This window comes from Kitasatospora sp. NPDC059408 (assembly GCF_042751525.1).
Taxonomy (GTDB): Bacteria; Actinomycetota; Actinomycetes; order Streptomycetales; family Streptomycetaceae; genus Kitasatospora.
In genome coordinates, this window is the sequence record NZ_JBHYWI010000013.1 from 64,541 (window position 1) to 147,334 (window position 82,794).

Here is an 82,794-nt window from a genome sequence, read left to right on the forward strand (position 1 = left end):
CCGCGCGGTTGGGGCCTCCCCCCACCCCCCGGCGGGCGGGTACCCCCTGGGGGGTGAACCCGGGCCCGACGGCTTACGGCTTACGGCTCACGGCTGGGCCGTCAGGCCTTCACCAGCACCCAGGCGCCGATGCCGTGGCAACCGGAGGCCTGGAAGGCCGCCGCCCGGAAGCCGGCCGGGACCGGCGACCCCGGGCAGGTCCACAGACCGGCGCGCGCGGTGTTGTGCCGCCAGGCACCGATGCCGCCGCAGCCGGACTGCAGGTGGTCGGTGATGACGTACCCCTGGACGACGGGCGAACCGGAACACGTCCAGATCCCGTCGCGCGCCACGTTGTGCCGCCACGCGCCGATCCCGCCGCAACCGCTCTGCTGGTGGTCCGTGATGACGTACCCCTGGACCACCGGGGAGCCGGAACACGTCCAGATCCCGTCGTGGACGAGGCCGTGCCGCCAGGAACCGATCCCGTTGCAGCCGCGCTGGTCGTGCGCGATGATCACGTAGCCGGGGACGACCGGGGACCCGGAACACGTCCAGATCCCGTCCGAGACCGGCTGCTGGTACCACGAGCCCGCGAAGTTGCAGCCCTTGCTGTCGTAGCCCGTGATGACCCAGCCGGCCGGCACCGGCGCACCGGAACACGACCAACGGCCGTTGCCCCAGCCCCACGCGGGCTTGGCCTCGGCACTCGTAGCGCCGCTCATCGTGCTGCCCACGATGACCGCCGCGACGAGTGCGAACGCCGACAGCACGCGCGTCCATAACCGACGATTCTTCATATCCATACCACTCCGTCCGAGTTGTCCCCCGATGGCCGTCCGCACCGATCGTGCGGAACGGAGGCTCACCCTACGGGCAGGGACCGACAGGCGACAGGCGGGAACGCGTCAGCCGGGTGCCGGGGCCCGCGGCGGCAACCGCCCGCGGGCCCCTCAGCTTTGGGGACCGCTCAGAGCCAGGGAATCTCCTCCGGCGCGTACCGGTAGGCGCGGAACACCGCGTTCTGGGCCCCGCGGGAGGACTCCAGGCCGACGCCCGCCCCGAAGGAGCCGAACTCGGGCACGGGCTCGATACTGTGCCGGGGCCCGGAGACCCGCTAGGAAGGACTGCGGACAGCCCGGATGGGACGGCTCGCCCCTTCCCGGCCCTCACGTCTGACGGGAGAGCACCCACATGACCAGGTTCAGGAAGCACACGGTGGGCACGGCGGCCTTCGCGCTCGCGACCGGCGGCGCCTTCGCCGCCTTCTCGGCCGACACGCTGTTCATCCGCACCGCCACTCCCCCGGGCGTCGACGACGACCGTCCGTTCTCCGTGACGATCGCCTGCTGATCACCGCCGCACGCGGTGTGGTCGGAGCGTGGCGGCGCTCCGACCACATCGCGCCTCAGCGGATCAGGGGCACGTCTTCCAGGCGAGGTGGTACACGGTGTTGATGCTCCCGTCGGTCGAGTCCATCGTCATGAAGCTCGTCGTGGTCGTCGGGTCCGAGGAGCCCGCCGCGACCCGGAGTTCGGTGTTGATGTTGAAGTTGCGCTCCTCCCCGCAGGGGGCCCAAACCAGGGCGGCGACGTCGACGGTGTCGGTCGCCTGCCAGTTGTCGTCGCGCGGGCCGTTGAAGCGGTGGGTCCCGTAGGCCGTCTGCGGGTCGCCCTGGAAGTAGTAGCCGGCCCGCTGGACGCCGGTCGCCCCGTTCTCCAGGTGGGCGTAGCCGCGGTAGTCGGTGGAGGCGATCGCGTAGGTGAAGCCCTGCGGGACGTGGACGCGGAGGTCGAGCTGACAGTTCTTCCGGAAGTCGGTGGGCTTCGATCCGACGCCGACCTGGGCGAGGTACTGGCTGTAGGTGACGGTGAAGGCGGTGTTGTCCGGGGAGACGGCGACGGCGGCCGTCCCGGCCGGGCAGCCGGAGCCGTTGACCGTCGCGACGTCGATGACGATCCGGTCGGGCGGTGTCGGGAGCGAGTCGCCACCGGAGGCGGGTGCGCCGAAGAGCGAGGCGACGACACCGGTCGCGGCCAGCACGCGGAGCAGCATGGGGTTCCCCTTTCGATCGTCCACGGGTCCGGGGCGGGCGGGCACGGCCGGCCCGGGCCTGCCCCACCCCGGCTTTGACGCGAACATGTCACCACAGGGTGGCCGTCCGCGTACAGGGGGTGAACACGACGGAGTGGCGACGCGCGGCAGCAGCCGGCAAGTGGATCACGCCAAGGGAGGCCATTGATTCGAGCCAAGTCGACGGACGGGACGGGCCCCTCGTGGCGGACCCCGGCGAGTCCTGACCAGCGGCGGCGCCGACCGGGCAGCCGGAGGGCCGAACACGGATCCCCCCAACTGCGCTGCCGGGACGTCGACTTGCTGTCCTACGATGCGCCCCAAGCGAAGACGATCACCTGACCGCTCACTCCGGGGGGAAGTCATGCCGTTCACAAGCCGATTGACGAAGCGTCAACGACGCTGGCCGGTTGCCGCGGCCGCCGCCGCGCTCGCCGCGCTCGCCGCGACCACGATGTTCACCGCCGCCGGTGGCGCCGCCGAGGCCGCCGCCACCCCGCCCGGCGGCCTGCCGGGCTTCAAGGACGGCTACGCCGTCAGCGACGGCCTGCGGATCCACTACGCGATCGCCGGGCACGGCCCCGCGCTCGTGCTGCTGCACGGGTGGCCGGAAACCCTCCAGGCCTGGGACCGGGTCGCGCCCGCGCTCACCCAGGACCACACCGTGATCGCCGTCGACCTGCGCGGACTCGGCCGCTCGCAGCCCGCCCGCGGCGACGAGTACGGCACGTACACCGCCCTCACCCTGGCCGCCGACGTGCGTGCCGTCGTCGAGCAGCTGGGCTTCGGCGACGGGAAGATCGCGGTGGCCGGCCACGACGTGGGCGGCGGGGTGGCGCTCGCCTACGCGGCCCGGTACCGGGACCGGGTGGACCACCTCGCGATCCTGGAGGCGCCGCCGACCACCTGGTACCTGCAGCTCGTCGCCTCGAAGCCGAACCTGCTCTGGTGGGACTCCTTCGTCAACGGCCAGGCGAACGGCGTCGCCGAGCAGCTGGTCGCGGGCCGGGAGAAGGTCTTCTACGGCTCCGTCTACAACCGCGACGGCCGCGCGCCGAGCGCGGGCAACCAGCGCGAGTACGTCGCCGCCTACGGCCGTCCGGGCAGCACGCACGCGGGCTTCGAGTTCTTCCGCCAGCAGGACCAGGGCGAGCGCGACGTGCAGGCGCTGCTGGACGACAACCCGCTGACGATGCCGGTGCTGGGTGTCGGCGGTCAGAACAGTATGCGCGAGTCGGTCGGGGACGATCTCGGGCACGTGGCCTCGCACGTGACCACCGCCGTCGTGCCGAACGCCAACCACTGGGTACTGGAGGAGGAACCGCGGTTCATCGTCGACCAGCTGCGGCGGCTGCTGGCGCGCTGAGCCACTGACGCGCTGAGCACGGCATCGAATGTGACGCCCCGTCGGCCCGCCGATTGGCCCACTTCCCTGCCGCCGGATTGGCCTGGGGATCCGGTCCATTCACCTCTTAGCTTGATCGTATGAGCGAGCGGTGATCGAGGGCCTGCACGGAACGGCCCCCGGCGCCGAACGGGAGGGAAAAGGGTGGACCCCATGCACGTCTTCCTCGCCGGTGCGACCGGTGCCGTCGGACGGCAGCTCGTGCCGCTCCTGCACCGGGCGGGGCACCGCGTCACGGCCGCCTCCCGGTCCGAGGGCGGCGTCGCGTGGCTGCGCGAGCAGGGGGCCGACGCGGTCCGGCTGGACGTCCTCGACCGCGGGGCCACGGCGGAGGCCGTCGCCGCGGCGGCGCCGGACGCGATCGTCCACCAGCTCACGGCCCTCGCGGACGGCAGCCTGGCCGAGAACGCCCGGATCCGCCGCGAGGGCACCCGCAGCCTGGTGGACGCCGCCCGCCGGGCCGGGGTGCCGCGGATCGTCGCCCAGTCGATCTGCTGGGCGTACGGCCCGGGCGACGAGCCGGCCGACGAGACGGAGGCCCTGGACACCGGCGCGCCCGAACCACGCGCCACGACCGTCGACGGCGTGCTCGCACTGGAGCTCGCGGCGGCCGAGCTGCCGGAGGCCGTCGTCCTGCGGTACGGCATGCTGCACGGGCCCGGCACCTGGTACGAGCCGGGCGGCCTGATCGAGCAGCGGCTACGGCGGGGCGAGCTCGCCGCGGACGGCGCCGTCACGTCGTTCCTGCACGTCACGGACGCGGCGCGGGCGGCGGTCGCAGCGCTGTACTGGCCGAGCGGTGCGGTCAACATCGTGGACGACGAGCCGGCCCCGGCGCGAAAGTGGGTCCCCGTCCTCGCCCGCGCGCTCGGCGTGGCCGCACCCGAGCCGAGCTCCGACCGGCCCCGCTGGGCACGCGGCGCGGACGGCGGGCTCGCGCGGACCGCGTACGGCTGGCGGCCGGTGGAGGGGTCGTGGCGGACGTCCTTCGAGCGGCTGGGCGGCCCGCGGGCGGGCTCCTAGCGGACCCGCGTGCCGACCTCGCGCGTTTTCCGGCAGGGTCGGAATCCCGACGGCACGCGTTTCACGCGGCGCCGGGCGGTCGGTCACGGTGTGGAGGCACTCACCCACCGAGCGCCCGGATCCGAGAGGCCTCCCATGATCTTCATCACCGTGAAGTTCCCCGTCCGCCCCGAGTACAGCGAGCAGTGGCTCGACATCGTCCACGACTTCACCGAGGCCACCCGCGCCGAGCCGGGCAACCTGTTCTACGAGTGGTCCCGCAGCGTGGCGGACCCCGACGAGTACGTCCTCGTCGAGGGCTTCCGCGACGGCGAGGCGGGCCGGGCCCACGTCGAGTCCGCGCACTTCCGGGAGGCCATGGAGAAGCTGTCCCACGCGATCGCCGCCCGGCCGAAGATCATCAGCGTCGACCTCCCCGACCGCGACGGCTGGGACCTCATGGGCGAACTCGCGCCCAGCGAGGCCTGAGGCCTCCGGCCGGGACGCCCGAACCAGGGGGCCGGGAGGCCGGGGGCTTGGACCAGGGGCCGGGAGGCCGGGGGGCTTGGACCAGGGGCCGGTGATCGCGCCGATCGGATCACCGGCACACTGGAGTGACCACGGAGGACGAGCAGGAGGAGCAGCACCCCATGGCCGGTCAGACCGGGCCGCGCGCCGCGGACCGCACCCTGGAGGTGCTGGAACTCGTCGCCGGGGCGCCCACGCCCGTCTCCGCCAAGGCCCTCGCCCGCAGCCTCGGCTGCGCCCTCTCGACGGCCTACACGCTCCTCGCGCCGCTCACCGAGCGCGGCTACCTCGTGCGCACCGACGGCGGCTACACCCTCGGCTACCGGGTCTCCGCGCTCCACCGCGCGTTCCAGCGGCAGATGGGCCTGACCGACGGCGTCGACGGGATCGACGGCGTCCTCGCCCGGATGCGGCACGCCACCAGCGCGTCCGCCAACTACGTGGCCTACCAGGGCGACGGCCTGGTCATCGCGGACGTGCGCACCTTCGCGGCCGACGGCGACGAGCAGGCCGACCTCGCCGTCGGCGTCGACCCCCGCTCGCACGCCTACGCGCACGGCAAGATCGCGCTGGCCGCCGCCGGGGCCGCCGCACGCCGCCGCTACGTCGAACAGCCCGGCCTGCGCCGGTTCACCGCCAACACCATCGCCTCCGCCGAGCGCCTCGACGAGGAGCTCCGGCGGATCCGCCGCACCGGCGTCGCCCTGGACGTCGAGGAGGCCCGCACCGGCCTGGCCTGCCTGGCCGCGCCCGTCCTCGGCACGGACGGCGCCGTGATCGGGAGCGTCTCCCTCGCCGTCCGCCCCGCGGACCTGCGCACCCGCCGCCACCAGCTGATCGCCGCCGTCAAGCAGGCCGCCCGCGAGGCCTCGCCGGCGCGGTGAGGCCGAGCCCGGCTCACCGCGCGCTCGGCTCACCCGAGCCCGGCTCACCGCGCGCTCGACTCCCCCGGGCTCGACTCCGGAGAGCCGCTGCCCGGGCGCGCGGCCCCGGCCACCGGGCACGCGCGGGCCCCGGAGCGCCCCCGACACGTACGAGTTGCGACGCCGACGAACCGACCCTTCCGCATAATGCAGAAGCCGCGCTCCCCTCGCGGCTCTTGACGCCTGGTCCCGTCCCAGGAAGGCGCTCGACTTGGAAGGTTCCACCCCATCCGCGACGGTACTGGCCGACATCGCGGCCGTCCTGCTGATCGGCCTCCTCCTCACCCCGCTGCGCACCCGGCTGCGCCAGCCCGTCGTCGTCGGCGAGATCGCGGTCGGCGTCATCCTCGGGCCCAGTGTGCTCGGGCTCCTCCCCGGCCACCTGACCGACGCGCTCTTCCCGCCGGACGTGCGCCCGCACCTGGCGGTCGTCGCCCAACTCGGCATCGTCCTCTTCATGTTCGCCGCCGGCTGGGAACTCGACCTGCGGCTGCTGAGCGGCCGGGTCAGGGCGGTGCTCGCCGTCACCGCCGCGTCCGTCCTGATCCCGTTCGCGCTGGCCCTCGTCCTGGCGGCCGTTGTCGCCGCCCGCTTCCCGTGGCTGCTCGGCGCCACCGCCTCACCGTGGCTGTTCGCCGCGTTCCTCGGCATCGCCCTCTCCGCGAGCGCCCTGTCGGTCATGGCCCGCATCGTGGGCGAGAACCGGCTCCAGGCCTCCGGCACGGGCGCCATGGCCACCGCGTGCGGGGCGCTCACCGAGATCACGGCGTGGTGCGCCGTCGTCTGCCTGGCCGCCGCGGCCCGCGGTCCCGGGTCCGCCGGGTCGTCCGGGTCCGGTCACGCGCTCCTGACGCTCGGCCAAGTCGCCTGCTACGCCGTCGCAATGGCGTTCGTCGTCCGCCCGCTGCTGCGCCGGATGCTCCGCCTGCCCGTCGGCGCCGGCGGCCACCCGTTCCTCGCGCTGCTGATCGTCGGCAGCGGGCTCCTGCTCTCCGCCTGGGTCACGTCCCGCCTCGGCGTCCACGCCGTCATCGGCGCCTTCGCATTCGGTCTCGCCATGCCGCGCGACGCCGCCGAGGAGCTGCGGCACACGATCGAGCTCCCGATGCGGCACGCGGGCGCGCTCCTCGTACCGGTCTTCTTCGCGCTCACCGGCCTGTCCGTCGACCTCACCGGCCTCGGCCCGCGCGGCCTGCTCGCCGTCGCCGTCTTCCTCGCCGTCTCGTGGGGCGGCAAGTACGCCGGCGCGCGGCTCGGCGCCCGGCTCACCGGCGTTCCGCGCGGCGAGGCGACGACGCTGGCCGTCCTCGTGAACACCAAGGGGCTCAGCGAGGTCCTCATCCTGACGCTCGGCCGCGACCTCGGCATCATCGGCGACCGGCTCTTCACCGTCCTCCTGCTGACCGCCCTCGCGGCGACGCTCCCCGTCAACCCGCTGGTCCGCCGCCTGACCCGCCTCCCGGGCGGGGCCGCAGGCGTGCCCCGCCGGCCATTGGTGGCCACGACCGCCGAGGAGGCCCAGGGCGCGTAGGGCGGGAGTAGGAAGTCGAGCAGGCCGACTTCCTACGCACCCGCCCACCAACCCACACCAGCTCCCAGGCACAGCCCACCACCCCCCGACCACAACCACCCACGAAACCCAGAACGCGCAAGGCACAAGCAGAAAGTCGAGCGGGCCGACTTCCTGCTCAGCGGCCGCGGGCGAGCCAATCGGTCCAGGTTCGACGGGAGTTGGCGAGCTCGGGGTGCTCAAGCAGGTGGAGGACGTAGCCCGCATGGGTCCGCGCCCACGGGTCGGCGGACCCGGAGGCATGGGCGAGGCGCTCGCGCAGGTCGGGGGAATCGACGGCGCGGGCGATCCGGACGTACTCGCGGTCCTTGCAGCGGTACCGGCGCCGGACGGCGAGTTCGACGAAGTCGGCGAGTTTCGCACGGCCCGGGCCGTCCAGCTCGGCACGGGCCAGCTCCCGGATGACGGACTCCTTCGTGCCCCAGGCCTTCGCGTGGCACGTCCACGCCTGGGGGTGGCGCAGCTCCCACTCCAGGAAGAGCAAGGCGTACGGCAGCCCCGACCACGTCGCGTACGCGTCGGGCGTGACGCCCTGCCACAGGGCCTCGGGCAGCGAACGGCTTCGGGCCTCCCGCCACCGCGTGAGTGCTTCCCGAACGGCCGGCTCCCGGTACGGCTCCGGCGCACCCGAGCGGTTCGCTTGCGACAGCGCCCCGTTGAACTCCGTGATCGCGGACCCGACCGCCTGCCGGGCCGCGGCGAGGCGGACGAGCGCGGCCACCCGCACGGCCGGGTCCTCGGCGATCAGGCCGTGGGCCCAGCCGAGTCGTTCGTGCCACGCCTCATCGGTCATGCGGACGATCATCGCTGACGGCGGAGCAGCGGGCGGAGGCGGGGTCCGATCATCGGAGAAGGCGTCAGCGCCGCAGCCACTCGTCGAGGAGTGCGGCCTCGGCGCCGCTGAGGTTGGGCAGTTCGGGCAGGAGGGTGCGGAAGGCGGCGACGACGGCCGCCGGGTCGCGGTCGGGGACGGCGGGTTCGTCGGCGAGGATCGCGCGGGCGACCGCCTCGAAGGCGGCGTCGGCCAGGTGCGGGTCCCGTTGCTCCGGGGGCAGGGTCAGCAGCGTGTGGACGGTGCCGACGCCGGCCGCGCGGATGAGGTTGACGGCGCGTTCCTCGCTGATCCGTAGCCGCCCGGCGGCGGCCACCCGGTGCACGCGTTCGGCGAGGATCCGCACGCCCCGCGCCTGGGCCGGGGTCTCGCGGGCGCGGGCCGGGTCGATCAGCAGGCCGAAGACGTACGGGTTGGCGAGTCCGAAGCCGACGTGGGTGTCCCAGCCGGCGCGGAGGTCCGCCACCGGGTCGTCCGACCGGGCGGCGGTCTCCTTGCCGGCCACGTGCTCCGCGAAGACGTACTCGGCGGCGGCGTCGAGCAGCGCCTCCTTGTCCTCGAAGAGCCGGTAGAGCGCGGGCGGCTGCAGCCCGGCCTCCTGGGCGACGCGGCGGGTGGTCACCGCGGCGGGCCCGTGCTCGCCCAGGAGGCCGGCCGCGGCCTTCACGATGCGCTCGCGGGTGAGGTCTCGCCGCTCGGTGTTCGGTGCCATGGCAGCGATAGTACCGCTGATACCAGTTCTCTTCGGCTTCCCTTCGGCTTGAAGCGAGCCCTTGCATTCACTGGAAGTATCAGTGTTAACGTTATTTTCGTTCCACTGGAAACAAGGGAGGGAGTCAGCCGTGCTGATCGTCACAGGCGCCACCGGCCGCCTCGGCGCACTGATCGTCGGCCGCCTGCTGGAGCGGGTGCCGGCCGACCGGATCGGCGTCAGCGTGCGCGACGCGAGCCGGGCGACAGGGCTCGCGGAGCTCGGAGTCCGGGTGCGCGAGGGGGACTTCACCGAGCCCGACGGGCTGACGCACGCCTTCGAGGGCGCGGAGCGCGTCCTGGTCGTCTCGGCGGCCATCCGGGGCGGCGGCGCACTCGCCGCCAACGCGGCCGCCGTCGACGCGGCCCGGGCGGCGGGCGCCCGGCGCGTCCTGTACACGAGTCACCAGGCCGCGTCCCCCACGTCGCTGTTCCCGCCGCAGCCGGTACACGCGGCCACCGAGGAGCACCTGATGCGGCAAGGGGTCCCGTACACCGCGCTGCGGAACGGCTTCTACGCCTCCACCCTGAGCCTCTACCTCCGCGCGGCGCTGGAGAGCGGCACGCTCGCCCTGCCGCAGGACGGCCCGGTCTCCTGGACGGCACACGAGGACCTGGCGGAGGCTGCCGCCGTCGCACTGACGGAGGACGGCGTACTCGACGGCATCACGCCGCCGCTGACGGCCCGCCGGACGCTGGACTTCGCCGGCGTCGCAGCGATCCTGAGCCGCATCACCGGCCGGACGATCACCCGAGTCGTCCTGGACGACGACGCGTGGGTCTCGGCGGCCGTCGCCGGCGGGATGCCACGGCCGGCCGCGGAGTTCGCGCTGACGATGTTCGCGGCAGCGCGCAACGGCGAATTCGACGTCACCGGCCCCGCGCTGGAGGATGTGATCGGCCACCGAGCGAAGAGCGTCGAGGAGGTCCTGGAAGAGGCCGTGTCTGACAATTCCTGCCGGGCGCGACGCCAATAGTCAGACATACCCTGCCCCACCCGCTCAGAGCTCCCAGGACCGCGGCCGCTCCAGCGCCTCCCACTCCGGGCGGAGCAGGGAGAGTATCGCGATGTCGTGCCGCCGCCCCCGGTGGAGGCAGGCGGCGCGCCGGATGCCCTCGTGGGTGAAGCCGGCGTGGGCGAGGACGGCGAGCGCCGAGGCGTTGCCGGTATGGGGGAGCGCTTCGATGCGGTGCAGCGGGAGTTCGCCGAACGCGAGGTCGGTCAGAGCGTCCAGGGCGGCGCGCCCGTAGCCGCGGCCGCGGTGGTCCGGATCGACGAGGAGACGGACGGTGGCCGTGCCGTCGGACATGTTCTGCTCGGCCAGGGCTGCCGCGCCGACCGGCGTGCCGTCCGGGAGCAGGATGAGGAAGCCGTCGTGGTCGGCGTCGTCGATGTCGCGTTCGATCTGCTCGCGTACCGCCGAGAGCGGGCGCGGCCAGTGGCCCAGTTCGTGCGCGGCCACCGGCTCGGACCGCCATGTGTGCAGGAGCTCGGCATCGTCCACGTCGAGCGGGGCAAGGGCGACCGCCGGGGAGGCGTTCTCGGTGATCATGGGCGGATGCTAGGCCATAACTCGCAATTGATCATATTTGGGCTGGTCATCGCTCCTCGGCTCGTAGCCATAGGACAGCACCCGGTTCACCGCCTGGCGGTGATCACGCCAGGGACGCCCGGCCCCGTCCCGCTGCGGCAGCAGCGGCTCTATCCGGGCCCACGCAGCATCCGTCACCTCTCCCCGACTCGCCACAAGATCAATTATGAGACACGGGCCTAACGGGCCCTTGCCCGGCGCGTCCGCTCGTGGATGGGGCCGCCCGGCACGTACCAGCCGGCCTTCTTCCGGACGGCCGGGCTCGGGTCCCGTTCGTGCGACGCCCGCAGGGCCTCGGCGGCGCGGGCGTCGTCGTGGACGAACTTGCCGACGAGCTCGGCCGCCATGGCCCGCGCCCGTGGGTCCGGATCGGACGCCAAGTGCCGCAGCCCGGGCTCCAGAACGCGGTCCGCGCCCGGGGCGCAGACGTCCCCCTTGCAGCGGTCGCACGCGAGCGCGTGGAACGCGGCGATCCTCACCGAGGCGTCCGGATCGTCGGCCATGGCGATCAGCTGCCCCATCGACTCGATGTCGACCATGTGGTCCAGGAGGCGGCAACACCCCTCCCGCACTGCCGCGTCGGCGTGCGACAGCCCCGCCCGTATCGCGTCACGCGCCCCGGCACCGCGCCGCAGCAGCTCCCGGTAGGCGGGCACGGCGCGCTGCGGATCGCCCAGGCAGGTGACCAGGGCGTCGTTGTCGGTCCGGACGAATCCCAGCATGGCACCACCTTCCGCCCGCACCGCCCGTACGGACAACGGGTTTTCGCCCGTGGCCCCCGTGCGATGGGGCTGGTGCGGGTAGGGCGACGGGGGATGACCGACAGCCGAGGAGGAGACACACGTGCAGGAACAGGTGCTCGACGTGATCGTGGCGGGCGCGGGCGTCCTCGGGCGCTCGCTCGCACTGGCGCTGGCCGAGGCCGAACCCGCCCTGCGGGTGGGCCTGTCCGGGCCCGGCGGGCCCGGCTGGCCCGGTGCGTCGCAGGCGGCGAGGGCGTCGCAGGCGGCGGCGTCACCGGCGGCGGGGGCGATGCTCGGCGTGCTCGGCGAGGTGACGGCGGGCGCGCTCCGCACCGCCCACGGGCGCCTGCGGGTCGACCTCGCCGTCGAGGCCGGGCGGCGCTGGCCCGCCTGGCGCCGACGGGTGCGGGCGCTCGCGGGGAGCGCCGCTCCGGCGGACGGCTTCGGTCGGGGCACGTTCGTCCTGCTCAACGCCGTCGGCTCGACGCTCGACCAGCAGTCCCTCGGCGCGATCGGCCGCGCCGGCGCCGAACACGGGCTGCCGGTGGAGGAAGTCGACCCGCTGGAGGTGCCCGGCGTCGCCGCACTCGACAACGACCGTCCCCTGCGCGCCCTGCACCTGCCGGACGAGGCCTTCCTCGACGCCCGCCGCTGGCTGGAGACCCTGGACGCCGCCCTCGCCGCGCTGCCGAACGTCGTGCCCCTGCCCGCGGGACGGCCGCTCCCCCACCGGGACGGCTACCTCCTGAACACCCCTGAACTCCGGGCCGCCGCACGCATCATGGTCCTCGCCACCGGAGCCTGGACGACGCAACTGGTCGAGGAGCTGGACCCGGACCTCACGCTGCTGCCCGTCGTCTGCACGGAGGGCACGGCCGTCACCCTCACCGCCCCCGCCGCCCTCCCCACCGTCCTGCGCACCCCGAACCGGGCCTACGCGTGCGGCCTGCACGCCGTCCCCCAGGCCGACGGCACCTGGTACGTCGGCGCATCCGCCAACCCGGCCCTCACCCCCGGCACCCACCCGACCCCGGGCGCCCTGCGGTTCCTCCTCGACGCAGCCCTCGGCCAGCTCCACCACGGCCTGGCCACCGCCCGGTTGCTCCACGTCCACCACGGCAACCGCCCCATCGGCCTCGACGGACACCCCTTGATCGGCCCGACCGGCCGCCCCGGCCTCTGGCTGCTCACCGGAACCCACCGCGACGGCCTGCACGGCTCCCCGCTGATCGCCCACGAGCTCGCCGCCGAGATCCTCGGCGCCGCGCCGAGCGCGTGGCTCGCACCCTGGCGACCCGACCGCACCCCGATCGCCGACTGGACGGCCGACGAGGCCGTCGCCGAAGCCGCCGCCCACCACCACGCCCTGACCGCCGAGTCCCGCATGCGCCCACCCCTGAGCGGCAGTTGGCCCCGGGCCCTTGCCGACGCGTACCACCAGCAGATCGCCGACGCCTACCGCCGCCTGCCCGACGGCTTCGTCCTGCCACCCGACCTCGCCCCGCTCGCCTACGAGCACGGGCCGGCGCTGGCCAAGCTCCTCGCGAGGACGATCGGGAGCCGACGCATCACTCCCTAAAATTCCCTATCGATACCTTTAACAGGTATGTTTAAGTACACGCCATGACTCACCCAGGCATCTACAAGTCCGCCGAGGGCGCTCGCGTCCTCGCGCGGCAGTACACCGCCCTGCTCGACCGATGGCCCGTCCCCGCCCGGTACTTGGACATCCCCACGCGCCAGGGCCGGACCTTCGTCGTGGCGAGCGGGCCGCCCGACGCGCCGCCCCTCGTGCTGCTGCACGGCTCCGGGGCGAACTCCGCCATGTGGGCCGAGGACGTCGCGTGCTGGGCCCCGCACTTCCGGATCCTGGCGGTCGACGTCATCGGCGAACCCGGCCTGAGCGCCCCCGCCCGACCTCCACTGGCCTCGGACGCCCACGCCCTGTGGCTCGACGACGTCCTCGACCGCTTGGGCGTCGACCGCGCCGCCTTCGTCGGCACGTCCCTCGGCGGGTGGCTCGCCCTCGACTACGCCGTCCGGCGCCCGGAGCGGGTCGAGCGGCTCGTCCTGCGCTGCCCCAGCGGCATCGGCCGCCAGAAGGCGGCCGTACTCGCGGCCTCGCTGCTGCTCCTGCCACTCGGCCGGTGGGGGCGGCGCACGATGCTGAAACTGGCACTCGGCCCGCTACCGCCCACCACCGCGAGGGAGCACGCCTTCGGCGAGGCCGTCCTCCTGATCCACCGCCACTTCCGCCCCCGGCGCGAACGGATCCCCGTCATCGACGACGCCGCGCTGGCGGCCCTCCCGATGCCCGTCCACGCCACGCTCGGCGCCCGGGACCGCCTCCTCGACTCCCAGCACACCGCCCGCCGACTCCAGCGTTCGGCCCCACACGCCACCGTGTGCTTGCTCCCGGGGCAGGGCCACCTGCTGAGGGGGCTGGCGGAGCCAACCCTGGAGGCGCTGCTCGCGGAGGCGGCCAGGTAGCCAGGCCGAGGCCGGCAGGATGGAAGTCCTGCCGAAGGTCGGCCGGGGCCTGGCCGCGCAGTGGTGCGGGAGCGTAGCCAATGGCTGGATGCCGGCGACGGACTGCGCCCTCAATTGTCGGGACGATCGTCAGCCGAGAAACGGTGTTGAAGAACGCCCGCGGATTGGCGGCATCGGGAGCCCCGGCGACAACGTGGGCACAGGTCTCGTTGATCATGGAGTTGCGACGCTCTGTGACCGCTGGGGAACGGAGACGTCGTCGGCGCGGGCGTCGGCGCGGATGTCTCCGGTGGTCGTGGCGAGGACCGCAGTGATGGCCGACGGGAGCTCCTGCCGGGTGTGAGCGAGGGAGATCTCGCCGGCATCGATCACGGCGAGCGGGGTGTCGAACTGCCGATGGCGGCCCTGGGGAGCGGTAGTCGGGAGCGCACCGGCGCGTTCGGTCCGGCCCTGCCGGAGATCCGCGTCTCCCCGCTCCTACGACAACCATGCCGACATAGGATCCGGGCATGAGCGAACGCGTGGTGCCCGAGCCCCAGCGCCGACGGCGTCGGCCCACCAAACAGGGCGTGGTGCTCTCCCAGGAGCTCATCGTCGACACGGCGCTGCGGCTGATCGGGCAGCACGGCGCCGACGCGCTCACCGCCCGGCGGCTCGGCGCCGCTCTCGGCGCCGACCCGAGCGCCGTCTACCGGTACTTCCACAGCACCGACGACCTGCTGCTGGCCATCACCGACGAGCTCATCGGCCGCGCCCAGGCCGGCTGGCAGCCCACCGGCGACTGGCGGGCCGACCTGCGCGCCATCGGCCTGCGCATCCACTCCTCCTACCAGACCCACCCGCAGGCCGCCCTGCTCGCCGCCCACCGCACCACCGGCCGCACCCACGAGATCGCCGCCGTCGAGACCATACTCGGCGTCCTGCGCACCGCGGGCTTCCCCAACCCCGAGGCCGTCCGCCTCTACCACGCCTTCGTCGACCAGAGCCTGGGCTTCGCCGCCCTCGACGCCGCCGCCCTCGCCCTGCCCGCGGTGTCCCAGGCGGCGGACCTGCAGGTCTGGCAGGCCTCCTACGCCCGCGTCGACGCCACCACCCACCCGCACATCGCCGCCACCGCCGACCTCCTCGCCGAAGACATGCGCCGCAGCGGCTACCCGTACGCGCTCGACCTCCTCCTCGACGCCGCAGAGGCCCGCCTCACGGCGATCCGCTGAACACGGCCGCGCCGCACCACCCTCGGGCCGGCGGCGCACCGGACCCGCGGCGGGCCACGGACAGGTCGGCGGCGATCGCGGCTGTGGTCCCGGCGTCGGCGCCGCCCGCTTCGGCGCGGAGTCGATGCCCGACCTGCCTGCCGGAGCCCGGACCGATCGCACCGCCCTGGAGCCGGAGCGCCGCAGGCCACTTCCGTTCCCGCCCGAGCCGGGCCCGGTCGATCACCATGGGTATCGCCCAGTGGGCACTCACGCGTGCCGGCGCCGGCGCCGGGCAGCTCAATCCGTGGCCGCGCACGCCGGATCGCTCCGGCCCGAGCATCGCCGGCTGGCACTCGGGCCCGTCCGGAGCCCGCACCCACCGCAGGCCGCCGTCGCCGAGCGCCCCCCGCCCGGCGATGGCGGCCTGCGCCGCGTTCGGCCGGCCTCGTTCGGCCGGCCCCGTTCAGCCCGCCGCGTGGACGAGTTCGCCACCCACGTAGGTCCGCAGCACCCGGGCGTCGGCGATCTCCCCGGCGGGGCCGGTCAGGATGTCGCGGTCGAGGACGACCAGGTCGGCGAGGTGTCCGACGGCCAGGGTGCCGGCGTCGTCGTGCCCGTTCACGTGGGCGGCTCCGGCCGTGTAGGCGGCGAGGGCGGAGGCCGGGTCGAGGCGCTGCTCGGGCAGGAAGATCCGGCCGTCGGTGGCCTCCGGCGTGATCCGGTTGACCGCCACGTGCAGGCCGGCCAGCGGATCCGGGCTGCTCACCGGCCAGTCGCTGCCCGCCGCCAGCGTGGCGCCCGCGCGCTGGAGCGCGCCGAACGGGTACTGCCAGGCGGCGCGTTCGGCGCCGAGGAAGGGGATGGTCAGCTCGTCCATCTGCGGTTCGTGGGCGGCCCACAGCGGCTGGATGTTGGCGATCGCGCCGAGCCGGGCGAAGCGGGGGATGTCGTCCGGGTGGACCACCTGGAGGTGGGCGAGGTGGTGGCGGGTGCCGCGCCACCCGTTGGCGGTGCGGGCGGCCTCGACGGCGTCCAGGGCCTCGCGGACCGCGCGGTCGCCGAGGGCGTGGAAGTGCACCTGGAAGCCGAGCGCGTCGAGTTCGGTGACGTACCCGCGCAGTGCGGCCGGATCGACGAAGCTGAGGCCCGAGTTGGCGGTGGCGCAGCCGCAGCCGTCCAGGTAGGGGCTGGTCATCGCGGCGGTGAAGTTCTCCGCGATGCCGTCCTGCATGATCTTCACCGAGCCGGCCCGGAACCGGCCGTGGGTCAACTCGCTCCTTCGCGCCACCAGTTCGGGGATCTGTTCGGCTCCCCGGTCGCGGTCCCACCAGAGCGCTCCGGTCACCCGGGCGGTCAGGGCGCCGGAGCGGGCGGCGGCCAGGTAGGCGTCGGAGGGGTCCGGCTGGCCGTTGAACTCGCCGAGCAGGGCGTCCTGCCAGCCGGTGATGCCGAGCGAGTGCAGCAGGCGCTGCGCCCGCAGCAGGCCGTCCACCCGCTCGGCGGTGGTGGCGGCCGGCACCAGCCGGGCGACCAGGGCGGTGGCGCCCTCCTGGAGCGTGCCGCTGGGCGTGCCGTCGCCCTCGCGCTCGATCCGGCCGTCGGCCGGGTCGGGGGTGTCCCGGGTGAGGCCGGCCAGTTCGAGGGCCCGGGTGTTGACCCAGGCGCCGTGGTGGTCGCGGTTGGTGAGGAAGACCGGGCGGTCCGGGACGACGGAGTCGAGCAGCTGCCTGGTCGGCCGTCCACCGTCGAAGCCCTCCAGCGACCAGCCGCTGCCGGTGATCCACGCCGGTCCGGGGTTGGCCTCGGCGTAGGCGCGGATCCGCTCCAGGCACTCGGCCGCGCCGACCGTGCCGGTGAGGTCGCAGGAGGCCAACTCGACGCCGCCGTACACAGCGTGGACGTGGGCGTCCTGGAAGCCCGGCAGCAGTAGCTTGCCGGCGAGGTCGACGACCTCGGTCTTCGGCCCGATCAATCCGCGGACCTCGTCGTGCCCGACGGCGGTGATCCGCTCGCCGGTCACGGCCAGGCCGGTCGCCCGGGTGCGGGCGGCGTCGCCGGTGTGGACGGGGCCGCGGGTGAAGACCAGATCGGCCTGGGTCATGGGTGGTGCTCCGTTCTCGCGTTGCGTGTTGCGCGTTGTTTGTTGCGCGCTGTGTGCTGTGTGCTGTGTGTCGGTCGTGCGGGAATCGCTCAGTGCGTAGGGCGTTGGAAGTACGGCGAGCGGCGCCGCCAGCGGGCCCAAGCCGCCGACGGGAGTCCGGTGACGACCATCAGCACCACGACGGTCAGCTCGAACCAGCCGTTGTCGGCGGAGAGTTCGAAGTGGTCGGCGGAGTCGTAGAAGGTCCAGGCCAGGTAGCCGCCGACGGCGAGCAGCGCCGCCGCGCCGAGCAGCGGACCGACCACGGCGCGCAGCCCCTGCAACGGGTCGGTGCGCAACAGGTGGCGGAAGCGGACGGCGGCCGCGACGGCGGTGAGCGCGTAGTAGAGCGCGACGATGACGCCGATCGCGTTGACGGCGGCCGAGATCAGGTCGTTGACCGTCGGGATGGCGATCGAGGCGAGGGCCAGCAGGACGGCGACGCCGGTGATCAGCAGGGTACCGACGGCGGGGGTGGCGTGCTTGCGGTGCAGCCGGGTCCAGACCGGGCCGAGCACGCCGTCGCGGCCCATCGCGTACATCCCGCGCGCGGTCGGGATCACCGAGGACTGCAGCGAGGCCACGGCGGAGAACGTCAGCGCGATCAACGGCAGTGCGGCCAGCGGCTGGTGGGCGAGCCGAGTGCCGAAGTAGGTCAGTCCGTGCGCGCCGTTGTCGGCCAACTCACCGAGCGGGAGGACCCGTTGGAATGCGGTGCCGGCCAGCAGGAAGAGCAGCATCATCACCACCAGGGCGAGGAACCCGCCTCGGGAGGCGTCGCGCGGATCGCGCACTTCCTCGCCGACGCTGAACACCGACTCGAAGCCCCAGTAGCAGAACACCGCCAGCACCATGCCCTGTGCCACCGCGCCGAAGGAGGGGATGTCGAACGGGTTGTACCACTGGAGCGAGAACGGCTGGTCACCCGCGAACATCCCGTACCCGCAGAAGCCGAACAGCACCAGGTACTCGAAGACCAGTAGCGCCTTCTGCAACCGGGCGGCGAGGTCGAGCCCGCGCACCGCGACGAGTGCGGCGCCGATCAGGACGACGAGGCCGAGCAGGGTGCACTGGACGGTGGAGTCGGCGTCCAGGCGCAGGCCGGCGATGCCGCGCAGGTGCGCTTCGTCCAGGAGTTGGATGACTGCCGAGCCGGTGACGGTGGTGGTGTAGGCCATGAAGACCACCGTGCCGACGGTGTTCACCCAGCCGGTGAGGAAGCCCAGCCAGGGACTGAGGGTCCGGCCCACCCAGCGGTAGCTGCTGCCGGCGTCCGGTTCGACCGCGTTCAGCCGCCCGTAGCCGCCGGCGATGGCGAGCACGGGCAGGAAGGCCAGCAGCATGATCGCGGGCAGGTGCAGGCCGACGACCCCGGCCATCAGGCCCAGGCCGATGCCGATGCTGCTGGTGGCGGCCGTACTGGACGCGGCGATCACCGCTCCGTCCAGCAGGCCGATGGATTTGTGCATGGCGCCGTGGCTCGCACCCGTTCTCGGACCGCTGCCCGTGTCCTTCACCGTCGGTACCAACGGATCACCGCCTTGCTCGTGGGGGTGGGGGTGAGGAAGTGCGAGTCATGAAACCGGGGGCGCCCTTACACGTCAATGCTGTTGTCATAAGCGCCCAGCGGCCTGCCGGAGGTTCTCCGGCCCGAAGGGCGGATCGGCGGGTGGCGGGTCTTTCCGGATGGACGGCACCAGCCCGGACTCGTTCCCGAAGGCGTGGGCGACGTAGAGCTCGCCGGCGAAGTCTCCCGGCTGCTTCTACAACCGGCCCATCGCGCTCAGCGTGAGACCCACGCTTCGGGCGGCACCCACATCCGCGACGTTCGACATCGCGAGATCATCGCGCTGTCCCACCCCGACGTCTCCAGCCAAGCCCCTCTGCCGACGAGACGGCGGCGAGGATCTCGCGGGTGGCAACGGTGTCGGGGTGGTGCGGGCCCAGAACGCGTTCCTGGTCGACGAGAAGCTCTTCCCACAGGGTGCCAGGGGGTCAGTTCTCCAGGGCGCGGGCGATGGGGAGGGTGTCGGAGGTCTGGCGGAGGTGGGTGATGCGGCCGGCGGCGAGGGTGAAGAAGTGGGCGAAGCGGGAGGTGAACTGATTGCCCTTCGTCGTGGTGCCGACGTAGCGGCCGAGGACGATGACCTGGTCGCCGTCCTCGTAGAAGGCGTCGCCGATGCACCGGAACTCGCTGAAGTCGGCGAGGAAGGGGAAGAAGTCGCCGACGATGCGGTCGAGTCCTTCGTGGACGCCGCCGTTGGGGAAGCCCTCCGTCACGTCCCAGCGGGCGTCCTCGGCGACGACGGAGCGGATGACGTCCAGGTCGCCCCGGGCGTCGTAGAAGCGGCGGACGACGTCGATCTGCGGGGAGTGGGACACCGTGGTTCCTCTCGACGGGGCTGCGACTGCCATGCGAGGTACGCGACGGACGTTACCGGCCCGGAGGCCGGTTGGCTGGCGGATCACGGCACTTCACCCCCGCTCGGCGGGCTCCGGCAGCAGCGCCAGCAGGCTGCGCCGTGCCACGTCCACGTGCTCCGCGGCGAGCCGGTCGAGCACGTCCTCCGCGCCGCCCGCCCGGAGCAGCCCGGCGAGTTCGCGGTGCTCGTCGACGACCAGTGCGCGGTACTGGCCGCGGGCGAGGGTCACCCGTTGCAGCTGGAACAGGAACACCTGCGAGCGCACGGCCTGCCAGGCCTCGGTGAGGCGGCGGTTGCCGGCGGCCTCGTAGATCCGGTCGTGGAAGGCCATGTCGAGAGCCAGCAGGCGCGGCACGCCGGCTCCGGCGGCGAGTTCGGCGGCCATCTCGTCGACGAGCCGGTCGAGGGCGTCGAGCTGCTGCGGCGTCGCGCGCCGCATCGCGGAGACGGCGGCCAGGCGGTCGAGGGCGGCGCGAACGCGGTAAACCTCCTCCACGTCGACGGCGGTCGCCTCGACGACGGTGGTCGGGCGGTGCCAGCCCGTGCGGATCAGCCCCTCGCGCTGGAGCTGCGCGAGGCCTTCGCGGACGGCGCCGCGGCTCACGCCCAGCGACTCGGCGAGTTCGACCTCCCGCAGCGGGGCGCCGGGCGGGAAGCGCCCGTCGAAGATCGCGTCGCGCACCGAGTCCGCGCACTCGTCGGCGAGGCCGCGCCGGGCCGCCTTCCGCAGGGGTTCATCCGTCATGTTCGAATGTTGACATCCGGACATGCCGCGGATCAAGGTGGGGTCATGACCCGTCCTGCGTTTCATCTCGCCATCCCGGTCGACGACCTGGCCCGGGCCCGCGCGTTCTACGGCGGTGTGCTCGGCCTCCCGGAGGGCCGCTCGACCGGCCACTGGGTCGACTGGGACTTCCACGGCCACCAGCTGGTGACGCACCTCGTGTCCGGCCCCCGCCCGGACGCCCCCGGACACGGCACCGTGGACGGCCACGCCGTTCCCGTGCCGCACTTCGGGCTGGTGCTGGGCGCCGACGCGTTCCACGCGCTCGCCGGGCGGCTGACGGAGGCCGGCACCGCGTTCGTCATCGAGCCGACGCTGCGCTTCGCCGGGCAGCCGGCCGAGCAGTGGACGATGTTCCTGCACGACCCGGCCGGGAACGCGCTGGAGTTCAAGGCGTTCCGCGACGAGTCCCGGATGTTCGCCCGATGAGCCCGGCAGGCCAGGCAGGCCAGGCGAGCCCGGCGCGGGGCGTGCTGGTCACCGGCGCCTCCCGGGGCATCGGCCGGGCGGTGGCCCACGCCTTCGCCGCCCGGGGCGACCGCGTCGCCGTCCACTACGGTTCGGACGCCGCCCGGGCCGAGGCGACGCTGGCCGCCCTGCCCGGCGAGGGGCACGTCGTCGTCGGCGGCGACCTCGCCGACCCGGACGCGGCCGAGCGGATCGCCGCGACCGCGGAGCGGGCGCTCGGCGGGGTGGACGTCCTGGTCAACAACGCCGCCGTCGCCACCTCGGCGGCCAACGCCCACCCGGTGGCGGAGGTGTCGTACGAGGACTGGCAGCGGGTCTGGCGCCGGATGGTCGACGTCAACCTGCTGGGCGCCGCGAACCTCGGCTACTGCGTCGCCCGCCGCATGATCGCCCGGGGCGCACCCGGCCGGATCGTCCAGATCGGCTCGCGCGGCGCCTTCCGCGGCGAGCCGGACCACCCCGCGTACGGCGCGAGCAAGGCCGCCCTGCACGCCCTCGGCCAGTCCCTCGCGGTCGCCCTGGCCCCGCACGGCATCGCGGTCACGTCGGTCGCCCCCGGCTTCACCGCCACCGACCGCGTGGCCGACCGCCTGACCGGGCCGTCCGGCCGGGCCCTGCGCGAGCAGAGCCCGTTCGGCCGGGTCGGCACCCCGGAGGAGGTCGCCGCCGCCGTCCTCTACCTCGCCTCCCCGGAGGCGACGTGGGCCTCCGGCACGGTCCTCGACCTCAACGGGGCTTCGCACCTCCGTCTTTGAGCGGTCCGACGGCCGCTACAGCTCCGGCAGCGCTTCGCCGGGCGCGGGGGACCTGCCCTCCTCCAGCCAGTGGAGGTAGATCCGCAGGTCCCCCGCGAGGCCGCCGTCGATGTACGAGCGGTAGTCCCGGACGGCGTCCGCGATGCCCTGCTCCGCCCAGTCGACCTCGTTCCAGTCCTGCTCGGACAGGTACCGCGTGATCCGGTCGCGGTCGCGCCACCACTCGCGGACCGCGTCCGGCGTCCAGTGCGCGTCCCCGTCGCAGCCGTACCCGAGGAGCGGATCGCACTCTGCCGCCTCGACCAGCCGGGCCGCCTCCGCCGCCGTCCGGGGCTGCCGGTAGACGTACTCGGCGAGGTACGTGCCCCCGTAGAGGACGTGGTCGGGCGCGGAGAGGCGTCCCGTCCAGCAGTTGTCGGTCTCGGCGCCGTAGAAGGGCCCGGGGACGTTGAGCCAGAGCCGGTCCTCCCAGCGGCCCCGGAACGCCTCGCGGTCCTCGCCGAGGGCCGCCGTGGGATCGAAGTACAGGGTCACGGCGCGAGCATAGGGCCACCCTCCCGACCTGCTCGCGGGGAGGTCGGCCCGGCGGACCTCGCGGCCATCCGCCGCAGTGCCGAGGCGACCTGCCGTCGGATCAGGTCGTCGGGGTCGTGCTCGACCCGTCGCAGGTCGGGCTCCGTCAGCCACCGCCGCCTGATCCCGATGGCGACCGCGGCGTGGCGCGGGACGGGATCGGGGTCGGCGAGGGCCGCGCGGGCCACGGCCGGGGCGCTGGGCGCGTCGAGGCGGGAGAGGTGGCTGATCGCCGCGGCCCGCACGGACGGCGCGGTGTCGTCTCGCAGCGGCAGGACGTCCCCCTCGGTCAGCACCTGGGACTCCTCCAGGGCCTTGAGGGCCGCCTTTCTCACGTCCGGGTCCTCGTCGCGCAGGAGTCGGCGGGCCCGGGCGTGCCAGGACGTCCCCCGTCCGGCCAGGGCGCGGACGGCGGTTTCACGGACGGCCGCAGCCGAATCGGTCAGGGCCCGCTGGAGTACCGGGAGTTCCTCGTCCGGGAGCGCGACGTTCAGGGCTCTGATCGCGGTCGCCCGGACCCCGGGTTCCGGGTCCGCGGTGGCCGCCGCGCGCAGGACGGCTCTGGTCGCGGGGGCGAGGTGCGGGCGTCGCCGGAGGGTCCTGGCGGCGGCCGCGCGCAGGTCGGGGTCCGGGGAATCGGCGAGGGTGTCCGCGAGCGTCGGCTCGGTGCCGGGGAGGGACAGTTCGAAGCCGTGGGTGTCCAGTCCGTCCGCGGTCTCGTCGAGCCAGCGCTCGTACCAGGCGAGGAAGTCGGTGTCGGGGCTGAAGAAGGACTCGCGCCGGGGGTCGAGGTCGATGTTGAGGATCCGGCCGCGGGCCGGGCCGGTGACCACGAGCACGGTCAGGTAGCCGCACCCCTGGCTGGTGATGGCCATGGTGCCGGCGAACGGCGGCCTCGGGCTCCCCAGCCGCTCCCACCAGCCCCGGCCGACCCGGAGGGTCGTGGGGCGCAGCGGGAACGGCCGGGCCAGGTCGCCGGACTCGCTCAACCCGCCCTGGTTCCAGGCCCGGAGCGGCAGCAGCCCGTAGTGCGGCCCGGCGCCGTCGTGGCCCACCTCGGTCAGGAACCGCCGGTACGCCGCGGGGAGCCGGACGCCGTGCTGCGCTTCGAAGGCGGAGACCCGGTCCTCGGTCAGCGGCGGGCCGAGGCGGAAGCCGTGGCGCTCTTCGCCGAAGGACTTCGCGCGGCCCGGCAGGCGGGGAACCCTCGCCAGTTCGGCGGTGATTCTGCGGAGACGTTCATCCACGTCGCGTTGCTTCTCAGGGGAAGGCACGCACCCGTCGGGTGGTGCGGGGCCACCGATCATGCCAGGCGCCGGGGCCGCCGCGCCAGGCCCTACGGTCCGGCGGCGGCGCGAACACCGCCGGCGCTCAGCACGTTTCGCGCGCCGGGAGGGCGGCGAACAGCCCGGCGAGCGGGGCGGGCACGCGCTCCGGCGCGAGGGCCTCCACGAGGACGCGGCCGTAGTGGATCTTGCGCCCCTTCTTCGTGCCGAAGAACCGCCGCAGCTGCTGCTGCGCGGTGCGGCTCCGCTGCGCGGGCTGGCGCAGGAACACGTCCAGGGTGCGCGAGTCGCCCTGCTCCCGCACGACTTCGCGCACCGCGTCCACACCCAGCGCGCGGATCAGCTCGTCCTCCAGGTCCGCCGCGCACACGAAGACGTCGTGCGGATCGGCACCGGCCCGAGCCCAGCCGCGGTCGTAGTAGCCGCGCTCCTGCTCATCGCACAACCCCGTCAGCCGGAGCCCCAGCCCGGCCGGCCCGAGCAGCGCGGCGAACCGCCCCACGCTCATCGCCCCGCCCATCGCCAGGACGCAGACCCCCTCCCCCGCGAGGTCCCGCCCCCGGCCGGCGGCCAGCGCGTCGACGGCGGCGACATCACTCGGTCCTTCGAGCAGCACGACCGCCCGGACGGACAACCGCCCGGCCAGCTCCCGGGCCTGTTCCGCACCCGGCCCACCGGCCGCCCACGCGACGACCGCGTCGCGGAACGCCGTCATGCCCGCCGCCACGTCCCCCGCCGAACTCCCATGACCCGCTGCGCTCATGGCCGCATCCAAGCAGAAGAAGCAGGGGATGACCTCGGATTTTCCGGCGCCGGACGCGGCGTCGTGCCGGAGCGAGAGCCCTCCGATCAGCGACGAGGCCGCGGTGCGGGCGGAGCGGAGCAGATGGGCGCCGACCGGCGGAAATGCGTTGGCGCGCCCGTCGGCGCCGTGCTGGAGTGGGCGGATGGATCATGGAGAACTGCTCGCCCTGTTCGACCGCCGGCTGCGACGTGAGGCGAAGCCCGACAGCGCCGGTGCCCGGATCGAGCGGGACGGCGGCGTCCTCCGGCAGGTCGGCGCACCGCACGACTGGAACGGCGTGCTCTGGTCGGACCTCGACGAGGCCGGCGCGGACGCGGCGATCGCGGCACAGGTGCGCTACTTCACCGCGCGGGGGCTCGAGTTCGAGTGGAAGGCGTACGCACACGACCGGCCCGACGACCTCGGGCGGCGGTTGCGGGCCGCCGGGTTCACGCCGGAGCCGGAGGAGGCGGTCATGGTCGCCGCCATCGCGGACCTGCCCACCGATGCCGCGCTGCCCGACGGTGTGCACCTGCGCCAGGTGACCGACGCCGCCGGGGTGGACCTCGTCGCCGAGGTCCACGAGCAGGCGTTCGGCACCAGCAGCGCCCGGCTGCGGCAGCGGCTGCTCGACCGGCTCGACCGGAACCCCGGGACGGTCGGCACGGTGGTCGCGATGGCCGGCGAAGTGCCGGTGTGCTCGGCGCGGATGGAGCTGTACCCGGGCACCGAGTTCGCGGGCCTCTGGGGCGGCGGCACGGTCGCCGCCTGGCGGGGCCGGGGCATCTACCGGGCCCTGGTCGCCCACCGCGCCCGGATCGCCGCCGACCTCGGCTACCGCTACCTCCAGGTCGACGCGAGCGACCAGAGCCGGCCCATCCTCCAGCGCCTCGGGTTCGCGGTTCTCAGCACCACGACCCCGTACGTCCACCAGGCCGGGCACGACGGCGGGGCATAGGCGGGCGAACGGGCTCAGGCGCGCTTGAAGAACTCCACCTCCGCCAGGGCGATGGGACGGCCGGGGGCGGTTCCGGCGGCCTCCTGGACGGTGAGCCTCACCTGGGTGACGTCGCTGATCCCGGTCGCCACGGTCTGCGGTCCCGGCTGGTCGTTGAGCGTGACCTGCCGGCGGTGCACGGTGCCGTCCGACGAGGTGACGTCCATGACCAGGACGAGGGGGCGGGCCTGCTCCTGGAAGTGCTGCGGGTCCGCGGTGCCGCCGGTGTGGACGATCAGGTCGACGAGCCGGTACGGGGTGCGGAAGTCGAAGGTGATGGAGTCCCCGACCGCGGGTGCTCCCCAGTAGGTGTTGGTGAGGCCGTCGTCGGCGGCCGTCGCCGGGTGGCCCTCGACGGCGGCGCTCGCCGTGGTGCGGGAGGGGGCGATCGCGGCGGTGCTGCCGAGCTTGTCCCGCACGTCCTCGAAGGCCCGCCGGCCCGCCGGGTACAGCAGGATCGCCGCGATCACGAGCGCGGCCAGGGCGAGCAGCGCGATGGTGCGGCGCAGCGCGTTGCCCGAGCCGCCGATCCGCGTCCGGCGGCGGAACGGCCAGCGGGTGCGCCACCAGGGCAGCTTCGGTGCGGCCGCGGTCGGGGTCAGCGGTGCGGCGCAGCGGCGGCAGAAGCGGCGGTCGGGCAGGTTGGGCGTGCCGCAGCGGGGGCAGGGCGGGCCGTCGGGGGGCTCGTCGGCTGCGGAGGGGCGGACGACGGGGCGGGCCGGGAGGGGTTTGGCGGGCTCGACGGCGACCGGGTCGGCTTGCGGAGCAGGGGCAGGGGCAGGGGCAGGGGCAGGGGCCGGGGCCGGGGCCGGGACAGCGGGAGCGGGGTCCGGCGTCGATGCGCGCTTCGGTTCGACGGTCGGCGGCGGTTCGGGGGCGGGGACGGGCTCGGGGACCGGCAGCGGCGCCTCCGCCTGCGGGGCGGGCGGCTGCTCTCTCCTCGCGCGCGTCACCCGTCGCGACACCGCCCGCCAGGTGGATTCGGTGCGGGCCGTCTCGGGCTCAGCGGGCTCAGGCGCATGCGCGGGCTCGGCCTTGGCGGGCTCAGGCGCCGGCGCAGGCCCAGGCGCGGGCCCGGGCCCAGGCGCGGGCCCCGCCGTCGAAGGCGCGGGCTTCGCCGCGGCGCTGCGCGACCAGCCCAGGTACGCACCGCAGTTGCCGCAGAAGTCGTCGCCCTCTCCGTTGGCCGTCCCGCACTCGGGGCACACCGGCATCCGTCAGCCCTCCGCTCGTCCGGGCAGCCCCGGCGGACCGGGCAGGATCTCCACCCGGCAGTTCAGGTGGACCGGGCAGCCGGCCCTGACGACGGCCAGCACCTGCTCCGCGTCCGGTTCCGGTCCGTTCAGGGGCCAGACCCGGACGAGCACCTCACCGCCCCCGCCGGGCGGCAGGGCGGCGCCGGGAGCGGTCGACCAGGAGACGCCGCCGCCGTCCGTGATCTCGGCGCCGGCGCCCAGCACCAGCCGCAGCCGCTCGACGAGCCCGCGCCGGGTGCCGCGCCAGCGGTGGAGCTCCATCGCGCGCCCGACCACCGCGCGGCGCACCTCGTCCGGCCAGGCCGGGTCGACGTCCACCGCGACCCAGGTCGCCAGCCAGTCGAGGAAGTCGGCCGGCGCGAGGCGGGGCCGGAAGTAGGCGGGCAGGTTGTCCAGCGTCGCGAAGACGGGGGCGAGGACGGTGTCCAGGCCGGCCGTGAAGCGCTGGGCGAGGTCGTCGTCGGCGAAGAGGGCGGGCAGCAGTTCGCCGATGGGGTGCGGGCTCGGCAGACCCGGGACGGCGGCACGCGTCATGCGTCCGCCTCGCCCCGCTCGGCAGGGGCCTCGACCCGTGCGCACCTTCCGATGACGAGCTCGCTGCGCTCACTCATGACGCACCGCCGTCGGAGGCCACCGCCGTGACCACCACCTGGTGCTGGTGGGAGAAGACCAGCGCGTCCGCCGGCACCTCGACCCGCTCGGCGGGCGCGCCCCGGCGGCCGGTGATGGGGTCGGCGGGGAAGAGCCGCAGCTCCTCCACGCCCGTGACGGCGGCCACCCGCTGGAGCACGGCGAACACCTCCCCGTACTGCACCGCCCGCCCGAACGGCCAGCCCGTGCCGTCGGCGCCGCCGCGCAGCGGGTTGAGGTACCGGTACAGCGTGGCGAGCACCGCGTCCCGGACGCGGTCGGGGTCCGCGGAGCGGGTCGTGAGCCGGGCCACCACCGTGACGCCCTGGTAGGTCGGCGGCTGCACGGCGACCCGGGTGCCGATCAGCCGCCGTTCGTCGAGGGCCGACGCGACGGCGGCCAGGACCTGTTCGTCGGGGATCAGCTGCTCGAAGCGCAGCCGGTCGCCGTCGTCGGCGACCGCGTCGGGCACCACCAGCACGCGGACCGCACCCGCCTCGCCACCGCCGGGCACGCAGGTGATCCGGGCGGCGGACGGCGCGGCCTGGCGGGCGATCAGCTCGTAGTCCCCGGCAGTGACGGCGCGTTCCTGGAGCCGCAGCTGGTGCGGGGCGCGCAGTTTGGCGTTCTCGACGGTCTCGCCGTCCACGCCGCCCCTGGCCGCCTCGCGGTTGTCCACCCGGGCGATGTACGGGACGGAGCTGCGCAGCACGGTGATCGTGCCGCGGGCGACGTTGCCGGCCGTCCCGCCGCCGGTGCGGTAGTGCGGGACCCGGAGGTGGGCGCCCTTGGGCGGCACCGCGCCGAAGGAGCGGAGGGTGCCGTCGGGTTCCCGGACGGCGGGCGGGAAGAGGAACTCGCCGGTGGTCGCGTCGAGCACCACGTGCCGGTCGGCCGGTGCGGAGTCGCCGAAGTGCTCGACGACCGTCCAGCGCTGCCAGCCGTCGCCGGCCGAGGCCTCGACGACGGGCGGTTCGCCGTCGAGCAGGACCGGCGGCCGGGCGAGCCGGAAGTGCTGGCCGGCGACGCCTTCGGAGGTGCCGAGCGACGCGCCGGTGACGGTCTGGGCGTGGACGGCGGTCGCGGTGCCGCCGACGGTGAACACCTCGGCCCGGCGGACGGTCGGCGACTCCGAGTAGAACGGCTGGCCGGGCCGGGGCTCGGTGACGCGGCAGCGCAGCCACGCGGCCCGGCGCCCGGCGACGACCGACGCGGTGTGTCCGGCGGGCACGAACACGACGACCTCGCCGGGCCGGTTGAGGCCGCCGGTGGTGTCGGTGCCGGTCTCGCAGGCGCTCCAGCGCGCGCCGTCCCACACCTCCCAGGCCAGCGGCGGCTGGCGCGGGTCGACGCCGACGCCCTCCACCCGGCTGTCGAGCCGGACGACCAGGATGCAGCGGGGCACGACGGCGGGCAGCGCGAAGAGCATCGCGTCGCCGACCTCCGGGCGCGGCTGGAAGCACGGCACGTCCGTCCCGTCGGCCAGCCGGTCCGTGGCGTCGGACTGTTCCCCGGAGGCGGAGAGGGTGACCAGGCGCTCCAGCGCGCTGGGGACGATCGGCAGGTCCTCGGCGGTGGAGAAGACCACGGCCTCGTCGGTCTCGGTGCGCAGCGTGGAGACCTCGGTGCCGGCCCGCAGGAGCACCGTCTCGGGCTGCGCGGCGGAGAGCCAGAAGTCGACGTCGGCGCGGGCGGCCGCGGGCGGGAAGAGCCGGATGCCGAGCAGGTCGAGGAAGGCGGAGTAGTTCTTCTCGGGCACCCGGTTGAGCCGGTAGAGCAGGTGGTCGACGAGGTAGGCGAAGGTCTCGATGAGGGTGACGCCGGGGTCGGAGACGTTGTGGTCGGTCCACTCGGGGGCGCGCTGCTGGACGTACCGCTTGGCCTCGTCGACGAGTTGCTGGAAGCGGCGGTCGTCCAGGTTCGGGGAGGGCAGGGCCATCAGCGCACGCTCCCGTCGACGGACGTGGGTGACTCCGGGATGGTGTAGAAGGGGAAGACGAGGTTGCGGCGGTCGTTGGTGGCGCGCACGGTGTAGTGGACGTCGATGTAGAGCGTGCCCTCGTCGACGCTGTCGAAGGCGATCGCGACGTCGTCGACCTCGATCCGCGGTTCCCAGCGTTCGAGGGCGATGCGCACCTCGCGGGCGATCCGTCCGGCGGTGGTGCTGTCGCCGGGGGCGAACACGTACTCGTGGATGCCGCAGCCGAACTCCGGGCGCATCGGCCGCTCGCCGGGGGCGGTGCCGAGGATCAGCCGGATCGCCTCGGCGAGCTCCCGGTCGCGGTCGACCATGCCGATGCCGCCGGTGGCGTTCACGCGCAGCGGGAAGGCCCAGCCCCGGCCGATGAAGTTGCCGGTCATGCGACGCCTCCGATCAGGACGTTGAACGCGCCCGCGATGACGGCGGCGCCGCAGGTCGTCTTGTCGCCCATGCGGGCCGCGGGCAGGCCGCCGATGAGGACCACTCCCCTGGTGACCGTGCCGAGTTGGGGCTCGACGACGTTGGCGGGGCCCATCTCCACGTGCGGGACGCAGGCGTGCAGGCTGCCGACCACGGCGGCGGGCCGGCCGCCGATCAGCACGGTCTCCACGGCGATGGCGCCCGGCGGCGGGGTGGCGAGGACGCCGCCGTGATCGGTGGGGTCGCCGGTCCGGGCTGCGGGGGGCATGTGCGGTCTCCAATCCGAGGGTGCCCGACGGGATCCGGCGGGCCTGTTCCTGAGCATGACGTTCCGTCAGTTGATGCGCACGAACGCCCCCTTGAGGACCGCTTCGGCCCCGCCGTCCACCGTGACGGCCGTCGTCCCGCGGACGGTCACCGATCCGCCGCGCACGTTCACCTCTCCGGTGCCCGCGTCGAGGGTGATGCCGGAGGAGGAGAGGCGGACCGTGCTTCCCCCCGCGCCGCCCACGCCGTGGACGGTGAGCACGATCTCGCCGTTCTGCTGGTCCAGCTTGACCTCCAGCTTCCCGTCCCCGCTCGCCAGTCGGACCCCGGACGTGCCGCCCGGCACGTCCAGCAGCTCCAGGCGGTGGCCCGAACGGGACACGACGGAGCGGCGGTTGACCGTCCCGGCGGCGGCGTCGACGAGCGGCACGTCGTGCGGCGAGGGCCGGTCCACGCCGTTGTAAAGTCCGCCGAGCACGTAGGGGCTGTCCAGGTCGCCCTGTTCGAAGCCGACCAGCACCTCGTCGTTGACCTCGGGGCTCACCACGCCGCCGCCCCCGTGGCCGCCCCACTGCACGGTGCGCACCCAGTCGGACACGTAACTGTCGTCCAGCCAGGGGAACTTCAGCTTCACCCAGCCGCGCCGCCCGTCGCCCGGCTCGCGGACGTCGGTGACCACGGCGACGGCCAGGCCCGGCATCCGCGGCCCGCGCGGCGGCGCGTTGCCGCCGGTGGCCAGCCCGGCCAGGGAGCGGTCGGGCGACGCGCTGACGACGACGGTGGTCCGGTAGCCGCGGAACGGTTCGACGAGGTGGCGCACCCCGGTGGCGGTGTAGCGGCCGGAGAAGGCGGCGCCGACGTTCCCCAGGGCGACCGCGGTGCCCGCCCGCAGCCGCGGATTGCCCTCGACGACCGCCTCCAGCTCGCCGAAGCCGGCGGCCACCGAGGCCGCCAGCGAGCGCGCCGCGGCCGTCGTCTCCGCCTGGGTGCGGTACGGGGTGTCGGCGACGGTCAGCCGGGCCGGGCCCGCGAAGGCGGACGCGGCCACCGAGGGGCTCATACCCGGCTGCACCGTCAGGGAGGTCACCGACGGCTCGGCGGCGACCAGCGCGCTCTTGGTCGTCACGTTCCAGCCGCGCGCCTCGACGGTGTCCGCGCCCGCGCCGCCCGTCAGCACGCCACGCAGCTCCAGCAGGTTGCGGCCGTACTCCAGGACCAGCGGGCTCTGCGGCGCCGGCGTGGAGGGCGCCGGCGCGCCGGACGCGGGCTCGGGCTTGACGAACTCCAGCCGCCCGTCGTCATCGGCCCGCACCTGCGCGCCGCTCTCCAGCGCCAGGAACTGGAGGAACTCCCAGTCCGGGACGTTCGCCTGGGAGAGCTGCTGGTGGACGACCGGGAAGGAGTCCACCCGCCCGCAGGTCAGGCCCGCGCCCGCGGCGACCTCGCGGACGATGTCCGCGGTCGTCATGTTCCGGAACGCCTTCACCCGGCGCCCGCGCATCAGCCGGTGCGTGACCGCCGACGCCCGCACCACGGTGTACGAGCCGGTGGTGTCCACCTCCAGCTCCAGCGCCGTCACCTCGCCGGTGAACAGCCGCACCTGGGTGTGCCCCTGCACGGTGACCACCGACACCCGCACCTTCGTGCCGATGGTGATCCCGGTCGCGGTGAGGAACGTGTGGTCGGCGTCCCGGAAGGTCAGGACGGCGGTGTCGGGCAGGCCGACGCTCTCCTCGATGTCGCAGGACACCAGCTGCGCCGCCCACGCCGGCGGCAGCGGCCCCGGCGCCTCGACGACGGGATCGGCGGCGAACGGGCGGCCGCCCCGGGCCTCGGGGGTCGTCACGCGCGCCCTCCCCGGGTGAGTTCGTCGATCCCCGGCACGATCAGCTCCGCGCCGGGGACGAGGACCAGCGGATCGTCGATGTCGTTGGCCTCCGCGATCGTGCGCCAGGCCGTCGCGTCCCCGTAGGCGCGCCAGGCGAGCAGCGGCAGCGTGTCGCCCGCGATCACCCGGTGGGTGCTGCGCGCCTCCGGCGAGCCCGAGGTCGGGTTCTGGCCGGCCGGGTCGACGCTGGCCTCGTCGATCGTGAGCGAGCAGACCGCGCGCAGCGGATTGCCGTCGACGTCGAAGAGCGTGTAGGTGACGGAGAGGCCGGTCAGCACCCCGTTGAACGAGGTCGTCTTCAACGTGCCCCAGTCCAGCCGGATCCACGGGCTGGCCGGCGTCTTGCGCGCCAGGCTCGTCGGGGTGGGCACGCACGCCGTCATCAGCTGCTCCACCGCCCGTTCCACCGAGTTGTCGTGCGTCGCCGTCGAGTCGAGGAACACGTCGAGGGAGAGCGACCGCGGCCCGCTGCCGACGAACTCCGGCAGCGCCGACTGGCCCGCCATCCGGGACGGCGTGCGCCGCCACTCCGTCGTCTTGCGCAGCACCAGGGTCGCCGGGTTGAACTGCAGCGGAAGCCGCGCGATCGCCCCTCCGGGCTGGGCGCCGACCGCGGACGGGGGCTCCATGATGGTCAGTTGGGCCCGGGTGACGCTCGCGGGGACCGCGGGGGACATCCTTGCTGCTCCTCTGGTGGACGGGACGGGTTCGGGCCGCGTGTCAGGACGGGCGCAGGCCCGCGTGGGCGATCTCCAGGGTCTCCATCGCGGCCTGCGAGTTGGAAGGGTCGAAGGACGGGCCCTCCCACCGCACCGGGACGATCCCGAGCACCTGCCAGCCCACGATCCGGCTCAGGTCCGGCCGCAGCGCCACGATCTCGCCGTCCTTCGGCTCGACCCTCCGGACGATCTCCCCCAGCCAGCGCGCGATCTTCGCGGTGTCCGCGGTGACCGCGCGGGTCAGCGTGATGTTCGACCAGGTGATCCGGCCCGGCAGCTGCCACGCGAACCCGTTGTTGCCGCCCTCCGCGTACTGCTCGATCTCCACCTGCGCGCCGAGCCCCGAGCAGGTGGCGAAGTCGCCCAGGTCGTTGCCGCCGATGGTCAGGCTGAAGAACACGCTGCTCGCGAAGATGTTGTCGGTCATCGGTCCGTTCCCTGTTTGCTTCCGGCGGTCTGCTTCCTGCTGCCGTCCCCGCTCAGCGGCGCATGTCGTACGGCCTCCCGGCGCGCTCCCTGCCCCTGCGCAGCTCCGTGCGCAGCAGGCGGCCCACCGGTTCGACGAGGCGCCGGGCCAGGTCGTCGAGGTCGGCGGTGCCCGAGGTGGTCGTCTCGGGTGGGGCCGCTTGGGACGACGGGGGTGAGGGCGCCTGGGCGGTGGTCGGCTTCCGGGCCGGCACGGCGGTCAGCGGCACCCCGGACAGACCCGCCTGCGCGGCCACCCGTTGGAGCGCTTGCGCCGAGACGGGCGACGGGGGCGCGGCCGACAGGGTGCGCTGCACGACGGGCGGAGGCGGCGCTGCGGGCGGCTGCGCCGGGGACGGCTGCGGGATCCGGGCGATCGAGGGCAACCGCTGGAGCGCCGGGGCCGCGACGGGCGCGGGCCGGACCAGCGGGAGTCGCCGGCCGGTCACCGCGGCGGACGACGGACCGAGGTCGGTGCGGGTCGGTCGCGGTGCGGGGGCGGGTTCGCGGGTGTTCGTGGCGGTGCTCGGCGGCAGCGCCGCAGGTGTGCCTGCGACCGGTGCCACAACGGGAAGCGTCGAACTCCCCGGTGGCGCCGGCCGATCGTCACCGTGCTCCGGCGAGCGCGCGGAGCCCGATCGTTGCACAGCCGTCGAGCCGCCGGGCACGTCCGAACTCCGTTGCGGCAGCGGACGATCAGTGGCGCTCGACCTCGACGAACCCCGGGAGCGCAGACGTTGAACCGCCGCCACGACCCCGCGTCCACCTGACGGCCGGCCCGGATCGGCCGCGCCATCCGCCGCCCTCCGGCCGCCCGGCATCGCCGTTTCGCCGGGAGCCCCGGACGAGGCCGAACGCTCCCAGGGCAAAGGGCGACCGACCGGCACACGTTCCTCTCTGTCCTCCCCCGACGAACCTCGCGACCGCGAGCGCTGCACGGCTGCCGCGTCACCTCGCCTCACCGAACTCGCCTGCGAGGAGGATCGATTGGTCCCGCCGTCCGCGAAATCCGCCGCCCGGCCCTCGGCCCGCGCCTTGAGCGCATGGGGCCAGGTCGCCGGAACCACTGGCGGGGCGGGCGTTGCCGCGGTAGCGGCGGGAGTGCTGCCGCCTGCCGTCACCGACGGCCCGGCGAGGGCGGTGGTCATGCGGCGAACGCTGAGCAACCCTCGCCTGGGTCCGGTGAGTTCGGCGTACCGCTGCGCAGCACGACGGCCGCCGACCGGACGCACCGGAACCACGACGGGAGCCGCATCACCGGGCTGGGGCGCAGAAGCCTGCCTCGGCAGCGCGGTCACCCCGTCCGCCGGCCGGCCGTCGCGGCCTTCCCCTCGTTCGCCAACGCTCCCACCAGGGAGTCCTGTTGCCCCCTGCGCGCCGTCCACGGCGCGCTGAACGGGCATCCCTTCGCCGTTCGCCGACGTGCCCGGTTCCCGTGCCGTCCCCGCACCGGCACCCATGACCCGCCGAACCGGCCGTCGCTCGCCGAGCAGCGGAGCGGTGCCGCCGGGCGGTGTGCCCTGCACGTCCGCTGTCCCGCTCTCCCGCCCGGCAGCCCGTCGCCCACCGGCCCCAGCCGCCGTCGGCGGCAAGGCGTCGAGGGGCGCACCCAGGCCCCCACGCGTACGGACGGAGGTGCCGTCGCGCCGCGTCCGTCCTGTCGGCGCCTCGGCCGGCACACGCTGCACGGGCGCGTCGCTGGTGGAGTCACGCGGAGTCGGAGACGGCGCCGGGCCGCCCCGATCGGGTGCCTCGGACGGCACACGCTGCACGGGCACCTCACCGACGGACCCACGCCGAGACGGAGACGACGCCGGATCACCCCGATCCGGCGCCTCGGCGGGCACACGCTGCACAGGCGCGTCACTGGCAGACCCACGCTGCGCACCAGAAGACGCCCGACCGCCCCGGGCAGGCGCATCAGCGGACCGGGACCGCCCGGCCGGCGCCTCGGACGACGCACGCTGCACGGGCGCAGCACCGACGGACCCACGGTGAGGGCGGGACGGCCCCGGGTTGCCCCGATCAGACACCTCGACGGGTGCGCCCGCCACAGGGCCTGCCGTATCGGCGGGGACCACGGGCATGGCCGGCACACCCGATGCAGCCTGCGGAGCGGCAGGGGCCAAAGGTGCGGCACTCGCGGGCAGCGCCGCCATGGGCTCGCCGAGAACCGGGCGGGCAGCCCCACCCTCGCCCGGCGCGACGGCGGCACGCTGGACCGGCCGTTCGGCCTGCCCTTCCGGCGCCGGCGCGGGGCGAGGAGTAGCCTCACCGTCCACAGCCGCCACGGGTCGCGATCCGCCCACACCCTGGCTTGACGGCTCGACAACGGTTTCCGGCGTCCTGTCCGAACCGCGCACGACCGCAACGGGCCGCACCGACAGGCCACGGGGACGCCGCGCCACCGTCAGCGCTTCACCGACGGGACGCAGCCGCGCCGCACCACCGACATCGTTCCCACGCCCGGGTGCAGCCACCGCACCCGGCACAGGCGTGCCGGCCGTCGGCGCAACCGACTCCGGCGCACCCGGCACCGGCCCGGACGTCGACACGCCACCACCGTCAGCGCCCACCGAGCCGGCCGGCCGCTGCGGCGAACGCGCGCGCTGCACCGCCCGCACGCGAAGCCTCCGCACCGCGACAGCACGCTGAACCGGCCGGACCTCCCCCGGCTGCCCCGGCTCCGCCGCCCCACCGTCGCCCCACACGTCCGGCAGCACGAGCGCGTCCCCGCCCTCGACCGTCGAGGGGGAGCCCGGTACCGCCGCCGCTCGCAGGATCCCCACCGGAGCGCCCGGCAGGACGGCGTGCCCGAGCGGCCCGCACAGCGAGGGATCCTGCCAAGCGGCCAGCCTGGAACGGAAGTTCAGCCCGTCACTGACGCCACGCGCCGCGCCGTCCAGGGTCGGGACCAATGGCGCCACCTCGCGCCATCCCCCGTCCCCCGACGCCGGGCGCCGCCGCTCGACACCACCACCAGCGGGGACGACGACTTCCGCGCCCCCTTCGGCACCTTCGCCCCGCCGCCGGCCGAGCCAGTCCCGCAGCCCCATCCGCCGCTCACCCACCCTCGCTGATCCGGGTGTTGAGCCGCGCGATCTCGCGCACCCACTGCCGGCGCTCGTGATGGGTCAGGTCGAGGATGTCCTCGCGCTGCCAGTGGAAGTGGTAGGCGATGTACGCGATCTCCTCGTGCAGCCGAGCAGGCGCGTACGTCACGATTCCCCCAGGCGCCCACCGGCGAGGTCGACTTCGAAGGCGCCGTCGCAGTGCGGGCAGGTCACGGCGGCGCGGGTGTGGCCCTCGCTGTTGACGCGGTGGTAGAGGTCCTGGAGGAACGCCACGTCGGTGGCGTACATCCGCTCGACGACGCCGGCGTGCACGTCGGTGATGTCGCCCAGCCGCGTGATGACGTGGCTGAGCAGCACGACGCTCAGGTAGGCCGGGTTCTCCTTGACCCGCAGGTCGATCTGCGGCATCAGTTCGTCGCGGGCGGTGGCCCGGCGCATGGCGCCGTACCGGTGGACGGTGCCCTCGTCGTCGACGTACCCGAGCGGCAGCTCGAACTCGAACTCGGTGTGCGGCGCCCGCGCCCGCGGACCGGCGGGTCCCGGGGCCTGCTGCTGCGGCTCGCTGTCCTGCTGGGCGGCGGGCGCCCGTTCCAGCAGTTCGTCCAGACCGATCTTCCGCCTCACCAAATCTCTCCCTGGATGCTCCCGGTGCCAGCCGGGAGAGCTGGGGGGGCCTCCGCCCGGAGAAATGGGGAAGGTTCATGATTCAGAGCCGCGCAGCGGCGGGTTTCTCTGCGCATCTGTTCTGGCCTGCGCTCTCTTTCATTCATTGTCAGTGGGTGCTGTTAGGTTGCGGATCATGACGACAGCGGCGATGATCGAAGGTCCCGGATACGCCCGGTACACCTACCGGCTTCGCGTGTCGTCCTCCGCGTCCGCCCTGCTGGAAGCGGAGTGGGGCCGGTGCCGTTGGGTCTGGAACGAATGCGTCCACACGTCTCGCAAGATCCACCTACACAACCGGGCCGACTCTGAGAGCAGGCGCACCTGCGGACCGGCGGACCTGGACAAGCTCCTGACCGAGGCGCGCGTCGCGATGGCGTGGCTGCGTGACGGGGCGTCGGTACCGCAGCAGCAGGTCATCCGGGATTTCGGCAAGTCGAGAGCCAAGGCGATGAAGGACATCAAGGCGATGCTGCCGATGCGTCAGCGCGCCGGGTTGCCGAAGCCGAAACGCAAGCGCGCGGCGCTCGCGTCGCTCAACTACACTCGACGCGGATTCCGGATCAAGGACGGCCGGCTGCACCTGGCCGGCGGCATCGTGCTGACCGTGGTCTGGTCCCGCGAGCTGCCTTCCGACCCATCCAGTGTGCGGATCCACCGTGACGCTGTCGGGCATTGGTGGGCTTCCTTCGTCGTCCTCACTCAGCCCGAGCCGCTGCCCGCCATCGGCCGCGCCATCGGAATCGACTGGGGCGTCAAGGAGATCGCAACCACGACCAGCGATGCCCACGACCTTCCCCATCCTCAGTACGGGAAAAGCGCCGCGCGGAAACTCGCGCACTACCAGCGGCAGATGGCCCGGAGACGGCAGCCGAAGGGGAAGGCACAGACGAAAGGCTACCGAAAAGCCCAACGACAGGCCGCCAAGGTCCACAAGAAGATCGCGAACCAGCGGCAGGACACGGCCCGAAAGTGGGCCAAGTCGGTTGTACGCGACCATGACTCGATCGCGGTGGAGGACTTCCGGCCGAAGTTCCTTGCCAAGACCACCATGGCCAACAAGGCGGCCGACGCCGTGATCGGCGCCACGAAGGCGGCGTTGGTCGAGATGGCGCGGAAGCACGGACGGACCGTTCATCTGGTCAACCCTGCGCACACCACGATGGACTGCGCGCACTGCGGTGTGAGAGCCAAACACCGCCTCCCCCTCTCTGAGAGGATCTACTCGTGCACCGCGTGCGGAGTCGTGTCGCCTCGCGACAAGAACTCCGCCCGCGTGATGCTCGTCCGGGCTGGTCTGAACCCGGCTGGTGTTGATCGCGGAAGACCTGAACGTCCGCAGGACGATCGGGCAGCGTGAGCCAGGAATCCCCCTCCCTCCGTGGGAGGGGGAGCATGTCAATCGACCGAGATCTCCTCGAACACGATGGTCACGGTCTCCGTCGCCGGGCTCGATTCGCCCGCGCTGAGCGTGGGGCCCTCCCAGCGGCTCGCCCAGGCGTTGGTGAGCTGGATGCGGCGCAGGGTGGCGCCGGTGGTGTCCTTGACCTCGATGGTCAGGTTCTGGCGCGCGGTGTTGATCGCCCCGTTGTTGAGGGTCTCCTTGATCCAGTTCGTGAACGCGCTGCTCTTGTCGAGGCCGCGGGTGATCGTCACCTCACCGGGCAGCCGCGCACCGGGCTGCTTGCGGACGATGAGTTTGCCCTCCTGGGTCACCTGCTTGTACTCGACGACGTCCTGCTCGACCGTGAGGTTGCTGACCTCCTTGACCGACTCGACGTTGTAGCCGCCGAGTTGGACGCCGAATATGTGTGTGGAGAGCGGATCGCCTTCAGCCATGGCGTGCTGTCACCTTCCCATTCCCGTAGGTGCCGACGGTGCCGGTCACTCGTTGACGAGGCTCGTGCTGTCGGAGAACTGGGCGAGCCGGAACACCACGAACTCCGCGGGCTTCACCGGCGAGACCCCGATCTCGCAGATCACCTGTCCGAGGTCGATCGACTCCGGCGGGTTGTTGTCGCGGTCGCACTTGACGTAGAAGGCCTCGGCCGCGGTCTGGCCGAACAGCGCGCCGCGCCGCCACTCCTCGGTGAGGAACGCGGTGATGTTCCGGCGGATGCTGGACCACAGCCGGTCGTCGTTGGGCTCGAACACCACCCACTGGGTGCCGATCAGGATCGACTCCTCCAGGTAGTTGAAGAGCCGGCGCACGTTCAGGTAGCGCCACGCGGGGTCGGAGGAGAGCGTCCGCGCGCCCCAGATCCGGATGCCGCGCCCGGGGAACGCCCGCACGCAGTTGACGCCGATCGGGTTGAGCAGGTCCTGCTCGCCCTTGCTGAGGCGGATCTCCAGGTCGACCGCGCCCCGGATGACCTCGTTGGCCGGCGCCTTGTGCACGCCGCGCTCGGCGTCGCTGCGCGCCCACACCCCGGCGGCGTGCCCGCTCGGCGGGACCAGCACGTTGCGGCCGGTGGCCGGGTCGAAGACCTTGATCCACGGGTAGTAGAGCGCGGCGTAGCGGGAGTCGAAGCCGGCTTCGTCGTTGCGCCAGGTGCGCATCTGCTGGGCGTTGAGGCCGGGCGGCGGGTCGAGGACGGCGATCCGGTCGCCCATCTGCTCGCAGTGCGACATCACGGCCAGTTGCACCGTCCGCAGGCCCTCGTCGTCGAGGTCGCCGCGCTGGTGGGCGCTCATCAGGTCGGGCACCGCGACCATCGTGATCTCGTCGATCGCCTCCAGGCCCGAGAAGCCGGTCCTGGCCGCGGCGTCGCCGACGTACTCGGCCGGGTCGAGCCGGGCCGGCGCGGCCGCGACCGGTGCGGGCGCCGGAGCGGCGGCCAGGGCGTGGGTCCGGCGCTCGGGGCGGCTCGGCGCCGTGCCGGGCTGCTCGGCGACCGCGACCAGCTTCGACTCCCGTAGCTGGGTGACGACGTAGCCCTTGGTGTTCCGACGGGTCGAGACGTCGTACGTCTCGACGACCTCGGCGCCCTTGCGGACGAGCACGCGGAACCGGTCCTCGGGGACGTTCTCGCCCTCCGCGTCGGCGATCTCGACCGACACGTCGGCGCCCGCGCCGGGCAGGGCCGAGAAGAGGAGACCGGAGACGGCGACGGGCGGCGGCGCCACCGGTCCGGGCACGACACCGGGGGCCCGCCGCGCCGGGTCGCCGACCCGGACGACGTAGGCCGAGCCGCCGCCGTTGGCGAAGTAGCCGTACACGGCGTGCGCGAGGTAGGTGCCCTCGGTGAAGCCGCCGAACCGCTGGACGTACTGGTCCCAGGTGGTCACCAGCGTGGGCTCGTGGAACGGACCGGCCTCGGCGAAGCCCACGAACGCGGCGACGGCCGTGCCGACGCCCTCGATCGGGCGGGCACCGGACTGGACCTCCTCCACGTACACGCCCGGTGTGAGGTACGACGGCATTCGCGCTCCTTCGGGTGGCCGGTCGGTCGCCCCCGAGTCTGCTGCCGCGCGGCGCCCGGGGACATGTCCCACGGTCCCCGACCGGGGGCAGGGAGGACTGTCCCCGGCGGGCACTCCCAACCGTCGCGTCCGGCACAGCGGGCTCAGCCGTGCCCGGCGTCCCCGAGGACTCCGAGCCACGGCCCGAACTCGCTCTCCAGCACCAGCCGGCCCAGCTTGCGGTACTCGCCGACCACCGCCGCGACCAGTTGCGCCATGCCCAGCGGGGCACCCGTCCCGGCGGCCAGGTAGGCCGCGGAGACCGCGCAGGCCCGGATGGAGCCGCCGGTGAGCTCGAAGCTCCGGGCGCAGAAGTCCAGGTCGAGGTCGTCGCCGCGCGGCAGCCACGGCCCGAGGCAGCGGTCCCACAGCAGGCGCCGCTGCGCCTCGTCCGGCAGCGGGAACTCCGCGATGACGTCCAGCCGCCTGGTGAACGCGTCGTCGAGGTTGGCGCGCAGGTTGGACGTCAGGACGGCGATGCCCTCGAAGGACTCCATGCGCTGGAGCAGGTAGGCCGTCTCCAGGTTGGCGTGGCGGTCGTGGGCGTCCTCGACCTTGGAGCGCTTGCCGAACAGCGCGTCCGCCTCGTCGAACAGCAGGACGCCGTTCACCTGGGCGGCCTCGGTGAAGACGCGTTCCAGGTTCTTCTCGGTCTCGCCGATGTACTTGTCCACGACGGTGGAGAGCTCCACGACGTACAGCTCCATGCCGAGCTCGGCGGCGACCACCTCCGCCGACATCGTCTTGCCGGTGCCCGACTCCCCCGCGAACAGGGCGATGACGCCGTTCCCCCGGCCGCCGCCGGGCCGCATCCGCCACTGCCCGAGCACCTGGTCGCGGTGGCGGGCCCGCAGCACGAGCTCGCGCAGCCGGGCCTCGGTGGGCGGCGGCAGCACCAGGTCGGACCAGCCGACCCCGGGCTCGATCCGCCGGGCGAGGCGGGCCAGACCGGCCGCGTTCTGGGCCCGGACGGCGGCCCGCACGTCGTCGGCGCACACCGGCCGCCGCTCGGCGGCCGCCGTCCTGGCCGCCACGGTGGCGGCCCGCCGCAACTTCTCGCGGTCGAGCCGGTAGGCGGCCACCGCCTCCGCCAACTCCTCGCTCAGCGGCTTCGGTTCGTCCTCCTCCGGCACACCTCCCAGTGCGCGGGCCCACTGCTCGGCCAGCGCGTGCGCCTCCAGCGGGGGGACGGTGACGACCACCGGGCTCTCGTCGGCCCAGGCAGGGTCCCACACCTGCGGGCCGTGCACGATCAGCGGGACGCCGGCGAGCGCGGCGCACAGCTCGCGCAACAGGGCGGCCCGCTCGGGCCGTTCGGGTTCGAGCCGGTCCAGCGGTCCGAGCACCACGCCGCTCCCGCCGAGGCGCGCCTCGCGGGCGAGCGCCCGCACGACGGCGCCCGGCGGACGGGCGGCCAACGCGGCGGCGTCCACGACCAGGGGCGGACGTCCGTCGGCTGCCAGGGCGGCCACCGCCAGGGGGCCGGCGTGGCCGCTCCGGTCCAGGAGGTGCACCAGCCCGCCGTCGGCCGCGAGCGCGCGCAGACGGTCGACGGGCTCCGCGGTGCCGGAAGCGGGCGCTGCGGCGCCAGGGGCGGCCCGACGGGCCAGCCCGGCGAGTGCGTCGTCCGGCTCGTCGTCGCCCAGCAGGTGGGCCGCCACGCGGTCCGGTACGCGCAGCGCGCGGGAGAGCAGCGGGCGCTCCGGCTCGGTGATCTCCAGGAGGCCCGCGGCGATCAGCGGGGCCCGCGCGGAGAACCGGAGGCGGCCGGCGCCGGCGGCGGGCAGTCCGCACAGGTCGAGGGCCAGGCCGATGGTCGCCCGGCGCTGGGTCAGGTCGTCGTTGAGGTAGCCGTAGAGCTGCTCGAAGCGGGTGTCGAGGTCGGGGGCGAGGGCCACCAGGAGGAGGTCCAGGTCCACCGGGAGCAGTCCGAAGGCCGCGCAGAGCCGGGCGAGCCGTGAGCCGGGCGGCGGCGGGTCCGTGTTCTCATCGCTGCGGCCCCTTGCGGCGGAGGCCGCCAGGATCCGCTCGACCGCCTCCGGGCCGAGGTACTGGCCGCGGTAGGGGTCGTCGGGGTCGGGGTCGGCGGCGCGGCGCTCCTGGACGGCGGTGCGGACGCGCTGCTCGACCCGGTGCAGCCGTTCCCACAGGTGGTCGGCCGGGGCACCGGCGCGCGACCGGCTCACCGCGTCCCGCCGCGCGGTCGGCGGCCCGGCGGCAGTCCGCGCTCCCGGGGCGCGGCGAAGCCGTCCGGGCCCGGGTCCGCGCCGCCCCGGTAGCGCAGTCGGCGGCCCGGGTGCTCGGCGGGCGCCGGGTGCTCCCGGGTGGTGTCCTCGGCGCGCACGACGAGCCCCTCGGTGACGGGCGGCCCGGCGGGGCTGAGCGCACCGGGCAGCGGGGCGAGCACCCTCAGGTCGATCGAGGGCCGCATCTCCCCGCCGAGCGCGGACCACACGTCGGACACCGACGGCAGGCCCGAGTCGCGCCCGGCGATGTCGAGGCCGACGGTCAGCCCGAGCCGGGCGAGCGTGCCGGTCAGGACCCGGGCGGGCAGCCCGTCCACGGCCGTGAGGCACTGCAACACCTCGGCCAGCAGCCGGTGTTCGTCCTGCGGCCGGTTGGTCCAGACGGTGACCAGGTAGGCCAGTTCGAACCAGCGGGGCGCGGCCCGGTGGCCGACCACCACGCCGTCCTCGTCGTACTCGGCGACGGCGCCGGCCTGCCGGCGGGCCGTGTCCTCGCGCATCCCGTAGAGGAACACGTCGACCGTCGGCGCGACCCGCCGGGCCGCCATGTCCCGCGTGGGCGCGTCGAACACCACCTCGACGCCGCGCTCCGGCAGACCGGCCTCGGCGAGCAGCAGGCGCAACGCCTCGTCGACCTCGTGGATCACCGCCGCACCGCCTCCCCCGACCGACCGTTCCGGTCACCCGTCACGTCCTCGCGGCCCCTCCCGGCCTCGCCGCCGATCACCGCCGCTCCACCTCCCCCGGCGGGCCGATACTGCCCTCCACGACGAGGAACGGGCAGGTCACCGGCGAGAACCCGGGACCGTCGGCGGTGATGGTCCGCGGACCCGTCTCGTCCTTGGCGAGGATCAGCAGCTGCCCGGCGAACGTCCCGTCCGCCCGCGGGTAGGTGGGCGCCGCCGAGGCGGTGATGCCGGGCTGCCAGGTGAACCGCACCGGCGCGCCGGGCGGGAAGTCCACGCCGCGGACGGACGTGACGAAGCCGGGCTTGCCGATCGGCGGCACCGCGACGATGCGGGGCTGCAGGATGCGCAGCGGGGTGCTCGCCCGGTGCGGTCCCGGTTCGGCGTCGGTGCCGGTGGTGGTGAGTTCGGCGGTGATGGTGGTGTCGAGCGCCGCTACCGGGGACAGCACCACGCGGACCACCTGGCTGCGGCCGGGCCGCAGGTCGGCGAGCGCACACGTCCCGGCCCGGCAGCCCGGGGGCAGCGCCTCGGTGGGCACGCCCGGGGGCAGCCCGAGGGACAGGCGCAGCCCGGTGGCGAGGGCCTGGCCGGCGTTGCGCACGGTGTAGGTGACGGTGACGTGGCCGCCGACGTAGCCGGGGTTGGGCTGGGCCGCGATGGCCACGCCGGGGCCGGCCGCGGGCTGGGGGCCCGGCTGCCCGTGCGGGTCGGTCGAGCCGGGCGGTGGCGCGGGGGCCGGCGACGTGGGCGTCGGGCTCGGCGTTGCCGTGGGCGAAGGCGTGGGCGTGGGCGTGGGCGAAGGCGTCGGCGTCGGCGTCGGCGACGGGCTCGGCGCGTCCTGCACCGGCAGGACCGTCTCGGCGAAGTCGTCCTCCGGATTCGGGTCGACGACCGTCCCGGTGACGCTCCAGCCGAACGGCTGCGGCCCGCTGCGGGTGCCGATCAGCGTGGCCGTCACCCGGACCTCCGCGCCCGGCGCCAGGGTGCCGAGGTCGCAGCGCAGCGCGCCGGCGTCGCACGTCCCGACCGGGGTCTTCAGCCCGCCGAGCCGGGCGCCGGTCGGCACCGAGACCGTGAGGGCGGTGCCGGGCGAGGGCGCGGGGCCCTTGTTGGTGACGGTGACGGGCACGTCCGTGGCGGTGCCGACGGGGACGTCGGGGGTCCGGGCGGGCGCCTTCAGCGCGAGGTCGACGGACTGCTGCACGGACGGCTCCTTCTGGCGTCCCGGCAGCCGGCGGTCGAGCGGGGTGAGCGTGCCGGCGGCGAAGTCGTAGACGCCGAGCCCCTCGGGCGAGTCGGGCGGCAGGGCCCGGCGCGAGGTGAGCACCAGCTGCGCGCCGTTCGCCGTCCAGGCGACGTCGCGGGGCTGGTAGGGGCCGTTGGCGGAGGTGTCGGGCAGCGTGCGGGTGCAGGCGCCCTTGTCGTCGCGGAGCCCGGCGGGCAGGACGACCGTGCAGTCGACGCCGGTGGGCGAGGTGACCAGCACGCCGTCCTGCCGGTTGTTCCCGCCGTCGCCCGCCTTGCGGTTGAAGGCGATGCGGCGGCCGTCGGGCGAGAACACGGGGCTGTCGTCGATGACGTTGCAGGTGCCCGGGCAGATCGCCTTGCTGAGGTCGGTCTGGCGGGTGAGGTCGCCGGCGGGCACGGTCCAGACGTGCAGGTTGCCCGCGTTGCCGTTGACCACGGCCGTCCTGGAGAAGGCGATCAGCTTGCCGTCGGGGGACCAGAAGGGCTCGCCGTCCGAGGCCCCCTGCTGTCCGGCCGGCGGCTCGACGGTGCCCACGACGGCGCCCGTGGACACGTCCGCGATCAGGATCCGGCCCGACCGCGCGGGCGTCTGGCCACCGCCCGGGGCGCTGCGGCTGAACACGATCAGCTTGCCGTCCGGCGAGAGCGACGGGTCGGTGTCGCGGTCGTCGGGGCGGCGCCCGGCCAGGTTCATCGGGTGCGGGTTCGAGCCGTCGGCGTCGGCGAGCCAGATCCGTTCGGTCCGGCCGGCCGGGGAGTCCTCGTAGCGGGTCACCACGATCTGGCGGCCGTCGGGCGTGTAGGCCTGCCGCTCGAACCAGGGGTCGTACCCGGGGCGGGGGTGGAAGAGCGGGTCGGCCGCCGGGTCGGTGCTGGTGTTGGTGTCGGCGGCCGGGTCCTCCCTCAGCACGCTGATGCCGAGGTCGCGCGGGTCGGCGCCGTCGGGGAGGACGTCCTGGACGTCGGCGACGTTGGAGGCGGACGCGCTGGTCTGCTCCACCACCGGGCCGCCCTGGGCCTGGGTGCCGAGCCAGGTCGGCGTGGCGATCAACCGGTCGGTGCTGTAGAGCAGTTGGGGCGCGGTGCAGTCACAGGTCGGCGCGCGGTAGAGGTTCACGACCGGCGGCTGCGGCGGATCCGCCGGGGGTTTGGGGGTGGCCACGTCGGGGCTGAGGAAGAGGACGCCGGTGCCGTCCGCCAGCCAGGAGGCGGAGCCGGTCTTCCAGGTCGAGCCGGTGCCGGGGAAGAAGGCCTTCTCCCCGCCGGTGGGCGAGGTGAGGATGAGCGTCCGGCCCTTCTCGCCCTGGTCCCAGGTGTAGACGATCTGGTTGCGGTGCTCGTTGTCGTCGAGCGGGTTCCAGGTCGGGTCGACGGCGTTCCCGCTGGTCACGTTGGTGATCCTGGTCGGGGGCCCGCCGGCGAACGGCCGCAGGTAGATCTGGGTGTGCGCCGGGTCGCCGGTGCACGCGTACGCGACCCATTTGCCGTCCGGCGAGACCGTCGGGTGCGTCTCGTCCGCCGCGCCGTCGGTCAGCCGCCGCAGGCCGCCGCCGTCCCGGTTCACCACCCACAGGACGTGCTGGGACGTGCCGCCCGTCCCGGTGGGCTCCAGCGCCTCGAAGACGACGGCCTTGCCGTCCGGCGCGAGCGCGGGGTGGGCGGTGTCCATGCCGGTGGTCAGCCGGTGCACCGCGCCGGCCGCGTCGCGCAGGTACACCTGCGGCAACGGGCCGTCGCGCAGGCTCGTGAAGACCAGCTCGCCACCGCGGGCCGAGGGGTCCTGGTCGAAGTGGACCGGGCCCGGACCGAACAGCGGCGTGCTGTCCGCCGTGCCGGTCACCCGGCCGAGGCCGCGGTGGTTCGTGCCGGCGAAGACGATCCGTCCACCGGGCGCGTCGGCCGTCACGGCCGGGGCGGCCCGGCCGCCCGACCCGCCGGGCGCGGAACCCAGGGTCAGCACGGCCGCCGCCAGCGCGAGCAGGACGGCGACGGCGGCCCGGGCCGGCCGCCGGTTGGAGCGGGGAGTGCCGGTGGCGCCGGTCACGCTCGACCTCACAGGTTGCAGGGGCGGTCTCCCCAGCAGTCTCACCGGCCCGCGCGCCCGGGAACAGGGCCCGGGCACCCGATCCGGGGGTAGCGGCCGCTGTCCCCGGAGGGCAGGACGCGGCGGTCCCGGGGCCCGCCCGCCGACGGGGGTACGAAGGCGGGCCCCGGTGCACCGCCCCTCAGATGAGCCCGCGCCGCATCGCGAACCCGACCGCGTGCGCCCGGTTGCGCAGGCCCAGCCGCGTGATGATCTCGTGCAGCACGTTCTTGACGGTGCGTTCGGAGTAGGAGGTCTTGGCGGCGATCTCGCTCGTGTCGAAGCCCTCCGCCACCAGCCGCAGCATCTCCACCTCCCGGGCCGTCAGCGTCGACAGGGTCAGCCCGCGCCCGTCGAGCATCGTGCGCTGGAGCACCCCGATCCGGTCGAGCAATTCGCCGAGCAGGTCCCCGGGCATCACGCCCTCACCGTTGGCGAGGGCGGTGATGAGGTGCACCAGCCGGTCCTGGTCCGCCTCCGAGCGCCGCAGCACCGCGGCGACCCCGTACTCGACGATCGTCTGCAGCCCGCCCGCCTCGAAATGGCCCACCACCAGGCCTATTCGGCCCGAGGTGGCGAGCCGCAGCCGGCGCAGCCGCTCGGCCACCACGTCGGTCAGGGCGTCCACCACCAGCAGGGAGACGTCCGCCTTCCCCGCGTCCGCCTCGCTCAGCAGCTCCACTTCCGGCCGCTGGCGCAGTTGCTGGACCACGCCGGTCTGCAGGATGAGGTCCTCCGCGTACACGGCCACGCGCACCTGGCCCGGCCTGCCCGGCACCTGGCCCGCCGCGCCGGACGGTCGGCCCGCCGCGCCGCGCACCGGCTGGACGGGGACGCGCGCCGCGTCGGAGGGACGGGCGCTGCCGGACCGTGGCGCCACCTGGGTCCGCCGGGTGGTGACGGCCTCCTCGCGGGACGTATCGGTCGACGTCGACGTCATCGAACACTCCATTCTGCAGTGGACCTGCGGTGTGACGGCCGTCCGCCGCAGGGCGGGACCGGCCGTAAGCCTGAGTGGGGGTGCCCGGCTCGCGCGCTGCTGCGCGGCGGCACCGGACGGGGGTGCGTCGTTCGCCCGTGACGAGGGCGGCCTGTCCGCGCGGGGCAAGGGGTGCGGCCCGCGGCTTGCCCGCACGGCCCTCTCCGCGGACGGGCCGGCGGTCCTACCGTCACGCTATGACCACATCCGCCGAACTCGGCCTGCCCACACTGACGGTGGCGCCCGGTGGCGTGGCCACCACGACGCTGACCGTGCGCAACGGTCTCGACATCGTCGAGGCGTACTCGCTGGAGGTCGTCGGCGACTGCGCCGCCTGGACGACGGTCGAGCCGGCCCGCGTCTCCCTCTACCCCGGGACGTCCACGACGGTGACGGTGCGCCTCGCCCCGCCACGGTCGCCCGCCGCGCGCGCCGGTGAATTCCCGCTCGGGATCCGGGTGTTGCCGACGGAGCGCCCCGAGCTGGTGACGGTCCCGGAGACCACCGTCACGGTGACCCCGTTCCAGGAGCTCCAGGCCGCGATCGCCCCGCGCCGCCGCCGCGGCTGGCTGCGCGGGCGTTACCGGACGTCGGTGCGCAACCTCGGGAACGCCGCCGGCAGCGTGGTGTTCACGCCCGGGCAGGCCGGTGAGGACCTGCGGTTCAAGGTCACCCCGGAGAAGCTGCGCCTCGAACCCGGCGAGTCCGGGGAGGTGCGGCTGCAGGCACGCGCCCGCAAGCTGATCTGGTTCGGCAAGCAGGCGTCCTGGCCGTTCGAGGTCACGGTGGGCCCGGAGGAGGTCAAGCCGCCCGGGAAGGAGTCGGCCGACACCCCCGCCGAGGTTCCGACGGTGACTCAGCGCCCCGTCCTCAGCGGTGAGTTCCTCCAGCTCCCGATCTTCCCCAAGTGGCTGCTCGCCCTCCTGGCGGCACTGATCGCGCTGCTGCTGGCGTGGTTCGCCCTCGTCCGCCCCGCGGTGCGCAGCTCCGCGAAGCAGGCCGCCGAACAGGCCGTCGCGCAGCAGAGCGCCACCCCCGGCCCGGCCACCGGCGCGGAGCCGGGAGCCCCGGCCCCCGGCGGCACCCCCGACCAGGGGAAGCCCGGCGCCGGCCAGCCGAGTGCGGGGCAGCCGGGAGCCGGGCAGCCGACCAGCGGCAGCCGCGGCGGCCCCGGCCCGGGCCTGGCGGTGCCGGGCACCGGGCAGCAGAGCTCCGCCACGATCGACGTGCAGACCGCGAACGCCGCTTCGTCGTCCGGCAGTTACCAGGTGCCGCACGGCAAGGTGTTCGACATCACCGACGTCGTGGCCAGCAACTTCCAGGGGGACCAGGGGCAGTTGACCATCACGGCCGGCAAGCAGACGATCATCACCATCGCGCTGGAGACCTTCCGCAACCAGGACTACCACTGGGTGACTCCCATCCAGGTCCCCGAGGACCAGGCCGTGACGGTGAACGTGACCTGTGAGGCGCCCGGCACCCCGGCCTCCGGCAAGCAGGCGCCGACGTGCCACGAACTCCTCAACGTCAGCGGAACGTTGAGCGACATCAGGCAGGGAAACTGAATCGGCGTGCACCTTTCCGGTCCGGTTCCCCGGGGGAACCGGACCGGAAAGGTGCACCCGGCGCCCCACCCGTGTCAACGGGCCCCTTCCGCCGGAACGGGCCCGCCCACCTCCGCGATCTCCCCCTGCCCCATCCCCTCCCGCGCCCCGTGACCATGTCAACACTCGGTAGACACCCTTGCTCGTTCGGGCACCTACTGCCAACTCCGGCCGACCGGCCCCCGCACACCCACCTGCCCTCCCGGGGAACCCTGTAGGGCCCCGGCGGGCAGCGAGCCCGTCCCGCGCGGACGGCCGGTTGTGCCCCGACGCGCTCCTGACGTTCCGTCGATCCGGAGTTAGCGTTGCGCCGATCCCACACCAAAGACGGCACCAGGGCCGTACGTACACCAAATCACCACAAGACCGGACCGCTACACGAAGGAAACCCCACTCGACGCACGCGACCCCCTGGCTCGCCGGCCCGCGGAGCCGACGGTCGATCGCGATCGGATCCCGGCGCCCGGCTCCTCACACCCTCCGGTCGTGCGCACGGTTGCGCACGGTTGTGCCCGTTCGGGCAGCCTGTGCCATGATCGTCTGCCGTCATGCCGTCAGGTCGACCTCGGGGGGACACATGAGCCGGATCAACTGCCCGCAATGCGGGACGCTCGACCAGGTGCGGAGCGTTCCCAGCGTCTACGAGTCGCAGACCAGCACGTACTCCGGGACCAGCACCGGCTACTCCTCCGGCGTCGCGTACGCGCGCGGGGTCGGGGTGGTCCCGAGCTTCGGCAGCTCGACCGTCCACAGCTCCGGCTCCACCAGCAGTCTGCTGGCGTCCCACATCGCGCCGCCGCCCCCGCCGCGGCTCGTCCGGCCGAGCGGCGGGTGCGCACTGGCGATCGTCGTGGCCGTCGCGGCGGCCTGGGCGCTCGCCATGCTGCCGTTGTTGACGTCCGGCGACAAGGGCGCCGGGCAGAACTCGGCGATCGCGTTCACCGTCCTGGGCGGCCCGTTCGTCCTCGCGGCGGTGTTGCTGATCATCCAGCGCTCAAGGACCCGCCGGCGCTCGCAGAAGGCCTTCGAGGCACATTCCGTGGTGTACCCGTCCTTCGCGACCGCCTGGAGCGCCGCCTACCTGTGCCTGCGCTGCCACGTCGCTTACGTGCCGGAGGGCGCCCTCGGAATCGGCGCCTCACCGGCCGTCCCGGTCCACCGCTTCCCGGACCTGGTCGCCAGTACGGCGGCCCGGCTGCGCGGCGAGATGTGACGAGCACCTCCCGTCAGGGGAACGGCCGGTGGCCGTGCCGTGCGGGACGCCCCTTTCCAGCCCTGTGTTCTCGGCGCCCATGGGCCGCATCCCGGTGACCTGGTCGGCCATCTCGATCCCGCGCCGGCCCGGGGCAACCGACCGCGCGCCTCCCGGCGGAAGAGCTCCGAGCCACGGGCACCGCGCGATTTCTCCGTGGTGACGATCAGGAAGGTCCGGTACTCGCGGGCCATCGCCTCGCACGCGGGACTGCCGCCGAACAGCGACTCCAGGAGTCCGTCCAGGTCGTACCCCAGCACACGGTCCTCGGCCGCCGCGTCGATCCCGTCCCCGTGGAACTCCGCGACGATGCCGATGGCGATGATCCGCACCAGCGCGACGTACCGCTCCCAGCTGGTGAACTCGGGAACCACACAACGGACGTACTCCCAAGCACAGGCCAGGACCTCGGCCCGGGTCCCGGCCGGGAGATCCGGTCCCCTGAGATCGGAGTCGAACTCACTCGGATAGAACCAGGCATCCGAGCTCGCGGGCCTCGTGACCATCGGGCGCTCCAGGGCTTCAGGGGACCTTGTCCGATCGGCTACCCGTTCCGGGCACCGAGCACCCAGCCCGGGCCGCCGGGCCCGTCGAGCCAGACCCGCTGATCGTCCCCGGCGATGGTGAGGCCGTAGCGACCCCGGTCCGGGCGGTCGTGGTCCTCGTACGTGCGGTGGGCGGCTTCGAGCTCGGCCCACAGCCGACGCGGCCCGCTCTCGCGCACGCTGCCGTCGGCCCGGAGCTCGGCGATCGACCCGCAAGGCGCCCAGACGCAGGCGCCGACCGGCCGACCGGCATCCGACAGTTCGTAGGTCCAGCCCAGCCGGCCGAGGGCGACGCCGACCAGGAAGCGGAAGTCCTCGTCCACCACCGCATCGGCCCCGACCTCGCTCGCCCGGCCATCACCACCAGGCAGCCTCGGGCGACGGATGATCCCGCAGTCCCCCGCCGCGCGGAGCGGCATGAAGTACGCACCGGTGGCGAGGAACCGCCCACGGGCCTGCCCGGGGCCCGTCCTCTCGGCACGCACGACACCCGCCCCGAGCGGAGCCACGATCACACCGCCGTCGGCGAGCCCCGACAACCAGGCAGCCGGGATACGGCCGATCCCACAGGTCGCGATGATCCCGCCGAACGCACCATCGGCGGCCGCAGCACCGTCAGCGGTGACGACGGTCGGCCGGTAGCGCGTCATGCCGAGCCGACGCCGGGCCTCGGCCGTCACGTCCGGATCGACGTCGACGGTCACGACCCGATCGGAGCCGTAGCGGTGGGCGAGCAGGGCGACGTTGTAGCCGGTCCCGGCGCCGATCTCCTTTACCCGCCCGTCGCCGAACTCGCCGAGGGCCTCCAGCATCGTGGCCATGAGGGACGGCTGCGTGGACGACGACGCGGCATTGCCGCCGATCAGGTGCGTGACGAGCGGCCGGTCCTCGTACACGGCCCGCAGCCACCCGGGGTCGTCCCGGCAGACGCGCTCCTGCCGGCCGTCCGGCCCCTGCCGGTAGAAGTACGGCACGAAGACGTGCCGGGGCACATCCCGGAACGCGCGCTCCCACGCGGGGTCGTTCAGGGAGCCGCCCGCGACGAGCGCGTCGACGAGGGCGCCATGGAGGGTGTCGGCGCCCGGCTCGGTGGTGGAGGTCACGTGGTGCCCTTCTGCAACAGATCCGCCAGCGCGGTGGTGACGGCGGAGCGGGTGCAGTCGATCCACGCCCACTGACCGCCCGGGTTGACGTCGACCAGCCAGTGCGTCCCGGCCCGGTCGACGATCAGGTCGACGGCGGCGAAGACGAGTCCGAGCCGCCACAGCATGTCCAGGATGCCCGTGCGGACGGCGGCCGGCAGGCCGATCGGCGCGTACGTCAGCCGTTTCGAGTCGATGCGCCAGTCCAGCCGCCCCGGCCCGTCGGGAGCGTCGATCCGCACCGGGAAGACCCTCCCGGCCACGCACGTGACGCGGACCTCGTACGCCTTGTCGGTGATCTCCTCCTGGAACAGGTGCGCGGTCAGGGAGACCCGCGGTTCGTCCCACCGGTCGGGCGGGACTCGGGTGGTGTAGATCTGCCCGCGCTTGCCGTCCTCGGTGTGGACGATGCCGCCGAGGACCTTCGTGACGATCCGCCCACCGCAGCGCTCGGCGAAGTCCCTGACTGCGCCCGGGTCGTTGGTCACCAGGGTCGCGGGCACGCACAGCCCGGCCTCGGCCGCCGCCGTGAGCTGCGCGGGCTTGGTGCAGTCCGCGTTCCGTTCGGGCCGGTTGACCCACAGGACGTGCGGCAGCGAGCCGAGGACGCCGGCCAGGCCGCGCTTGGCCTGCCCGGCGGCGAACCGCTGCTCCGGGCCGGACATGGTGGTCGGAAATCGGAAGGCGGTGGGCTTGCGCCACCACACGCAGGCCAGCTCGGAGAGGTCGATCCCGCCCGTCGCCCCCGCCAGTGTGCCGCCCCACGCCCCGTCGGGCCGGAGCTCCGCCGACACGGTCGTGCGCTGCGGGAAGTCGGCCAGGTCGGTCCGCCAGAACGGAACGCCCCGGGCGTTGAGTTCGCGCAGGACGTGGTCGGCGGTGGGGTCGAGGTCGTGGGTGATGACGAGCACGCGGGGCGAGGTGCCCCGCGTGCTCCCGGCGCAGGTGCCGGTGCCGGCGGTCATCGTCAGTCGTCGTTCTGGTCGAAGTCGACGCTGATGACGGTCTGTCCGTCGCTCTCGGTCTGGCAGCCGGACGATTCCATGGTCGGCGTGTCCAGGGCCAGGCGACCGTCGATCAGCGACAGCTGTGTGCGGGGGTCGAGTCCGACCGGAGGCAACGGCACGACGGTCACGGGGTTGGTGACGGCGTCGAGCCCGAACGGGCGGGTGGCGAGCGGGCCGGGCGGCTCGGTGTCGACTTGGAGGTTCAGTGTGGGCAGGCGGTCGGTCAGGACGGACAAGGCCGGCTCCTTCTCGGGCTCGGAGTTCACTCGGGCGGTGGCTGTCGCGGGCAACGGCTGGCACGGATCTCCAAGGACCTGACGTCCGAGCCCGATGACCGGCGCGCGTCGCTTCGACGACCGACTCCTTCCGCTTCGCAGGGGAACGTGTCGGTGCGTGTCGAGTACAGCGCCAACTCGACATCCCGCAAAAGACGTTGCCCGTAGTCCCGGGGTTGTCCCGGCCTCGCGCGCAGTAGGCTTCCGGTCACCGTCGATGATGGAATTGGCCCGTGGACGACCCGATCCGGCACCCTCTCGCCTATGCCCGTGAACTGCGCGGGTGGTCACAGAGCGACCTCGTCGTCTCCCTCGACCGGGCCGCCCGCCGGCACGGACTGCGCTCCGGCGCGGACAAGGCGGCCGTCAGCCGGTGGGAGAACCGGCGCAAGCAGCCGAACCCGGATTCGCAGCTCCTGCTCGCGGAAGCCTTCGACGTCCCGATCGCCGACATCGAGCTGTACGGCTGGCCCGACTGGCTGCCGGGAAGCGAAGTCCCGCTGCCGCTGGGGGCGGCGTACGCCGTCCAAGCACTTCGAGACGCACAGAGAGCCGCCATGGACCGCCGCAGCTTCATGACCTTCAGCGCCGCCGCACTGGCTGGCCTCGCCGCTCAGTGGGCCTCGATCGAGCCGGATCGCCTGCCTTCCGCCCTCGCCGGCAGGACAGCCGTGGAGCCCGGGCTCGTGGACTGGCTGGAGGAGACCAGCGCGAAACTGACGGCCATGCCCACCGAGCAGCGCCAGCACACGATCAAGCTGATGGATGCCCACCTCGTCACCGTCACCGACCTGATCGACGGCGGCCGCCACACCGAGCCCGTCGCCAAGCGGCTGCACCTGCTGGCCGCGTCACTGGCCACCACCTGCGGCTGGTACCGCTTCGACCAGGGCAAGCACTTCGCGGCGGGGAAGCTCTGGGCGGGCGCGCTGCAAGCCGCCAATGCCGCGGGCGACCGCGACTTCGGCGCCGGTGTGCTCTCCGACTTCGCCTACCAGTCGAACTGGACCGGCCGCCCGGACGTCTCGGTCGACCAACTCGGCCACGCCCTCTCCGGGACCAGGCACCCCACCGCCCGGTCGCTGCTCTTCCTCCGACGAGCCAGGGCCCACGCGGCGCTCGGCGAACGCTCCGCGTGCTACCGGGACCTGTCCGAAGCCGAAGTGGCCCTGTCCACCCGGGCCGACGGTCCCGCACCGGCCTGGTGCGCTTGGATGGGCCCCGCCGATCTCGCCGTCGACTCCGGCCAATGCCTCCTGGACCTCGGCCGGACAGACGAAGCGCGCCTCCGGATGGCCGAGGGCATGTCCCTCCTGCCCAAGTCCCGGGACAAGACGCGCGGCATCTTCCTGACCTACCAGGCCAAGGGATTCCTCCGGTCCAACGACGTCGAGCAGGCACTCGCCGTCACCACCGAATCCCTCGACCTGGCCACCCGGATCGGCGCCGAGCGGTGCGTCGCCCTGGTCCGCGAGCTCGCACCCGCGTTCAGGCCGTACCGCCGGGTCGACGGCGTCGCCGAGTTCGTCGACCGGGTCCGGGCCGCCTAGAGGACGGCGCCGCACCGGCCGGTACGAGCGGAACCCGCCGGCCGCTCGCCGACCACGGAGAGCCCGCCCCACCGGGGAGCGGGCCCTTCGCGTTCACGGCGTTCCCGTCATCCGACGGCTCAGTAGACCAGCGGTCCCGACATGATCAGGCCGGTGCTCAGGTCCTCGACCGCCACGTAGAGCTCGTGCACGCCGTCGTTGTGGTAGAGCGGCCACGTGTTCACTCCGCCGCCCCAGCCGGTGTGCGTGGCGCCGTCGGTCTGGATGTTCACCTGCCACAGGTCGACCTTGCACCCGTTGGCCGGCCCGTCGACGTGGCCGTAGGCGTACATGTCCGAATAGGGCAGGACGTACGCGTGGCAGGGGCCCTGGTAGGCGTCGCTGCCCAGGCCGGAGGCCGAGGCCTCGCCGGCCGGCAGGGCGACGAGGCCGGCGGCGAAGATCCCTGCCGCGGCAAGCTTGATCGTACGTGTCATCCTCACGGTTGCTCCTTCGAAGGAGATGAAAGGTCGGGCGCGGAGCCGGGCCGGATCGGGCCGATGAACGATGCCCGGCCGCCCGTCCTCGACCCTCGTGCACTCCCGGCGCAGACGGCAATATTCCCGTACAACTCCGTACGGCCCCTTGATCGGACTCACCCTTTGCCGCCGACCCGCACCGCCCTGCGAGGGGGCTCCCGGGCCGCGGCCCGGGAGCCCCCTTCGTCATCGGCGACCGGGCCCACCCCTGACACGAGCGCAATATGATGATCCATCAGTTGTACTCCACGGGTGGATCAAGGAGAACAGTCATGTCCGAAACAAGAGTTCGCGACCTCTCGGGCAAGGTCGCGATCGTGGTGGGCGGCAGCCGGAACCAGGGCGCGGCCTGCGCCGAGGTGCTGGCGGCGCGCGGCGCGACCGTCGTGATCAGCTACGCCAACGACGCGCAGGCCGCCGAGCAGACCGTCGCAGCTCTGCGCAAGCACGACGTCACCGCGGAGGCGGTGCGCTCCGACGCCGCCGTGTCCGCGGACGTCACCGCGCTGTTCGCCGGGGTGGTGGAGCGGCACGGGCGGCTCGACATCGTGGTGCACCTGCCCGGCATGGTCCTCAAGAAGCCGCTGGCCGAGATCACCGACGAGGAGTTCGACCGGGTGATCGACCTGAACACCCGCAGCGCGTTCTACAGCCTGCGGGCGGCGGCGCGCACGCTCGCGGACAACGGCCGGTACGTGGTCCTCTCCACCACGCTGACCTCGGTGATGACCGGACCGTACGGGCTCTACTCGGGCAGCAAGGCCGCCGTCGAGCGCATGGTCCTGGCGGCGGCCAAGGAGTTGGGCGCGCGCGGCATCACGGTCAACGCGGTGGCCCCCGGCCCGGTGGACACGTCCTTCTACCGGGCCGCCGAGACCCCGGAGTCGATGGCGGCCGCCGCCGACCACAGCCCGCGCGGCCGGCTCGGCCGGCCCGACGACATAGCCCCGGTGGTGGGCTGGCTGGTCGGCGACGAGGCGGGCTGGGTGTCCGGCCAGACGGTGCGCGCCAACGGCGCGATGTTCTGAGCCGCGGCGGCCCGGGAGTCCGGCTCCTCGTCCCCCTGTGGGCGCAGGCCCCTCAGTACCAACGGGTCTGCCCGGCGACGCCCTGCCCCGTCCGGGCGGCATGGCGCAGCACGCGCAGCGGGCCGTCGAGGAGGACGTCGGCGTCGTGGGCGGGATCGTCTCCCAGGCCGTCCAGCCAGGCGTGGATCCGCTCGATGACGTCCCGCCGCCGGGGGCCGGTCAGGGCCAGGGCTTCCTCGGCGCGGGGCAGGCAGGCCCGCACCTGGGCGGAGTCGAGCAGGAAGTCGCCGAACCAGCCGGGGAGTCGGAGCGTCGCCTCGGCGCCGAGTGCGTAGGCGAGGGCCCAGAAGGGGTTGGCCTTCCGGGCCGTGGCCGCGAACAGGCCCTCGCCCTCGTTCGCCGGGAACTGCTCCATGACGGCGTCACGCAGGGCCTCGACGGCGTCGGAGTCGTCCAGGCAGCTGTCGAAGAACCGGTAGAGCCGGAGGGCGTCCTCCGTAGCCGCCCACCCCCCGGCGCCGGCGGTCCGCCGGGTGAACAGGGACTCCCCCGCCAGCCCCCGCCACCACGCCAGCTCGGTCGTCACACCGGCGGGCGCCGACGGCGGGGGTGGCGGCGAGCTCCGGACGGCGGCGAGCAGCAGTTCCCGCACCTGCTCGTCGTCCACCGTGCCGACGACCCAAACACCCGTGGCACTCACGGCCTGCCTCCCACTCTCACGATCCGACCGCAGATCATGCCCGACGCCTCCGACGGAGCACCGGCCAGGGCGGTGCCTCCTACCGCTCCGCGGCCCCCGCCCACCACGCCGGGGCACAGGCCACCCCCGCAGCGACCAGGTCCTGCTTGGAGACGGATGCGTCGGCGAGCCACGCCCGGATCGCCCCCGCGAAGCCGTGCGCCAGGAACTGCGCCACCACCGGCCGGCTGACGTCCGGGAGAGCGCCGTCGCCCGCGCGCGCCAGGAAGGCGAGGGCGTAGTCGGCGAAGTGCCGCACCAGCGCGTCTAGTTTACGAGGGGAGTCGCCATGTCGCCCCGCGCCACGGTCCCGCCCGAGGAGGCCGCCGACCGGCTCGCCATCCGTGAACTGGTCGACGCCTACGCGCACTGCGCGGACCGCCGGGACCCGAAGGGCCAGCTGGCCCTGTTCACGGAGGACTGCCGCTTCCTGGTCTTCATGGACGCCACCGCGGCCGAGCCGACCCAGGAGCTGCACGGCCGCGAGTCCCTCGCCCCGGTCTTCGACAACCTCAACACCTACCGGGCGACCACCCACTTCAACGGCCAGAGCACCGTGTCCCTCGATGCCGACGGCCGACGCGGTTCCGGCGAGAGCTACTGCCTGGCCCACCACGTTTCGTTCGGGGCGGACGCCGAACGCACCATCATGGTCGCGTCGATCCGCTACCTGGAGGAGTTCGTCAAGCAGGACGGCACGTGGCTCTTCGCCGAGCGCCGCCTGATGGTGGACTGGACCGAGACCCGCCCCTCCACGCCCTGAGCCGGACAACAGCCTGCGCGACGCCGACCCGGCCGCCGACCGTGAACCCGGCGCGGGGACGGGTGGCCAGTCCGGATGAGTCAGGGGCTCTCCGGACCGGCGCCGTCGACGAACGTGTAGAGCTCGACGATCACGCCGTCCTTGCAGTGGGCGATGTCCATCCCGGTCACGACGGGCGGCCGGCCGGCCGGACCGAAGCGGAACCCGAGGTGGCCGAGGTCGTCGTTCACGGAGACGGGACCGTCCGGTTCGAAGACCCAGTCCGGCGTCTCCTCCCGCAGCTCGGCCGCGCGCTGCGCGAGGGCCGCACGCCCGCGGACGACGCGGTCGGGCTCGTGCCAGACCACGTCCTCGGCGTAGGTCCCGGCGATGACCGCGGCGCGGCGGACGGGGTCCGGCTCGTTGAAGACGGCGAGGAGGTTGCGCCGCATGAGGTCGGCGACGGTGCGGGTCATGGTCCGTCCCTAAGAATGTGAGGCGGTCCGGGAGGACCGGGTGTGGCTGATGGTCGGTTGCCGTCCGTGGCTGCGAAGGAATGGCCGCGCGGTCCTTCGGGACGCTCCGACCACTGATTGAGAACTGCGGTCATCGCTGGTCAGGGACCTGTCGGCGGAGTGTCCCACGGACCACGAGGTGCTGGTCACGATGGATACGGAGCGACGGGCTTGAGCGCGTCTCACGAGCGGATGTGGGTCGGCATCGACGCCGGCAAGGGGCACCACTGGGCGGTGGCGGTCGACGCCGCCGGCAACCGCGGCCCGCAGCACGCGTACCGCCTCGTCGCGGTCGCGGGGCGGGCCGAAGACGTTGTCGCCGGCCAGCTGCATCGCGCCGTATCCGATGCGGTGCACCCGCCGGGGGCCGAGGGCGTACGAGCCGGCGGCCGCGACGGTCGAGGTGTGTTCGGGCATGACGTCTCCCCTGTCCGGACGTGCGGACTCGGCTGTCAGTTTCGGACGGTCCGCATGGCCGCCGCCCAGGACTCCAGCTCTTCGAACAGCTTGGTGGCCGCGGCGTCGTGGTGCGCGCCGGGCTTGAAGAGCGAGAGGTCCTCGAAGTCGGTGAACAGCGAGAAGGCCAGCTGCTGGTTCACATGCGCGAGTTGGACCGCGCTGGCGACGGTGCGCAGGTGCTCGGCGGCCCGGATGCCACCGACGGTGCCGTACGAGACGATGGCGGCCGCCTTGTTGTTCCATTCGGCGTAGGCGAAGTCGATGGCGTTCTTCAGCACGCCCGGGAGGGAGTGGTTGTACTCGGGGGTGACGAAGACGTAGCCGTCGAACTCCGCGACCTTGGCCGCCCACGCCTTGGTGTGCTCGCCCTGGTACCGGCCCATGGCCGGCGGCATCGGCTCGTCCATGAACGGCAGCGGCCAGTCGGCGAGGTCGACGAGCTCGTACTCGGCGCCGGTCCGGGCGCCGGCCCGGTCGACGACCCAGTCGGCGACGGCCTTCCCGTTGCGGCCGGGGCGGGTGCTGCCGAGGATCACGGCGATCTTGAGCGTGGTCATGACGTTCACTCCTTGCGTACGGCTCGGCCGGGCCAGGCCGGGCGGGGCGGGGCGGCGCGGGGCTAGGCGGGGCTTCCGTCGGTGTGGTTCGCGTCCGTCAGGCGGGCCCGGACGGTCGCGGTCAGCCGGAGGCGGCGCCCGGCCACGCCCTTGAGCCCGGTGACGCCGTGGGCGTAGCGATCGACGGTCGCGGTGGCCTCCACGGCGATCTCGTCGCCGTCGACGTCGGCGCTGGTCACGGTGAAGGTGACGGGCGCGCCGGTGCCGTGCGCGGTCAGCTCGCCCCGCAGGGCCCAGACACCGGTTTGGTCCAGTTCGGCCTCGGTGGCGGTGAACCGGATGTCCGGGTAGGTGGCGGTGTCCAGCAGGGCCTTGGACAGGACCTGGCGGTCGCGGTTCTTGTTGCCGGTGTCGAAGCTGCCCGCGTCGGCGACGGCGTCCACCCGGCTCGCGGTGAGCGGCTCGGCCAGCGAGACGGTGCCGCCGCGGAGCCGGAAGCTGCCGCGGACCGTGCCCAGTCCGAACAGGTGCTTGGTGGTGAAGGTGATCTCGGAGCGGGGGACGTCGATGGCGTAGCGGCCCGGCGTCGGCGTGGCGGTGGTCATGATGAGCCCTCCTGCTTCACTTGAGCCTTCAAGTCAAATCCCGAGCCTGTGAACTTGAAGGCTCAAGTGACAACAAGGACGCACTCACCTATGTTCCCCCGAACGGGCTCAGCCGAGGCCGAGCTGGCGGGCGATGACGGAGCCCTCCGCGTAGCAGTCGAAGCGCTTGATCCTGCCGTCGACCAGCTCGAACACGTCGCAGCACGGCGCGTCCATCCGCTTGCCGGTGGGCGGAACCGTCCCGGCGGGCGTCTCCAGCGGCCCGAGGTGGGTGCCCTGCAGGCGCAGCTGCACGATCACGATGTCGCCGGTGACGTAGAACCGCTCCAGCTCGCGGTGCATGTCGGGGAAGGCCTTGGCGTACACCTCGACCGTCTTTCCGAGCTCTTCGGCACCGCGGTACGTGAACGGGATGGACATGTCGGTGAAGGTGCCGTCCTCCGTGAAGGCCGCGACCCAGCCGGCGACGTCCTGCTCCTCGGCGACCTGGTAGGCGGCGCGGATGATCTTCTCGTTGTCGTGGGACATCTCGATCCTTCCGATCCCTGCGGTGGCTTGCGGTGCACATTCACTTTAACCTTCAAGTCATCGCCGAGCGCAAGAGGCTGGAAGGCGGGAATTTTCAGGACACTTGTTCGCCCTGTGCCCTACAGGCGACTTGAATCGTCAACGAGCAGGCGAGTCGATGCGCTGCAGGATGCGCTCGGCGTCCTGCCCGAGCCGGCGCAGGCGCTCGCCGGAGAGGTTGTCCACGACGAGGCGGCGGACGAAGGCCACGTGCGCGGGTGCGGCCGTTTCGAGCTTGGCCATGCCGGCGGGCAGCAGGATGGCGTTGGTGAAGCGCCCGTCCGCCGGATCCGCCTCCCGGCGGACGTAGCCGCGGCCCTCCAGCCGCTTGACCAGGTGCGAGAGCCGGGACAGCGACGTGCTGGTGTTCTCGGCGAGGACGCTCATGCGCAAGGTCCACTCGGGGGCCTCGGACAGCATCGCCAGCGTCATGTACTCGACCATGCTCAGATCGGCGTCGCGCTGCAGCTGGGCGTCGATGGCCCAGGGCAGCCGCGTCATCAGCCGCACCACCGACAGCCAGGAGTCCAGCTCGGCCGGACTGAGCCAGAGGCCGTCCTGCTCGCCCGCCCGCACCGCGGTCGCCTCGTCGTGGGTGGTCATTCTCGCAGCGTATCAGCCACACTCCGCGGATGACATGGCCTGCCGCAGCCGGGCACGATGCGGCCATGTCACATGAACATTCAATGGAGCCCCCCGGCCGGGCCTCACCCGCTCGACGACGGGGCGTACTGCGCCAGCCCGTCGCCGAGCGACCAATCGATGGACGCGTTCTCGGCCAGGGTGACGAACACGTTCCGGGGCTCGGTGCCCGCGTACTGCTCCGCGAGTTCCGCGATCCGCCGGTACAGGGCGCGCTTCTGGTCGGGAGTCCGACCGGCGCGCAGGGTGATCGCGATGTAGACGATGCCCTCGTCACGCCGCACGCCGAGGTAATTCCCGTACCGCAGTGTGCTGTTGATGCCGTCGTGGCCGACCAGGACCTGGAACAGGTCGTCCGGCGGAATGCCGATCGTCTCCATCAGGGCCTCGTGCACCGCGCGGCCGAGCGCGTCCAGGCGGGCACCGTCGGCCCGAAGGGCGTCGATCCGAACGAACGGCATAGCGGGTTCCTCCCCATCGACCGACCGCGCGCCATGGGGCCACGGCCGCGGGACCGATCCATCCGCCACGATTGTACATACCAGTAGGTACAGGCACGTCTGCCAGGTGAGATACCGGTTCCCCGGCGGGCCTCACCGATCTACGCTCACTCACATGCCACAGTCCGTACGCCTCCACGTCCACATCACCACCCTCCCGGGCCGCGGCCAGGAGCAGCTCGACGCCTACGAACGCCTCGCGCCGCTCGTGCGGGCCGAAGAGGGGTGCCTGCAGTACGACCTGCACCGGGTCGTCGGCGATCCGGACCGGTTCGTCCTCACCGAACTCTGGGCATCGCGCGAGGCGTTGGCCGCGCACGACGTCACCCCGCACATGGTGGCTGCGGACGCCGCCGGCCCGGCGTTCCGGGCGGGTCCCGCGCAGGTGATCGAGATCGAGGCCGAGCCGGCGGCGTAGGGACCGGCCGGGGACGCCGGCCACCGGCGCCCCGGCCGGTCAGCCCGGGATGAGGCCCTCGTCGCCGAGCATCTCGCGGACCTCCTCAAGGGAGGCGTCCGGGGGCGGCAGGATCAGCTCGGAGGGCTCCAGAGCGTCGTCGGGCAACGCGGTGCCGAGGCGGCGCACCGCATCCAGGAGCGCCCCCAGGGTCCGCCGGAAGCCCTCCTCGTCGCCGCTCTCCATCTCCGCGAGCAACTCGTCGTCGAGCGCGTTCAGCTCGGCGAAGTGGGAGTCGGCCAGCCGCACTTGCCCCTCGCCCATGATGCGCACGATCACCGTGGTCTCCTGTCCCGAAAAAGCGCCGTCCGACAGCGCGCCGAATCCGCCCGCCAAGGACACCAGCCCGCGCGCGCTCACCGACCCGACATGCCGCCGCGTTCACGCTCAGCGGACGATCGACCACCCCATCGGCTCCGCCGGCCGCCGACGGCAGCACCCTGGCGGGCCCCGGCGTGCACGTCACGCCGGGGCCCGTGGCGACGGCTGGAGGACCCCGGAGGATCACCGTGACGCAAGGACGTCCAGGCTCGTCAGAGACCGCCTTCCTTTCCGACGGCGATGATCCGGCGCCCCACCTGGTTGGCGTGTTCGCCCGCCGTGGCGGCTTCCTTCAGCGCCGACATCAACAGGTCGCCGTCGTTGTCACGAACGGCGCCGTCGCAGTCCTGGCCGCTCTTCGTCAGGTGGGCGACGAACTCCTGCCAGTGCAGTTGCGCCTGGGGCTCGGGCACCCGGAAGTACGCGGCCGCGTCCGTGGCGACGGTCCTGATCCTCTCGCAGTGGGGCCGGACCGCGGAGCCCTCGACGGCTCCGTGCCCGTTCTCCAGCAGGGCTCCGAAGTCCCGGGTGACGGCCATGTACCGCCTCGACAGCTCTTCTCCGCCGTGGGTCCACCAGGCCACCACCTGGAAGGCCCTGGTGCGCGGAGCCGGTGGCGCCTGGTCGACCGACGGCGGAGTCCGGTCCGCGGAGGAGTCGCCCTGGGACGGCGCGCTCCAGAGCACGCTGCTCACCGCCACCGCGACGGTGCACGCGAGGCCCACGCCCATGCGACGTACGGTGAGGAGGTGGCGACCGGCCCGGGCCGCCCGGGTGACGGCGGGTGCGGTCTCCCTTGCGGCACGCCGTAGTCGGCGGACGGCCCAGACCAAGGATGCGGCCACCGGCGCCGCCGCACCGCCGAGGATGAGAACGGGCCCCAGGATCAGGGAGAGCAGGTCCCACGTCCCGCCCGGGTGCCAACTGCACGACGGATAGAACGTCCTCAGCGCTTCGACGCACCCGCCGAACGACTCTGTGAGGAAGGTCGCCGCAGCCGCGAGGAGCGCCGCGAGCTCGGCCGTGATGACTGCCACGAGCAGTCGGTACCGGCGGCTCACCGCGCTCGCGACACCGGCCGCAACCGCCGCCGCCAGCACCAGGGAAGCCGCCCAGAGCACCAGGTAGGTCATGATGGAGAGGAGCACGCGGTGCTCGTATTCGGGCATCCGGGTGTGCAGCCAGGCGGTCGCGGCGATGAGGCCGACCCAACCGGTCAACCCTCCGCCCAACACGGCGATCAGCAGCCGTCGCAGCTGCGGCAGGGGTTTCCGCGGCCCGGCGGCAACGTCGGCGAGCCGATCACCCGGTACGGCGGCGGCCAGCCAGCCGGGGACCCCGGCCGGTGGGCGAACGACCCAGGCCAGCAGGGGCACCACCCACAGGCCGAGGAGTGCGTAGAGGGCGAGCGGCGGGTCCGCCACCGTCTGCATCGCAGCCACCAGCGCGGCACTCGTCGAGCGGCTGACGTCCGCAACCGGGAAGAGCCGGTACGCGCTGCCCGGGTTGAAAGCCGCCCCGAGGGCGATCGTCGCTCCTTCCCGGTGCCACCAGACGAACCAACAGGACATCGCCGCACAACCGGCCGCCAGGCAGACCAGCATCGCCGGGACGACGGAGCGGCCCGTCCAGACCCTGCTCCAGAGCAGCGCGCACTGGGCCGTCCAGCACCCGTACACGGCGCCGGCGAGGATGATCAGAACCAGGGCCCACGGCCGTTCGGGCGCCCAGTGACTGACGGTGAGTCCCCCGGCGACGGCCTCGGCGGCGGCCATCCCCACCCCGAGGAACAGGCCCGAGCGCACGCCGGAGGGCGGGCGGCGTCCGGTTGCCACGGCGTAGAGCACGGCACGCCAGATCGCCACCGCGGCCACCCCGGTGACGAACCCGGCGGCCACCACCTCCGCCGCCTGCTGGAACCACACACCGTCCAGCCCATGAGAGACCAGGTAGCCGTCCACCTGTGTGCCGAAGAGCGCGGCCGCGGCGCCGGTCAGGAACATCGGCAGCGCCCGCAGGTCGAAGAGCGCTTCCGGGTCCGTCAGGGAGTGCCGCCGGACGTCGAAGCGCGGGTGGGCACGCCAGAGTTCGGCGAAGGATCCGGCGGCACGGCGGAACGCTCCGCCGGCCGGAGCCGTCGTCTCGCCCGCCCAGCCGTGCGGAGGCGCCCCCCAGCGCACCGCGGTGAGGTCGGCGTGGATCTCCCGGCTGCGCAGCACGTCCGACCGCGCGAGGTAGACCAGCACGGCCATGGCCACCGAGAGCGTGACGCTGCGGACCACACCGGGTACCTGCTGCGGCCAGTCGACGGCCCGCACCAAGGCCGGCAGATCCGCGAGGACCCATGCCGTGTAGGGAAGCATCACGAGCAGGACGTACACCCGCCACAGCGCGATCGTGGCATAGGTCAGCGTGACATCGCCGTTGCGGACGTGCGCCAACTCATGGAGCAGGACGGCACGGAAGCGATCGGGCTCAGCGATCCGCCGGGACAGCAAGCCGCCGGCCAACCGGATCGTGGGCCGCCCGTTCCAGCCGAACACCACGGCGCTGCCGGAGGCCACCGCCGTCGGATCGACGACGACCCGGGGCATCCGGGCCAGACCGGCCGAGGCTGCCAGGACCGCCAGTTCCCGCACGATCGCGCCGTCCGCGTCCATCACGGCCAGCGGGACGCACCGGGTGCTCCGCGCCTTCCAGCGGGGCAGGAGCAGGAACAGCACGGCGGCCACGGCCGTCAGCAGCACCGCCCCGGCCGGAGCCAGCCACCACGCCGGCCTCGGCTCGTAGCGGGCGACACAGGCCTCGTACGCGGCAGGCTGGTCGAGCCCCGTCATGAGGAGAACCGAATCCGGAGTGTCGTACGGGTCGCCCCCCGCCGCGAGCAGACAGCCCGCGCCGTGCTCACTCGGCGAGATGGCACGCAGGTAGAAGACCTGCGCCAGCATCGACCCGCTACTCACCACCAGGAGCGCCACCAGCAGCACGAAGCGCATGGTGGTCCCCGCGCCTACCGCCCGCTCGTCGAAGCGCGGCTGCGCCCTCATCGGCGTCGCCTCCTAGGCCGGGGACGGTGCGTCGCCGTGGTCCGGGTCGCCCGGATCGTCCGAGTCGTCGTCATGAGCGCTCTCCCGGTCCGGTTCACTGGTGGCCGCCAGCGCCAGGCGGGCCACCACGCTGTCGGCGATCACCATCGCGCGCTGTTCCTTGAAGCCCAGTCGCACGGCCGACTCCAGGACCTGTCGACGGACCTCGGCCAACTGTTCGGGGGTGAGGGCGGGTACCACCACCGGTGCCTTCTTCCGGCGGGCGATCCGGCGCACGGCCGCCTTGAGGCCGCCGGCCGCCCCGTCGGCGGCCGCGGTCCCGAATCGACGGGCCGCCTGGTCCACCGCGAGCCACACGGTCGGCGTGACCAGGACCGCGAGCTCGTCCAGGCCGAATCCCAGCGGCTCGTCCCGCGCCCTCCGGCCGAACCGCGCCACCACCGTGTCATCGTCGAAGCCGGCCAGGCCCGCGAGGATCGGGAGTTCCTCCGGCGCGACCTCGGCCACCACGTCGCGCACGACCGTCCGGACCTCGACCCCGCCGCCGGTAGCCGCGTTCGCTTCCACTCGACCTCCATGAACACCAGTCAATTGTCTTTCCTTGAAGACGATTTGACCATTCATGTCTCGCCGAGGGACCGGTTCGGGGAAAGAAGGGGTCCGCAGCTCCGGTCAGGCCGGTCGCCCGACTGAACCGCTCTGGACACCGAGCGACAGGTAGGCGAGGTCAGAACAGGTAGGCGAGGTCCGCCCATTCACTGACCGCGAACTTCGCACCCGCACGTACGACTCGTACGGCACCCCGGCCGCCGAACTGCGCCGGGAAGAGGAGCGCGCGGTGGTCGGCGGTGCGGCCGAGCAGCTCGTGCCGGGTGGCACGGGACCGCGCCGGATCCTCGCAGAAGCCGGAGTCGGCCGACGGTGACGCAGCAGATCCTGTCGATCACCCGCTCACCGGACCAGGTGCTCGTCGTGTGCACCGCGGCCGCCGGGTCCTCCTCCGACGAGGCCCTCACGCTGCTCGGCCGGGCGAGCAGCTTCCGGGCGACGCCGATGGCGGCCCACCGCCCCGTCCTGGCACCCACCGGCTCGTGCCCGGCGTCGGACTCACCCCCGCCGCGGCGCTGATCCAGCCCTCAGCCGATGGGCCGGTTCCCCGGCAGCGGCTGCACCCCGGACGGCCCCGCACACGTCCGCGGGCGTCGGCGCGGCCTCGCCGTGTTCGGGGCATCACGCGACCTCACCGAATCCTCAGGATCCGCCACCGAGACTGCCGAAACCGTCGCAGTGGGACGACACCCGAAGAGAGCGGAGCAGGCACAGTGCAGCACCTTGCCCATGGCGGACGTGGTCCCCGGTCAGCGGCCGTCCCGCGCCGGGTCGTCGCCGCGCTGGCCCTGCTGGGCACGGCGGCACTCGCCGGCTGCGTGGGGCCTGCCGTCCCGCCCGCCCCACCCGCGGCGGCGGCAGCCACGCCCGCCACCACCGAGCCCGCCGTCCGGCCGGACCTCGCCGGCCACTACGGCCAGCAGGCCCGCTGGAGCCCCTGCGGTGACGGCCTGCAGTGCGCCGCGCTGACCGTTCCCCTCGACTACGCACAGCCGGGCAGCGGGCAGACCTTCACCCTGCCGCTGGTCAAGCACCCCGCGGACGACCCCGCCCGGCGGATCGGGTCGCTGGTCTTCAACCCGGGCGGGCCCGGCGGCTCCGGGGTCGAGACCCTGAAGTCCGGCGGCCTCGACTCCTTCGGCAAGCAGGCCAGGACGCGCTTCGACATCGTCGGCTTCGACCCGCGCGGCGTCGCGGGCAGCAAGCCCGCCCTGGACTGCACGCCTCCCGACGAACCCGCGAACCCGGGCCCGACCGCCTCCGGGACGCCCGCACCGCTCTACCCTCGGACCCCCGCCGAGCGTGCCGCCGCGCTCGCCGACGCCGACCGCGAGGCCGCCGCGTGCAAGGCCCGCAGCGCCGGAATCCTCCCCCACGTGGGCACCCTCGACGCAGCGCGCGACCTCGACGTCCTGCGCGCGGTCCTCGGCGACGACAAGCTCACGTACCTCGGCTGGTCCTACGGCACCTACCTGGGCACCGTCTACGGCGAGCAGTTCCCCCACCGGGTGCGGGCCATGGTCCTCGACGGCGCCATCGACCCGTCGCTCGACTGGGCCGGGCTGGCCCTGCGCCAGGCGAAGGGCTTCCAGCGGGCCGTCGACGGCTACGCCGACCGCTGCGCGGCGGTCGTCGGCCAGGCCTGCCCCGCCGGCACGCCCGACGGCATCCGTGCCCTGATCACCGACCTGTACGAGACGACCGCCCGCGGCTCCGGGCCGACCACGGGCCCGGGGCGGCGCCTCGACCAGAACACCCTGCACACCGCCATCACCACGTCGATGTACTCGCCGGAGTCCCAGTGGCAGCCGCTGTCCGAGGCCCTCGGCGCCGCCCGGCGCGGCAACGCCGCGAAGCTGACCGCCCTCGCCGAGCCGGACCCCGGCCACCACGACGACGGCCCGGAGACCGGCGGCGGGCAGGCGCCCGACAACTCCGACGCCGCCCTCACCGCCGTCAACTGCCTCGACACCCCCTACCCCGCGGACCCGCAGGCGTACTGGGACCTGCTCGACCGCGCCCACCGGGAGGCGGGCGTGTTCGGCGCCGGCAGCGTCCTCTCCACCCTCACCTGCCGCACCTGGCCCGCAGGCCCGCTCAAGCCCCACCGCGTCACCCCCGCCGGACTGCCGCCCGTCCTCGTGGTCGGCACCACCGGCGACCCGGCCACGACGTACGAGGAGGCCCAGGCCCTCGCCGCCCAGCTGCCCGGCGGCATGCTCCTGACCTACCGGGGCCCCGGTCACACCGCTTACGGCCGCGGCAACGCCTGCGTCACCGACGCGGTCGACGCCTACCTCGTCGGCCTGGTCCCGGTCCGAGCGGGCGGAAGCTGCTGACGGCCAGGGGCTTCGTCGCGCCCGCCCCCGTCAGCAGGTACGCATGCGGAGCCCCGGAAACCCGATGCGGTACCGCGTGTGCCCCGTCGTACCCTCGATGACGACGTGCTCCGCCTCGCCTCCGATGCGGAGTCCGGAGGCGGACGCGACGCCGGCCGCACGGGCGGTACGCACGATCACGTCCGCCACGGCACCGTCGACCCCGCCCGGGCCGCCGGCGTCGATCAGCCACGGCGTGCACCCGAACTGCGGGCGCAGCGGGTGGTCGGACGGGAGCGTCTCCTCGATCGGCGTCCACCCGAGGGCGGCGGCCCGCTCGCCCCGGGCGGCCTCGGCGACGCCGGCTTCGGTGTACCCGATGAGCAGGCGGCCGTCCCTGCAGTCGATGGCGAAGAGCAGGGGGCCGTCGCCGATCGAGCACCCGTACAGGGGCATGCTCTGCGCCAGGCCGGTGGCCCTGACCTCGGCGGGCAGCATCTGCAGGAATCCGCCGAGGGCCAGTTCGTCCCACTCGCCCGCGTACTCCCGGCGGGGGTGGTCCAGTTCGAGTCCGGCGCCCTGGAGGACCCCGACGTATCCGTCGCCGCCCTGCTGGTACCAGGACTCCCACACGGCGCTCGCCTGCAGGACGAGTTCGGGCCCGGCTTCGCCCGCGCGGAGTTCGAGGCTCGTCGCCCCCCTGCGCCACCGGAGGAACGGCCTGCCCCAGGAGGGGGCGAGCCGATGACCGGTCGGGCTGCTCCGGCTGTTGCCGCCGATGTAGGTCGCGTTCCCGAGCTCCTGGCGGAGTGCATCGGCGACCCGTCGGAACTCCTCGACCTGCGTATGCACTTCAGCGGCCGGACGGCTGACCGGGACCACCAGCTCCAGGTACTCCTGGGACCGGGCCCACGGGCGCGCCCGCGCGTCGACCGGCACGAGCGTCGCGTCACCGCCCGGCAGCGCGGTCACGAGGCGAACGCGGCCGTCCGACCCGTCCGCCCACTCCCAGCCGAGCCGGCCGACGAGTTCGCGCGGGCCCTCGCCGCTCCACCGCAGGCCGCTGCCCGCGTCCGCCAGGTTACGGGCGACGACCCCGACCTCCGCGCTGCTGATCATTCCCCCTTCCTACCATCCCCCACTGACACACCTTCGGGACCGCCGTCAGCCCACCAACCGCCGGAACTCGGCGCGGTCCTCCGGCAGCCCGACCCTGCGGAGCCAGATGATCTTGTTGCCGATGGTGCCCCAGCAGCCATCGTTGGCGGCGATGCCCCGCAGGAACGCACGCTGGGCGGCGGTCGGTTCGGCGTCGGCGGGGAATCCGTCCGGCAGGGCCTTCACGAGCAGCGGGCCCCAGTCCCGTTCCACCGTGAAGTCGTCGGCGAGCGGGACCAGCGCCAGCGCCGCCGGGAGCAGCTCGGCGAAATCGTCGACCCGGTCGATCGCCGCGGCCAGCAGCGTGAAGCGGAACCAGCCGTCGAACTGCGGCAGCGGCTCGGGGAACCAGCCGTCGGCGGCCTTCGGGTCCTCGAGTGCGGCCAGGAGCACCCGGGTGGCACGGGGGTCGGCGGCCGCCACGGGGGCGAGCGCAGCGCAGGCGCGGACGGCGGGATCGGCGTCGTCGAGCAGCTCGGCGGTGTCCTGGTGCCAGGCGCCGAGCGTCAGGACGGCTGCCGCGCGCTCGCGGCGGTCGGCGCTGTCCGCGAGGAGCCGGCGGAGGTGCTGCGCTGCCTCCGGTATGCGGTCGGCGAGTTCGGGGGCGTTCAGGAGGTGCCCGGCGGCGCCGAGGGCGGCCTCACGAACGGCCGGGTCCGGGGCGGAGAGGTGGGGAACGACCGCCGCGTACAACGTGGGCCGGATCGCACGACAGGCCGCAGTGGCTGCCCGGTCCTCCGCATCTTCTTCGTCTTCTTCGTCTTCTTCGTCTGCTTCGACTTCTTCGTCTGCTTCGACTTCTTCGTCTTCTTCCGCGTCCGGTTCGTCGTCCTCCGCGAACTCCCCCCAGCCCGCCGACTCCGCGACCTGGCCCAGCCACTCGACGAGCGCGGCGCGCAGCGGGCGGCTGCGCTCGTCCCAGGGGAAGTGGCTCTCGTGCCGGGCCGTCGTGCGGGGATCCGCGAGGATCGCGGCGACGAACAGCGCGGCCGGTGCGGTCGAGCTGTAGAGGGACCCCTGGTGGAGCACCGACATGTCGAGCATCCCCAGGGCCTCGGCCTGGGTCTCGGGCTCCGGGTCGAGGAGCTGCAACAGGCGCGCGGGTGTGTCCCCCGCGGGCCCGTAGGCGTGCTGGAGCGCGGCCCAGTCGGTGTCCCGGATCACCGCGAGCGCATCGGACAGGTCGGGCCGGGCCGGGCGGCCGTGGCGCTGGGCGCCGTCGTTCAGGGTCGTCACGGTGAGAGCATGACGGACGGCACCGACACATCGTGCCTGGTCCACCATCATGTGGGGCTCCTGCTCGGCGGACGGCCTGCGATAGGTTGCCCGCCATGACCGATCCTGCCCCCGTCGCCTGGCCGCCCGCCCCGATCAGGACCGAGCGCCTCGTGCTCCGCGCGTCCGAGGCCCGGGACCGCGCGGCGTTCATCGAACTCTTCGCCTCGCCGGAGGTGGGCACCTACGTCGGTGGTGCCCGGCCGCGTGACGAGCTGGAGCGTGCGGTGCCCGAGGTGCCGGGGCGGCGCTTCGGCTTCTTCGTGGTCGAGCTCGACGGAGCGATGATCGGCATGATCACGCTCGATCCGCGCGGCGCGGACCGCCCGGGACACGTCCGTCCGGAAGGCGGCGAGGCCGAGCTCGGCTACATGTTCCTGCCGCGGGCGTGGGGACGTGGATACGCCGCCGAGGCGTGCGCGGCCGCACTCGACTGGTTCGCCGACGCGCTCCCCGGGGAGCCGGTGGTGCTCTGCACCCGGACCGCCCACGCCGCCTCGCTGCGCGTCGCCACGAAGCTGGGGTTCGGCGAGGCGGCCCGCTTCGAGGAGTACGGCGCCGAGCAGTGGTTCGGCCTGTGGTCCCCGGCACACCGTCCGGTTGAGCCCGTACTCGACAGCGCCGACGGCGTCGGGCCGTGGGACGTGGAGGAGGCCGGATGACCACATGGCGGCGGTTCGAGCGGCAAGAGGCGGGAAGGCTCGACTACTGGGAGATTCGCCGGGAGGGGATCCGCTGCTTCCTCAGGTGGGGATCCGACCGCACCCCGGGCAAGGCGAGCACGATGACGCTCGACGACGAGGAGCAGGCGCGGCGCCACGCCGCACGCAAGGTCAACGACCGTCTCCGCAAGGGCTTCGCCGAGGTGGACCCGCCCCACGACCCGGCGGAGGCCGAGGCCGGGACACCGGTGCTGGACGTCCTCGCCAGGGCTGTCGGGCCGTACGCCCCGGAAGTCCGGTACGTACCGGTCGACGGCTTCGACGACGTCTACCGCTGCGAGCACTCACCCGACCACCCCATGGGCTTCTACGAGTACTACGTCCTGCGCGACCAGGGACGCAGTGCGGTCCGCTTCGCGGTGCGCGCGGCCGGCCACCGGGAGGAGACCGTCGCGGCGTTCCTTGAGTTCCTCTCCCCCCGGCGTGACCTCGCCTTCGACGGCCGGTCCCACCACAAGGTGCCGCTGCCCGGCCCGGTCGGATCATTCGACACCGCACTGTTCTGCTCGCCGGCACTGGGCCGGGCCTGCGCCGCCACCCCGGGGGCGGCCGCGCGGGTGGCGACCGCCGTCCCCGTCTTCGACTGCGAGATCGGGGACGACGACCCGGAGGTGCTGGTCGACGCCCGCATCCACGGTCACGCCTCACTGCCCTACGCCGACTGGGGACGGTCGCCGTACCCGGCCGTTGACCTGCGCTTCGACATCCAGCCGTCGTACTACCGACCGGCGAAGAAGTTCATGGTCTACCGGTCGGCCGACGTGCGGAAGCTCATGGACGTCCTGCCGGGTGCATCGCCGCAGAGCTGGCTGGAGGTGCGCAATTTCCGCGGGGAGACCACGCGCCTCCAGCCCGACACGACCGTGTCGTTCGCCGAGGTGTCGTCCTTCCTGGCCGGTTGAAGGACCCGGGAGACCTGAAGGACCCGTCAGCGAACGTGGATCGTCGTGGTCGCCCTCGCGGTGTTGGCGCCGTTGTCCCGGTCCGTGATGGTCACCGTCACGGTGAAGGTCCGGCGGCTGCGGTAGGTGTGGGTGCCGGTCACGGTGAAGGGGCCGCCGGTGCCGCCGGTGACGGTGCCGGTGCCGGTCGTCCCGTCACCCCAGTCGATGGTCGCCGTGTACTCGGCGGCCGTGGCGCCGGCGTCCGGATCGGTGAAGGTGGCGACGCCGGCGGTGAAGGGCCTGTGGCGCCGCTCGTTCAGCGTGGTGCCGGTCGCGGTGATCCCCTGGTCGGCGGCCCAGACGACCTGGACGACATTGGAGTAGTCGGTGTGGTTCACCGGGTCCACCACCGCGGCCTGGACGGCGTCCGTGCCGACCCCGGTCCCGGTGTAGGAGAACGGCGCGTTGCCCGAGGCGTCCGTCACGACCGACGCGGTGACGCCCGCGTTCGGCCCCGAGGTGACCAGGAACGTGACCGTCGTGTTCGGCACCGCCGCGCCGCTCACGGTGACGGTGGCGGTGAGGCCCGCCGACTGGCCCACCACGTGGGACTGGGAGGCCGGGACCAGCGCCACCACCGGCACCGCGGTCCAGCGCACGGTGACGCGGTTGGAGGTGACCAGGTTGTTCGAGGAGCCCGGGACGGTGGCGGTGACGGCGTCCGGGCCCACCGTGTTGCTGGTGTAGGTGAACGTGGCGTGGCCGTTCGCGTCCGTGGTCGTCGAGGGCCCGAAGGGCGAGCCGTTCACCAGGAAGGTGATCGAGCCGTTGGCGACCGGCGCTCCGTTCAGGGTGACGGTCGCGTCGACGGTCGCGGTGCCGCCCACCTCCACCGACTGGGTGATCGGTGCCAGGAACACCACCGGCTCCGGAGCCGGGGCGGTCCACTCGACGCCGACCGGGTTGGAGGTCTGGGTGCGGTTGGCCGGGTCCTGGACGGAGGCCTGGACCGAGTCGTGGCCGGCCGTCGTGCCGGTGTCGCTGTAGGCGAAGGTGGCGCCGCCGTTGATGTCGGTGACGCCCGAGCCGGTCACCGTGCCGCTGACCCCGGTGGCGGTGAACGAGACGGGGACGTTCGACTGGAAGTTCCCGTTGAGGGTGACGGTGGCCTTGACGCTCGCCGTGCCGCCGAGGGTCACGCTCTGGTCGCCCGGGGCGAGCGTGACCACCAGCGTGCTCCACTGCACCGTGGCCGGGTTCGAGGTCTGGGTGTGCCCCACCGGGTCGGTGATCGAGGCCTGCACGGTGTCGGTGCCGGGGACGGCGCCGGTGTAGGTGAACGTGGCCGAACCGGTGGCGTCGGTCGTCGCCTGCATCGAGGCCGGCCCGTTGGGCCCGGCGAGGGAGAAGGTCACGGTCACGCCGGACACCGGGTTGCCCTGCAGGCCGACGGTCGCCTTCACCGTGGCCGTCGACCCCACCACCAGGGACTGGGTGCCCGGATTGAGGCCCACCTGCGTCGTGTCCCACTCGATCGAGGCCGGGTTCGAGGTGTCGGTGCCGACGGTGGCCTGCACCCTGTCGGTACCGGCCACGGTGCCGGAGTACATGAAGACGGCGTTGCCGTTGGCGTCGGTCGTCGCGGTGCCGGTTCGTCCGCTGTTCGGACCACCGGTCACCTGGAAGCTCACCGAAACCCCGGTCTGGGGGCTGCCGGCCGCGGTGACGACGGCCGTGACGGTGGCGGTCTGGCCGACCACCACCTGCTGGGCGGCCGGATTGAGCTGGATCGTGTCCGCCTGCCGGTGGGCACCGGAGACGGCGGCGACGGGGGCGACGCCCGTGAGTTGCGGCTGGGCGCACAGCGTCAGGAGGCCCGTGAGCAGGGCCAGGAGGACGCCCCAGAGGCGTCTGGAGGGGCGGGTCATGGGGATACGGTCCATTCTGTGGAGGGCGGATCGTATCCGAATTGTCCGACGCCCCGTCAGGCCCCACCTGTACGGAACACCGCGGGGTCACCCGGCCGGCGGTGCCGGCGGCGGTAGCAGGAGACGGTCACCGCGGCGAGCAGCGGGCCCCGGAGCACCGGTGGAGGCTCAGTACTCGCCCTTGATCACGAAGAAGGAGCCGCGGATCTCGCCGGCCAGCTTCGACTTCTGGCGCGCGAACTTGAACTTCGACGCGAGCTCCTCGGGGACGTCCATGCCCTCCGACAGCTTGAACCCCACCGCGCGCTTCCCGCCGTCCTCGATCCCGTACATCACGTTGATCGACAGGCCGGACTCGTAGAACACGTACATCATCCGAATACCGCTCACCTCGAAGGAGGTCACCTCCAGCGGCCGGGAACCGATGACGATGTCGCGCTCCTCGGACAGGATGCGGTTCACCAGGCCGAGCACGTCCGGCGCCTCGTCGGCGGGCAGGACGGTGAACTCGTGGTCGTACTTGTTCTTGAAGTACCGCGCCTCGTTGGCCCGCAGCCCGGCGAGCGCCTCCGCCACCGGCGACGACTCCAGGCCGACGGTGGACACGTTCTTGAAGTCGACGGCGTACGACATGGGTCCTCCTGATGACGTTGCCCGGCTGTCGATCACCGGGTGCCGGATCTCCCGGCGACGTGTTCACGCTACGTCGCGGGCCTCCGCGCGGCTTCTCGGTTCCTGATCGATCGGTTCCTGATCGACCGGGCCCAGATCGACCGGGTCGGGGACCCCGTCGCCCGGCTCACCGGGCCGGGTCCGCTCCGTCCACGCGGCCACCGGCGGTCCCGCCGCGCCCACGGCCGCGAAGAACAGGCCGAGCAGCAGCCATCCCGGGTGTCCGAGCGCGAGGACGGCTCCGGTCAGGACCACGGGGGCGAGCGCCTGGCCCGTGTCGAAGCCGATGCCGAGGAGGCCCTGGTACTGCCCCTAGGCGTGGTCGGGCGCGAGGCCGAAGCCGAGCGCGTAGCCGCCCGACGACTCCCACACCTCTCCGATGCTGTGGATGCACACGGCCAGCCCGGCGAGCACCGGAGCCACCCAGGCGGGGACGTCGGCCGTCAGCGCCATCAGCGGACAGCTCACGAGGAACAGGAGCCCGGCGAGCCGGAACGCGCGGCCGCCCTGCCGCGGGGTCTCCACCTTCGAGCCGAGCCGGCTCTGGAACAGCACGCAGACGCCGCTGTTGATCGCGTAGACCGCGGCCACCGTCCAGCGCGGTGCGTCGGTGTGGGCGCTGAGCCAGATCGGCAGGAGCAGGGAGACGGTCTGGTACTGCAGGCCCATGGCGCTGTAGATCGCCACGAAGGACACGTACGGGCGGTCGGTCAGGACGGACCACCGGCGGTGTTCCTCGGGCCGCGGCAGGGGCCGGTAGTTCGGGACGCCCAGGAACGCGATCAGTCCGGCGCAGGCGAAGCTGGCGGCGTTGGCGAGGATGAGGCCGGTGTAGGCGGAGCGCGTGTCGACCTGGATCGCGAAGGCCGCGCCGAGGGTGCCGACGACGACACCGAGGTTGACGAAGGTCCGGAGTCTGGCCCGGAAGGCGGCCGGACGTTCACCGCCGACCCGCGCGATGAGGGCACCGCCCGCGGCGGCGCCCGCCGTGGCGGCCAGCCGGTCCAGCGTGGCGACGAGCGTGAACGCGAGCCAGCTGTCGATGAGGACGAACGCCGCCATCGTGGCGGCCTGCAGCGCGAGGCTCGTCAGCCAGATCGCGCGCGGCCCGTACCGGTCGGCGAGATTCCCCGCCGGTATGCCGGCCGCCAGGCCGCAGAGGCCGGCGATCGTCAGGCCGGCCCCCACCTGTGCGGCGGGCAGGTGCACCACGAACGTGAAGTAGAGGACAGCAGCGGTGTTGAAGAGACCGTTGCCCACCCTGTTGACGAAACTCGCGGCGATCAGAGCCCGCTCCGGACCGGAGCCCAACCCGCCCTGCGCCCGCTGCCCGGCCCTCCTCATGATCATGCCGATCAGGCTAACAGGGGCTTCACCGGCCGAGGTGGGCCGTACAGGACCGACGAGCGGCATTCTGCCGACGCTTCGTCAGCTTCCGCTGCCAGAAGCCTCTTCGGGAGCTGGTATGTTCCAGCCGTGACCCCCGACACCACTGCTCTCGTCTCCCGCCTCGGCCGCCCCCTCCGGCTGATCGTCACAGGGGGCGGGACTGGCGGGCACACCTACCCGGCCCTCACCGCCGTCCGCACCCTGCGTTCGCGGCTCGCCGCGGCCGGCGGCGCCCTGGACGTGCTGTGGATCGGCACCGCCGCCGGTCTCGAAGCCCGTGTCGCCGGGTCCGAGGGCATCCCGTTCAGGACGGTCGCCACCGGGAAGATCCGGCGCAGCTCCAACCCCCTCAAGCTGATCTCGCCGGCCAACGTCAAGGACATGGGCCGCGTCCCCCTCGGTGTCGCCCAGGCCCGCACCGCGGTCGCCGGGTTCGACCCGGACGTGGTGCTCGGCACCGGCGGCTACGTCGCGGTGCCGGTCGGGCTGGCCGCCCGGATGTGCCACCGGCCGCTGGTCGTCCACGAGCAGACCGTCCGGCTCGGCCTGGGCAACCGGGCGCTGGCCCGCATGGCCACCCGCGTCGCGGTCTCCTCCGGGTCCACACTGCCGTTCCTCCCCGACGCCGCCCGGCCCAACGCCGTGGTCACCGGGAACCCCGTACGCCCCGAGGTGCTGACCGGCCAGGCCGGCAAGGCCGTGCAGGCCCTCGGTCTGTGGGGCTTCGACCGCGAGGCGCCCACCGTGTACGTCACCGGTGGTGCTCAGGGCTCGCAGCAGATCAACCAGTTGGTCAGCGACATCCTGCCGTGGCTGCTCGGCCACGCCAACGTCGTCCACCAGTGCGGGCCCGCCCACGAGGCCGGGCTGCGGGCGCGGGTCGCCGCACTGCCGGAGCACATCCGCGCCCGGTACCTGGTCACCGGCTTCGTCGGCCCGGAGCTCCCGGACGTCCTCGCGCTCGCCGACGTGGTGGTCTCCCGCAGCGGTGCCGGGACGCTCGCCGAGCTGACCGCGCTCGGCAAGGCCGCCGTCTTCATCCCGCTGGCCACCAGCGCCGGGAACGAGCAGGAGCACAACGCGCGGCACCTCGCCGACTCCGGGGCGGCCGTCGCGCTGATCGGCCCCGCCACCTCCGGCGCCCTCCAGGACACGATCGTCCCGCTGCTCACCGACCCGGCCCGCCGCGCCGAGATCGCGCGACGGGCCCGTGAGCACGGCCGCCCGGACGCGGCCGAGCGGCTGGTGGACGTGCTGCTGTCGGTCCTGGACCGCTAGCCGCGGCTCTCAGGTGACGTCGGTCAGCACGCGGGTGAGCCCGTCCAGCAGCGACCGGTTGGTGGCCCGGGCCTGCGGGGTGTCGACGTGGATGGTGTTGACGAACAGGCCCTCGTCGGTGCGGTGCAGCCAGTGCAGGAGCCCGTTGCAGCCGGAGACCCACACGTGCATCCGGGCGCGCCGCGCGGTGTGCAGGTCGGCGCCGGGCAGCCGGCGGAAGTCGATGTAGGAGAAGAAGTTCACCGCGTGCGGCCAGTAGTGCAGTCGCGCGTACTCGGCCGGGGCGAGCAGCCGCCACGCCTTCACGAAGTGCACCCCGGCGTTCGCCTGCGCCTGCCCGTAGGCGTCCTGGGCGGCGGCCAGCACCTCGCCGAACTCCGCCCGCTCCGCGACCGGGAACGCGACCGGCAGGGTGTTGATGAACCACCCCATCGACTCCGCGTAGACGCCCCGACCGCGTTCGTTGACCGGCACCAGCCCGCGGTACTCCGCCGGCCCGCCCAGCCGGCGCAGGGCGACCGCGCCGGCCGCGAGCAGCCCCATGGACAGCCGTCCGCCACGGGCCCGGCAGGCGGCGCCGAACTCCTCGGCCTGGCGGGCGGTCAGCAGCCGTTCGGTGCTCGCCACCGGCGCGTACAGGCGGCCGGGCCGGACCCCGAGGTCGAGCGGGAAGCGCGGGAACAGGCCGCCGTTGCGGTCGCGGAACGCCCGCCAGTAGTCCAGCCGCGCGTCGTCGGCGTTCATCGCCCGGTTGGCCCGGCGCTGGGTGCGGCTGAACTCCAGGTAGCTGCCAGGAGGTCGGACCGCGCCGGGCACGGGTTCGACCGCGCCAAGGTCCCGGTAGGCCGTGATGAGGTCGTTGACCGCGATCGCGCTGGAGAGCCCGTCGGTGACGAGGTGGTCGCACGAGAACCAGACGGTGGTCGACTCCGGCCGGACGACCGCACCCATCGTGATCAGCGGCCAGGCGAGCGTGTCCACCTCCTGGAACGCGCCCTGGAGGTGCCCGGTGACCTCCGCGGGAGTCTCCAACGGGCCGACGTAGACGTGCTTGAGGGCCACCTCGTCGGGCGTGAGGACCTCGCAGCCCAGGTCCCCGCCCAGCGGCTGGTAGACCGCCCGGAGCACCTCGTGACGCCGCACCAGGTGGAGAAACGCTCCTTCCAACGCGTCCGGGTCCACCCGGCCGGGGAGCTCGAAGCTGGCCGCGACGTAGGACCGGATCGGTTCGTCGATGCTCTGGGCGTGCTGCGCCACGGTGAAATGTTTCGCCTGGTTGTAACCGGTCATCCGGCGCGGGGCGGGCCCGCCGTCACCGGTCAGGGACACCAGGTGCCACCGATGGGCCTCACCCGGGTCGATCTCGGAGTCCTCGACTGAGATTTGGAGCATTCCGCCTTCTTCTGCAGCTGTCGTCGCCGGATGGTGTCCAAAGCAGTCGCGCACCGGCCTACCAATCGATGCCATACCAACAGGCCCGCCCGGTCATCGGATACGGCCACCGGCCGATCGAGTGACGGGCGCGGGGGGGCTACGCTCTGACGGACCGTCGCCAGGGCGCGGCCGAGGCCCTCCGGTCGGTCCCCTCCGTGCCGTGATCCGGGCCCGCCCGTCCGCTGAGCAGGTGAATTGCCCCCGATCACCCTCGCGCCGTCGGAGCAATCGATCAGACGATCGGATGAACTGCTCGGTATGCGTATTCCTTTCCGGACCGGGCGGATCGCCTCCGTCCTGGCCCTGGTGGCGGGCTCGCTGTTCAGCAGCAGCGTGCTGGCGCCACCGGCCCAGGCCGCGATCTCCTTCACCAAGAGCGTGGACAAGGCGACCGCCTCCCCCGGGGAGAACGTCACCTACACCCTGCGCTACACGTGTTCGATCACCGAGTGCACGGGCGGTCGGATCCTCGACACCCTGCCGTCGAACATGCAGTTCGTCGGCTGGACGCCCGACCCGTCCTCGGTGGACGAGGCCGCCTCCACCGTCCCCGCCCCGGGCGCGATGGGCGGCACGATGGACATCACGCTGAAGAACCTGAGTCCGGGCACGACCGCCACCATCACGGTGACGATGAAGTACCCCAACTTCACCACCCCGAACGGCGCCGTCTCCACCAACTCGGCCACCATGAGCGCCACCGGCGAGACCTCGCAGACCGCCACGGCCGACACCAAGGCCGCCGTGCAACCGCAGTACACGGTGACCAAGGGGATCCAGACCTCCAGCAGCGACGGACGCACCGTCACCTACCAGTTCAGCACCTGCGCCACCGACAACGTGCCCAACGTCGACCTGGACACCGGCCGCCTGCTCGACAGCCTGCCGCCCGGCGCGGTGGTGGACACCGGCCGCTCGCCCGGCTGGTCCCCGGTGCCACCGGGCCCGAACACGTGGGGCTACGACCTCGGGGCGTTCACCTCCGGCAACGGACGCGGCGGCTGCCGCGTGCCGGGCGTGCTGGTCGTCCACTACCCCGAGGCCGACTTCCCGAACGGGACCACCTCGAACAACACGGTGGACCTGCTCGGCGCCCCGCTGACGGAGAGCGAGCGGAAGCTGGACACCGCTTCCACCACGACGGGCCAGTTCAGGCCGCCGGCCACCGGCGTGGTGGTGACGGCGAGCAAGGTCTGGCGCGACACCACGACCAACGGCGACCTCAACTCCTTCGGCCTCTCGGCCACCAACACCTCGGGCCCGGCGACCAGCCTCACCATCACCGACCCCGGCGCCGGCACCACCGACGGCCTCTACAACTGGATCTTCCCGCAGTCCCTCCAGCTGGAGCCCTGGAACCCGAACAGCATCGAGCTGACCCTGCAGTACCGCCTCAACGGCGACCCCACGTGGCTCACCTTCTCGCCGTCCAGCCCGTTCGACGGCTCCACCAACCGACGGATCACCTTCGTCCGGGGCGCGGGCGACCCCTCCCGCGACGACCTGGGCATCCCGGCCGGACGGTGGCTGGACGGCCTCAGGTTCACCTGGAACGGCCCCATCCCCACCGGCTGGAGCCCCGGCAACTCGGTGCAGCTGGTCACCCAGGTCGCCACCCCCGGCCACGACGGGCGCCCCGCACCCGACCGGCTGACCAACTGCGTGGACACCGCCGCGACAGACGGCACCGACAACGCCTCCGCCAACGCCTGCGCCTCCACCGCCATCACCCAGGCCACCAACCTCGGCGCGGCCAAGACCACCGTCGCCGGTGAGCTCTCCGCCCCCGGCGGCAAGGCCACCTTCCAGGTCATCCCCTACAACCGCAGCGCCCGCGACCTCAGCCGCCCGCTCGTGCTCTACGACGTGCTGCCCGCCGGCGTCGTCTACCTCGACGGCTCGGCCCGCCCCGACCCGAACTACCCGGACGCCAGGGCCCCCGAGTCGATCACGGTGACCCCCGGCCCCGACGGCCGCCAGATCCTCAGGATGCAGTGGCCCGCCGGCGCACCGGACATGACGTACCTCCACGACGCGCTGGCCTACCGGATGCTCTTCGACGTCCAGGTGGCCGGCAGCATCCGCGCCGGCGAGCTCACCAACGACGTCTACGTGACCGTCGACCGGCCCGACGCCCCCGTCTCGTGCATGTTCTCCGGCTCCGACAGCGGCAGCACCCCGGACCTCCTGGACCTCAACGGCAACGGCGACACCACCGAGCTCCTGTGCCACGCCTCCTCCCGGATCCGCGTGGACGCGCCCTCGGTGCTCCGCTCCTACAAGGAGGTCAAGGGCGACCTCGACGCCGACTACGTCAGCATCGGCACCGCCACGCCCGGCGGCCGGATCTCCTACCGCATGACCGTCCGCAACGACTCCCCCGACCCGGTCACCGACTTCATCGCCTACGACCGCCTCCCCACCCCCGGCGACAACTACGTCCTCACCCAGGGCGCCGCCCGCGGCAGCGCCTGGACCCCGTCCCTCAGCCAGCCGATCACCAGCAGCGACCCGACCGTGGTCATCGAGTACACCACCGACCCCAACCCCTGCATCGAGACCGCACTCGTCACCCGGAACGGCTGCAACAGCGCGGCCGTGTGGAGCACCACCTTCCCCGCCCCCGGGACGGCCACGTGGTTCCGCGTCCACCGCGCCGGCACCCTCGCCTCCGGCGCGTCCTTCGTGCTGACCTGGCCGATGGTCGCGTCCTACGACGCCCCCGCGGGCGACTACGCGTGGAACAGCTTCGCCTTCACCGCCACCGACGCGGCCGGCCGGCAGCTGCTGCCCGCCGAACCCGCCAAGGTCGGCGTCGCCGTCACGCGCGTGGCCCCCTCCGACAACGCGCTGGGCGACTTCGTCTGGCAGGACCTGGACGGCTCCGGCATCCAGAAGCCCGGTGAGCCCGGCATCCCCGGCGTCACGGTGCACCTGCTGGACGGCAACGGCCAGCCCGTGCGCGACAAGGACGGCAAGCCGGTCACCACGGTGACCGACGCCACCGGCCACTACCTGTTCGACAAGCTGCCCGACGGCAGCTACGCCGTCCGGTTCGACCTGGCCACCCTGCCGAAGGGCGCGACCGTCACCAGGCGCGGCGCCGGGACGGACCCGGCCAAGGACTCGGACGCCGACCAGACCACCGGCCTCACCCAGACGGTCACCCTCCGGGGCGGCCAGCGCGACCTCGACCTCGACATGGGCGTGATCCTGCCCAGTCCGTCTCCGTCTCCGTCGCCCTCCCCTTCGCCGTCGCCCTCCCCGTCACCATCTCCGTCCCCGTCACCATCTCCGTCCCCGTCGCCTTCCCCGTCGCCGTCGCCCTCCCCATCACCATCTCCGTCCCCGTCGCCCTCCCCGTCCCCTTCACCTTCCCCGTCCCCGTCGCCCTCCCCGTCACCCACCGTTTCGCCGAGCCCGACGCCGACGCCCTCGCCCTCTCCCACCACGTCCACGTCCACGTCCGGCAGCCCGACACCGACGAAGAGCCCGACCCGCACCCCCACCTCGTCGTCGTCGAGCGGCGGCCCGCTCCCTCCCACCGGCGGCTCGTCGTCCAACGCGCTCATCGTGGGCCTCAGCGCCCTCTCCGTCCTCGCCGGCGGCGCCCTGTGCCTGATCGCCTACCGCCGACCGGGCAGGCACAGCTGATCCACCGGTGAACAACCGAACACCACACCAACGCCGGT

General features: G+C 73.5%; 77 protein-coding genes and 4 pseudogenes. 26 read left to right on the plus strand and 55 right to left on the minus strand.

Annotated elements, in window-relative coordinates:
- Positions 1–101 precede the first annotated feature (101 nt).
- On the minus strand, positions 102–779 hold the full coding sequence (locus ACFXDE_RS11610; RefSeq protein WP_380438716.1) for a hypothetical protein: 678 nt from the start codon (positions 777–779) through the stop codon (positions 102–104).
- 394 nt (positions 780–1,173) lie between these two features.
- On the opposite strand from ACFXDE_RS11610, the gene ACFXDE_RS11615 reads away from it, so the two are divergent.
- The gene (locus tag ACFXDE_RS11615; protein WP_380493223.1) at positions 1,174–1,332 is read left to right on the plus strand and encodes a hypothetical protein; all 159 of its coding nucleotides are present in this window, start codon (positions 1,174–1,176) and stop codon (positions 1,330–1,332) included.
- A 63-nt stretch (positions 1,333–1,395) separates the two neighbouring features.
- On the opposite strand, the gene ACFXDE_RS11620 is transcribed toward ACFXDE_RS11615, so the two are convergent.
- Entirely contained in the window at positions 1,396–2,031 is a 636-nt protein-coding gene (locus ACFXDE_RS11620) for a DUF4360 domain-containing protein (RefSeq protein WP_380438792.1), read from the minus strand.
- Positions 2,032–2,434: 403 nt separating this feature from the next.
- Here ACFXDE_RS11620 and ACFXDE_RS11625 point away from each other — a divergent pair, with 403 nt between their 5' ends.
- From ACFXDE_RS11625 to ACFXDE_RS11645, 5 genes are all read left to right on the plus strand, one after another.
- Positions 2,435–3,418: an alpha/beta fold hydrolase gene (locus tag ACFXDE_RS11625; protein WP_380493224.1), complete on the plus strand. Its 984-nt coding sequence runs from the start codon at positions 2,435–2,437 to the stop codon at positions 3,416–3,418.
- Positions 3,419–3,610: 192 nt separating this feature from the next.
- Positions 3,611–4,480, plus strand: coding sequence for an NAD-dependent epimerase/dehydratase family protein (locus tag ACFXDE_RS11630; protein WP_380493226.1), 870 nt, complete (start codon positions 3,611–3,613; stop codon positions 4,478–4,480).
- A 135-nt stretch (positions 4,481–4,615) separates the two neighbouring features.
- On the plus strand, positions 4,616–4,948 hold the full coding sequence (locus tag ACFXDE_RS11635; protein WP_380493228.1) for a putative quinol monooxygenase: 333 nt from the start codon (positions 4,616–4,618) through the stop codon (positions 4,946–4,948).
- A gap of 161 nt (positions 4,949–5,109) precedes the next feature.
- Entirely contained in the window at positions 5,110–5,871 is a 762-nt protein-coding gene (locus ACFXDE_RS11640; RefSeq protein ID WP_380493230.1) for an IclR family transcriptional regulator, read from the plus strand.
- A gap of 250 nt (positions 5,872–6,121) precedes the next feature.
- Positions 6,122–7,441, plus strand: a complete 1,320-nt coding sequence (locus tag ACFXDE_RS11645; protein ID WP_380493232.1) for a cation:proton antiporter — start codon at positions 6,122–6,124, stop codon at positions 7,439–7,441.
- A 157-nt stretch (positions 7,442–7,598) separates the two neighbouring features.
- Here ACFXDE_RS11645 and ACFXDE_RS11650 read toward each other — a convergent pair whose 3' ends face one another.
- Entirely contained in the window at positions 7,599–8,273 is a 675-nt protein-coding gene (locus ACFXDE_RS11650; RefSeq protein ID WP_380493234.1) for a hypothetical protein, read from the minus strand.
- A gap of 64 nt (positions 8,274–8,337) precedes the next feature.
- Positions 8,338–9,024, minus strand: a complete 687-nt coding sequence (locus tag ACFXDE_RS11655; protein ID WP_380493236.1) for a TetR/AcrR family transcriptional regulator — start codon at positions 9,022–9,024, stop codon at positions 8,338–8,340.
- Positions 9,025–9,154: 130 nt separating this feature from the next.
- On the opposite strand from ACFXDE_RS11655, the gene ACFXDE_RS11660 reads away from it, so the two are divergent.
- Positions 9,155–10,039 (plus strand): NAD(P)H-binding protein, encoded by an 885-nt coding sequence (locus ACFXDE_RS11660; protein WP_380493239.1) that lies wholly within the window; start codon positions 9,155–9,157, stop codon positions 10,037–10,039.
- A 24-nt stretch (positions 10,040–10,063) separates the two neighbouring features.
- On the opposite strand, the gene ACFXDE_RS11665 is transcribed toward ACFXDE_RS11660, so the two are convergent.
- The 3 genes and pseudogenes from ACFXDE_RS11665 to ACFXDE_RS11675 all read right to left on the minus strand — a co-directional run bounded on the left by ACFXDE_RS11665 (position 10,064) and on the right by ACFXDE_RS11675 (position 11,376).
- A complete protein-coding gene (locus tag ACFXDE_RS11665) occupies positions 10,064–10,615 on the minus strand; it encodes a GNAT family N-acetyltransferase (protein WP_380493241.1) in 552 nt (183 codons plus the stop codon).
- A gap of 75 nt (positions 10,616–10,690) precedes the next feature.
- Positions 10,691–10,810, minus strand: a pseudogene (locus ACFXDE_RS11670) (transposase); the annotation flags it as partial.
- A 23-nt stretch (positions 10,811–10,833) separates the two neighbouring features.
- Entirely contained in the window at positions 10,834–11,376 is a 543-nt protein-coding gene (locus tag ACFXDE_RS11675; RefSeq protein ID WP_380493244.1) for a HEAT repeat domain-containing protein, read from the minus strand.
- 121 nt (positions 11,377–11,497) lie between these two features.
- On the opposite strand from ACFXDE_RS11675, the gene ACFXDE_RS11680 reads away from it, so the two are divergent.
- The 3 genes from ACFXDE_RS11680 to ACFXDE_RS11690 all read left to right on the plus strand — a co-directional run bounded on the left by ACFXDE_RS11680 (position 11,498) and on the right by ACFXDE_RS11690 (position 15,101).
- The gene (locus ACFXDE_RS11680; RefSeq protein ID WP_380493247.1) at positions 11,498–12,976 is read left to right on the plus strand and encodes an NAD(P)/FAD-dependent oxidoreductase; all 1,479 of its coding nucleotides are present in this window, start codon (positions 11,498–11,500) and stop codon (positions 12,974–12,976) included.
- Between the two features lie 44 nt (positions 12,977–13,020).
- Positions 13,021–13,887 carry an alpha/beta fold hydrolase gene (locus ACFXDE_RS11685; RefSeq protein WP_380493250.1) on the plus strand — a complete coding sequence of 289 codons (867 nt, stop codon included), beginning with the start codon at positions 13,021–13,023 and terminating at the stop codon, positions 13,885–13,887.
- 509 nt (positions 13,888–14,396) lie between these two features.
- Positions 14,397–15,101: a TetR/AcrR family transcriptional regulator gene (locus ACFXDE_RS11690; protein ID WP_380493253.1), complete on the plus strand. Its 705-nt coding sequence runs from the start codon at positions 14,397–14,399 to the stop codon at positions 15,099–15,101.
- 445 nt (positions 15,102–15,546) lie between these two features.
- Here ACFXDE_RS11690 and ACFXDE_RS11695 read toward each other — a convergent pair whose 3' ends face one another.
- The 4 genes from ACFXDE_RS11695 to ACFXDE_RS11710 form a co-directional block, all read right to left on the minus strand.
- On the minus strand, positions 15,547–17,184 hold the full coding sequence (locus tag ACFXDE_RS11695) for an amidohydrolase (protein ID WP_380493255.1): 1,638 nt from the start codon (positions 17,182–17,184) through the stop codon (positions 15,547–15,549).
- An 89-nt stretch (positions 17,185–17,273) separates the two neighbouring features.
- Entirely contained in the window at positions 17,274–18,692 is a 1,419-nt protein-coding gene (locus ACFXDE_RS11700; RefSeq protein ID WP_380493257.1) for an APC family permease, read from the minus strand.
- Positions 18,693–19,218: 526 nt separating this feature from the next.
- Positions 19,219–19,638 carry a nuclear transport factor 2 family protein gene (locus ACFXDE_RS11705; protein ID WP_380493260.1) on the minus strand — a complete coding sequence of 140 codons (420 nt, stop codon included), beginning with the start codon at positions 19,636–19,638 and terminating at the stop codon, positions 19,219–19,221.
- 60 nt (positions 19,639–19,698) lie between these two features.
- Positions 19,699–20,391, minus strand: coding sequence for a GntR family transcriptional regulator (locus tag ACFXDE_RS11710; protein WP_380493262.1), 693 nt, complete (start codon positions 20,389–20,391; stop codon positions 19,699–19,701).
- 45 nt (positions 20,392–20,436) lie between these two features.
- Here ACFXDE_RS11710 and ACFXDE_RS11715 point away from each other — a divergent pair, with 45 nt between their 5' ends.
- Positions 20,437–20,859, plus strand: coding sequence for a VOC family protein (locus ACFXDE_RS11715; protein WP_380493264.1), 423 nt, complete (start codon positions 20,437–20,439; stop codon positions 20,857–20,859).
- Positions 20,856–21,653, plus strand: a complete 798-nt coding sequence (locus ACFXDE_RS11720) for an SDR family NAD(P)-dependent oxidoreductase (protein WP_380493266.1) — start codon at positions 20,856–20,858, stop codon at positions 21,651–21,653. Before ACFXDE_RS11715 ends, ACFXDE_RS11720 begins: the two co-directional genes overlap by 4 nt.
- A 15-nt stretch (positions 21,654–21,668) precedes the next feature.
- On the opposite strand, the gene ACFXDE_RS11725 is transcribed toward ACFXDE_RS11720, so the two are convergent.
- From ACFXDE_RS11725 to ACFXDE_RS11735, 3 genes are all read right to left on the minus strand, one after another.
- A complete protein-coding gene (locus tag ACFXDE_RS11725; RefSeq protein WP_380493268.1) occupies positions 21,669–22,187 on the minus strand; it encodes a ferredoxin in 519 nt (172 codons plus the stop codon).
- Positions 22,184–23,473 (minus strand): HEAT repeat domain-containing protein, encoded by a 1,290-nt coding sequence (locus tag ACFXDE_RS11730; protein WP_380493270.1) that lies wholly within the window; start codon positions 23,471–23,473, stop codon positions 22,184–22,186. Before ACFXDE_RS11730 ends, ACFXDE_RS11725 begins: the two co-directional genes overlap by 4 nt.
- A 124-nt stretch (positions 23,474–23,597) precedes the next feature.
- A complete protein-coding gene (locus ACFXDE_RS11735; RefSeq protein ID WP_380493272.1) occupies positions 23,598–24,275 on the minus strand; it encodes a TOPRIM nucleotidyl transferase/hydrolase domain-containing protein in 678 nt (225 codons plus the stop codon).
- A 184-nt stretch (positions 24,276–24,459) separates the two neighbouring features.
- On the opposite strand from ACFXDE_RS11735, the gene ACFXDE_RS11740 reads away from it, so the two are divergent.
- The gene (locus ACFXDE_RS11740) at positions 24,460–25,254 is read left to right on the plus strand and encodes a GNAT family N-acetyltransferase (RefSeq protein WP_380493275.1); all 795 of its coding nucleotides are present in this window, start codon (positions 24,460–24,462) and stop codon (positions 25,252–25,254) included.
- A gap of 14 nt (positions 25,255–25,268) precedes the next feature.
- On the opposite strand, the gene ACFXDE_RS11745 is transcribed toward ACFXDE_RS11740, so the two are convergent.
- The 12 genes and pseudogenes from ACFXDE_RS11745 to ACFXDE_RS11800 form a co-directional block, all read right to left on the minus strand.
- Complete coding sequence (locus ACFXDE_RS11745) at positions 25,269–26,246, minus strand: NADase-type glycan-binding domain-containing protein (RefSeq protein ID WP_380493374.1); 978 nt, start codon at positions 26,244–26,246, stop codon at positions 25,269–25,271.
- 195 nt (positions 26,247–26,441) lie between these two features.
- Positions 26,442–26,507, minus strand: a pseudogene (locus tag ACFXDE_RS11750) (zinc-ribbon domain-containing protein); the annotation flags it as partial.
- Positions 26,508–26,510: 3 nt separating this feature from the next.
- The gene (locus tag ACFXDE_RS11755; RefSeq protein ID WP_380438668.1) at positions 26,511–27,083 is read right to left on the minus strand and encodes a phage tail protein I; all 573 of its coding nucleotides are present in this window, start codon (positions 27,081–27,083) and stop codon (positions 26,511–26,513) included.
- A 73-nt stretch (positions 27,084–27,156) separates the two neighbouring features.
- Positions 27,157–29,118, minus strand: a complete 1,962-nt coding sequence (locus ACFXDE_RS11760; protein WP_380493278.1) for a putative baseplate assembly protein — start codon at positions 29,116–29,118, stop codon at positions 27,157–27,159.
- A complete protein-coding gene (locus tag ACFXDE_RS11765; RefSeq protein ID WP_380493280.1) occupies positions 29,118–29,540 on the minus strand; it encodes a GPW/gp25 family protein in 423 nt (140 codons plus the stop codon). Before ACFXDE_RS11765 ends, ACFXDE_RS11760 begins: the two co-directional genes overlap by 1 nt.
- Positions 29,537–29,848 carry a PAAR domain-containing protein gene (locus tag ACFXDE_RS11770; RefSeq protein WP_380438662.1) on the minus strand — a complete coding sequence of 104 codons (312 nt, stop codon included), beginning with the start codon at positions 29,846–29,848 and terminating at the stop codon, positions 29,537–29,539. The genes ACFXDE_RS11765 and ACFXDE_RS11770 overlap by 4 nt, the downstream gene beginning before the upstream one ends.
- Positions 29,849–29,914: 66 nt before the next feature.
- Complete coding sequence (locus tag ACFXDE_RS11775; RefSeq protein WP_380493282.1) at positions 29,915–31,693, minus strand: VgrG-related protein; 1,779 nt, start codon at positions 31,691–31,693, stop codon at positions 29,915–29,917.
- Positions 31,690–32,412, minus strand: a complete 723-nt coding sequence (locus tag ACFXDE_RS11780) for a LysM peptidoglycan-binding domain-containing protein (protein ID WP_380438658.1) — start codon at positions 32,410–32,412, stop codon at positions 31,690–31,692. The genes ACFXDE_RS11775 and ACFXDE_RS11780 overlap by 4 nt, the downstream gene beginning before the upstream one ends.
- A 43-nt stretch (positions 32,413–32,455) precedes the next feature.
- On the minus strand, positions 32,456–32,881 hold the full coding sequence (locus ACFXDE_RS11785) for a phage tail protein (RefSeq protein WP_380438656.1): 426 nt from the start codon (positions 32,879–32,881) through the stop codon (positions 32,456–32,458).
- 52 nt (positions 32,882–32,933) lie between these two features.
- Positions 32,934–33,485: a hypothetical protein gene (locus tag ACFXDE_RS11790; RefSeq protein WP_380493286.1), complete on the minus strand. Its 552-nt coding sequence runs from the start codon at positions 33,483–33,485 to the stop codon at positions 32,934–32,936.
- Positions 33,486–35,982: 2,497 nt separating this feature from the next.
- Complete coding sequence (locus ACFXDE_RS11795) at positions 35,983–36,141, minus strand: DUF6760 family protein (protein WP_359971796.1); 159 nt, start codon at positions 36,139–36,141, stop codon at positions 35,983–35,985.
- Complete coding sequence (locus ACFXDE_RS11800) at positions 36,138–36,617, minus strand: hypothetical protein (RefSeq protein WP_380493288.1); 480 nt, start codon at positions 36,615–36,617, stop codon at positions 36,138–36,140. The genes ACFXDE_RS11795 and ACFXDE_RS11800 overlap by 4 nt, the downstream gene beginning before the upstream one ends.
- Before the next feature lie 175 nt (positions 36,618–36,792).
- On the opposite strand from ACFXDE_RS11800, the gene ACFXDE_RS11805 reads away from it, so the two are divergent.
- Positions 36,793–38,016 carry an RNA-guided endonuclease InsQ/TnpB family protein gene (locus ACFXDE_RS11805; RefSeq protein WP_380493290.1) on the plus strand — a complete coding sequence of 408 codons (1,224 nt, stop codon included), beginning with the start codon at positions 36,793–36,795 and terminating at the stop codon, positions 38,014–38,016.
- Positions 38,017–38,054: 38 nt separating this feature from the next.
- On the opposite strand, the gene ACFXDE_RS11810 is transcribed toward ACFXDE_RS11805, so the two are convergent.
- From ACFXDE_RS11810 to ACFXDE_RS11835, 6 genes are all read right to left on the minus strand, one after another.
- Positions 38,055–38,495: a phage tail protein gene (locus tag ACFXDE_RS11810; protein ID WP_380493293.1), complete on the minus strand. Its 441-nt coding sequence runs from the start codon at positions 38,493–38,495 to the stop codon at positions 38,055–38,057.
- Positions 38,496–38,540: 45 nt separating this feature from the next.
- Entirely contained in the window at positions 38,541–40,079 is a 1,539-nt protein-coding gene (locus ACFXDE_RS11815; RefSeq protein ID WP_380493296.1) for a phage tail sheath family protein, read from the minus strand.
- Between the two features lie 143 nt (positions 40,080–40,222).
- Positions 40,223–42,304 carry an ATP-binding protein gene (locus tag ACFXDE_RS11820; RefSeq protein ID WP_380493299.1) on the minus strand — a complete coding sequence of 694 codons (2,082 nt, stop codon included), beginning with the start codon at positions 42,302–42,304 and terminating at the stop codon, positions 40,223–40,225.
- Entirely contained in the window at positions 42,301–43,011 is a 711-nt protein-coding gene (locus ACFXDE_RS11825; RefSeq protein WP_380493302.1) for a DUF4255 domain-containing protein, read from the minus strand. The genes ACFXDE_RS11820 and ACFXDE_RS11825 overlap by 4 nt, the downstream gene beginning before the upstream one ends.
- A 76-nt stretch (positions 43,012–43,087) precedes the next feature.
- Complete coding sequence (locus ACFXDE_RS11830; RefSeq protein WP_380493305.1) at positions 43,088–46,345, minus strand: hypothetical protein; 3,258 nt, start codon at positions 46,343–46,345, stop codon at positions 43,088–43,090.
- A 181-nt stretch (positions 46,346–46,526) separates the two neighbouring features.
- Positions 46,527–47,324 carry a response regulator transcription factor gene (locus ACFXDE_RS11835; protein WP_380493307.1) on the minus strand — a complete coding sequence of 266 codons (798 nt, stop codon included), beginning with the start codon at positions 47,322–47,324 and terminating at the stop codon, positions 46,527–46,529.
- A gap of 236 nt (positions 47,325–47,560) precedes the next feature.
- Between ACFXDE_RS11835 and ACFXDE_RS11840 the strand changes: the two genes are divergently transcribed.
- Complete coding sequence (locus ACFXDE_RS11840) at positions 47,561–48,928, plus strand: hydrolytic protein (protein ID WP_380493309.1); 1,368 nt, start codon at positions 47,561–47,563, stop codon at positions 48,926–48,928.
- Between the two features lie 616 nt (positions 48,929–49,544).
- Entirely contained in the window at positions 49,545–50,180 is a 636-nt protein-coding gene (locus tag ACFXDE_RS11845) for a hypothetical protein (protein ID WP_380438632.1), read from the plus strand.
- 583 nt (positions 50,181–50,763) lie between these two features.
- Here the strand turns inward: ACFXDE_RS11845 and ACFXDE_RS11850 are convergent.
- Genes ACFXDE_RS11850 through tgmA form a run of 3 tightly spaced genes read right to left on the minus strand, consistent with a single transcriptional unit; the run spans position 50,764 to position 53,149 of the window.
- Positions 50,764–51,867: a methyltransferase domain-containing protein gene (locus tag ACFXDE_RS11850; protein ID WP_380493312.1), complete on the minus strand. Its 1,104-nt coding sequence runs from the start codon at positions 51,865–51,867 to the stop codon at positions 50,764–50,766.
- Positions 51,864–52,871: an MvdC/MvdD family ATP grasp protein gene (locus tag ACFXDE_RS11855; RefSeq protein WP_380493314.1), complete on the minus strand. Its 1,008-nt coding sequence runs from the start codon at positions 52,869–52,871 to the stop codon at positions 51,864–51,866. The genes ACFXDE_RS11850 and ACFXDE_RS11855 overlap by 4 nt, the downstream gene beginning before the upstream one ends.
- A 2-nt stretch (positions 52,872–52,873) precedes the next feature.
- Complete coding sequence (gene tgmA, locus ACFXDE_RS11860) at positions 52,874–53,149, minus strand: putative ATP-grasp-modified RiPP (protein WP_380493316.1); 276 nt, start codon at positions 53,147–53,149, stop codon at positions 52,874–52,876.
- Between the two features lie 272 nt (positions 53,150–53,421).
- On the opposite strand from tgmA, the gene ACFXDE_RS11865 reads away from it, so the two are divergent.
- A complete protein-coding gene (locus tag ACFXDE_RS11865; protein WP_380493318.1) occupies positions 53,422–54,738 on the plus strand; it encodes a helix-turn-helix transcriptional regulator in 1,317 nt (438 codons plus the stop codon).
- 119 nt (positions 54,739–54,857) lie between these two features.
- Here the strand turns inward: ACFXDE_RS11865 and ACFXDE_RS11870 are convergent, their stop codons facing one another.
- On the minus strand, positions 54,858–55,214 hold the full coding sequence (locus tag ACFXDE_RS11870; protein ID WP_380493320.1) for a hypothetical protein: 357 nt from the start codon (positions 55,212–55,214) through the stop codon (positions 54,858–54,860).
- 314 nt (positions 55,215–55,528) lie between these two features.
- On the opposite strand from ACFXDE_RS11870, the gene ACFXDE_RS11875 reads away from it, so the two are divergent.
- Positions 55,529–56,284: an SDR family oxidoreductase gene (locus tag ACFXDE_RS11875; RefSeq protein WP_380493322.1), complete on the plus strand. Its 756-nt coding sequence runs from the start codon at positions 55,529–55,531 to the stop codon at positions 56,282–56,284.
- A 52-nt stretch (positions 56,285–56,336) separates the two neighbouring features.
- On the opposite strand, the gene ACFXDE_RS11880 is transcribed toward ACFXDE_RS11875, so the two are convergent.
- Both ACFXDE_RS11880 and ACFXDE_RS11885 read right to left on the minus strand, forming a co-directional pair.
- On the minus strand, positions 56,337–56,984 hold the full coding sequence (locus ACFXDE_RS11880; protein WP_380493324.1) for a hypothetical protein: 648 nt from the start codon (positions 56,982–56,984) through the stop codon (positions 56,337–56,339).
- A gap of 79 nt (positions 56,985–57,063) precedes the next feature.
- Positions 57,064–57,282 (minus strand): hypothetical protein, encoded by a 219-nt coding sequence (locus tag ACFXDE_RS11885; RefSeq protein ID WP_380493326.1) that lies wholly within the window; start codon positions 57,280–57,282, stop codon positions 57,064–57,066.
- Positions 57,283–57,312: 30 nt separating this feature from the next.
- On the opposite strand from ACFXDE_RS11885, the gene ACFXDE_RS11890 reads away from it, so the two are divergent.
- Positions 57,313–57,786, plus strand: coding sequence for a nuclear transport factor 2 family protein (locus ACFXDE_RS11890; protein ID WP_380493328.1), 474 nt, complete (start codon positions 57,313–57,315; stop codon positions 57,784–57,786).
- 80 nt (positions 57,787–57,866) lie between these two features.
- On the opposite strand, the gene ACFXDE_RS11895 is transcribed toward ACFXDE_RS11890, so the two are convergent.
- The 6 genes from ACFXDE_RS11895 to ACFXDE_RS11920 form a co-directional block, all read right to left on the minus strand.
- Positions 57,867–58,241 (minus strand): nuclear transport factor 2 family protein, encoded by a 375-nt coding sequence (locus ACFXDE_RS11895; RefSeq protein ID WP_380493330.1) that lies wholly within the window; start codon positions 58,239–58,241, stop codon positions 57,867–57,869.
- Positions 58,242–58,732: 491 nt separating this feature from the next.
- Entirely contained in the window at positions 58,733–59,296 is a 564-nt protein-coding gene (locus ACFXDE_RS11900; RefSeq protein WP_380493332.1) for an NADPH-dependent FMN reductase, read from the minus strand.
- 62 nt (positions 59,297–59,358) lie between these two features.
- The gene (locus ACFXDE_RS11905) at positions 59,359–59,901 is read right to left on the minus strand and encodes a YceI family protein (RefSeq protein WP_380493334.1); all 543 of its coding nucleotides are present in this window, start codon (positions 59,899–59,901) and stop codon (positions 59,359–59,361) included.
- 108 nt (positions 59,902–60,009) lie between these two features.
- Entirely contained in the window at positions 60,010–60,429 is a 420-nt protein-coding gene (locus ACFXDE_RS11910) for a nuclear transport factor 2 family protein (protein WP_380493336.1), read from the minus strand.
- Between the two features lie 138 nt (positions 60,430–60,567).
- Positions 60,568–61,071, minus strand: coding sequence for a MarR family winged helix-turn-helix transcriptional regulator (locus ACFXDE_RS11915; RefSeq protein ID WP_380493338.1), 504 nt, complete (start codon positions 61,069–61,071; stop codon positions 60,568–60,570).
- A 104-nt stretch (positions 61,072–61,175) separates the two neighbouring features.
- On the minus strand, positions 61,176–61,571 hold the full coding sequence (locus ACFXDE_RS11920; protein WP_380493340.1) for a tautomerase family protein: 396 nt from the start codon (positions 61,569–61,571) through the stop codon (positions 61,176–61,178).
- 154 nt (positions 61,572–61,725) lie between these two features.
- On the opposite strand from ACFXDE_RS11920, the gene ACFXDE_RS11925 reads away from it, so the two are divergent.
- On the plus strand, positions 61,726–62,028 hold the full coding sequence (locus ACFXDE_RS11925; RefSeq protein WP_380493342.1) for a putative quinol monooxygenase: 303 nt from the start codon (positions 61,726–61,728) through the stop codon (positions 62,026–62,028).
- Between the two features lie 39 nt (positions 62,029–62,067).
- On the opposite strand, the gene ACFXDE_RS11930 is transcribed toward ACFXDE_RS11925, so the two are convergent.
- The 3 genes from ACFXDE_RS11930 to ACFXDE_RS11940 form a co-directional block, all read right to left on the minus strand.
- Complete coding sequence (locus tag ACFXDE_RS11930; RefSeq protein WP_380493344.1) at positions 62,068–62,346, minus strand: hypothetical protein; 279 nt, start codon at positions 62,344–62,346, stop codon at positions 62,068–62,070.
- A gap of 254 nt (positions 62,347–62,600) precedes the next feature.
- Positions 62,601–65,435, minus strand: a complete 2,835-nt coding sequence (locus ACFXDE_RS11935; protein WP_380493346.1) for a M48 family metalloprotease — start codon at positions 65,433–65,435, stop codon at positions 62,601–62,603.
- Positions 65,436–65,447: 12 nt separating this feature from the next.
- On the minus strand, positions 65,448–66,002 hold the full coding sequence (locus tag ACFXDE_RS11940; RefSeq protein WP_380493348.1) for a hypothetical protein: 555 nt from the start codon (positions 66,000–66,002) through the stop codon (positions 65,448–65,450).
- Between the two features lie 354 nt (positions 66,003–66,356).
- Here ACFXDE_RS11940 and ACFXDE_RS11945 point away from each other — a divergent pair, with 354 nt between their 5' ends.
- Together ACFXDE_RS11945 and ACFXDE_RS11950 are read left to right on the plus strand one after the other, a co-directional pair.
- Positions 66,357–66,563 carry a hypothetical protein gene (locus ACFXDE_RS11945; RefSeq protein ID WP_380493350.1) on the plus strand — a complete coding sequence of 69 codons (207 nt, stop codon included), beginning with the start codon at positions 66,357–66,359 and terminating at the stop codon, positions 66,561–66,563.
- Between the two features lie 194 nt (positions 66,564–66,757).
- Positions 66,758–68,383, plus strand: coding sequence for an alpha/beta hydrolase (locus ACFXDE_RS11950; protein WP_380493352.1), 1,626 nt, complete (start codon positions 66,758–66,760; stop codon positions 68,381–68,383).
- A 30-nt stretch (positions 68,384–68,413) separates the two neighbouring features.
- On the opposite strand, the gene ACFXDE_RS11955 is transcribed toward ACFXDE_RS11950, so the two are convergent.
- Positions 68,414–69,481: a hypothetical protein gene (locus tag ACFXDE_RS11955; RefSeq protein ID WP_380493354.1), complete on the minus strand. Its 1,068-nt coding sequence runs from the start codon at positions 69,479–69,481 to the stop codon at positions 68,414–68,416.
- A gap of 45 nt (positions 69,482–69,526) precedes the next feature.
- Positions 69,527–70,756 (minus strand): HEAT repeat domain-containing protein, encoded by a 1,230-nt coding sequence (locus tag ACFXDE_RS11960; RefSeq protein WP_380493356.1) that lies wholly within the window; start codon positions 70,754–70,756, stop codon positions 69,527–69,529.
- A 95-nt stretch (positions 70,757–70,851) separates the two neighbouring features.
- On the opposite strand from ACFXDE_RS11960, the gene ACFXDE_RS11965 reads away from it, so the two are divergent.
- Positions 70,852–71,457, plus strand: a complete 606-nt coding sequence (locus ACFXDE_RS11965) for a GNAT family N-acetyltransferase (protein WP_380493358.1) — start codon at positions 70,852–70,854, stop codon at positions 71,455–71,457.
- Entirely contained in the window at positions 71,454–72,419 is a 966-nt protein-coding gene (locus ACFXDE_RS11970) for a WGR domain-containing protein (RefSeq protein ID WP_380493360.1), read from the plus strand. The genes ACFXDE_RS11965 and ACFXDE_RS11970 overlap by 4 nt, the downstream gene beginning before the upstream one ends.
- Before the next feature lie 26 nt (positions 72,420–72,445).
- On the opposite strand, the gene ACFXDE_RS11975 is transcribed toward ACFXDE_RS11970, so the two are convergent.
- The 4 genes from ACFXDE_RS11975 to ACFXDE_RS11990 form a co-directional block, all read right to left on the minus strand.
- Positions 72,446–74,329, minus strand: coding sequence for an Ig-like domain-containing protein (locus ACFXDE_RS11975; protein WP_380493362.1), 1,884 nt, complete (start codon positions 74,327–74,329; stop codon positions 72,446–72,448).
- A 168-nt stretch (positions 74,330–74,497) separates the two neighbouring features.
- Positions 74,498–74,962 (minus strand): phage tail protein, encoded by a 465-nt coding sequence (locus tag ACFXDE_RS11980; RefSeq protein WP_380493364.1) that lies wholly within the window; start codon positions 74,960–74,962, stop codon positions 74,498–74,500.
- 63 nt (positions 74,963–75,025) lie between these two features.
- On the minus strand, positions 75,026–75,256 hold the full coding sequence (locus ACFXDE_RS11985) for a hypothetical protein (RefSeq protein ID WP_380493366.1): 231 nt from the start codon (positions 75,254–75,256) through the stop codon (positions 75,026–75,028).
- A 57-nt stretch (positions 75,257–75,313) separates the two neighbouring features.
- Positions 75,314–76,351: an MFS transporter gene (locus tag ACFXDE_RS11990; RefSeq protein ID WP_380493368.1), complete on the minus strand. Its 1,038-nt coding sequence runs from the start codon at positions 76,349–76,351 to the stop codon at positions 75,314–75,316.
- 126 nt (positions 76,352–76,477) lie between these two features.
- Between ACFXDE_RS11990 and ACFXDE_RS11995 the strand changes: the two genes are divergently transcribed.
- The gene (locus ACFXDE_RS11995) at positions 76,478–77,668 is read left to right on the plus strand and encodes a glycosyltransferase (RefSeq protein WP_380493370.1); all 1,191 of its coding nucleotides are present in this window, start codon (positions 76,478–76,480) and stop codon (positions 77,666–77,668) included.
- 9 nt (positions 77,669–77,677) lie between these two features.
- Here ACFXDE_RS11995 and ACFXDE_RS12000 read toward each other — a convergent pair whose 3' ends face one another.
- Positions 77,678–79,060, minus strand: a complete 1,383-nt coding sequence (locus tag ACFXDE_RS12000; protein ID WP_380493372.1) for a condensation domain-containing protein — start codon at positions 79,058–79,060, stop codon at positions 77,678–77,680.
- A gap of 300 nt (positions 79,061–79,360) precedes the next feature.
- On the opposite strand from ACFXDE_RS12000, the pseudogene ACFXDE_RS12005 reads away from it, so the two are divergent.
- A pseudogene (locus tag ACFXDE_RS12005) lies at positions 79,361–82,300 on the plus strand (SdrD B-like domain-containing protein); the annotation flags it as partial.
- Between the two features lie 38 nt (positions 82,301–82,338).
- On the opposite strand, the pseudogene ACFXDE_RS12010 reads toward ACFXDE_RS12005, so the two are convergent.
- Positions 82,339–82,674 (minus strand): annotated as a pseudogene (locus tag ACFXDE_RS12010) (hypothetical protein); the annotation flags it as partial.
- Between the last annotated feature and the right edge of the window lie 120 nt (positions 82,675–82,794).

Excerpts from the sequence above, each read along its gene's own strand:
- ACFXDE_RS11700 (WP_380493257.1), bottom strand. The coding sequence starts at position 18,692 with ATGCACAAATCCATCGGCCTGCTGGACGGAGCGGTGATCGCCGCGTCC.
- ACFXDE_RS11810 (WP_380493293.1), bottom strand. The coding sequence starts at position 38,495 with ATGGCTGAAGGCGATCCGCTCTCCACACACATATTCGGCGTCCAACTC.
- ACFXDE_RS11815 (WP_380493296.1), bottom strand. The coding sequence starts at position 40,079 with ATGCCGTCGTACCTCACACCGGGCGTGTACGTGGAGGAGGTCCAGTCC.
- ACFXDE_RS11735 (WP_380493272.1), bottom strand. The coding sequence starts at position 24,275 with ATGAGCGCAGCGGGTCATGGGAGTTCGGCGGGGGACGTGGCGGCGGGC.
- ACFXDE_RS11805 (WP_380493290.1), top strand. The coding sequence starts at position 36,793 with ATGACGACAGCGGCGATGATCGAAGGTCCCGGATACGCCCGGTACACC.
- ACFXDE_RS11990 (WP_380493368.1), bottom strand. The coding sequence starts at position 76,351 with ATGATCATGAGGAGGGCCGGGCAGCGGGCGCAGGGCGGGTTGGGCTCC.
- ACFXDE_RS11675 (WP_380493244.1), bottom strand. The coding sequence starts at position 11,376 with ATGCTGGGATTCGTCCGGACCGACAACGACGCCCTGGTCACCTGCCTG.
- ACFXDE_RS11785 (WP_380438656.1), bottom strand. The coding sequence starts at position 32,881 with ATGACCGACAACATCTTCGCGAGCAGCGTGTTCTTCAGCCTGACCATC.
- ACFXDE_RS11740 (WP_380493275.1), top strand. The coding sequence starts at position 24,460 with ATGGATCATGGAGAACTGCTCGCCCTGTTCGACCGCCGGCTGCGACGT.
- ACFXDE_RS11690 (WP_380493253.1), top strand. The coding sequence starts at position 14,397 with ATGAGCGAACGCGTGGTGCCCGAGCCCCAGCGCCGACGGCGTCGGCCC.
- ACFXDE_RS11765 (WP_380493280.1), bottom strand. The coding sequence starts at position 29,540 with ATGACCGGCAACTTCATCGGCCGGGGCTGGGCCTTCCCGCTGCGCGTG.
- ACFXDE_RS11955 (WP_380493354.1), bottom strand. The coding sequence starts at position 69,481 with ATGATCAGCAGCGCGGAGGTCGGGGTCGTCGCCCGTAACCTGGCGGAC.
- ACFXDE_RS11695 (WP_380493255.1), bottom strand. The coding sequence starts at position 17,184 with ATGACCCAGGCCGATCTGGTCTTCACCCGCGGCCCCGTCCACACCGGC.
- ACFXDE_RS12000 (WP_380493372.1), bottom strand. The coding sequence starts at position 79,060 with ATGCTCCAAATCTCAGTCGAGGACTCCGAGATCGACCCGGGTGAGGCC.
- ACFXDE_RS11855 (WP_380493314.1), bottom strand. The coding sequence starts at position 52,871 with ATGACCGCCGGCACCGGCACCTGCGCCGGGAGCACGCGGGGCACCTCG.
- ACFXDE_RS11970 (WP_380493360.1), top strand. The coding sequence starts at position 71,454 with ATGACCACATGGCGGCGGTTCGAGCGGCAAGAGGCGGGAAGGCTCGAC.
- ACFXDE_RS11665 (WP_380493241.1), bottom strand. The coding sequence starts at position 10,615 with ATGATCACCGAGAACGCCTCCCCGGCGGTCGCCCTTGCCCCGCTCGAC.
- ACFXDE_RS11770 (WP_380438662.1), bottom strand. The coding sequence starts at position 29,848 with ATGCCCCCCGCAGCCCGGACCGGCGACCCCACCGATCACGGCGGCGTC.
- ACFXDE_RS11935 (WP_380493346.1), bottom strand. The coding sequence starts at position 65,435 with ATGAGGGCGCAGCCGCGCTTCGACGAGCGGGCGGTAGGCGCGGGGACC.
- ACFXDE_RS11650 (WP_380493234.1), bottom strand. The coding sequence starts at position 8,273 with ATGACCGATGAGGCGTGGCACGAACGACTCGGCTGGGCCCACGGCCTG.
- ACFXDE_RS11915 (WP_380493338.1), bottom strand. The coding sequence starts at position 61,071 with ATGACCACCCACGACGAGGCGACCGCGGTGCGGGCGGGCGAGCAGGAC.
- ACFXDE_RS11755 (WP_380438668.1), bottom strand. The coding sequence starts at position 27,083 with ATGACGCGTGCCGCCGTCCCGGGTCTGCCGAGCCCGCACCCCATCGGC.
- ACFXDE_RS11705 (WP_380493260.1), bottom strand. The coding sequence starts at position 19,638 with ATGGCAGTCGCAGCCCCGTCGAGAGGAACCACGGTGTCCCACTCCCCG.
- ACFXDE_RS11655 (WP_380493236.1), bottom strand. The coding sequence starts at position 9,024 with ATGGCACCGAACACCGAGCGGCGAGACCTCACCCGCGAGCGCATCGTG.
- ACFXDE_RS11615 (WP_380493223.1), top strand. The coding sequence starts at position 1,174 with ATGACCAGGTTCAGGAAGCACACGGTGGGCACGGCGGCCTTCGCGCTC.
- ACFXDE_RS11920 (WP_380493340.1), bottom strand. The coding sequence starts at position 61,571 with ATGCCGTTCGTTCGGATCGACGCCCTTCGGGCCGACGGTGCCCGCCTG.
- ACFXDE_RS11910 (WP_380493336.1), bottom strand. The coding sequence starts at position 60,429 with ATGTCCCACGACAACGAGAAGATCATCCGCGCCGCCTACCAGGTCGCC.
- ACFXDE_RS11845 (WP_380438632.1), top strand. The coding sequence starts at position 49,545 with ATGAGCCGGATCAACTGCCCGCAATGCGGGACGCTCGACCAGGTGCGG.
- ACFXDE_RS11685 (WP_380493250.1), top strand. The coding sequence starts at position 13,021 with ATGACTCACCCAGGCATCTACAAGTCCGCCGAGGGCGCTCGCGTCCTC.
- ACFXDE_RS11780 (WP_380438658.1), bottom strand. The coding sequence starts at position 32,412 with ATGTCCCCCGCGGTCCCCGCGAGCGTCACCCGGGCCCAACTGACCATC.
- ACFXDE_RS11905 (WP_380493334.1), bottom strand. The coding sequence starts at position 59,901 with ATGACCACCGCCACGCCGACGCCGGGCCGCTACGCCATCGACGTCCCC.
- ACFXDE_RS11635 (WP_380493228.1), top strand. The coding sequence starts at position 4,616 with ATGATCTTCATCACCGTGAAGTTCCCCGTCCGCCCCGAGTACAGCGAG.
- ACFXDE_RS11610 (WP_380438716.1), bottom strand. The coding sequence starts at position 779 with ATGAAGAATCGTCGGTTATGGACGCGCGTGCTGTCGGCGTTCGCACTC.
- ACFXDE_RS11840 (WP_380493309.1), top strand. The coding sequence starts at position 47,561 with ATGACCACATCCGCCGAACTCGGCCTGCCCACACTGACGGTGGCGCCC.
- ACFXDE_RS11975 (WP_380493362.1), bottom strand. The coding sequence starts at position 74,329 with ATGACCCGCCCCTCCAGACGCCTCTGGGGCGTCCTCCTGGCCCTGCTC.
- ACFXDE_RS11925 (WP_380493342.1), top strand. The coding sequence starts at position 61,726 with ATGCCACAGTCCGTACGCCTCCACGTCCACATCACCACCCTCCCGGGC.
- ACFXDE_RS11890 (WP_380493328.1), top strand. The coding sequence starts at position 57,313 with ATGTCGCCCCGCGCCACGGTCCCGCCCGAGGAGGCCGCCGACCGGCTC.
- ACFXDE_RS11875 (WP_380493322.1), top strand. The coding sequence starts at position 55,529 with ATGTCCGAAACAAGAGTTCGCGACCTCTCGGGCAAGGTCGCGATCGTG.
- ACFXDE_RS11980 (WP_380493364.1), bottom strand. The coding sequence starts at position 74,962 with ATGTCGTACGCCGTCGACTTCAAGAACGTGTCCACCGTCGGCCTGGAG.
- ACFXDE_RS11630 (WP_380493226.1), top strand. The coding sequence starts at position 3,611 with ATGCACGTCTTCCTCGCCGGTGCGACCGGTGCCGTCGGACGGCAGCTC.
- ACFXDE_RS11835 (WP_380493307.1), bottom strand. The coding sequence starts at position 47,324 with ATGACGTCGACGTCGACCGATACGTCCCGCGAGGAGGCCGTCACCACC.
- ACFXDE_RS11710 (WP_380493262.1), bottom strand. The coding sequence starts at position 20,391 with ATGACGGATGAACCCCTGCGGAAGGCGGCCCGGCGCGGCCTCGCCGAC.
- ACFXDE_RS11640 (WP_380493230.1), top strand. The coding sequence starts at position 5,110 with ATGGCCGGTCAGACCGGGCCGCGCGCCGCGGACCGCACCCTGGAGGTG.
- ACFXDE_RS11870 (WP_380493320.1), bottom strand. The coding sequence starts at position 55,214 with ATGACACGTACGATCAAGCTTGCCGCGGCAGGGATCTTCGCCGCCGGC.
- ACFXDE_RS11900 (WP_380493332.1), bottom strand. The coding sequence starts at position 59,296 with ATGACCACGCTCAAGATCGCCGTGATCCTCGGCAGCACCCGCCCCGGC.
- ACFXDE_RS11715 (WP_380493264.1), top strand. The coding sequence starts at position 20,437 with ATGACCCGTCCTGCGTTTCATCTCGCCATCCCGGTCGACGACCTGGCC.
- ACFXDE_RS11895 (WP_380493330.1), bottom strand. The coding sequence starts at position 58,241 with ATGACCCGCACCGTCGCCGACCTCATGCGGCGCAACCTCCTCGCCGTC.
- ACFXDE_RS11720 (WP_380493266.1), top strand. The coding sequence starts at position 20,856 with ATGAGCCCGGCAGGCCAGGCAGGCCAGGCGAGCCCGGCGCGGGGCGTG.
- ACFXDE_RS11965 (WP_380493358.1), top strand. The coding sequence starts at position 70,852 with ATGACCGATCCTGCCCCCGTCGCCTGGCCGCCCGCCCCGATCAGGACC.
- ACFXDE_RS11760 (WP_380493278.1), bottom strand. The coding sequence starts at position 29,118 with ATGGCCCTGCCCTCCCCGAACCTGGACGACCGCCGCTTCCAGCAACTC.